Raw genomic sequence first — 115,343 nt, 5'->3', positions numbered from 1 at the left:
AGACGGCCTCACCGCCGACGTCCTCGTCCCCCTCGTCCGCAAGGGCTCCGTGGACGAGACACTGGACCGTCCGCTGCAGATCATCGCCGGCGAACTCACCACTGCGGATCTCGCGGAGATGGTCGACCGTGTCCGCGGCGGCGAGGATCCGGGCGCGGTCGCCGCGAGTTGGCTAGGGACGCAGTCGTTCTGAGTGGGCGGTCGCGTCGCGGACGAAGGCGCCGATCTCCCTGACCGCTGTCGCTGCCTCGGCCAGCAGGGTGGCCTGCAGGTGGGCGACGTGCCACAGATCCGTGAGTTCGGTGCACCGCACCGAGACACCGGCCTGGGTCAGTGCGTCGACGAAGCGAAGGATCTGGGGCCGCAGGATCTCGTCGGCGGAGTACTGGATCAACGTCGAGGGGAAGCCGGTCAACGTGCCACGCACGGGGGCGTAGCGCGGATCGGTCGGGTCGCCGTCGCCCAGATACTGCCGCGCCGAGTTCCGCAACCAGCGAGCGTCGAGCAGGAAGTCGCGCGGCGCCGGGAAGTCCTGGTCCGCCGGATCGGCCCACGGGGAGATCATCGCGACGCACGACGGTGGTGTGCCACGGTCGACGAGCGCCTGTGTCGTCGCCGCGGCCAGACCGCCGCCGGCCGAATCACCGACCACGGCAATGTGATCGGCCGCGACACCGTCGGCAACCAGCCCGTCGAACACGGCCAGTGCGTCCTCGAGCGCGGCCGGGCAGGGATGCTCCGGAGCCAGACGGTAGTGCGCCGCCACCACGACGGCGCCACTGTCGCGGGCGAGCGACGACGTGACGACGCGGTGCGTCAGCGGCGACCCCAGCGTGTACGCGCCGCCGTGCAGATACAGCACGGCGGTGCGGCGGACGGTGGCACCGACGGTGACCCGTTCTACCGGGACACCGCCCACGGTCTCGCTGCGGATCACCGTGCCCTCCGGCAGCGGTAGCGACCGGGCCGCGACCTCGAGCAGTGTGCGCTGCACCGGAACCGGGAGGCGCGGGTTCAGAATCACCCGGAACACGGGTTTCAGAACTCGCGACACCACGGGCAACGGCAGAGTCATCGGTCGCATCGCCCGAACCTACCGTCAGCCCTACCGCTGGGCGGTCGTCCGCGGCAGGACGCGCGAGGACAGCCTGACGATGATGTCCTGGTACCGCGATCCCGTGATGCGGGCGAGGGCGTCGAGCGCGCGGGCGTCGTTGCCGATGAGCACGCGGGCCTTGTTCTTCTCCACTCCGCGCAGGATCACCAGGGCGGCCTGCTCCGGGGTGGTCTTCGCGAGGCGACGGTCGAAGAACTCGGCCACCGACTTCTGGTCCTGGCCCTCGGCGACGGTCGCGTTGCGGGCGATCGCCGTCTTGATGCCGCCCGGGTGGACACACGTGACGTGCACCGGGTGGCGGGCGATCAGCATCTCCTGGCGCAACGCCTCGGTGAAGCCGCGCACGGCGAACTTGGCTGCGTTGTACGCGGACTGGGACGGGATCGACAGGAGGCCGAACAGGCTGGACACGTTGACCACGTGACCGTCTCCCGACTCGACGAGATGCGGGAGGAATGCCTTCGTACCGTTGACGACGCCCCAGAAGTCGACGTCGATCACGCGCTCGAGATCCTTGAACTCGGTCTTCTCGACGTCGCCGTGGAAAGCGATGCCGGCGTTGTTGTAGATCTGGTTCACCACACCGAAGTGCCGACGCACGGTCTCCGCGTAGTCGAGCACGCTGCCGCGTTCGCTGACGTCGAGGTGGTCGCTGCGGACCTCTCCGCCGCGCTGCTCCACGGCCGCCACGGTGGCGGCCAGGCCGACCGAGTCGACGTCGGACAGCGCGAGTCGTGCTCCGCGCGAAGCCAGTTCGAGAGCCAGCGCACGGCCGATCCCCGATCCGGCTCCGGTCACCACGGCCACTCGTCCACGGAACTCGCTCATCGGGAGATCGCCTTCTCGTCGTCGTTGTCGGTCGTCGCAGGGGTGGGGGTGCCGTCGACGGCGCTCACAGGCCTCGTGACGTCGCCGGCCGCGAGGGCGTCGTATGCCTCGAGGTCGAAGTTGCGGGTGATGCGGCGGAACTCGAAGGTGAAGTCCGGCCACAGCGTCGTGTTGTTGCCGTGCTTGTCGAGGTACCAGCTCGCGCACCCGCCGTTGAGCCACACCGTCTTGTTCAGCTTGGTCTGCAGGTCGGCGTTGAACTCGTCCTGCACCTCGCGGCGCACCTCGACGACACCGAGATCGTGCTTGTCGATCGTGTTGAGCGCGTCGATCACGTAGTTCAGCTGCGACTCGATCATGAACACCATCGAGGTGTGCCCCAGGCCCGTGTTGGGTCCGACCAGGAAGAACAGGTTGGGGAAGCCCGCGACCGTGGCGCCCTTGTATCCCTGCTGTCCGCGCTCGTCGAAGACCTCGGCGAGCGAGCGCCCGTCCTTGCCGAAGATGCCCTGGAAGGTGGGGGAATCGGTCACGTGGAATCCGGTGGCGACCACCAGGGCGTCGATCTCGCGCTCGGTTCCGTCGGCCGTCACGATGGAGTGCGCCCGCACCTCACGGATACCGTCGGTCACCAGGTCGACGTTCGGTCGATCCAGTGCCGGGTAGTAGTTGTTGGAGATCAGCATGCGCTTGCAGCCGATGCGGAAGTTCGGCGTCACCTTGCGGCGCAGCTCGGTGTCGCGGATGCCCTTCGCGATCTGTCGGCGCGCGATGAACTCGAACGCCTTCATGAGCTTGGGGACGCGGGTGAGGCCGACGACCTGGGTCTCACGTGCGGCGTAGATGCCGGTGCGTGACAGACGCTGGTAGCCGGGGAGGTACTTGAACGCCAGCTTCTCGATGCGGGTGTACTCGCGGTCGAAGCGCGGGAGGACCCACGGGGCGGTGCGCTGGTAGACGTCGAGAGATGGGCGACCGTCGGCGCGATGGCCGGGACGATCTGGATCGCGGAGGCGCCGGTACCGATGACGGCGACGCGCTTGCCCTCGAGGCTCGCGTCGTGGTTCCAGCGGGCCGAGTGGAAGATCTCGCCCTGGAAATCGGTGATGCCGGCGATGTCCGGGAGGTTCGGCTCGCACAGGGCGCCGACGGCGGACACGACCTTCTTGGCCGTGAAGTTCCCCCGGGTGGTCACGATGTCCCACTGCGAGGTAGCGGTGTTCCAGCGGGCCGACTCGACGTGGCAGTCGAAGACGTGGCGGTCGTACACGCGGTACTGCCGCGCGACGCTCTCGATGTACTTCTGAATCTCCGGCTGACGGGAGAACGAGCGGGTCCAGTCCGGATTCAGCGCGAACGAGTACGAGTAGAGGTGCGAGGGCACGTCGCAGGCGGCACCGGGGTAGGTGTTGTCGCGCCACGTGCCACCGACGTCGCTGCCGCGCTCGAGGACCAGGAAATCGGTGCTTCCCTGCTGGCTCAGCTTGATCGCGGCGCCCAGTCCTGCGAAACCGCTGCCGATGATGATGGTGTCGACGTAGCGTGCAGCGACAGCGTCGGTATCTGTGACTGGAAGACTCATGAACCCAGACTAGGTCCTTATTGAGCGCAGGTCAACAGTTACTGACGAACGTTCAGTAGTATGGAGCGCATGGACAGCGTGAAGCGAACGCGGCTCAGTCCGGAACAGCGGCGGGCCCAGCTCATCGACCTGGGGGTCGAGATGCTCTCGGAGCGCACGCTGGACGCCATCTCGGTCGAGGACATCGCCGACCAGGCGGGCGTGTCGCGTGGGCTGCTCTTCCACTATTTCTCGTCCAAGCACGACTTCCACGTCGCGATCGTCGAGCACACCAGCCGACAGATGCTCGACGCCACCGAGCCGCCCGTCGGGCTCGACCCGTTGACGACGCTCGCCGTGGCACTCGCGTCCTACGTCGACTACGTCACCGAGCACCGCTCCAGCTACGTCTCGCTGCTGCGCGGCACCGCGAGCGGGGATCCCGACATGCGGGCCGTCTTCGAGCGCACCCGCGACGTCATGGTCGAACGGACGGTGTCGCAGCTCCCGCTGCTCGGTGTCGAGCGCACCCCGCGGATCGCGCTGGCCATCCGCGGCTGGGTGGCGTTCTGCGAGGAGGTCACCATCACCTGGCTGAACCAGGAGGACCTCAGCCGGGACGAGCTGATCGAACTGCTGGTGCACGCGCTGCCTGCCGTGGCGCTGCCGACGGCGGACACGACCGAGTTGTCGTGGGCGAGTGCCGACGCGGGATGACACCTCGAGCGACACCCCCTTCGATCGACGGGTCCGCACCAGTAACGTGAGGGCGTACACCGGCGCACGAGCGGCGGTCGGCAGCACGAGAGGACGGCCTTCGATGGGCGCGCAGATCAGTATCCCGACCGAGACGCGACACTCGGGAATCCTGGGTATCGGGGCCTACCGGCCCGAGCGTGTCGTCACCAACGAGGAGATCTGCAAGACCATCGACTCGAGCGACGAGTGGATCCGTACCCGTACGGGCATCGAGTCCCGCCGCTTCGCCGGGGAGAACGAGAACGTGGTCTCCATGTCGATCGAGGCCGGACGCCGCGCCCTCGAGAACTCCGGCGTGGATGCCGCCGAGATCGGCTGCGTCATCATCGCGACGTCCACTCACCTGCTGCTCACACCGCCCGCCGCGTCGATCATCGCGGACGCACTCGGCACCGGTGGCCCCGGCGCCTTCGACCTCGGCGCGGGCTGCGCGGGCTTCTGTTACGGCCTCGCACTCGCCTCGGACATGGTCCGCGCGGGCACGTCGGACAAGGTGTTGGTCATCGGCACCGAGCACCTGAGCGTCACGACGCGACCCGACGATCGCGGCACGCGCATGATCTTCGGCGACGGTGCCGGCGCCATGGTCGTCGGCCGCACCGAGGAGCCCGGCATCGGACCGGTCGTCTGGGGTTCGGACGGCTCGCAGGCCGACGCCATCAAGCAGGACAAGGACTGGCTGCAGTACTTCGCGGACCTGAAGGAGGATCCGAACGCCGATCGTCCGTGGATCGCGATGACCGGTATCGCGGTCTTCCGCTGGGCGGCGTTCGAGATGGCCAAGGTGGCGCGCGAGGCCCTCGACAAGGCAGGCGTCAAGGCCTCCGAGCTGGACGTCTTCGTGCCGCACCAGGCGAACTCCCGCATCACCGATCTGCTGGCGAAGAGCCTCGAGCTCGCCGAGGACATCCCGGTGGCACACGACATCGCCGAGGCCGGCAACACCTCGGCCGCTTCGATCCCGCTCGCGGTGGAAGAGGTGCTGCGCACCGGCAAGGCGAAGAAGGGCGACACCGCTCTGCTGCTCGGTTTCGGTGCCGGCCTGTCGTTCGCCGGCCAGGTCGTCACGTTGCCGGAGGCCCCGACCGCCTAGTCGTGTCAGAGGTGGCGCAGGAACCGGTCGGGGGCGTCGAAGAACGCCGACCAGTCCCGGACGACCTGCGCCTCCTCCCACGTCGTGGACGACAGACCGTCCTCGCCGAGTTCGAGCAGGCGTGCTCCCGGCATGGCCGCGAGCACCGGCGAGTGCGTCGCCATCACGATCTGTGAGCCCTCCTCGACCAGTTCCTTCATCACCGAGATCAACGCCAGACACGACTGGAACGACAAGGCCGCCTCGGGCTCGTCCATCAACCAGAGTCCGACTGCGACAGGGCGATCCGCGACATAGCGCAGAAACGACTGTCCGTGGGACAGCGCGTTGTAGACGACGTCGGTGTCGCGGACTCGCCGTGCGTCCGCGGACTCGAACAATCCGTGCATCGTCTCGGCGCGCAGGAAACACCCGCCCTGCGGCCGCGGTCGGGCACCGTGGCACGTCAGGTGCTTGTGCAGGTCGGTGTCCTGCGCCCCGCCGCTGGGTGACCACATCGCGTCGGCCGCACCGAGACCGAAGGCCCAGCACGCGGCCAGCGCCTCCATCAGCGTCGACTTCCCGGTTCCGTTCTCCCCGACGATCACGGTCACGGGACTGTCGAAGTCGAGCCCGGTGCGCACGATCTCGGCGACCACGGGTACCTGCAGATACCACGAAGCCGGGTCGAATCCCCTCCGTGGAGTGAACTCGACCCGGCTCAGTGGCAGCGTCACAGGTGAACGGTCACCCGTTGAAGGCCGTGTCGATGATCTCGGCCTGCTCGACCGCGTGGACCTTGCTCGAACCCGACGACGGTGCGGACATCGGACGCCGCGAGACGCGCTTGATGCCGGACAGACGCTCGGGCAGCAGCTCCGGGAACGCGAGACCGAACGTCGGCCACGCACCCTGGTTGGCCGGCTCCTCCTGGACCCACCGGTACTCGGTGGCGTTGGGGTAGCCGTCCAGCGCCTCCGCGATGCGGCGGCTCGGGATCGGGTAGAGCTGCTCGACCCGCACGATGGCGACGTCGTCCCGCTTGTTCTTCTGCTTGAAGGCGAGCAGCTCGTAGTACAGCTTGCCGCTGACCATGAGCACCCGCTCGACCTTCTTGCGGTCACCGTCGCCCGAGTCGTAGGTGGGCTCGTCGAAGACGGAGTGGAACTTGCCGTCGGTGAAGTCCTCGATGTTGCTGACCGCAGCCTTGTTGCGCAGCATCGACTTCGGGGTGAACACGACCAGGGGCCGCTGGATGCCGTCACGTGCGTGACGACGCAGCAGGTGGAAGTAGTTCGCCGGCGTGGACGGCACCGCGACCGTCATCGATCCCTCGGCGCACAGCTGCAGGAACCGCTCGATGCGTCCCGAGGTGTGGTCGGGGCCCTGGCCCTCGTGGCCGTGCGGCAGCAGCAACACGACGTCGGAGAGCTGTCCCCACTTGGCCTCACCGGACGAGATGAACTCGTCGATGATGGACTGGGCACCGTTGACGAAGTCGCCGAACTGCGCCTCCCACAGCACCAGCGCGTCCGGGTTGCCCACGGAGTAGCCGTACTCGAAGCCGACCGCCGCGTACTCGCTCAGCGCGGAGTCGTAGACCAGGAACTTGCCCGGATCGTCGCTGCCGAGGTTGTGCAGCGGCGTGTACTCCTCACCGGTCTTGCGATCGATGATGACCGAGTGCCGCTGCGTGAACGTGCCGCGACGGGTGTCCTGCCCGGACATGCGCACGAGCTTGCCCTCGTCGATCAGCGTGCCGAGTGCGAGCAGCTCGCCGAACGCCCAGTCGACCTTGCCCTCGTAGGCCATCTCGCGACGCTTGTCGAGGACGGGCTGCACGCGCGGGTGCACGGTGAAACCGTCCGGGACGTTGACGAACGCGTCGCCGATACGGTGCAGAACCGACTTGTCGACCGCGGTGGTGAGCTTGGCGGGCAGCTGCTGGTCGAGCTCGACGGACTCGCTCGGCTCCGGGGTGTACTTCTCGAGTTCGCGCACCTCGTTGAAGACGCGTTCGAGCTGGCCCTGGTAGTCGCGGAGTGCGTCCTCGGCCTCCTTGAGGCTGATGTCGCCACGACCGATGAGCGACTCGGTGTAGCTCTTGCGGACGCTGCGCTTGGTGTCGATCACGTCGTACATCGCCGGCTGCGTCATCGAGGGATCGTCACCCTCGTTGTGGCCGCGACGGCGGTAGCAGATCATGTCGATGACGACGTCCTTGTGGAACTTCTGACGGAAGTCGACCGCCAGTCGAGCCACCCAGGCGCACGCCTCCGGGTCGTCGCCGTTCACGTGGAAGATCGGTGCGCCGATCATCTTCGCGACGTCGGTGCAGTACTCGCTGGAGCGCGAGTGCTCCGGCGCCGTCGTGAAGCCGACCTGGTTGTTGACGACGATGTGCACGGTGCCGCCGGTGCGGTACCCGCGCAGCAGCGCGAGGTTCAGCGTCTCCGCCACCACGCCCTGGCCCGCGAAGGCCGCGTCGCCGTGCAGCATGAGCGGCAGGACGGAGAAGCCGTCGGACGAGTCGCCCTTGTTCAGCATGTCCTGCTTGGCGCGGACCAGGCCCTCGAGGACCGGGTCGACCGCCTCGAGGTGCGAGGGGTTGGCCGTGAGCGACACCTTGATGTCGTTCTCGCCGAACATCTGGATGTAGTTGCCCTCGGCACCGAGGTGGTACTTCACGTCGCCCGACCCGTGTGCGGCGGCCGGGTTCATGTTGCCCTCGAACTCGGTGAAGATCTTCGAGTACGGCTTGCCGACGATGTTGGCGAGCACGTTCAGGCGTCCACGGTGCGGCATGCCGATGACGACCTCGTCGAGGGCGTGCTCGGCGGACTGGTCGATGACCGAGTCCATCATCGGGATGACGGATTCTGCGCCCTCGAGCGAGAAGCGCTTCTGTCCGACGTACTTCGTCTGCAGAAACGTCTCGAACGCCTCGGCCGCGTTGAGCTTGCTCAGGATGTACTTCTGCTGAGCGACCGTCGGCTTGACGTGCTTGGCCTCGACGCGCTCCTGGAGCCACGCCACCTGGTCGGTCTCGAGGATGTGCGTGTACTCGATGGCGGCGGCGTGCCGGCAGTAGGAGTCGCGCAGCACGCTGAGCACGTCGCGCAGCTTCATCTTGTCCTGGCCGTGGAAGCCGCCGACCTGGAACTCGCGGTCGAGGTCCCACAACGTCAGGTCGTGGCTGATCACGTCGAGGTCCGGGTGCATCCGGAACTTGTCCTTGGTGAACATCAACGGATCCGTGTCGGCCATGAGGTGGCCACGGTTCCGGTAGGCCGCGATGAGCTCGAGGACGCGCGTGTTCTTGTCGACGCCGCCGGTGGGCAGGTCGCGACGCCAGCGGATCGGCTCGTACGGGATGGCCAGACCGTGGAAGATCTGGTCGTAGAACTCGTCGCTGATCAGCAGGTTGTGGATCGTGCGAAGGAAGTCGCCCGACTCCGCGCCCTGGATGAGGCGGTGGTCGTACGTCGAGGTGAGCGTCATCAGCTTGCCGACGCCCATCTCGGCGATGCGCTCCTCGCTGGAGCCCTGGAACTCTGCGGGGTACTCCATGGCGCCGGCGCCGATGATGGTGCCCTGGCCGTTCATCAGACGTGGAACCGAGTGCACGGTGCCGATGGTGCCCGGGTTGGTCAGCGAGATCGTGACGCCGCTGAAGTCGGCGGCGGTGAGCTTGCCGTCGCGCGCACGACGGACGATGTCCTCGTAGGCAGTGTGGAACTGGTTGAACGTGAACTCCTCGCACCCCTTGATCGCGGCGACGACGAGTGACCGCGAACCGTCCTTGCCCGGCAGGTCGATGGCGAGGCCGAGGTTGGTGTGCGCGGGGGTGACCGCGTTGGGCTTGCCGTCGATCTCGGCGAAGTGCCGGTTCATGTTGGGGAACGACTTGACCGCCTGCACGATGGCGTAGCCGAGCAGGTGAGTGAACGAGATCTTGCCACCGCGGGTGCGCGCGAGGTGGTTGTTGATCACGAGACGGTTGTCGATCATCAGCTTCGCGGGGATGGCGCGCACGCTGGTGGCCGTCGGGATCTGCAACGAGGCGGCCATGTTCTTGGCGACCGCGGCCGAGGCGCCGCGGAGCACCTTGGTCGTGTCCTCCTTCGGCGCGTCCGACTCCGGCTGTGCGGGCGGCACGGCCGCGGACTTCTTCTCTGCCGGCCCGGCGGCGGCGGTCGACTTCGCGGGGGCAGCTGTGGTCACGGGCTTGGTCTCCGCCTTCGGTGCCGGCTTGTCGGTCTTCGCGGCGGCCGGCTTGTCGGCCTTCGGCGCGGCAGGCTTCTCCGCCTTCGGCGCAGCAGGCTTGTCCGCCTTCGGCGCAGCTGCCTTTGCGGAAGCGGGTGCGGCTGTGGTGGTCTCGGTGTCGGTGGCGGGATCGCCGCTACCGTTCTGCTCGGGCGTGTAGTCGGCGAGGAACTCGTGCCAGCTCTCGTCGACCGACGACGGATCGGTCTTGAAACGCTGGTACATTTCGTCGACCAACCACTGATTCTGTCCGAACTGTGTTGTAGAGCTGCTGCTCACGGCAGGTGTTCGCCTCGTTTCCTTCTTCGTTCTCGCTCAGCGCACGGCACGATCAAGGTTAGACCTTTCGGTCCGCGGCCGTGTGTCCGGATCACCCTTGTGATCGGCTTCACCGGTGTGTGGCGTGGTCGTGCCGTCGTCGGCTGCGTGACCCGCGCCACTCGCAGCCGTGGTACGTCCCTCGGTGGTTTCCCAGAGTTCGGCGTAAAAACCGTCCGAGCGCACCAGGTTCTCGTGGGTTCCGCTCTCCACGATGCGCCCGTCGTCGACCACCACGACGAGATCGGCCCGCGCGGCGGTCGCGAGGCGGTGCGCCACGATCACCGATGTCCGACGGGTGGTCACGGTGCGGCCGGCGTCCAGGACGGCTCGTTCCGTCGCCGGGTCCAGGGTCGCCGTCGCCTCGTCGAGCAACAGGATGTCGGGATCGACCAGCTCGGCGCGCGCCAGCGCCAGTAACTGCCGGGTTCCCGCCGCGAGGCCGCGGCCACGTTCTCCGACGGGCGTCGCCATGCCGAGAGGGAGTGTGGCGATGGCGGGCAGTGCCCCCACGGCGCGGGCCGCGCTCTCGATGTCGGCGCGCGTCGCGTCCGGACGCCCGAAAGCGATGTTGGAAGCGATGGTGCCGCTGAAGAGATGCGCCTCCTGCGGAACGACTCCCAGACGTCGGCGGTAGTCGCCGAGCGGGTACGACCGCACGGGCACGTCGTCCACGACGACGTCCCCGGTGGTCGGGTCGTAGAACCGCGCCATCAACTTCACGATGGTCGACTTGCCGGCGCCGGTGCGACCCACCAGTGCCACCGTCGATCCCGCCGGAACGTGCAGGTCGACCGACGTCAGCGCATCCCGCGGAGCCCCGGCGTAGCGGAAGGTGACGTCCTTCAGCGCGATGTCGCCGCGCAGTCGCGGTGGGACCGAGACCGGCGTCGACGACCCGGCCTGCTCGATCGAGCTGCGGGTGCGCAACAGGTCACCGATGCGAGTGAGACCCACGGACGCCTGCTGATAGCCGTCGAACACCTGGGACAACTGTTGGATGGGGCCGAAGAGCAGACCCAGGTACAGCACGAAGGCGACGAGGGCGCCGGCCGAGGTGCGCCCGTCGGCCACGCGGTACGCACCGACGAGGACCACGGCGGCGAGGGCGAGGTCCGACAGGAACGCGATGAACGGGAAGAACACCGAGATGGCCCGTTGCGACCGCATCCGGCTGCGGCGGTACGACTCGGAGCGGGCGAGGAACGAGCGTGCCGCAGCCGTCTGATGCCGGTACGCCTGCGTGACCCGTAGTCCGGTGACGTTCTCCTGGAACTCCGCGTTGACGGCCGAGATGCGCTCGCGTGACGTCGAGTACGCGCGAGCGGAGATGCGGCGGAACACCAGCGTCGCCACCACCAGGATCGGGACGACCGACAGGGCCACCGCGGCGAGGACCCCGTCGGTGAGGATCAATGCGGCCGACACGCCGACGATCGTCAGGAGGCTGACGACGGCCGTCGACAGACCCGTCTGCATGAACGTCGACAACGCGTCCACGTCGGTCGTCATGCGGGTCATGATCCGGCCGGACAGTTCTCGCTCGTAGTAGTCGAGGCCGAGACGCTGCAGGTGCGCGTAGCTGCGGACGCGGAGCCCGAAGAGCACGCGCTCACCGGCCCGCGCGGTCACCACCGTCATGGTGCGGACCACGAGCCAGTCGACGATCACCAGCGCCAGCGCGATGCCCGACACCGCCGCGAGGATTCCGGTGGACCTCTCGGCGACACCGTGGTCGACGGCGAACCGCACGATCGACGGGAAGGCGATGGTGACGGCCGAGTCGAACGCCAGGCAGACCATGACCACCGCGAGCAGTCCGGCGACGGGGGCGAGGGTGCGCCGCAGGGTGAACGTCGACTCGTCCCGCCGAGCGGCAGCGGTGTCGACGCGCGGGTCCTCGTCGGCCGGGGCGATTCGGGCCAGGATCTCGGTCATGGCCTCCGTGGGCACGGCGCCGCCGAGTGACGACGCCATGTGACCGCCCGGACCGGGAGGGCCGCCGGCAGCCGCGCCGTCCGCGCTCGCGCGGGAGGCGGGTGAGGACGCGAACTCGGTGGAGTCGCCGTCATCCGGCCACAGCGAGTCGGCGGGCACGTCGTCCTGCGCCGGCTCGGACTTCTCGCCTGCGCCGGACATCAGCGCGCGGAACAGGGGGCAACGCTCGTCGAGTTCGGCCTCGGTGCCGATGTCGACGATGCGCCCCCGGTCCAGGACGGCGACGCGATCGGCCAGCGCGAGCGTCGACCGGCGGTGCGCGAGCACCACCGTCGTCCGGCGTGGACCGGAACGCAGCCGGTCGAAGATCGCTGCCTCCGTGCGGGCATCGACGGCCGAGGTGGCGTCGTCGAGGACCAGGACGCGCGGGGAGGACAGCAGGACCCGCGCGAGCGCGATGCGTTGGCGTTGGCCACCGGACAGCGAGAGCCCGCGCTCACCCACCGTGGTGTCGTAACCGTCGGACAGGTCGCGGACGAAGTCGTCGGCCATGGCGCGCGTGGCCGCGTCGCGGACACTCGCCTCCGACGCGTCGGGGGCACCGAGGGCGATGTTGCGCGCGACGCTGGAGGAGAACAGGAACGGATCGTCGAACGCGACCGACACCGCCGCGCGGAGGTCGTCGGCGGACAGGTCGGCGATGTCGACGTCGCCGTTCTCGGACGTGAGCACGATGCTGCCCGACGACGGTCGGTAGAACCGCGGCAGCAGCATGGACAGGGTCGACTTGCCGCTGCCGGAGGGGCCCACCACCGCCACCGTCTCGCCCGGCGCGACCGTGAGGTCCAGTCCGTCGAGCACGGGGGCGTCGGGGTCGAAACCGAATCGGACGTCGCGCAGACGCAGCCCCAGCGGTCCGTCCGGGATCGGTACCGGATTCTCGGGTTCCTCGTGCGCCGGCCGGGTGTCGATGACGCCGTACACCCGTTCGACCGCGGCACGGGACAGCTGGGCCATGACCACGACGGACGTGAGTGTCCGGGTCACGGCGGCCATCGTGGCGACGTAACTCGCGAAGGCCAGGAACGTGCCGACGGTGATGGAACCGGACAGAGCCGACCACCCACCCAGGGCCACCACACCCACCAGACCGAGCTGCGGCAGCGCCGCCATGCCGGGGGCGAATCGGGAGTTCACGACGGCGGCGCGCAGGCGCTCGGCGTACAGCCGCCGGCCGATGCGCTCCAGCGTGTCCACGGCACGCGATTCCTGGCCGAAGCCCTTGACCACGCGCACACCGGTGACCGTCTCCTCCACGTGCCCGGCCAGTTCCGCGGCCTGCTGCTGGGCCGACCAGGTGGCCGCGTACAGCGTGGGGCGCATGCGGACGACCAGCACGCTGATGGCCGGTACGACGGCGAGCGCCACCAGGGTGAGCAGCGGCGACAGGTACGCCATCACGCCGAGAGCCAGGACGAACTGCAGCAGGGCGCCCGCCGACAACGGGACCATGGCGAGCAGACCCTGCACCAGCTGCAGGTCGGTGATCGAGCGCGACACCACCTGACCGACCTGCACCTCGTCCTGCCGCTCGCCGTCGAGGCGGTGCAGCGACGCGAGCAGGCGTTGGCGCAGTCCGTGTTGCACGTCGATGGACAGGGCGCCGGCGAGGAGGCGCCGCCCGAACTGGCACGCGAAGCGGACGACGGCCAGTCCCGCGATGGCCGCGGCGATGGTGGCGATGTGGTCGGTGCGGCTGGCCGACGCGCCGTCGACGGCGGCGCGGGTGAGGAGGGGGAACATGATGTCGATGGCAGCGGCCACGAAGGTCACCGCGAGTGCGCCCACCGCGACGCGGCGATGAGCGAAGCAGTCCGACGCCAGCCTGCGGATCCACCCTCGCGAATCGGGAGTGCTCACGTCACGTCTCGGCGAGTGGTGCGCAGCCACCCGGCTCCGGCGATGCCGATGGTCCACAGCAGCAGTCCGACGACGGCAGCGGAGAACGGAAGCAGCATGTCGCCGTCCGTCCCCTTGTCCGCTGCCATGATCGCGACGGTGGTGGCTCCGGGGAGCAGGGCGGCGACCGCCTCCGCGCCGATGCCGCTGAGCACCGCGATCACGACGAGCTCTCCGATCGGTAGCCACGCGACCACGACGATCGCCGCGATGGCAGGGGAGCCGGTGAGCAGCCCGAGCCCGCAGCCGAGGACACACCACAGCGCGGAGACGACGATGCCGAGAAGACAGACCGCGATCACCAGTCCGTCGTCCACCACTGTGTTGCCCCCGAACAGTGCGAGCGACGCCACGCTGACGAGGACGGACACCACGGCGTACGCGGCACCGACGGCGGCCGAGACGAGAATCCTGGCGGCCACCACCTGACCGCGACGCGGCGCGGCGAGGAAGGTCGTGGACGCGGCGCCGTGGCGCAGGTCGGTCGCGGCGTGCACCGCGCCGAACACGGCGGCGAACAGCACCGACACGCCCACGGTGACGTACAACCCGATGAGAGCGGCGACGCGATTGGCGTCGTCGACGCCGGTGAGCGCGTCCGACGACGCGATGGCGGCGTACACGGCGCTGGCGAATCCGCCGATCAGCACGGGCGGTAGACCCAGTGCCCACCACGACCGCAACGATCCGACCCGGCGGATCTCCGCTCGGAGCAGACCGCCTGCCGTGGGGCTCATCGCCGAGCTCCGGTGAGGGCTGGATGCGGACCGACCGGGGTCGTGAGGGACAGGTAGATCTGCTCGAGGTCCACGGCGGACACCACGGTTCCGTGGACGGTCACCCCGGATGCGTGCGCCGTCGACCGGATCACGGCCTCGCCGACACCGGTGACCACGAGTCGGCCGTCGGGACCCAGCACGGCGTCGGTGTGGCCGGACGCGGCGAGGCCCAGTGCCAGGGCGGCGGGGTTCGAACTGTGCACCAGGATTCGGGCGGGACGGGTACCGCGGAGCTCACCGATACTGCCGTGGAAGACGACCGAGCCGCGGTCGAGGATCACGACGTGGTCGACGACCGCCTCGAGCTCGCGAACGACGTGGCCGGACACCAGAACGGAGCCGCCCGCACGAGCGAATCCGCGCAGGAAGTCGCGGAGCCACACGATGCCGCCGGGGTCGAGACCGTCGGTCGGCTCGTCCAGCACGAGGATGCGAGGTGTGCCGAGCAGTGCCGCCGCGAGCGCGAGGCGCTGCCGCATCCCGAGAGAGAACTCGCCGACGCGGCGACCGGCGACGTCGTGCAGACCGACGAGTGCGAGCACCTCCTCCACACGGGAGTCGGCGACACCGAGGACGGGTGCGAGAGTGCGCAGGTGTGCGCGCGCCGTGCGGCGGGGGTGCGCGCCGCCGCCGCCGAGCACGGCACCGACGGTGCGGCCCGGCTCGACGAGTGCCGCGTACGGCAGGCCCTCCACCAGCGCCGCACCCTCGTCGGGCTGTACGAGCCCGAGGAGCATTCGCAGCGTGGTCGACGTGCCGGAACCGACGGGTCCGAACAACCCGGTCACCGATCCGCGCGGTACGACGAACCCGATCCGCGCGGCGGCGACCGCGGTTCCGTACGTCTTGGTGAGGTCACGCGCCTCGAGCGCGTGTCCGGGGCTCGTCTCGGTGGTGACGTGCACGCGTCAGGCGTCCGGCTCGACGACGCCCGGTGCGTCCTGCCACCGCGCCGGCGGCGGCCCGAAGGCGTCCCGTGCATTGGTGACGACGCCTTTGCCCAAGGCGCGGTTGCCGGCTCCGCCGATGACGGCTCCGATGCCCGCGGGCAGCAGCGTGCCGAGCATGACCGCCCCTCGCTTCGCGGCGTACTTGGCGACGAACTTGCGGACGAGCCGCTTGTTCAGACTGCCGAGGTTCGCGCCGGGGATCCCGGCGGTGAGCACGCGGCCGACGTTGCCGCGGCCCAGTGTCCTGCCGACGATCTCCCGGCCGGACTCACCGAGAGCGACCGCCAGCACCAGCGCACGCCGCTGTTCGTGGTCGTGCACGGCGATGCCGTGAACAGCGGCCACCGACAGGGTGAGCAGTGCGGAGGCCTCGACGAAGAAGGCCGTCTCGGTGCCGACGGCAGCGACCGACGCGACGGTGCCGATGCCGGGCACCGCGGCGGTGGCCCCGGCAGCCCCGCCGCTTCCCGTCACGGCGTTCAGGAACGTCTTCTCCAGGCGACCGATGATCTGCGCCGGCGACTCGGTGGGATGCGCGCGGCGAATTCGCCAGACGTACTTCTCGACGGCGGGGCCCTGCAGTCGGCTCCCGTTGTCGAGGATCGACACCAACGCCTTCTCGACGCGTCCTGGATCCTCGGCCATCGATCGGTCCTCCTCGTCCGCAGCGTGTGCACGAATGCCGTGCGGCCTCGCTCGTACCGTTCTACCGTGTGCCCATGACAGCCGTGTCGGACGGCGCGACCGCGGTGCCGTCGCGGCCACTCCGCGGCCTCGTGCGTCGCTACGAGGGGTACCGCCTCTCCGGCTTCGCGCCGGGCTCGCACGTCGGCATGCCGTCCGTCGACCTGACGATCATTCTGCCGATCGGGCCACCGCTCACGATCTCCCGCACCGCGATGGCGGATCAGCGGCCGGGGGAGTTCGGTGCCCTCGCGTCGGGTCTGGGGACCGAACCCGTCGTGATCGACCACGACGGCGAGCAGCACGGTGTCCAGATCACGGTGACGCCGGCGGGGTGCCGCGCGCTGCTCCACGTCCCGCCCGCCGAGTTGCGCCAGTACATCGTGCCGTTGGAGGACCTGCTCGGGCGCGATGCCGCTCGGCTTCTCGACGGCGTGCACGCAGCGACCGGATGGCGTGAGGCATTCGCGCTGCTGGACCGCACGCTGTGCGCGCGACTGGGCCGGGCCCCGCAACCGGATGCCCGGCTGGAGCGGGCGTGGGCGCGGACCACCGGTCCCACCGCGATGTCGGTGGAGCAGGTCGCCGCGGAGGTCGGATGGAGCCGTCGACGCCTCGAGACCGCGTTCGCCTCCGAGTACGCCGTCACGCCGCGGGACGCGGTCCGGCTGGGGCGGTTCGCCCGAGCGCACGCGATGCTGCGGGTGGCCGAACCGCCCCGGCTCGCCGAGGTGGCGTCGGTCTGCGGCTACTTCGACCAGGCACACATGGCACGGGACTGGCGCGCGCTGGCGGGATCGGCGCCCTCGGTGTGGCGTGCGAACGAGGTGTTCGCATCCGTACAAGACGAGCGAACCTTCGCGGCGACAGGATCGACGGCATGACCGAGACACAGCACACCGAGACCACCCCGACCGTCGTCTGGCCCGCACTCCGCTACGACGACGCGCGTGCCGCGATCGCCTTTATCGTCGACGTCCTCGGCTTCACCGAGGCCGCCGTGTACGGCGAGGGGGAGCGCGTCGACCACGCCGAGCTCGTCCGCCCCGGCGGCGGAGCCGTCATGCTCGGCTCGGCGCGACCGGACAGCACCATCGCGGGCCTGCCGCCCGGAGTCGGCGCCGTCTACGTTGCCGTGGGACAGGACGAACTGACGCGACTGCACAATCGCGCGCGCGAGGCCGGCGCCCGTATCGTGGAACCCCTGCGCGACGAGGACTACGGCGGCCAGGGTTTCACCTGCCTCGATCCCGAGGGAGTGCACTGGTCCTTCGGCACCTATCGGGGCCATTCGGGCTGAGGGTGCTCCGCGCCTGTGGACGGCTGGTTTGGCCTGCTCGCTCCGACCCGGTAACATGGAACGTCGGTGCGTTCACGCGTGCCTGCACGAAGTGTGGTTACGAGACGTCAATCAGGTGTGCAAACCAGGATCGCGGAGGATATGGCAAAGAAGGACGGCGCAATCGAGGTCGAGGGCCGAGTAGTCGAACCCCTGCCCAATGCGATGTTTCGCATCGAGCTGGAGAACGGTCACAAGGTGCTCGCTCACATCAGCGGCAAGATGCGGCAGCACTACATCCGCATCCTCCCCGAGGATCGCGTCGTGGTCGAGCTGTCTCCCTACGACCTGACACGCGGGCGGATCGTCTACCGCTACAAGTAGTCAAGAGTCCCCGGTTCCTCGCGAGCCGGGGATCAACCATGTCCGAGGTTCGACGCGTTCGCGCGTGATCCTCGGACGCGACCAGGAGATCGAACAGACGTGAAGGTCAAGCCGAGCGTCAAGCCGATCTGCGAGAAGTGCAAAGTGATCCGCCGTAACGGCCGGGTCATGGTGATCTGCGACAACCTGCGCCACAAGCAGCGTCAGGGCTGATCAACCCCCCTCTCGAAGATCTACTTGGCTCCACATGCCAGAAGAAGACCTCCCAGCACCAGCTGCCCACACGCGGGTAGTACACCCCCGGCCGCGGAGGCCGGGGCCCCGAGCACCACATGTATGGGGACGGACTGGGAGCAGACCTCCGCACGAATGAAGGAAAACGCCACATGGCACGTCTAGCCGGTGTGGATCTTCCGCGCGAGAAGCGCATGGAGATCGCACTCACCTACATCTACGGCATCGGCCGTACCCGTTCGCAGGAGATTCTCTCCGCCACGGGCGTCAGCCCCGATCTCCGGAGCAAGGACCTCACCGACGAGGACCTGACCAAGCTCCGCGAGTACATCGAGGAGTCGCTCAAGGTCGAGGGCGACCTGCGCCGCGAGGTGCAGGCCGACATCCGTCGCAAGATCGAGATCGGCTGCTACCAGGGCCTTCGCCACCGTCGTGGTCTGCCCGTCCGTGGACAGCGCACGAAGACCAATGCGCGCACCCGTAAGGGACCGAAGCGCACCATTGCCGGCAAGAAGAAGGCGAAGTAATGCCCCCGAAGTCACGCACCTCCGGTCCGAAGAAGACCCAGAAGACGCGCCGCAGGGACAAGAAGAACGTCCCGCACGGCAGCGCTCACATCAAGAGCACGTTCAACAACACGATCGTGTCGATCACCGACCCGTCGGGCAACGTCATCTCGTGGGCGTCCTCGGGCCACGTGGGCTTCAAGGGCTCGCGCAAGTCGACTCCGTTCGCCGCTCAGCTCGCTGCCGAGAGTGCCGCGCGCAAGGCGCAGGAGCACGGCGTCAAGAAGGTCGACGTCTTCGTGAAGGGTCCCGGCTCCGGCCGCGAGACCGCGATCCGTTCGCTCCAGGCGGCAGGCCTCGAGGTCGGCACCATCTCCGATGTCACCCCCCAGCCGCACAACGGCTGCCGTCCGCCCAAGCGCCGTCGCGTCTAGCGGGAAGGAAGTAACAGAACATGGCTCGTTATACCGGACCCATCACCCGCAAGTCGCGTCGACTGCGCGTCGACCTCGTCGGAGGCGACCAGGCCTTCGAGCGTCGCCCGTACCCGCCCGGCCAGCACGGCCGCGCGCGTATCAAGGAGAGCGAGTACCTGCTCCAGCTGCAGGAGAAGCAGAAGGCACGCTTCACCTACGGCGTCATGGAGAAGCAGTTCTCGCTGTACTACAAGGAAGCGAACCGCCTCAAGGGCAAGACGGGTGAGAACCTGCTCCGCATCCTCGAGACGCGTCTCGACAACGTCGTCTACCGTGCGGGCCTCGCTCGCACGCGTCGTCAGGCACGCCAGTTGGTCACGCACGGCCACTTCTTGGTCAACAACAAGAAGGTCGACATCCCCAGCTACCGCGTCTCGCAGTACGACATCATCGACGTCCGCGAGAAGTCGCTGAGCACGCTGCCTTTCCAGATCGCCCGTGAGACCTACGGCGATCGTCCCGTTGCCGGTTGGCTGCAGGTCGTTCCGAACCGTCTCCGCATCCTGGTCCACCAGGAGCCGGAGCGTTCGCAGATCGACATCCCGCTGACCGAGCAGCTCATCGTCGAGTACTACTCGAAGTAGGGCGCTTCGCGCCCCGTGCGCCTTTTGCGTATCTCCGGATACGCAAAAGGCGCACGGGGCCGTAGGCCACATCCCGAGCGTCAAATAGCGGACGCTCTTCCCAGGAGGACATCAATGCTCATTTCTCAGCGACCCACGCTGACCGAAGAGGTCATCGCTGACAACCGCTCGAAGTTCGTCATCGAGCCCCTCGAGCCTGGCTTCGGGTACACCCTCGGCAACTCGCTTCGCCGCACGCTTCTCTCGTCGATCCCCGGCGCTGCTGTCACCAGCATCCGTATCGACGGCGTTCTGCACGAATTCACCACGGTCCCCGGCGTGAAGGAGGATGTCACCGACATCATCCTGAACCTCAAGGGTCTCGTCGTGTCCTCGGAAGAGGACGAGCCGGTCACCATGTACGTCCGCAAGCAGGGCCCCGGCACTGTCACTGCAGGCGACATCGTTCCTCCGGCCGGCGTCACCGTGAACAACCCGGATCTGCACATCGCGACCCTGAACGACAAGGGCAAGCTCGAGATCGAGCTCGTCGTCGAGCGTGGCCGCGGATACGTTCCGGCTGTTCAGAACAAGGCGTCGGGCGCCGAGATCGGCCGTATCCCGGTCGACTCGATCTACTCGCCCGTGCTGAAGGTGACCTACAAGGTGGAGGCCACCCGCGTCGAGCAGCGCACCGACTTCGATCGGCTCGTCCTCGACGTGGAGACCAAGAACTCCATCACCGCGCGGGACGCGCTCGCCTCGGCGGGCAAGACCCTGGTCGAGCTGTTCGGGCTTGCCCGTGAGCTCAACGTCGAAGCAGAAGGCATCGAGATCGGACCCTCGCCCGCCGAGGCCGATCACATCGCATCCTTCGGTCTGCCGATCGAGGATCTGGACCTCACCGTCCGGTCCTACAACTGCCTCAAGCGCGAGGGTGTTCACACCGTCGGCGAGCTGGTCGGCCGTACCGAGTCGGATCTGCTGGACATCCGTAACTTCGGACAGAAGTCCATCGACGAGGTCAAGGTCAAGCTGCACTCGCTCGGCCTCTCGCTCAAGGACAGCCCCGCGACGTTCGATCCGAGCACTGTCGCCGGATACGACGCCGCCACCGGTACCTGGAGCGACACCGACACCGCCGTGAGCGATGCCGACGGCGCCGAGCAGGACTACGCCGAGACCGAACAGCTCTGACGCACTCGCGTCCCGAGCTCTTGATCAGGAGAGATTGACATGCCCAAGCCCACCAAGGGTCGCCGTCTCGGCGGATCGGCGTCGCACCAGAAGGCGATTCTCGCCAACCTGGCCACGGCGTTGTTCGAGCACGGACGGATCACCACCACGGAGTCGAAGGCCAAGCGCCTCCGCCCCTACGCCGAGAAGATCATCACGCACGCGAAGGCCGGCTCGCTGGCTCACCGTCGTGAGGTCATGAAGGACATCCGCAACAAGGACGTCGTTCACACTCTGTTCGCAGAGATCGGCCCGCACTTCGCCGAGCGCGCAGGCGGCTACACCCGCATCATCAAGACCGTCCCCCGCAAGGGTGACAACGCTCCTCAGGCCATCATCGAGCTCGTTCGCGAGCAGACGGTGTCCAACGAGGCGGACCGTGCTCGTCGTGTCCAGGCATCGCAGGCCGCGCCTGCCGCCACGAACGACGAGACCGCCGCTGACGAGGCTGCATCCGATCAGAACGTCGTCGAGGCCGTCGAGGCCGAGGCAACCGACGCTCAGGTCGAGAATGCAGACGCCGTCATCGAGGGTGTCGAGGCAGAGGACGCTCACGCGGCCAACGCCGATGAGGCAGACAAGAAGTAAGAGTGTCCTCGGACTCTCTGGGCGAGCCCGTCACCCCTTTCGGGGGTGGCGGGCTCGCCCGTTTGCGTCTCGATGTCGCCTACGACGGCACTGCCTTCGCCGGCTGGGCTCGACAGCGCGACCAACGGACCGTGTGCGGTGTGCTCGAGGAGCGACTGTCCGCCATCTTCGGTACCCCACTCGAGCTCACCGTGGCCGGGCGGACGGATGCCGGCGTGCACGCCGAGGGCCAGGTCGCCCACGTCGACGTGCCGCGAACCGCGTTGGCCCGCATCGATCCTCGCGATCCCGACCGCGCACCCGACCCGGCGTTGCTGGTGCGGCGACTCGCGCGTTTTCTGCCGACGGACGTCCGCGTCCTGCGTGTGACGTTGGTGTCCGACGATTTCGACGCCCGGTTCTCCGCACTGCGGCGGCACTACGAGTACCGACTGTCTACCGCGCCCTACGGAACTCCGCCCCTCCGAGCGGGTTTCGTGGTGCCGTGGACCCGCACACTCGACGTGGCGGCGATGCAGGAGGCGTCCTCCACTCTCGTCGGCCTCCACGATTTCGTCGCGTTCTGCAAGCGCCGTGACGGCGCCACCACCGTGCGGGAGCTGCAGCGCTTCGACTGGGTGCGGGACGGCGACGATCTCACCGCGCACGTGAGCGCGGACGCGTTCTGCTGGTCGATGGTGCGTTCCCTGGTCGGGGCGATGCTGGCTGTGGGCGAAGGACGCCGTGACCTGACGTGGGTACGCGGCCTGCTGGGAGCCGGTGCGAGGTCGAGTTCGATCACCGTGGCCCCGGCGCACGGCCTGTCGCTGGTGCGTGTCGACTACCCGGTCGATGCGGAGCTGGCCGATCGCAGTCGCACGACCCGGGCCACGCGATCGTTGCCCGGTGCCTGCTGCGGCTAGCCTCTTCAGGCATGGCTCCTGTTCTCGGCGTGATCATCGGCTCGGTCCGGACGGGGCGTGTCGGCCCCACAGTGGCTCAGTGGTTCGTGCGCCGCGCCTCGGCGGACGGGCGATTCGAGGTCCGGGTACTCGACCTCGCGGATGTCGTTCTGCCGATGGATCTCTCGGGTGGCCCCGGTGTCGACGAGCTGATCCGCTGGGTGGACGGCTGCGATGCCTTCGTGCTCGTCACTCCCGAGTACAACCACGGTTGCCCGGCATCGCTGAAATTGGCACTGGACTCGGTGAAGCTCGAATGGCGTGGCAAGCCGGTGGGTTTCGTCTCCTACGGCGGCACGGCCGGGGGAGTGCGCGCCGTGGAGCAGCTGCGTCTGGTGGTCGCGGAGCTGCACATGGCATCCGTGCGCGACGCCGTGCTGTTCCCCCGAGTGAAGAAGGCGTTCGACGCGCACGGCGAGACGTCCGACGGTGCCGCGATCGATGGCGCACAGCGGATGATCGATCAGTTGCTGTGGTGGTCAGAGCGCGCCGGGCAGCCCTACCCGCGCGGCTGAGCCCGGTCGTGGGAGACCCCGCGGTCGACCGATGGCCTCGGTCTCGGCCGCGGTGGTGACGAGGCGCAGGGTGATGCTCCGCGACGCCATCGTCAGGGTTACCTCGTCGGTGACGTTCGGGGACTGGTCGATCACGATGTCGGTCCCGCCGGTCGACGAGGCAGGGTTCACCCGGAGCACCGTTCCCGGTACCGGAGTCGGTCTGTCTCCGGCATGATCGGCGACCACCAGATCCACCGCGGTGCCGGACTCGACGTCCGACACGGGAGTCACCACCGAGAGGGTGCCCGAATCCGCCACCGCGACGGCGAGATGGCGCCATGCATGGGGTCGGTCGGTCATCACCAGGACCACCGCACCGACGGCCACGGCGCGGAAGACGATCTGGTGGACCACGTACAGCTCGCCGTGGACGTCGACGGTGTGGACGTCCCTTCCGAACAGTCGTGCGGTGACGGTGGTTCCGTCGGAGTCGACACCGACGACCTGACCGCATCCCGCGACCGGCAGCACGAGGGTGCTCCACTGCGCTCCCTCGACGGGGTGCGTGGGCGTCGCCGGCCGGGCGGTCGACACGAGGACGTCCTCCAGGCCCTGTCGATGCAGGCCGTCGAGCGTGCTGGACCCCGCGACCCGGATCGATCGGCGCTGCGGAGATTCGGCCGCCAGGTAGCCGTAGGTCGCCGTCGCTTCGGTGGTGGTCGAGAGGGCCGCCCGGACGGCGAGACTCGTGACGTCCGCGTCGTGATCGCCGATCGAGTCGACCGCCGCCGCGGTCCAGGCGGACGGTGCGAGCCGCCGTGAGCGCCAGGTCGATCCGCCGAGCCGGGCGAAGCGCCACTGCGGACGGACGTGACGGAGGGGAACCCCATTCGTCACCAGAAGATCCGCCGCACGGATCTGATCGGCGGTGAGAAGGCTGCCCACGAGACCGTGGGTGCGCAGGACGTGCTGCAGTCGGGCCATGGTCGTGGCGAGCATCTGCACCGACCCAGCAGCAGTTCCGCCCCGACGCGCCGCGGCCGTCTCACCCTCGTGGACGTCGGTCGAGAGGGAGAGGAAGGTTCGCCGCCGCGCCACCGACGCGAGCGGTCCGGCCATGGACAGGTAGCAGTCCGCGGCGCGGCGACCCCGTGCCGGACGCGTGCCGACGGAGGTGACACCCAGGTGGGTGGGCGTGTCCGTGCCCTGCGACAGTCGGTGGACGAGGTCGCGGAGCGGCACCACGGCGTCGGGTGTCGCACCGCGTGAGCCGACCGTCGACCATCCGGCCGCAGCCGGTTCGACGCGGAGTTCCGCGACGATCGTCAGGTCGGATCCGTTCCACACCACACCGATCGGACCGCCGGGACGATCGAACGACAGCACCGTGCGCGCGGGTACCGGTCGATGCGCGAGAAGCCGTGGCCACGCCGAGAGGTGACCCACGACAGGACGCCCGTCCCGGGGGAGGCAGAGTCCGATCACGACGACCACTGCGGCCGTGATCGCCCATCGCGCAGGCACTCCCGACGTCGTGAGCGCGACGGCCACGCCGAGCGCCACTGCCTGCGACACCACGACGTCGCGTGCGGCCGTCATCCCCGGGCGAGTCTCGGACACCATGGCTCCTTCTCTGCGGTCGATGTACTGTGCCCTCACGCGGGACCCCTCCATCGGGTCCGGCGTGTCCGGCGGGGGGCCGGGCCGCGTCGCCGCGGCACCGAGGGCAGGGGATATCGATGGCAGGAACACCGACCACGCGATGGCAGATCGGTGCGCATCGGTTCTCTGTGAGACGGCTCGATCACGCACTGGTCCTGGGCGACACGTCGATGCGGCACGAACCGCTGCGATCGACGGCGCGGGCCTCCGCGGTCGGCGTCGTCGTGGCGGTCCTGATCCTCGCCGGTTGCGCCGCACTCGCCTTCGTCCGACCGGCCGCACGTATCGGTGATGCCGTGATCGTGCTGGACGACGAGAGTGGCGCTCTGTACGTCGTCGAGGACGACACGCTCCACCCCGCGTCCGATCTGGCGTCCGCCCGGTTGTTCGCCGGTCGGCCGGACGAGCCCACCGCGGTCGGTCCGGACGAGATCGCTCGACGCGCCCGAGGCGCCGCGATCGGTATCGGCGGTACGCCGCAGGCGCTTCCGGTCACGACCGGTGCGATGGTCTGGTCCGTGTGCGAGGAGTCGGACAACGGCACGACCGATGTGACCGTCGAACCGGTGGGGACGCAGTCCGTCGCACCGCGTCGCGCACTCGACCCCGACGACGCGCTGGTGTGGCGTCGGGACGGCGTCGACTACCTGGTGCACGGACAGGTGCGCGCGCGGGTGGACCTGCAGAACACCGCCGTGACCCGAGCCCTCGGCCTGGAGGACGCGGTACCCACTCCGGTGTCGGCGGGGCTCTTCGACGCGGTGCCCGAAGCGCCGGAGATCGTGACCCCCACGGTGATCGGGTCGGGCGCTGCTGCCCCGTACCCGATCGGGGGTCGGCCCGTCGGATCCGTGGTGACAGTCGATCTCGGGGATCGCAGCGAGCACTACGTGGTTCTGCAGGACGGCGTGCAGGCGATCGGAGCGGCCACCGCGCAGTTGCTGCGCTTCTCCGATTCGGCCGGCCGGGTGGGTGTCGACACCGTCCCGCCCGATGTGATCGCCCGGGCTCCGAGAACCGCTGCACCTCTGGCGGTCGACACGTTTCCGGAGCGACCACCGATCATCGTGACGGGCGGCGACGCCACCTGCGTGGAGTGGGTCGGGCCGGACGAGTCGACGGGGCGCGGGGCGCAGACGAGGATGACGATCGGTGCGACTGCCGACGCGCGCGCCGTGGCGCTGGCCGGGGCGGACGGTGCAGGGGATGGGCTGGACACCTTCTTCGTGGCACCGGGGTCCGGGCTGTACGTCGCCACCACCGGGCAGGCCGCCGACGACCCGCGCCGCGATTCCGCCTTCTACGTCGCCGACACGGGAACCCGCTTCGGCGTCCCGTTCACGCAGGACGCGGAGGCACTCGGACTCGGCGATCCGGCACCGGCGCCGTGGCCCGTCGTGGGACTGCTGCCGCCCGGTCCGGCGCTGACCGTCGATGCGGCCCGTGTGGGTCACGACGGGTCCTGACGCCGGACCACCGCGCGTACCGCCAGTGCGCCGGACACGAGCAGCAGGATCCCGACGGAGGACGCCAGGGCGAGTAGTGCGTCGCGACGGTCGGCGACCGGCGGTGTCGTGCGCGGGGACAGTCGCACGGACGCGTCGGCACCCCGTGCGACCGCGCTGCCCGTCACCGCCGCCACCGGATCCAGACTGCCGTGGCCGACAGCCGAGTCCCAGTCACCTGCCGGTGAGTGCGCCGTCGTCACGATGCGGTCGATGACATCCGCCGCGGACAGCTCCGGATGACGCGCCCGCACCAGGGCGGCCGTCGCGGAGACGAACGGTGTGGCGAAACTCGTTCCCGTGAAGGCTGTTCGGCGCCCCTCGTCGTCGAGGGTGCCGTCGGCCAGACCGGTACCCGTGGCACCGAGGGACGTGACCTCGGTACCCGGAGCTGCGACGTCGACCCACGGCCCGTTCAAGCTGAACGACGACGGCCGCCCGTCCGGGTCCAGCGATCCCACGGTGAGGACGTACTCGTCGAACCACGCCGGCGACGCGAGAGTCACCGGCAGCGCCGTGTCTCGTCCGTCGATGCCGCGGATGAGGTCGTTCTGCGTCCGGCACCGACGGCCGTCCAGATTCCCTGCAGCCGTGACGATCACGGCATCCCTGTCCACCGCGGCGTACCGCACGGCGGCTCCCAGTGCGCCGTCGCCCATCGACGATCCAGCGCTCGCACAGGCGACCTCCGAGATGTTGACGACGTCCGCGCCCGCGTCGACAGCGGTGCGGATCGCCGCAGCCATCGACTCGACGTCGCCGTACCCCGCGGAGGTGGAACCGTTCTCGTCGGCCTCCCGCTCCGAGGACGTCGCGGCGAAGGCTGCACTGGACTGACGAATCGAGAGGATCGTGGCGTCCGGCGCTCCGCCGGCGAAGCCGGATCCCGGGACCGGCCGAGCAGCGATGAGTCCGGCGACGACGGTGCCGTGTGCATCGCAGTCCTCGAGCCCGTCGCCCGTCGAGACGTAGTCGCCGCCGGCGCGCAGAGTCGGGAGGAGCGGATGTGGTGCGACCCCGGTGTCGATGACGGCGATGATCTGACCTGCGCCTCGGGTGAGGCTCCACACGTCCGAGAACCGGAGCGTCCTCTGAGCCGCGGGTACCAGCGCCGTCACGGGCGCCTCGGAGGCGGCCGCGCACCGGGTGCGCTGCTCGGTCGGTTCGGACGGGGCCGCGGCAGCCGGCTCGGGGAGCAGTCCGGGATCGATCAACGGTGTGTCTGCGGCTGCCGTACCCGCCGTGGGCAGGGCCAGAACGACCATTGCTGCGACGAGACATGCGGTCACCCCTGGTCGTCGCTGAGTCGTCACAGGCCGCGCGCTGCCGAGTAGGCCCCGACGACGAGACAGACGAGAGGAACGATCGAGACCACGACGGCGAGTTCGGCCAGTTCGGCCGCCCGGCGCGCGACGGGGGAGAATCGCCGACCCGGCGCGACGACACCGATCAGGATCGCGAGGACGCCGACCGCCACCGCAGCCCCGGTCCACCACGGCCACAGGTCGGCGCGTGTGGACGCACCGATTGCGAGGACGACGAGGACGGCCGCGACACCCGCGGTGACAGCGACGGCGCAGCGCAGACGATCGACACCCACGCGGCCCCGGCAGCACAGGACGGAGGCGATCGCGGCAGCGGCAGCGAGTCTGCCGGGATCGACGGTCGCGGCGATGTCGTGCGTGGCCACGACGATCGCCCCCGCCGAGGCGAGCAGGGACAACCCCGTCGTGTAGCCGGTGAGGTACTGCTGAGCTGTGCGAGCTCGTTCCGCGACGACGTCGACGTCGGCGAGAGCGGACTCGTGTGCGGCGACGAGGGCGGCTTCCGACGGCCGCGTCGGCGGTCCCTCGTGTCCCGGGTGGTCGAGACGAGCGCCGGCATCGGCGAGTGGTACCGGGGGAAGGCGTATTCCGGCTCGTGCGGCCGACAGTCGCGGGGCGCGGGTGAGCGCCAGGGTGCACACGCCGGCGGTGACCGCCGCGATCGTCACGGTGGGCACGTCGCTCAGCGCCTCGACAGCAGCGGCGACGGCGCCCACGAGGCTCACCGTCGACACCGCGGTGAACGTGGCGCGTCCCTCGCGGCCGGCGATCATCGAGGTGACGACGGACGCCGCCGCGCTCAGCGCGAATCCGAGCACGGCGTCGGCCGCGGCATCCTGTCCGGGAACGAGCATCGTGCCCGCGGCGAACGCGAGGAGACACCCGGTCGACCTGAGACCGAAGCTCAGGGCCGACGGGACGCGCGCCGCGGTGCACACACACGCGGCCACGACGGTGAGCAGCGCGAGGACGGCGAGACTCGCTGCCGCAGGGACTCCGCTCGTTCTCGTCGCGGTCCATCCCGCGGTCGCCAGTGCCGCCGTCGACACGACGGTGGCTGCGACGACCGAGTCGGACCGGGTCCACGAGTGGCCGTTGCAGAGAACGGCCACCGCCTCCGTCAGATCGTCGAAGACCGGCGGTGAGGACTCTCGTCCGCGGTGGAGAACCAGCACGTCGCCGTCCCGAACACCGTTGTCCAGCAACGAGAGACGCGCGTCGAGCGGCACTCCCACCATCGTGGAGAGCGACCGTGGGCCCGGCGAACGATCCGAGTCCGCGCGCTCGTCGATCAGCGCCGTCAGAGCGGGCACCGTCGCGGCGACGGCGACTCCGCCGGGAACCGAGACGTCCACCTCGACGTCCCCCGTGATCACGGTGATGCGCAGCACGGCCGGCTCGATCCGGCGTACCGCGGATTCGCGCGTCGTGGACAGCGGCGCAGCGGTCGGCGCGATGGTCATCGAAAGTCCCCCCGAACTCTCTTCCCGCGGTCGCACCGCGGGTCGTGCGAGCACTATAGGTCAGTTCGGTGACATCGCCTCGCGATATGCACAGGCACGAGGGTTCGTCCACAACCCTCGTCGTCTTCCCTCCCGGTCGTCGGCGTCCGGCGCTACGGTCTGACCCGACTCGCCGAACGGGGCGGCGAGCCACTGGGGGGGGTAGACGTGGTGGTCGGACGTGAGGGCGAGTACGCGACGGCGGTGGACACGCGGGTGGTCCATGGTCGACCGCCGCGCGAGGACGCGCCGCGGGTGCCGGGCGGCACCGTCGAGATGGAGCCGCCACCGGAGATTCCGCGGGTGGTCCCGGGGAACCCGCTCCTGAAGATGCTGCCTCTGGTCATGGTGGTCGCGATGGTCGGCATGGTTGCCCTCATGATCACGTCGGGCGCGGCCGCCAACCCGATGACGCTGCTGTTCCCGGCCATGATGGTGGTGTCCATGCTGGGGATGTTCGCCGGTGGGGGCCGCGGAGGCGGGCCACGGACGGCCGAACTCGACGAATCGCGCAAGGACTATCTGACGTACCTCGGTGCGATGCGCGAGCGGGTCCGGTCGACGGCGTCGGCGCAGCACGAGGCACTGGCCTTCTCCCATCCTGATCCGTCGACGCTGTCCTCGTTCGCCGGAACCTCACGCATGTGGGAGAGGCGGTCGACAGACGACGACTTCGTCCATCTGCGGGTGGGCGTGGGCGACCAACGACTCGCCACTCGCCTCGTCACACCCGACACGGGTCCGCCCGAGGGTCTCGAGCCTGTGTCGGCCGCCCTCCTGCGCTCGTTCGTCCGGACCCATGCCATCGTGTCGGACCTTCCCACCGCGGTCTCGTTGCGCGCGTTCTCCGTGATCGGTGTCGACGGCCCCGTCGAGGCGGCGAGAGCGCTCGTGCGCTCGATGGTGTTGCAGGCGTGCACTTTCCACAGTCCGGACGACATCAGTGTGGTGGTCGTCGTGGACGACTGCACCGCGGCGACGTGGGACTGGACGAAGTGGTTGCCGCACCACGGGGACGAGACCGCGTCGGACGGTGGCGGGCGACGGCGGCTGACCTTCGGATCGCCGGCGGAGGCAGCGCGGGACCTCGCTGTCCCGGCGGCAGACTCGTCGACCGGTGCGCGGCCCCATCGCATCGTGGTCGTGGATCGCGGTGCCGAGGACGGTGTCGAGGATGCCGAGACATGGGAGACCGTGACGAGGGGCGGGGACGTGACGGTCCTGACCGTGTCCGGTGCGGGCCGGGACGGCACCGCGGATCGCACACTCGTCCTGGTCGTCGGCGACGGCGCGGACAGGCCTGCGCTCGGCGCACGGAGCGCGGCCGGAGTCGAGATGTTCGGTACCGCGGACGGTGTGGACGTGGTCACCGCCGCCGTGGTGGCGCGGGGACTCGCTCGATTCCGGACGGGCGACACCGTCGTGCGGGCGGAGGGTGGCCCGCGCGTCCGAGCATGGGAACACCTGCCCGGCATGACGTCTCCCGACAGTCTCGACCCCGGCGTCGCCTGGTCCTCCCGTTCCGGGCGGTCGCGACTGCGCGTCCCGTTCGGACTCGACGACGACGGTCGCGTCGTCGAGCTCGACCTGAAGGAGGCCGCCGAGGGGGGTATGGGACCGCACGGACTCTGTATCGGCGCCACGGGATCGGGAAAGTCGGAACTGTTGCGGACGCTGGTGCTCGGACTCGTCGCGACGCACCCGCCCGACGTCCTGAATCTCGTCCTCGTCGACTTCAAGGGTGGGGCCACGTTTCTCGGACTGGAATCGGCGCCTCACGTCGCGGCCGTCATCACCAACCTGTCCGAGGAAGCGCAGATGGTCGAGCGGATGCGCGACGCGCTCGCGGGCGAGATGACTCGACGGCAGGAACTGCTCAGGGCCGCCGGCAATTACGCGAACGTCTCCGATTACACCCGTGCGCGCGAGGGTGGTGCCGCACTCGCGCCTCTACCGGCGCTCTTCGTCGTCGTCGACGAGTTCTCCGAACTGCTGACCCGGTTCCCCGAGTTCGCCGAGCTCTTCGTCGCGATCGGGCGACTCGGGCGCTCGCTGCACATCCATCTGTTGCTGGCGAGCCAGCGGCTCGACGAGGGTCGGCTGCGCGGACTCGACAGTCATCTCTCCTACCGCATCGGTCTGAAGACGTTCTCGGCCTCCGAATCTCGATCGGTTCTGGGTGTCGCCGACGCGCATCACGTGACCGGGGGTCCGGGAGTGGGGTTCCTCAGAACGGACTCCAGCGAGCTGGTGCGCTTCACCGCGATGTTCGTCTCGGGTCCCCGTCTGCGGAGCGACGAGCCCGCAGCGCTCTCGGTCGGCGCAGGCTCGACCGGGCCCCGTCTCTTCACGGCGGCGCCGGTGCCGCTGCTCGACGAGACCGCCCTCGAACCGGCGGGCGAACCGCCGTCTCCGTCCGAGTCGTCGGACGGCGGCACCATCCTCTCCGCCGTCGTCGCGCGAGTGCGCGGTCACGGGCGTCCCGCACACCGGGTGTGGCTACCGCCGTTGGACCGGCCCGTCACACTCGACTCGGTGTCACCGGACACGGCGCTCGGCGGTGACCGGCCCGACGCGGCGGGGTCACTGCGCGCCGTGGTCGCACTGGTCGACCGGCCGTACGACCAGCGACGCGATGCACTCGAACTCGACCTCACCGGTGCGTCCGGGCACGTGGCGATCGTCGGGGGACCGCAGTCCGGCAAGTCCACCGCGCTCTGCACGCTCGTCCTCGATCTGGCTCTGCGGTACTCCCCGCACCACGTGCAGTTCCACGTCCTGGACTTCGGCGGTGGATCCGTCGGACGGCTGGTAGGCCTTCCTCACGTCGGATCCGTCGCGGTCCGCTCGGAGGCGGACGCCGTGCGACGCATCGTCGCCGACGTGGTCGGAACCGTTCGACGCCGCGAGGAGTTGTTCCGCACCGGCGAGATCCGGTCGATGGCCGACGCGCGGCGCAGGCGAGAGTCGGGTGGAGACAGTGCACCGCCGGTGCCGGACATCGTTCTGGTCGTCGACGGGTGGAGCACGATCCGAGCCGAGTTCGAGGCCCTCGAACCGTCCCTGCACCAGCTGGTGTCGAGCGGACTCTCCTACGGGGTGCACGTCGTCCTCGCCGCGAGTCGGTGGGCCGAGCTCCGTCCCGCGGTGAAGGATGCCGTCACCACGAGAGTCGAACTGCGCATGGGTGATCCGTCGGACTCGGACATCGGCCGAGCACGGGCGATGCACGTCCCGACGCGTCGGCCCGGTCGAGGCATCACCCCGGACGGGTTGCATCTGCTCGTCGCGCTCCCGCGTGTCGACGGCATCGCCGACACGGACGATCTCGGACACGGGACCGACCGCGCGATCGCCGAGTCGGTCCACCGGTGGCGGGGTGACGCACCGACGCCCCCGGTGCGACTGTTGCCGCGTCGACTCGAGCGCGACGACCTTCTGTCGTCCGTGTCGGCGTGGTGGCCACCGTCCGCCTCGGGGACATTCGTCGCCACCGTGCCGGTGGGTGTCGACGAGAACGATCTCGCGCCGGTCGTTCTGGATCTGGCCGAGCATCCGCACCTTCTCGTCCTCGGCGACTCGGGCTGCGGGAAGACCAGTCTGCTGCGATCGATCTGCCGTTCGCTCGCGCAGGCCAACGACGCCACGTCGCTGAGAATCCTCGCCGTCGACTACCGACGAACCCTGCTGGGCGACATCCCGTCCGATCGGCTCGCCGGTCACGCTTCCACGGCCGAGCAGGCCACGACGATGGTCGCCGAACTCGCGACCTACCTGCGTGCCCGCCGTCCGGGACCGGACACCACTCGTCGCGAACTCGCTGCGAGATCCTGGTGGACCGGTCCCGAGATCGTCGTGGTCGTCGACGACTACGACCTCGTCGTCACGCCGCACGGAAACCCGCTGACCGAGTTGCTGGAACTGCTGTCGCAGGCGCGGGACGTCGGTCTGCATCTCGTCGTCGCACGTCGGTGCGGCGGATCCGCTCGGGCACTGTACGAACCGGTCCTCGCGAGGCTCAAGGACCTGGCATCACCGGGACTGGTGATGAGCGGGAGCCGAGAGGAGGGCGTCCTGCTCGGCTCCGTCCGTCCGTCCGAACTCCCACCCGGACGCGGTGTGCTGGTCGGGCGCGAAACGGCGACACTGGTGCAGACCGCGCTGTGCGAGACCGCGCCGGACGAGCGGTGACGTCGCCCGTCGGGCTCGTCACGACCGTGGACGCGGTGTGGTGTTCACGGTTCGGGGTGCTGTCGAGAACTCCCGCAGACGGTTCCGCGTCCGTGGACGTCCTCGGCCACATCGACGACCGCGTCGTCACTCTCGCCGACGGACGCGAGGTCGAGGTGTCGACGATGGTGTCCGAGATGTTCACCGACGCTCTGCGCGATGCGGGGGTGCACGGTGGGGATCACGACCTGGTGCTGGTGCACTCACCGCACTGGGGAGCCGTGCGCTGCAGCGTCCTCACCGCGGCCGCGCGACCCCCTCGCGCGTGACGTCCTCCTCGTGTCGTCGGCGCTCGTCGCGCGGGACGCGGCGCAGTCGGCCCGGCCCTGCCCGTGCGGTGGATCACGCTGCCGAACAGTGGTTCTCGACCGCACACCGCACCGCACCACGGTCTCGACCGTGGTGAGTACGGCCATCAGCAGCGACGTCGTGGACTGTGTTCTGACCGACCCCGCGATCGGAGGGGACGACGAGCTGACGGTGTCGCGCACTCGTGCCGCGGTGGACGGAGCTCTCGCTGCCGCGCCGGCCTGCCGACTCGTCGTGCACGGCACGAGTGACACCTTGCCGCGAGCCGTACTCGACGAGATGAGCGATCTGACGGTGGTGACGGTTGACGACGAGGAGATGGCGGCAGCCGTGGTCCCGAGCGCGGGCGCGAGTTCCCTCCCGGTTCCGCCCGTCACAACGTCCGTACCGGCCGAGCTCACGCCCGGTAGGACGGGCGCGTGGCTGGCCGAACGAGCCGCCGCGGCGGCCGTGGACCGTCGGCGCACGACCCGACGGCCGGTCCTGGTGGCAGCGGTGGCGACCGCGGTGGTGTGCGTCAGCATCGGCGTCGCGGCACTGACCAGCGGACAGTCGCCCGCGCCTGCGACGGAGCGACCACGAGCCGCAGAACCGTCCATGGTCCCGGCCGGGCCCACTCGACCCACCGCGCCCACCACCGAGCCGGGCGCCGCGACGACGACGAGCGCCCCCGCCGGTACCGACTTCTCGATCGCGGGAACACACCTGATCGTGCCGGTGGGGTGGCATGTCGAGCCGGGTACGGAGCGGGTCGAGATCCGTCCCGACGCACCCGCCGGCATGCGACTGGTGCTGGTGGTCCGCGAACTCGGTGTGGGCGTCGGACTCCCCGACGTGCAGGCCACCCTGTCGGCCGGGGTCGACGCCGCACCCGATCGACTCGGCGGGCTCGATCGACGGTCGGACGTATCCGATCGTCCCGCGCTCGTCTACACCGAGAAGGCGTCCGACGGCTCGACGGTGGCGTGGACGGTGATCGTGTCACCGGGGGAGCAGACGAGTCTCGGCTGTCAGAGCACCGAGGCCGCGAACCCCGTGATGGCGGAGGTCTGCACCGCGGTCCTCGCGTCCCTCGTCGTCGGGTGACGCGGTGGCGGAGACGGAACCGTTCGCCGAGTCGTCGCGTCGAAGGAGGTGCAGGGGAAGTTCCGGGTACCGGCCCGGACCACACCGAGGGGGGATCGAGAGACCATGTCGCAGATGAAGACCACCGTCGAGACGATGCACGTCACCGCAGGGAAGGTGGACCAGCTGACGCTCGAGATCAAGGCGCTGCTGGACCAGCTGCGTGGCGACGTCCAGGCCGTCGGAGGGAGTTGGGAAGGCGCGGCGGCGATCGCGTTCCAGAACGTCATGACCAGCTGGGACGGCAGCGCGAACAAGTTGCAACTCGCGCTGGGTTCGATCGGGGACGCCATCAAGTCGAGCGGGACCGCCTACGGCGCTGCCGACGACGACAACACGCGCACCGTCACCGCCGCGGGCGGTTCGCTCAACCTCTGACCCGCCGATCATCCGATCTGCCCATCACTCACGTCAGGAAGGACGTTCACCATGAGATACGTGTTCGGTGCCATCGACCAGGTCACTGCTCAGATCGACGCGAAGCAGGCCACTCTCAACAGCAAGCTCGACGAACTGCGCCAGATCATCTCGCCGCTGGTGGCGGAATGGGAAGGCACGGCGTCGGAGTCGTACCAGGACAAGCAGCGCCAGTGGGACTCGGCGGCCCTGGAGCTCAATCAGGTTCTCGAGGCGGTCGGCAGTGCCGTCGGTCAGGGCAACGCCGACATGCAGGCACGCGAGGCGGCGAACCGGGGAATGTTCGCCTGATCACGGACGAGGTGGGCAACCGGGGCGTGGGGGGTGTCCGGTTGCCCATCTCCGACGGTCCGTACGACTCCGGTCGGCGCGGGGCGGATACTGGACGTCGTCATGACACAGCCGAATCAGCCCGTCACCGACCCGAGCGACCGCGACCACGCGGCTCGGGCGATCGCCCGCAGCCGGGTCGCGGCGGAACGTGCGCTCACCGAGGCCCGCATCGTGTCGCTCGCACGACAGCACCAGGCCATCGTCGAAGGGTCGCAGTGGACCACGGACGACGACGAGCACGACCCCGAGGGGTCGACCATCGCATTCGAGCGCGCCGCCATCGCATCGATGTCGAGAGAGGCGCGGGAGGACCTGCGCGAACTCGACGACGCGGAGATGCGGATCGAGCGCGGCACCTACGGACAGTGCGAGGTGTGCGGCGGGGCGATCTCCGACCCCCGCCTCGAGGCGCTGCCCACTGCTCGCCGCTGCATCGACTGCACCTCTCGTCGGCGATGACGGTCGAGGGGTTTTGACCTGCCAGTACGTGGGCCGGTAAGGTACACCGTTGGCGTTCGGTACATCGAGTCGTCATGCACGACCGATACCGGTCCCTCGGGTCTCCACTGGCCGCCGAGACGATCGACCACGCGCCTGGCCAGCACCATCAGCGATGAGACAAGGAAGTTCTGTGTCCACGTACAGCCAAAAGGCCGGGGATGTCACCCGGACCTGGCACGTGATCGACGCCACCGACGTCGTTCTCGGCCGCCTCGCAGTCCAGGCAGCAACTCTGCTGCGTGGCAAGCACAAGCCCACGTATTCCCCCAACCTCGACGGCGGAGACTTCGTCATCGTCATCAACGCTGAGAAGGTCGCGATCAGCGGCAACAAGCGGACCGACAAGTTCCACTACCACCACTCGGGCTTCCCGGGCGGTCTCCGTGCGCGCAGCATCGGTGAGGTTCTGGACAAGAACCCCGACCGCGTCGTGGAGAAGGCCATCAAGGGCATGATCCCCAAGACCAAGCTCGGCAACCAGATCGCCGGCAAGCTCAAGGTCTACGCAGGTCCCGATCACCCCCACACGGCTCAGCAGCCCGTCCCGTACGAGATCAAGCAGGTGTCCCAGTGACCGCTCCCGAAGAGAACGTCGTGACCGAGACGGCCGAAGAGACCGTCCCCATCGGTGACTCCGTCGAGATCGCCGACGAGTTCGTCTCCGTCGAGGAGCCCGAGGTCGTCGCCGACATCGAGGCCGCCGCTCGTCCCGCCATCTACATCGATCGCCCCGTCACCACGGTCGGTCGTCGTAAGGAAGCCGTCGTGCGCGTGCGCATGACCCCCGGCTCGGGCGACTTCAAGCTCAACGGCCGCACCCTCGAGGACTACTTCCCCAACAAGGTGCACCAGCAGCTCATCAAGTCCCCGTTCGTCACCGTCGAGCGTGCGGACGGCTTCGACATCGTCGCCCTCCTGCACGGTGGCGGCCCGTCCGGCCAGGCAGGCGCCCTGCGTCTCGCCATCGCCCGTGCCCTCATCGAGGTCACCCCGGACGATCGCCCCGCCCTCAAGAAGGCCGGCTTCCTCACGCGTGACCCGCGTGCCGTGGAGCGCAAGAAGTACGGCCTGAAGAAGGCTCGTAAGGCATCGCAGTACTCGAAGCGCTGATCTCAGCACTTCTGGAGAAGCAGGCGCTCCGGCTGGTCCTCGGACCGCCGCGGGCGCCTGCTTCATGTCACGGCACCTGCATTCGCTCCACCTGCTCGGAAGAGGTAACTGTCATGGCCCGGTTGTTCGGTACCGACGGAGTTCGGGGACTGGCGAACGAGGAGGTGACGGCAGACCTCGCACTACGACTCGGCCGTGCCGCCGCAGCGGTGCTCGGCGAGGTCGCCTCGTCGACCACCCACCCCCTGGCCGTGGTCGGACGGGACCCGCGCGCGAGCGGCGAGATGCTCGAAGCCGCGATCGTGGCCGGACTGTCCTCCGCCGGAGTCGACGTACTCACGGTCGGTGTCGTCCCCACCCCGGCCCTGGCCTACTTGACCGACGACTACGACGCGCAGCTCGGCGTCATGATCTCCGCATCGCACAACGCGATGCCCGACAACGGCATCAAGTTCTTCGCGGCCGGCGGCCACAAGTTGGACGACGACCAGGAGGACCGCATCGAAGCGTTGCTCGACGCGCCCGCCACGGGCCCCGTCGGTGCCGCCATCGGCCGCGTGCGACAGGCCCCGGACGCCCTCGCCCGCTACGAGAGCCATCTCGCGACCATCGTCACCCGACGCCTCGACGGCATCACCGTCGTCGTGGACTGCGCTCACGGAGCCGCCTCGACCGCCGCGCCGGACGCCTACCGCGCCGCGGGCGCGACCGTGATCGCCATCAACGCCGACCCGGACGGCCTCAACATCAACGACGGATGCGGGTCCACTCACCTCGACGTGGTGCAGAAGGCCGTCGTCGAGCACGGCGCAGACCTCGGACTCGCCCACGACGGCGACGCGGACCGCTGTCTCGCAGTGGACGCGAGCGGCGCCGTGGTCGACGGGGACGCGATCATGGCGATCCTCGCGATCGCGATGCACCAGCGCGGCGAGCTTCCCGACGACACGCTGGTCGCCACCGTCATGAGCAATCTCGGACTGCACATCGCGATGCGTGACGCCGGAATCACGGTGCGCACCACCGCTGTCGGCGATCGCTACGTTCTCGAAGAACTGCGCGCCGGCAATTACGGACTCGGCGGTGAGCAGTCGGGGCACATCGTCCTGCCCGCCTTCGGCACCACCGGTGACGGTGTGCTGACGGGCCTGCAGATCATGGCCAGGATGGCCGAGACGGGACGCACCCTCGAGGACCTCGCGTCCGTCATGCGCACGCTGCCCCAGGTGCTGATCAACGTGCCCGTGCAGGACAAGTCCGCCGCGACGTCGGCTCCGCTCGTGCAGGACGCGGTGACCCGTGCAGAGGACGAGCTCGGACGAGAGGGGCGAGTGCTGTTGCGTCCCTCGGGAACCGAGCAGCTCGTCCGCGTGATGGTGGAAGCGGACACTGCAGACACCGCCCGCCGGCTCGCCGACCACATCGCGGATGTGGTCGGCGCCGTCGGCTGACGTCTCGGCCCGTCAGCCGATGAGGGCCTTGAGCTGCTCCACCTGACCCACGCGGCCAGCGGTGTCGGCTGCGATGGGGTGGATGTTCAGTGTGGTCACACCCGCGGACTCGAAGGCGGCGAGGCGCTCCTTGACGTAGCTCTCGGTGCCGATCAGCGAGATCGACCGGACCAGCTCGTCGGGAACGGCGGCCGTGGCCTCCTCCTTCTTGCCGGCCAGGTAGAGGTCCTGGATCTTCTCTGCCTCCGCCTCGTACCCGTACCGCACCGCGAGGTCGTTGTAGAAGTTCTTGCCCTTGGCGCCCATGCCACCGATGTAGAGCGCGAGCTGGGGCTTGATCCACGGAAGGAACTGGTCGGCGTCGTCGCCGATGGCCACGGCGGGGCTGGCGTAGACGTCCAGCTCACCCAGAGACGGGTCGCGCTTCGCCTTACCGGCCGCGAGCGACTCGCCCCACACCGACTCGGCCTTCTCCGGATGGAAGAAGATGGGCTCCCAGCCCTGGGCCAGCTCGGCGGTGAGCGCGACGTTCTTGGGTCCGAGTGACGCGATGACGATCGGAATGTCGGCTCGCACAGGATGATTGATGAGCTTGAGCGGCTTGCCCAGACCCGTGCCCTGATCGGCGGGCAGCGGAATCTGGTAGTACTTGCCTTCGAACTGCACCTTCTCGCGGCGCCACACCTGGCGGCAGATCTCGATGATCTCGCGGGTGCGGCCGAGCGGGGCGTCGTACTTGACGCCGTGGAATCCCTCGATCACCTGGGGGCCGGACGCGCCGATACCCATCACGAATCGTCCGCCGGAGACGTAGTCGAGACCGGCGGCAGTCATCGCGAGCAGCGACGGCGTGCGGGTGTAGATCTGGAAGATGCCCGATGCCAGCTGGATCGTCGAGGTCTTCGCCGCGAGGAAGCCGATCTGGCTCACCGCGTCGAACGAGTACGCCTCGGGAATGAACGCGATGTCCATTCCCGCCCTCTCCAGGGCCCCGACCTCCTCGACCGTCTCGCTGAACCCGCCCGAGTAGTTCAATTGCATACCGATGCGCATGGGGCTCCCTGATCGCCGAAGTGTGTGTTACTCACCTGTGAATTCGGAGGTTACCGGTCCTACCGGCCGTGCCCACCGACGGCTGCCGTTTCGCGGGAACGCGGGGAAGCGGCGGTGCGTCTGATCTGTGGGGATCGCGCTCTCGAGCATCACTTCGGAAGGGACGACATGGCCAGTGGAACGTCGCGAGGCGGAACGACGCTGGACGAGGGGGCAGCCCGGGCGGCGATCGCGGCCCTCGAGGAGTCCGCGACAGCCGTACGAAGGTCCGCCGAGCGCGGTGTGGGCGGTCTGTTCGGTGTCGAGTCGGCGGGCCGGAACCACCGGGCGGAGGCGGCCGCCCTGCAGGACAGCCTCGGGCGGTTGTCGGAGGGCCTGCGGTCCTGGTCGGACGCCACCGCTGCGACGTCGGCCGCCCTGCGGGCGTCGATCGACGGCTCGGTGTCGCTCGACGATGTCACCGCCCTGCGCGTCGCGGCGCCGGGTGTGCCGGCACAGCGAGGTGACCGGTGACCGCACCGGTGCCGTCGACGATCGACGGTCTGCTGGATCTCGGGAGTGAGGGCCTGACGTTCTTCGCGACGTTCCTCCCGCTGGTCGGAGCGAGCGGCGCGCCGATGACCACGACCCACGTCGCGCTCTGCGCTCGCTACGACGAGCAACGCGGACTCGACACCGAGGCTCTCCGGGCTGACGCCGACCGGCTCGGCGCCGCGGCGGCCGAGGCGCGCGCGGAGATCGGGCGTCAGTCCGACGCAGCGGAGTCGTTGGGGCAGGCCTGGTCGGGAGATGCCGCCGACGCCGCGCTCGACCTCCTTCGACGGCAGTGCGCGAGGTCGGCCGGCCACGCCGATCAGCTCGAGGCGATCGGTTCAGCGATCGCCTCCGCGTCGGCGGGGTTGCACGCGATCGTCGAGGACAAGTCGATCGCCGCCTCCGCGTTCCGCACCGACGAGGTGGGCGGTCGCGATGCAGCGCAGGTCGCGGCCACCATCGCCGGAGCCGGAGGTGCATCCGCACCCGACGCGGTGCGGACGCTGGCCTCGGTGTTCCCGGGCCTCGAGGCGATGCTGCTGTCCGCGTCGGATCCCGGCCGGCGGCAGGCCGAGGTCCTCGAACCGGTCGCAGCCCGATGCCGAGAGTGGTTGGACACCGTGTTCGTGCCGGCGATGACCGAGCGTGTGGCCGCATTCGAGGAACTGTGCACCTCGACGGAGACCGCCGTGTCCGAGATCTACGCGGCACTCTGCGCCGCTGCGGCGGACATCGACGGCTCCCCGTGGCCGAGTGGTCACCGGTCCGTCGAGGACGACGCGTGCGAGTGTGTGCCGGCGGAAGGCACCGTGCCGGCTGCAGCGACCACGCTGGCGTCGGTGACGGCGCCGGCCGCTGCACCCGAGCCGCCGTCGCTCGCCGTCGCGCCCTCTCCTGTGGTCGCGGAGCCGCCCGCGACGCTGCCTGTCGCTCCCGTCGAGGATCGCTCACCGCTCGCCGAACTGATCGGGCGGGCGGTGCGGGACGCGGTGACCGAGGTGGTGTCGACTGCGGCGCCGTGCGACCCACCGCCCGCCGAGGCGCAGATCTCACCGGAGGCGGCGCTGACTGCGCCTGCCGAGAACGTCGAGCGCGGTCACCTCGAGGCGGAGCTCGAGGGGCGCGGGGTGAGTGTCGCCCTCGGCGCGGACGGGGCTGTGGACATCCGCACCCACGACGCGGCGGGGGAGTCCCATCACTTCGCTCTCGCTGCCGGGCCTCTCGGACTGCCCGTCCTCACCGAGGTGATGGACGAGGCGGCGCCGCAATCGGATCAGCCGTCGGAGCCGTCGTCCGAGACCCCGGACACAGCGGAACGGGACGAGCCGCATCGGGAGGCAGTCGAACAGGACGCAGCGGATGAAGGGCTCCCGGTCGTCGAGGCCCCGGTCGTCGCACCACCGGTCGTCGCGCCACCGGTCGTCGCACCACCGGACTGCATTCCCACTGCGGTGGAATCCGGCGGTGTCACGGAACCCGTTGCGCCGCAACCGGTCACGGATCCGATCGGTGAGGCGGCGACGGTCGGCGAGCCGGCGCGACCCGAGCTCGCGGAAGCCGGTCCGCTGTGAACTCGCAGAACACCGCGGACATCATCGACGCCGTCGTGCGGGAGCACCGGCGGGCGACGCAACGTGTGCGGACCCGCCTCGCAGCCATCGACGAGGAGGCTCGGAAGCGCTCGGAGGCCGCGCGGGTGGTGCCGCGTCGCGCCGGAGTGATCCTGCGATCGCCCACAGAGGCGGTGGCCGGCGACGAGGCTCCGCCGGGGGCGCCTCAGCGACCGGCGAGGTGGCTCAGCTGACGGATCGCGCTGACCTTCTTGGGGGCGTCCGCGGTCGGCGCGTTCGGGTCGACCACCTCGGTGCCCTTGACGACGGCGTCGGGATCGGAGAAGTCGGAGTACGTGTCGTCGCCCGCGAGGCGGTGCAGGAGGAAGCCGGTGAGCAGTGCCTGCACCGAGCGCCGAGTCTTCGGCTGGGCGTTGCCGACGCCGAGGAAGCTGAGCAGCTTCCGGCCCTCGACCATGCCGTCACCTTCCGACTTGTCGATCACGCGGAGCAGGGTGGGGCCACCGAGCGCATCGGCGAGCGCGACGGGCTCGGCGGTGAGGGAGTTCAGTTCGGAGGGACTGCCGAGAACCAGAGCGGGCGCCGTGACCGCGTCGGCGATGCCGGGCGACAGGGCGCGCGGAGAGGTGGGCGCCGGATAGAGCGCACCGAGAGCGGCGACGTCCGATCGCTGAGCCGCGGCGATCACCGCGGCGCCCGCGCCCATGGAATGGCCCACCAGGCCGAGCTTGGCGGGGTGCACGCTGATGTCGCCGGTGCCGAGACGGATGCCGGTGCACACGTCGAGCGCGACGAGGAGATCCTGCGCCAGGGCACTGTGGGAGGGCACCGGTCCGCGCTGCGTGTTCGGCGCGACGACGACGATGCCCCACGACGCGAGGTGCCGCAGCGTGGAGTCGTAGTGCGAGGCGCCGGTCATCCAGCCGTGCGCGAAGGCGATCGCCGGCAGTCCCGTGCCCTCACTGGGCGTGTAGATCACACCGGGCAGGCCCGCGAGAGCGAGGTCACCGCGCAGCACGCGATGGGGACCCCGCTTGGTCAGGTCGGCGACCAACTTCTGCGTCTTCGGCACAGCACTGACCGTAGTCGACGCGGCAGTTCGCCATGCCGTCGACGTGCGGGCGGCCGGAGCGCCGTCCGCGCCGAAGTAGGCTGTCGTCCCATGTGCGGAATCGTCGGGTACGTCGGACATCGTCGAGCGCTACCGGTGGTGGTGGAGGCATTGCGCCGGATGGAGTACCGCGGATACGACTCGGCCGGCATCGCCGTCCTGGACGGGTCCGGGGGAATGGCCGTCGAGCGCAAGGCCGGGAAACTGGCCAACCTCGAGGCCGAACTGGACGAACTCGGGCGGGACACCTTCGTCGGCACCAGCGGGATCGGCCACACCCGGTGGGCCACCCACGGACGGCCCACCGATCGCAACGCCCACCCGCACCGCGACCGCGCCGACCGCGTCGCCGTCGTGCACAACGGCATCATCGAGAACTTCGCGCCGCTGCGCGCCGAACTCGAGAACGCAGGCGTCGAGTTCGAGTCGGACACCGACACCGAGGTGGCCGTCCATCTGGTCGCCGCCGCCTACGACGAGGGCCCCACGGCCGGAGACTTCGTCCAGAGCGCCCTCGCGGTGCTGCAGCGCCTCGAAGGCGCCTTCACGCTCGTGTTCACCCACGTCGATCACCCCGACACCATCGTCGCGGCCCGTCGCTCCACCCCGTTGGTCGTCGGCGTCGGCGAGGGCGAGATGTTCGTCGGGTCCGACGTCGCCGCCTTCATCGAGCACACGCGCGACGCGGTCGAGCTCGGGCAGGACCAGGTCGTGGTGATCACCGCCGACGGCTACGACGTCATGAACTTCGACGGGTCCGAGGCCGAGGGGCGTCCGTTCCGCATCGACTGGGACCTCGCCGCCGCCGAGAAGGGTGGTCACGACTACTTCATGTTGAAGGAGATCCAGGAGCAGCCCGCGGCGGTCGCGGACACCCTCCTCGGACACTTCACCGACGGTCGCATCGTCCTCGACGAGCAGCGACTGTCGGATCAGGAGCTGCGCGACGTCGACAAGGTGTTCGTCGTCGCGTGCGGCAGCGCGTACCACTCGGGGCTGCTGGCGAAATACGCGATCGAGCACTGGACGCGCCTCCCCGTGGAGGTGGAGCTGGCCAGCGAGTTCCGTTACCGCGACCCCGTTCTCGACCGCTCGACACTCGTGGTGGCCATCTCCCAGTCGGGCGAGACCGCCGACACGCTGGAGGCGGTCCGGCACGCGAAGGAGCAGAAGGCCCGAGTCCTGGCCGTCTGCAACACCAACGGTTCCCAGATCCCGCGCGAGGCCGACGCGGTGCTCTACACGCGGGCGGGACCGGAGATCGGTGTCGCGTCGACCAAGGCGTTCCTCGCCCAGGTGACGGCCAACTACCTGGTCGGTCTGGCGTTGGCGCAGGCTCGCGGTACCAAGTACCCGGACGAGGTCGCACGGGAGTACGCGGATCTCGAGGCCATGCCGGACCTGGTGAGGAAGGTGCTCGAGACGGTCGAGCCCGTTCGCGCTCTGGCCCGCGAGTTGGCGTCGTCACCGACGGTGCTGTTCCTGGGTCGCCACGTCGGTTACCCGGTCGCCCTCGAAGGTGCGCTCAAGCTCAAGGAGCTCGCGTACATGCACGCCGAGGGCTTCGCCGCCGGCGAGCTCAAGCACGGTCCGATCGCCCTCATCGAGGACGACCTGCCCGTGATCGTCGTGATGCCGTCGCCGAAGGGCCGAGCGGTGCTGCACTCGAAGATGCTCAGCAACATCCGTGAGATCCAGGCGCGCGGCGCCCGGACCGTCGTGATCGCCGAGGAGGGCGACGAGACGGTGCGGCCGTTCGCCGATCACCTCATCGAGATTCCGGCCGCGCCGTCACTGCTGCAGCCGCTGTTGTCGACGGTGCCGCTGCAGGTGTTCGCCGCCGAGGTCGCGCAGGCGCGCGGCTACGACGTGGACAAGCCGCGCAACCTCGCGAAGTCGGTCACCGTCGAGTGATCAGCTCTCTCGGACGATGACGGTGCCCGTCATGTTCGGGTGCACCGAGCAGAAGTACGGGTACGTGCCGGGGTCGTCGAACGTCTGACTGAACTGACCCGACGAGATCATCGGGCTGTGCAGCAGACGGGACGCCGCGTCGATGCCGATCACGTTGTGCGCGACACCGGTGTCGTCGAAGAACCACGTGACGGTGTCGCCGGGCGAGATGGTGACGCTGGCAGGGGAGTAGGCCATCGCGGCGACCGTGACGACGTTCGGCCCGGTCGGATGTTCGGCGGTGGGGGCGTCCTCGGTGCACGATGTGAGCGACAGTGCCAGTGCGGCAGTGACTCCGATCGTCGCCGCGAGTGTTGTCAGGCGAGCCATGATTCCCACGGTAGACCTGCCGTGCATCGTGGCCTGTCGGCGCTACCGTGGGACGCATGCGTCACTTCCACACCGCCGACGAGGTGCGAGCGGCGGAAGCCCCGCTGCTGGCCCGACTGCCCGAGTACGCGGCGATGCGCCGCGCGGCCCACGGACTGGCGACGGTCGTCGCTCGTGAACTCCGGGCCCGCACCGGCGGGGTGGTCGGCAGACGGGTGCTCGTTCTCGCCGGATCCGGGGACAACGGCGGCGACGCGCTGTTCGCCGGCGCCGAACTACGGCGGCGCGGCGTTGCCGTGGAGGCACTGCTGCTCCGCCCCGATCGCGCCCACCCCGCCGCACTGGCGGCGTTCCGGGCCGCCACGGGACGTGTGGTGACGCTGGCCGGCGACCCCGATCTGGTGATCGACGGCATCGTCGGCCTGTCCGCGCGGGGATCGCTCCGACCGGACGCGGCCGCGATCGTCGACGGACTCACCGCCCCCGTCGTGGCTGCGGACCTGCCGTCGGGTGTCGACCCGGACACGGGCGACGTCGACGGTCCCGCCGTCCGTGCCGCCGTGACGGTGGCGTTCGGCGCCTACAAGCCGGTGCACGTGCTCGCGAGCGCGTGGTGCGGCGAGCTGCACCTGATCGACATCGGCCTCGTTCCGGCCGCCGCGACGATCACGTCTCCCGACGACGTCGAGGTGGGCCGCGCGTGGCCGGTACCCGGACCTGCGGACGACAAGTACTCCCAGGGCGTCACCGGAATCATGGCGGGCAGCGAGAAGTATCCCGGCGCGGGCGTGCTGTGCACGGGCGCTGCGGTGGCGGCGACGTCCGGCATGGTCCGCTACGTCGGGCAGGGCGGCGCCGAGGTGGTGCATCACTACCCGGAGGTGGTCACCGCCCGTTCGGTCGACGAGGCAGGACGTGTACAGGCCTGGGTGGTCGGGCCCGGCTTCGGCACCGACGACGACGCGGCCGACCGGCTGCGCTCCGTCCTGGAGTCCGACGTCCCGGTCCTCGTCGACGCCGACGGACTGACCGTGCTGTCGCGGCGACCCGAGCTGGTGCGCGGACGGTCGTCGGCGACCGTGCTGACACCGCACGCGGGAGAGTTCGAGCGACTCACCGGGTCCGCGCCCGGACCCGATCGTGTCCGGTCCGTCCGTGCCCTCGCGGCCGACTGGAACGTGACGGTGCTGCTCAAGGGGCGAGCGACGGTGATCGCGGATCCCGACGGCACCGTCTCCGTCGACGACGCGGGGTCGTCCTGGTCCTCGACGGCCGGGTCCGGCGACGTGCTGTCCGGCATGATCGGAGCGCTCCTCGCGGCGGGCGTGCCGGCCCGCACCGCCGCCGTCATGGGCGCTCGCGCGCACTCGCGGGCGGCCGCGCTCGCCGCCACCGATCGAGGTCGGCGTACCGCTGCTCCCATCTCCGCCTCACCGCTGCTCCGCGCCGTTCCGGACGCGGTCGGCGACCTCCGCGCACAGGCCTGACACCCGCCACCGCACGTCGGTGCGGGGTGTCGATGGCAGAATGACGCCGGTGAACAGCGCGCAGGAGGTGCCGACGAGTCCGGTCGCACCGGCTCCGACTTCTCGCCCGCAGGCCGAGGCGCTGATCGATCTGGACGCCGTCGCGCACAACACCCGCATCCTGATCGAGCACGCCGGCGATGCTGCGGTGATGGCCGTCGTCAAGGCGGACGGCTACAACCACGGCGGAGTGGAGGTCGCGCGGGCGGCGCTCGCGGCCGGTGCTAGCGAACTCGGTGTCGCCACGGCTGCGGAGGCGCTCGGACTGCGCGCCGCGGGTCTCACGGCGCCGGTGCTGTGCTGGTTGCACGCCCCCGGCACCGACTTCACGGGACTGATCGACTCGGACGTCGAGATCGGCGTGTCCTCGCCCCGTCAGATAGCGGAGGTCGCCGACGCCGCACGCCGTGTCGGCCGTCCCGCCGTGGTGTCCCTCAAGCTCGACACCGGCATGAATCGCAACGGGGTGGGTGCGGACGAGTTCGACGCGGCCGTCGACGCCCTGGTGGCGGAGCAGCGTGGTGGCGCGCTGCGCGTGCGCGGCCTGTTCTCCCATCTGGTCGATGCGGACGTGCCCGGCGATCCGATCAACGACCGGCAGAAGGAGCGCTTCGACGCCGCCGCAGGCGCGATGGCCCGAGCGGGCGTGGCACCCGAGGTACGGCACATCGCCAATTCCGCCGGTGCCCTGACCCGCCCCGACCTGGCCTACGACATGGTCCGACCGGGCATCGCGCTGTACGGCCTGTCCCCGGCACCCCATCTCGGATGGTTCGGACTGCGCCCCGTCATGACGCTGCGCGCCACGGTGATCCTGCTCAAGCGGGTGGCTGCCGGCGACGGCGTCTCCTACGGCCACGAGTGGATCGCTCCCGTCGACACGACGGTGGCGCTGCTGCCCGTGGGCTACGCCGACGGCATCACGCGCGCGCTGAAGAACCGATACGAGGTGTCGATCCACGGCGTGCGGTATCCGGCGGTGGGCCGGGTGTGCATGGACCAGATCGTCGTCGACCTCGGACCCGGCCGCCCAGACGTCGCCGAGGGGGACACCGCGTACCTCTTCGGACCGGGCGACCACGGGGAGCCCACGGCCCAGGACTGGGCGGAGACGCTCGACACGATCAACTACGAGGTGGTGACCGGTATCCGCGGTCGAGTACGACGGACGTTCGCCAGAGGGGTCTCGTGATCAGCGCCCGTCTCGCCGGAATGGCCGGGGGCGCGGCGAGTATCGCGGCCGTGGCCGCCGTGGCCGGCATCACGGCGGTGCGGCGCCGGGTGGGCCCGCCGGTGCCCGACGCCGGTCGGCGTGAGGACTTCGAGTCGATGGAGTTCGATCGCGGGTGCGTCGTCGCCAGCGGAGACGGAGTGCCGCTGGCGGTGCGCGAGGTCGGTCCACTCGAGGCGCCGCTGACCGTGGTGTTCGTGCACGGATACTGCCTGCGCATGGAGTGCTGGCACTACCAGCGTCGCGAGCTCGCCCGCCGGTGGGGCGACGACGTGCGGATGGTGTTCTACGACCAGCGCGGTCACGGCCGATCCGGTGACGTCTCGCCGGACGAGTGCGACATCGCCCGCCTCGGCATCGATCTCGCCGACGTGATCCGGGCCGTCGCACCGCGTGGGCCGCTGGTGCTGGTGGGCCACTCGATGGGCGGCATGTCGGTGCTCGCGGCCACTCGCCAGTTCCCCGACGCGGTGGCCGAGCGGGTCGTCGGAGTCGCGCTGATGTCCACCACCGCAGCGGGTCTCGCGCGTACCGGTCTCGGACGGAACCTCCAGAATCCGGCCGTCGACGCGTTCCGGCTCGCGGTGCGGACCGCTCCGGGTGCGGTCCAGTTCGGCCGCGGTGTCGTGCGCGGGGTCATCGCCCCGGTGCTGCGCGCGGCGTCGTTCGGCACCGCGGTCAGTCCCGCCCTCGAGGCGTTCGCCGAGCAGATGATCCACGACACCTCGGTGGTGACGATGGTCAACTTTCTCCAGGCGCTCGAGCTGCACGACGAACTGGAGGCGCTGCCCGTCATCGCGGACACGGCGACCCTGGTGCTGTGCGGCGACGACGACTGGGTCATCCCGTTCGACAAGTCGGAGCAGCTGGCCGACGCGCTCCCGCACGCCGAGATGGTCCGGGTCCGCCGCGCCGGTCACCTGGTGCAGCTCGAGTTCCCCGACGAGGTGAACGACGCCCTGGACCGTCTGGTACAGCGTGCACGCGACGGACGGGTCCGCGCCGAACCGACGAGGCGAACCGTTGGCTGACGCGGTGCCGGTCGAGGGGGAGGCCGTCCTCTCGACGGCCGAGGACACCGAGCTCCTGGGCGAGCGCCTCGCCGCGGAGCTCGAAGCGGGCGACGTCGTGGTGCTCGACGGACCCCTCGGCGCAGGTAAGACGACGCTGACGAAGGGTCTCGCCCGCGGACTCGGCGTGCTCGGCCGCGTGAGCTCGCCGACGTTCATGATCGCGCGCACCCACCGCGCCGGCGGGGACACCGGCCCCGGGCTCGTGCACGTCGACGCCTACCGGCTGGGGCTCGGAACCGGCGCCTCGGCGATGGACGAGCTCGACGCCCTCGACCTCGACACCGAGCTGGCGGACTCCGTCGTCGTCGTGGAGTGGGGCGAGGGCATCGCGGAGGCCCTCGCCGACCGGCACCTGCTGATCCGGCTGCGGCGCGAGCCGGAGTCCGACGTCCGCACCGCCACGTGGCAGTGGATCGGGTGAGCACGGGTAATCTGGATCCCCGTGCTGATACTCGCCGTGGACACCTCCACTCCCGCCGTGACGGCCGGGGTGGTGCGGCTCGACGACACCGGCCCGCAGCCGCTCGCGACGCGCGTCACCGTCGACGCCCGTAAGCACGCCGAAGTTCTCACCCCACACATCCTCGAGTGCCTTGCCGACGCCGGCATCACCGCGGACGACCTGTCCGCTGTCGTCGTCGGCACCGGACCGGGGCCGTTCACCGGCCTGCGCGTGGGCATGGCGACGGGAGCCGCCTTCGGTGACGCCCTCGGCATCCCGGTGCACGGCGTCGGCAGTCTCGATGCCATCGCCGCGGCCGTGCCCGGTGATCGCGAGGTCCTCGTCGTCACGGATGCGCGTCGCCGGGAGGTGTACTGGGCACGGTTCCGCGGCGCCGAGCGCGTCGCCGGACCGTTCGTCTCGCCCGCCGCGGACATCGTCGTGGGGGAGTCGACGGTGGTGGCCGGATCGGCACTGCACGTCGATCTGGTGGACCTGCCCGTGGAACCGGTCGAGAGTCCGTCCCCGGAATGCCTCGTCGCCGTGGCCGCGCAGGCGCTGCGCTCCGGCGCGGAGCCGACGTCGTTATTGCCGCAGTATCTCCGGCGTCCCGACGCGGTCGCGACGGCCGATCGAGCGGCGAAGACCCGCGCATGATCGGCACGGTCGAACCGATGCGCGTCGAGGACGCGGACCGGTGCGCGGAGCTCGAGGCCGTGCTGTTCCCCACCGACGGGCCCTGGCCCGCATCGGCCTTCGTCGAGGAACTGCGCGGCCCGCACGTGCGGTACTTCGTCGTGCGAGAGGACGACGGTCGGGCCGTCGGGTACGCCGGGATCGCGTTGCTGGGCAAGGGCGAGGACACCGAGTCCGAGGTCCACACCATCGGCGTCGATCCCGCCGCGCAGCGTCGCGGTATCGGCAGGGCACTGCTCGACGCGTTGCTGCACGAGGCGGACCTGCACGGCGGTCCGGTGTTCCTCGAGGTGCGCACCGACAACGAGTCGGCCATCGAGTTGTACCGCCGTGCGGGCTTCGACATCGTCGGGACGCGCCGCCGCTACTACCAGCCCAGCGGTGCGGACGCGTACACCATGACCAGGCCCGCCCCGACTACGAGAGGTGGTCACCCGTGATCGTCATGGGGATCGAGAGTTCGTGCGACGAGACCGGTGTCGGCATCGTCCGCTACACCGGAGACGCGTCGGGCACCGGCACGTGCGAGATGCTCGCCGACGAGGTCGCGTCCAGTGTCGACGAGCACGCCCGCTTCGGTGGTGTCGTCCCCGAGATCGCATCGCGCGCACACCTCGAGGCCATCGTGCCCACGATGCGACGAGCGTTGGCGCAGGCGGGCATCCGTCGCCCGGACGCCGTCGCCGTCACCATCGGACCGGGCCTCGCCGGAGCGCTCCTCGTCGGTGTCGCGGCGGCGAAGGCCTACGCGGCCGCGTGGAACGTGCCGTTCTACGCGGTCAACCATCTCGGTGGTCACGTCGCGGTGGACACCCTCGAGCACGGCCCGATGCCGGAGTGTGTCGCGCTGCTGGTCTCGGGCGGACACACGCACCTGCTCGAGGTGTCCTCCCTCGCCGAACCGATCGTCGAACTGGGCAGCACCGTCGACGATGCGGCGGGAGAGGCCTTCGACAAGGTCGCCCGGCTCCTCGGACTCGGGTATCCCGGCGGTCCCGTGCTCGACGCGCTCGCCGCAGAGGGTGATCCGCGCGCCGTCGCGTTTCCTCGCGGCATGACCGGACCACGCGACTCCCGCTACGACTTCTCGTTCTCCGGCCTCAAGACCGCGGTGGCTCGCCACGTCGAGTCGGCGCAGCGCGCCGGCCGTCCGATCGTGGTGGCCGACGTGGCCGCGTCGTTCCAGGAGGCCGTCGCCGATGTCCTGACGATGAAGGCGCTGCGCGCCGTGACCGACCGGGGGATCGGCACCCTCGTCCTGGGCGGCGGTGCCACTGCGAACTCGCGTATCCGATCGCTCGCCGAGGAGCGGTGCGCCGCGGCCGGGGTGACGCTGCGCGTGCCCACTCCGCGTCGATGCACCGACAACGGCGTCATGATCGCCACGCTCGGGGCGCACATCGCTGCATCCGGAGCCGAGCCGTCACCGCTGACGGCGGCGACCGATCCGGGCCTGCCCGTCTCGGTCAGCCAGGTCGTCTGACGGCCCGTCAGGCGGGCGGTGCAGTCGACGGTGTGACCGTCGGAGCGGACGTGGTCGGTACGGGAACGAGGCCCTCGGGGAGCACGGACTCCGGCACCACGGCACCGGGCGCGGGCGACACCGGTGTCGATCCGGACTCGGGCGTGCTCTCCGGCGTCGTCACCGGCGGGGTCGGCAGCACACTGGTCAGGTCCGTCCACCACGGCGGGATGCCGGGAACGTCCGGCAGGACGATGACCGGAAGATCGGGAGCCGGGCGGAGTGTCGGGGTGGAGGACGTCGGCGGCGCCACGGTCGTCGTCGCCGTGGCCGACGGTGACGACGAGCGAGTCGGGTAGGGACGCACCTCGGGGGTGTAGGTGTAGTCGGTCGTCGGCCACGGTTCCGCGGCCGTGGGCTCCGGCGCGTCGTCCTCCCAGCCACCGGTCAGAGCGGGCGGCGCCGCCTCGGGTGCCGACGCGCTGGTGGCCGTCTCCTCCGTGGTCGAGTTCGGGAGTTCCGAGGTGGCCACCGTGGTGACGGCCGGCTCGCTCGACGGGGTCAGGGCCTGGACGCCGTACGCGAGCACGACGGCCATGGCCGCGCACGCCGCGGCGAGCAGCCCGACCGTTCGCAGGCCCCCGGCGATCGAGGTGGGCGGCCGGGTGGACGCGGGCAGCACCGAGTGGCCGAGGTCGCGGGCCAGCAGGGCTGCGCCCTTGGCCACGGCGGCATCGGGTTCGGGCGTCGGCACCGCGGGCACGTCGGCGGCGTGGGTGATGGTCTCGACCACGGCGGGCACGTGGGCGCCGCCGCCGACCACGGCGGCCGCCTCGGGGCGTGCGGTCGGGCCGGCCTCGTCGAGCACCTCGAGAACCAGCTCGCGCAGCGCAGCCAACGGTGCGGCGATGGCGACGACCATCTCGGCGCGAGTCACGGTGAGCGTCTCGGCTCCGGGCAGATCCACGGTGACGGACTCGTGGAAGGACAGTTGCTCCTTGGCCGTGCGCAGACGTGCCGCGACCACCGGGCGATCCGAGGTGGTGACCGCGGGCAGCCTCTCGGCGGTCAGGGCGAGGAGGTGCGCGTCGAGGACGGCTCCGCTGACCTCGTCGGTGCGCCGGACCGCGCGCACGGTGCCGTCGACCTGATCGATCACCGTCGTGGTGGTGCCCGAGGCGCCGACGTCGACGAGCAGGACGTGGCCGTACCGCGCCACCTCGCCGGTGTGCCGGAGCCAGCACAGCAGAGCGTCGGTGTCGGTCACCAGATGGTCGTCCGTCACGTGATGACGACGGGTCGCCGACAGAATGGACCGCGACCCGAGGCCGCCGCGATGCGCCACGGCGATACGTCCGCCCGACGTGGCGGGGCGGGTGTCGTCGTCGACGAGGTGGTGGGACGCGAGATCGAGCGAGGTGGCGACCAGGTCACCGATGTCGGAGCGGGCGCCCTCGGCGGTCACGGTGCGGTAGTCGAAGGTCTCGGTGCCGTCGGGAGCGGTGGTGAGGACGGCGCAGCACACCACCTCGGATCCTGCCGAGACCCCGATGGTGGGTTCGGGGACCACACTCTCCTGCTGTGTGTCCGACACGTGCATGCACCTCCTCGGGCGGTCGTTCCTACGCTGCCGTTATACGAATGTTACCGAACTCCGCCGGAAATAGTGCACATCCCGCGCTGGTTCCGGCCGCGGAGGGACACCGAACCCCTTCCTGACCAGTGCAATGACGAGACGTCACGAAAGTGAGAAAGGGGCGCGTCACCGTGTCTGCGAGCGTCGAGATCGGCATCACCACCTTCGCCGAGACCTACCCGGAGGAGGGAGTCCAGGAGGTGCGCGGCCACGGTCGACGACTGCGCGAGGTGGTCGAGGAGGCCCAGCTCGCCGACGAGGTGGGACTGGACGTGTACGGCGTCGGTGAGCATCACCGCGAGGACTTCGCCGCGTCCGCGCCCGCCGTCGTGCTCGCGGCGATCGCGGCGGGACCGAGCGCATCCGTCTGACGCATCAGCGTCGGCACGCTGCCCCACGAGACGGTGCTGCGCTCCATCGAACTTCTGGGCCGCGAGGTCGCGCCTCTGGTCCGCGAGGCGATGGCGTCCTCGACGCGACACGAGAATGTGCACTCGTGAAGGTTGAGTGCTGGCACTCGCGTGTATAGAGTGCTAGTCGACGACAGGTTCAGTGACCCGGCACCCGCGACGACGGGCCACCGCAATCGTGCGTCGTGAACCAGAGCAGTACCCAGCAGGACGAACACCAGCACAATCCGTGCCGGGGACCAGCCCCGGACCGACAATCGTGAAAGTGGAGGGCTCATCGTGGCAGGCGTGAACATCAAGCCGCTCGAGGACAAGATCCTCGTCCAGGCCGTCGAGGCCGAGACGACGACCGCCTCCGGCCTGGTCATCCCCGACACCGCCAAGGAGAAGCCCCAGGAGGGCACCGTGGTGGCCGTGGGTGAAGGCCGAGTGACCGACAAGGGAAATCGCATCCCTGTCGACGTCAAAGAGGGTGACACCGTCATCTACAGCAAGTACGGCGGCACCGAGATCAAGTACGCCGGCGAGGAGTACCTGATCCTGTCCGCACGCGACGTGCTGGCAGTCATCTCCAAGTAAGCCCCACGCCTTCCGCCCCGGTGTCCTTGTCTCGAGGACCCGGGGCGGAATGCGTCACGCCGTACTGATGAGGAGTTGGTAGGCCACATGTCCAAGCAAATCGAATTCAACGAGGTCGCACGACGCAGCCTCGAGAGGGGCGTCGACAAGCTCGCCGACGCCGTCAAGGTCACCCTCGGGCCCCGCGGCCGGCACGTGGTGCTGGCCAAAGCCTTCGGTGGTCCCACCGTCACCAACGACGGCGTGTCCATCGCCCGTGAGATCGACCTCGAGGATCCCTTCGAGAACCTCGGCGCACAGCTCGTCAAGAGCGTCGCCACCAAGACCAACGACGTCGCCGGTGACGGTACGACGACGGCGACGGTACTGGCACAGGCCCTGGTCAAGCAGGGGCTCAAGAACGTCGCCGCCGGTGCCAACCCCATCGCGCTCGGCGCCGGCATCACCAAGGCCGTCGAGCACGTGTCCGAGGCACTGCTCGCCGCCGCGGTTCCCGTGCAGGGCGAGAAGTCCATCGCGCAGGTCGCCACCGTGTCGTCCCGCGACGAGGTCATCGGCCAGATGGTCGGCGAGGCGCTCACCCGCGTCGGCGCCGACGGTGTCGTGACGGTCGAGGAGTCGAGCTCGCTCGTCTCCGAACTCGTCATCACCGAGGGCGTGCAGTTCGGCAAGGGCTACCTCTCGCCGTACTTCGTCACCGATCCGGACAGTCAGGAAGCGGTCTTCGAGGACGCGCAGATCCTGCTGTACCGCGAGAAGATCTCGTCCCTTCCCGATTTCCTGCCGCTCCTGGAGAAGATCGCGGAGTCGGGCAAACCGGTTCTCATCATCGCCGAGGACATCGAGGGCGAGGCACTGTCCACGCTCGTCGTGAACTCGATCCGCAAGACGGTCAAGGCCGTCGCGGTGAAGGCGCCGTTCTTCGGAGACCGCCGCAAGGCGTTCCTCGAGGACCTCGCCATCGTCACCGGTGCCACCGTCATCAACTCCGACATCGGCCTCAGCCTCAAGGATGCGGGCCTCGACCTGCTCGGCAGCGCACGCCGCGTCGTCGTCACCAAGGACGAGACCACCATCGTCGAGGGTGCGGGCACCGCGGAGGCCATCGCCGACCGCGTCGGACAGCTCCGTCGCGAGATCGAGGCGACCGAGTCCGACTGGGACCGCGAGAAGCTCGAGGAGCGTCTGGCGAAGCTGGCCGGCGGAGTCGCGGTCATCAAGGTCGGTGCCGCCACCGAGACCGACCTCAAGGAGCGCAAGTTCCGCGTGGAGGACGCCGTCAACGCCGCCAAGGCAGCTGTCGAGGAAGGCATCGTCTCCGGTGGAGGCGCCGCGCTCGTGCACGCCAGCCGCGGCCTGAAGGACCACCTCGGTCTGACGGGCGACGAGGCCATCGGCGTCGAGGCAGTGCGCCTCGCGCTGCGGGCCCCGATGTACTGGATCGCGAGCAACGCCGGTATCGACGGTTCCGTCGTCGTCGGCAAGCTCGTCGACGCGGACGACGGCACCGGCTTCAACGCCGCCACGCTGACGTACGGCGACCTGGTCGCCGACGGCGTCATCGACCCGGTCAAGGTCACTCGCTCGGCCGTGGTGAACGCCGCGTCCGTCGCGAAGATGATCCTCACGACCGAGTCGACCGTCGTCGACAAGCCCGAGGTCGTCGAGGACGAGGGCGGCCACGGTCACGGCCACAACCACTGACCACCCTCTCGACGAGCGAGGCCCCATCGGACACTGTCCGGTGGGGCCTCGCTCGTTCGTGGGGTCAGGAGGCCAGACGGCGACGGTTGCGCCGCGCGAAGACCTCTCGCTCGGTCTCGGACATGCCGCCCCAGATGCCGTACGGCTCGCTCACGGCGAGCGCGTGGCTCCGGCACTGGGCGAGGACGGGGCACGCGCGGCACATCTCCTTGGCCTTCATCTCGCGTTGCGCTCGCGCTCGTCCTCGTTCACCATCGGGATGGAAGAACATCGACGAGTCCTCGCCGCGGCACGATCCGTGCATCTGCCAATCCCAGATATCGGCATTGGGTCCGGGAAGGTGATTGGGCTGGGGCATTGTGTACTCCTAGGACTCTCACGCACGGTCGTGAATTCTTCTGGTGCAGTTCACGATCTGTCGCAACCGTAGAGCCGGGCGAGTTTCACCGTCAACAGTCTCGATCGTGGTGATCTGCATACTCCGAGCAGGCATTAATTAACTCGGACGACACTTTTCTCTGGTGTCGAGCCGGTAGGGGAGTCCTCGTAATGTCCCTGTCACATCGTCGACAAGACACCGACACACTGTGCCCGGAAATGTCGTGATATTTCGTGTGTAAATTCCTGGATAACGCCCGAAGACTATTCTGTTTCCCGTGCAGTCCTCGTGTCCTCCCGTGCCCGGTCCGGACTCCCTGACACGGTGGTCGGAGGCCGTCGACGCCGGGGCCCGCGGGTGGTACGCCGCCTCGCTCACTTGGGCCCGGTCGCTGCGGCGCGACGCCGATCCGGCCGTGCGGTCCCTGAGCGCGAGCCTCGAGGGGTCGCTGCTGCGCCAACTCGGCCGCCACACCGACGCCGCGGTGCGTGACGGCGCGGCGCTCGTCGACAGCGGCTTCTCCCGTGGGACAGGTCCGCGCCGGGCGATCGACGTCGACGCCGCCGTGGACGCCCTCGTCGGTCTCGCCGCCGATGCCATCGGTCCCCGCCGCCTCGCGCGGGCCGACGTCCTCCTCGCCCGGGCGGAGTCGGTGCTCGCCACCCGGCCGGGGCACCAGCGAGTGTCACTCCGCGTGATGTGGGTCCGGGCGGAGGTGGCGATGGCGTCGGGTGACGCGCGGCGCGCCCTCGACGCGGCGGAGGCATCCGTTCGGGCGGCACGGGAGTTCCGGTCGCCGCGGCACCTCGTCAAGTCCCGTGTGGTGCACGCCGCGGCCCTGCTGGTGGGGGGTGATCACGCGGGCGCCGCGACGGCAGCGCGCGCGGTGCGCGACGACGCCGTCGACGCCGACCTGCTCCCGCTCGCGTGGGCCTCCGCCTGCCTGTCCGAAGCGTGCGGTGACCGCGACGCCGGCGCTGTCCGACGAGGGTTCGAGGTTGCGATCCGGTCACGCGGTGGGCAATTCTCGTGACCGAACCGTACGGTTCGGTCGAGCCGCGTCGGGCGGCGACTATCCTTGAGAGGTTCCGCACCGGGCCGTCGGGGACCGGGAGGAAGCGCGCTCGATTCCGGAGCGGGCCCGATGTGAGGTGGGAAACACTCTGACGATGATTGCCACGGGTGAGGGGCTGGACTCGGCCGTCGCCGCAGCTGCTCGCGGCGACCGAAGGGCTCTCTCCGTCGTCCTCGAAACCATCAGGCCGATCGTGGTCCGGTACTGCCGGGCGCGCGTCGGTGCAGGTGAGAGGGGTCAACTGTCTGCTGACGACGTCGCCCAGGAGGTGTGCCTCGCGGTCATGACAGCGCTGCCGCGCTACGAGGACCAGGGCCGCCCCTTCATGGCGTTCGTGTACGGGATCGCATCGCACAAGGTCGCGGACGCCCATCGCAGCTCGTCGCGTAACAAATCCGAACCGATGGCCGATGTACCGGATGTCATGTCCATCGAGGACGGCCCCGAGCAACGGGCGCTGGATTCGGAGGCAGGACGCCGCATGAACGAACTGCTGTCGACGCTGTCGGAGAAGCACCGCGAGATCCTGGTGCTCCGGTTGGTGGTCGGGTTGTCGGCAGAGGAGACGGCCGCCGCCGTGGGTAGTACCGCAGGCGCCGTTCGTGTGGCGCAGCACCGGGCAATAGCGAAGCTGAAGAACGAAGTAGTGGGAGCAGGTGACAAGTATGGCTAGGGACTCGTGGCGCGGCAGCGCTGGAGATTCTCGGCACGGCGCCTCCGGACACGGAGCCACCGGCCGCCCCGACGCCTCCGGCGCAGGTGGCGTCGATCCCCGAGCCGTCGACGACCTCGAGTCGTCCGGCCCGGTCGACATCATGGCCGTGCGCCGTGACGACGCGCTCATCGATGCGATCGCGAGCGACGGTCCCGTCGCGACCGTCGACTCCGACGAGTATCGCCTGGCCAGTCTGCTGGCCGAATGGCGTTCCGACATCCTCGCCGACCCGCTCCCCGAGAGTCCCGATCTCGATCAGGTCGCCGCGGCGATCGATCTCGCGCTGGCCGAGGACGCGCTGCACCGTCAGCGCACGCGGAGCCGGATGCGTTTCCTGCGCCCCGTCGCCGGTGCCGCGGCCGCCGTCGCGTTCCTCGCGGGTGGTGTCACGGCGTTCTCGTACAGCGCGATGCCGGGCGATCCCCTGTGGAAGGTGAAGGAGGTCGTCTTCACCCAGCAGGCCGATTCGACGGTCGCGCAGGTCGACACCACGTCGGCGCTGCAGGAGGTCGAGGATCTGCTCGCTCGTGGTGACGCGGAGACGGCCAAGACTCGTCTGGCCGAGGCCGCACAGCGCACGGAGAGCATCCGCGACGAGGACGAGCGTGCCCAGCTGCAGATGTGGTGGACGCGCCTGTCGGACGAGTTGGCAAAGCTGACAGCGCCGGCCGCCGTTCCGCCGCCGGCGTTGCCGACCACGCCGGTCACCACGGTGCCGACCGTGCCGCAGGACGTCATCCCGGAGATCCCCGTCGATCCGAGCCTGCAGCTCCCGCAGGTCCCGCTCCCGACGGAGATCCCGCAGCTGCCGACCGACATCCAGCTGCCGTTCCCGCTGCCGACGGACCTGCAATTGTTCCCGCAGGCGCCCACCACAACGGTCACCATCCCGCCGGAGATCCTGCGAGCCCCTGCGCCCGTGCCGTCGACGACGGCGGCGGTCACCCCGGACACGTCCGTGGTGCCCAACTGACCTCGAGTCACCGACCACGTGCACGACGAAGGCCCGCAGACACTGTCTGCGGGCCTTCGTCGTGAAGTGGTGTCGCGCGCCGACGCCCTAGGAGTCGTACCCGTCGCCCTGGAGCGCGTCGTTCATGGACGCGTCCGCGTATCCGCGGCAGTAGTCCCACGTGACGTACGCGTCGGGAATCGGGTCGTACGCGGGCTCGTGGGGACGCACCGTGCCGTCGACGAGAAGCTGCAGCAGGTTCGCGCGCAGCATGTCCCAGTCGTGGTAGTGGTCCTGCTGGCAGTCCTCGCAGCACACGACGAGGCCTCGCACGCCGCGGTGGGCGAGCAGTGCCTCGTAAACGGCGAGATCCGCGAGATCCTCCTCGACCGCCAGGCGTTCCTGGGGATCGAGGGGCTGTCCGGGCTCGATGGCGTCGAGGGCGGCCGAGGGGTCGGCTGGATCGCCGGCGAAGGGATCCGGCGGCAGACCTGGAGGCAGTTGATCGCGCACACGTCCACGGTACGCAGCAAGTGCCGGTCTGCGCCAGCGCTACACGGCTCCGCGGGGGTCCGGCGGCCTCCGGCGCACGGGGTGACCTGCGCCGGGCGGGGGACCGATACGATGTACCGCGAGCGGACGAGGGAAGTCCCCGGCTCGCACATCGATCGACCGCAGCTCAGGAGGGCCCGATCCGTATGAGTACCCCCGACAGGCCCGTGACCGCCGCAGAGGACTCGACCGCCCGCGTCGAGGCGACCCGTGTCCGCACCGGTGGCGACGACCCGAACAAGGTTGCCATGCTGGGCCTCACCTTCGACGACGTTCTCCTCATACCCGCCGCATCGGATCTCATTCCGAGCAAGGTGGACACGTCCAGCCAGCTCACCCGCGAGATCCGGCTGCGCGTCCCCCTGGTGTCCAGCGCCATGGACACCGTCACCGAGGCACGCATGGCCATCGCCATGGCTCGCGCCGGCGGTATGGGCGTCCTGCACCGCAACCTGTCCGCGGCCGATCAGGCGGCGCAGGTCGAGGTGGTCAAGCGGTCCGAGGCCGGCATGGTCACGGATCCGGTGACGTGCTCGCCGTCGGACACGCTCGCCGAGGTCGACGCGCTGTGCGCCAAGTTCCGCATCTCCGGCCTGCCCGTCACCGACGAGCGCGGCGAACTGGTCGGCATCATCACCAACCGCGACATGCGGTTCGAGGTCGACCAGAACCGCACCGTCGCGGAGGTCATGACCAAGGCTCCGCTGGTCACCGCGCGCGAGGGTGTCACGGCCGACGCCGCGCTGGGCCTGCTGCGTCGTCACAAGATCGAGAAGCTGCCCATCGTCGACGGACACGGCCGGCTCACCGGTCTGATCACCGTCAAGGACTTCGTCAAGACCGAGCAGCACCCCTACGCCACCAAGGACCGCGACGGTCGCCTGCTGGTCGGTGCCGCCGTCGGCGTCGGCGACGACTCCTGGTCCCGCGCGATGCTTCTCGCGGAGGCAGGGTGCGACGTGCTCGTCGTCGACACGGCGCACGGGCACAACTCCCAGGTCCTCGAGATGGTCAGCAAGATCAAGGCCGAGGTGGGCGAGCGTGTCCAGGTCGTCGGCGGCAACATCGCCACCCGCTCGGGAGCGCGCGCCCTGGTCGAGGCGGGTGCGGACGCCGTGAAGGTGGGCGTGGGTCCCGGTTCCATCTGCACCACCCGCGTCGTCGCCGGCGTCGGTGCCCCGCAGATCACGGCCATCCTCGAGGCGGTCGCGGTGTGCAAGGCCGCCGGTGTGCCAGTCATCGCCGACGGCGGACTGCAGTTCTCGGGTGACATCGCCAAAGCTCTCGCCGCCGGCGCCTCCACCGCGATGCTCGGATCCCTGCTCGCGGGCACCGCCGAGTCGCCCGGTGAGCTGATCCTGGTGGGCGGCAAGCAGTTCAAGAGCTACCGCGGCATGGGTTCGCTGGGCGCCATGCAGGGACGCGGCGCGACGAAGTCCTTCTCCAAGGACCGCTACTTCCAGGACGACGTGCTGGCCGAGGACAAGCTGGTGCCCGAGGGCATCGAGGGGCGCGTGCCGTTCCGAGGCCCGCTGTCCCAGGTCATCCATCAGCTCACGGGCGGACTGCGGGCCGCGATGGGCTACACGGGGTCGAACTCGGTGGAGGAGCTGCAGGAGGCGCAGTTCGTGCAGATCACCTCTGCCGGACTCAAGGAGAGCCACCCGCACGACATCACGATGACCGTCGAGGCACCGAACTACACTGCCCGCTGACTCGATTCCGGCCGGAGTCGAGCGCCTCCCGACCCACGAGGTCCGCGAGGCCTACGAGAGAGGACGCGCGTGCGCGACCTGGTGGAAATTGGCATGGGCCGCACGGCTCGACGGACGTACGAGCTCGAGGACGTGGACATCGTCCCGTCCCGGCGTACCCGGTCGTCGAAGGAGGTGTCGACGGCATGGCAACTGGACGCCTACCGCTTCGACATCCCGATCGTCGCGCACCCGACCGACGCGTTGGTGTCTCCGTCGTTCGCGATCGAGCTGGGCAAGCGCGGTGGCCTCGGCGTCATCAACGGTGAGGGCCTGTGGAGCCGCCACGCCGACGTGGAGTCGGTGATCGATCAGCTCGTCGAGCTCGCGGAATCGGACGTCGACGCGGACGCGCCGGTGAAGATGCTGCAGAAGCTCCACGCCGCACCCCTGCAGCCGGATCTGCTGGCCGCCGCCGTCGCGCAGGTGCGGGAGGCCGGTGTCACGGTCGCCGTGCGCGTCAGTCCCCAGAACGCACGGTCGCTGACTCCGGCACTGGTGGCCGCGGGCATCGACCTGTTGGTCGTGCAGGGCACGATCATCTCTGCGGAGCACGTGGGGCACCCGAGCGAGGAACCGCTCAACATGAAGACGTTCATCGCCGAGCTCGACGTTCCCGTCGTGGCCGGCGGCGTGAGCGACCACCGCACCGCCCTGCACCTGATGCGGACCGGCGCCGCGGGTGTCATCGTCGGGTACGGATCCACCGAGGGTGCCACCACCACGGGCGAGGTCCTCGGTATCGGTGTCCCGATGGCCACCGCGATCGCCGACGCCGCCGCCGCCCGTCGTGACTACCTGGACGAGACCGGCGGCCGGTACGTGCACGTGCTCGCCGACGGCGGGATCTCGACATCGGGTCATCTCGCGAAGGCCATCGCCTGCGGTGCGGACGCCGCCGTGCTCGGCGCACCGCTCGCCCTGGCCGACGAGGCTCCCGGCCGCGGCTGGTACTGGCCGTCGGCAGCGGCGCACCCGTCGATGCCGCGCGGTGCGTTCCTGCCCGTGTCGTTCGGCGAGGACCGTCCGTCGCTGGACCGCGTCCTGTCCGGTCCGTCGACGGACCCGTTCGGTTCGCTGGACCTGGTCGGCGGCCTGCGACGGTCGATGGCCAAGTCGGGCTACTCCGATCTCAAGGAGTTCCAGAAGGTGGGCCTCAACATCCGCGGATAGTCGCGACCAGTTCCTGTCACCCGGATTCACACGTACGGTATCGTGGTGCCGATCACGTCCGGGTCTATCAGGAGGTCTCGATGAGCGACGCAACCACGACGAGCGCCACCCCGCACTACGACGTACTCGTCGTGGGGTCCGGCTTCGGTGGCAGTGTCACGGCGCTGCGGCTCGTCGAGAAGGGGTACTCGGTCGGCGTTCTCGAGGCCGGGCGTCGGTTCGAGGACGACGACTTCGCGGCGACCAGCTGGGACCTGAAGAAGTTCCTCTGGGCGCCGAAGCTGGGCTGTTTCGGCATCCAGCGCGTCCACCTGCTGCGTGACTGCCTCATCCTTGCCGGCGCCGGCGTCGGCGGCGGGTCGCTGAACTACGCCAACACGCTCTACCAGCCGCCGCGGACGTTCTTCCAGGACCAGCAGTGGTCGCACATCACCGACTGGCACTCCGAGCTGACGCCGTTCTACGAGCAGGCGCAGAAGATGCTCGGTGTCGTGCAGAACCCGCACATGACCCCGGCGGACCACGTCATGAAGTCCGTCGCGGACGACATGGGCGTCGGCCACACCTTCATCCAGACGCCCGTCGGCGTGTTCTTCGGCGACGAGCCCGGCAAGACCGTGCCCGATCCGTACTTCGGCGGCATGGGCCCGGACCGCACCGGCTGCATCGAGTGCGGCGAGTGCATGACGGGCTGCCGCCACAACGCCAAGAACACGCTGCTCAAGAACTACCTCGGCCTCGCGGAGAAGGCCGGCGCGGACATCGTGCCGATGACCACCGTCACCGACCTGACACCGCGACCGGACGGTTCGTGGGTCGTGTCCACCGAGCGGACCGGCGCGCGCCTGCGCAAGGGCCGTGCCACCTACACCGCGGGGCACGTCGTCCTCGCCGCCGGCACGTGGGGCACCCAGCAGCTCATGCACAAGTTCCGCGACACGGGTTCACTGCCGAACCTCTCGCCCACGGTCGGGCGCCTGACGCGCACCAACTCGGAGTCCATCGTCGGCGCGGGCAAGCTGACCTACGACCCGTCGATCGACCTCACCCGCGGTGTCGCGATCACGTCGTCGTTCCACCCCAGTGCGGACACGCACATCGAACCGTGCCGCTACGGCAAGGGCTCCAACGCGATGGGCCTGCTGCAGACGCTCATGACGGACGGCGGCGGCCGCACCCCGCGGTGGCTCAAGTTCCTCGCCGAGGTGGTCAAGAACCCCGTCCGGTTCCTGCGCATGATGAACACGCGGCACTGGAGCGAGCGCACCATCATCGCGCTGGTGATGCAGAACCTCGACAACTCCATCACCACCTTCACCAAGCGTGGTCCGTTCGGGCGTCGCCACGTCAGCAGCCGGCAGGGACACGGCGAGCCGAACCCCACGTGGATCCCGATGGGCAACGAGGCCACCCGGCGCATCGCGAAGAAGATCGACGGGATCGCCGGCGGGACGTGGGGAGAAGTCTTCAACATCCCGCTCACCGCCCACTTCCTCGGCGGCTGCGTCATCTCCGAGGACGTCGAGAACGGCGTCATCGACCCGTACCACCGCGTGCACAACTACCCGACGCTGAGCATCGTCGACGGCTCGTCGGTGTCCGCCAACCTGGGCGTCAATCCCTCGCTGACCATCAGCGCGCAGGCGGAGCGGGCCGCGTCGCTGTGGCCGAACAAGGGGGAGAAGGACCTTCGGCCCGCGCAGGGACTGCCGTACGAGCGCATCGAGCCCATTGCACCTCGCAGCCCGGTGGTTCCCGCGCACGCACCGGCGGCGCTCGTGCTGCCCATCGTCGAGATCCGGACGCCGACGAGTACGCCGCCGTCCTCGACGCGGGTCGTCAGCCACGCGGGCAGCACCGGCGCGGCATGAGGGCGGACGCGCTCTCTAGACTGTGCGCGTGACCGACTCCCCGCAGCAGGATCCCGTCCCGCCCCTCGAGAACGCGAATCCGGTGCTCGTCGTCGACTTCGGCGCGCAGTACGCCCAGTTGATCGCCCGGCGCGTCCGTGAGGCACGGGTGTTCTCCGAGGTCGTGTCGCACACGATGACGGTCGACGAGATCGCGGCGAAGAAGCCCGCGGCGATCGTGCTGTCCGGTGGTCCGTCGAGCGTCTACGCCGAAGGTGCGCCGCAGCTCGATCCGGCGCTGTTCGACCTGGACGTCCCGGTCTTCGGTATCTGCTACGGGTTCCAGGCAATGGCGGGCGCGCTGGGAGGCACGGTCACCCACACGGGCACCCGCGAGTACGGGCGCACCGACATCGACGTCTCCGGCGGAACGCTGCACGACGGGCTACCGTCGACGCAGCCCGTGTGGATGAGTCACGGCGACGCCGTCACCGAGGCTCCCGAGGGCTTCGAGGTCGTGGCGACCAGTGCCGGCGCCCCCGTCGCCGGCTTCGAGAACCGGGCACGACGCCTCGCCGGGGTGCAGTATCACCCGGAGGTCCTGCACTCCCCGCACGGTCAGCAGGTGCTGTCCCGCTTCCTGCACGACATCGCCGGCATCGCGCCGACGTGGACGGCGGCGAACATCGCGGACGCACTGGTCGAGCAGGTGCGCGAGCAGGTGGGCGACGGCCGGGCCATCTGCGGTCTCTCCGGCGGTGTCGACTCGGCGGTCGCCGCGGCGTTGGTGCAGCGCGCGATCGGTGACCGACTGACGTGTGTGTTCGTCGATCACGGACTGCTGCGAGCGGGAGAGCGCGAGCAGGTCCAGCAGGACTTCGTCGCCGCCACCGGCGCCCGGTTGGTGACGGTGGACGCCGTGGACACCTTCCTGCGCGAGCTCGACGGCGTCTCGGATCCGGAGACCAAGCGCAAGATCATCGGCCGCGAGTTCATCCGATCGTTCGAGGGTGCGGTGAGCGCGGAACTGGGTGACAGTGCGGCGCACGGGGAGTCGATCGACTTCCTCGTCCAGGGCACGCTCTACCCGGACGTGGTCGAGTCCGGCGGCGGCAGCGGTACCGCCAACATCAAGAGCCATCACAACGTCGGCGGTCTGCCCGAGGATCTGCAGTTCTCGCTCGTGGAGCCGCTCCGGCTGCTGTTCAAGGACGAGGTCCGCGCCGTCGGCCGGGAGCTCGGCCTGCCCGAGGAGATCGTGGCGCGGCAACCGTTCCCCGGCCCGGGTCTGGCCATCCGCATCATCGGATCCGTGACGCCCGATCGCCTGGCGACGCTGCGCCATGCCGACGCCATCGCCCGCGAGGAGCTGACGATGGCGGGTCTGGACTCCCAGATCTGGCAGTGTCCCGTGGTGCTGCTCGCCGACGTCCGCAGTGTGGGTGTGCAGGGCGACGGCCGGACCTACGGTCATCCCATCGTCCTGCGTCCGGTGTCGAGCGAGGACGCGATGACCGCGGACTGGACCCGGCTGCCGTACGACGTGCTCGAACGGATCTCCACCCGGGTCACCAACGAGGTGCGCGAGGTGAACCGGGTGGTGCTCGACGTGACGAGCAAGCCGCCGGGCACCATCGAATGGGAGTGAGCCCGGCGGCGGATCGCCTGCGGTCGAACGGCGAGAGCTCTACTGTGAGCGGGACTTCCGGCGCCTGACGGGTGCCAGGACGAGGACCACGCCGACGACGATCGCGGCGATCACCAGGGTCCAGCCCGACGCGGCGCCGGCGACGATCGCGGTGGGGTCCGCGCCGACGAGTGTCGGGATCGCCAGCAGCAGTGCCGCCACACCGGCGATCAGCAGGACCGGTGAGGGTCCGCGGCGATCGGTACCGCTCGTGTCGTGTCCGGTCTCATCGGTCACGGTGCACCTCCAGATTTCCCAGCGCAGTGCTGGCCTCGATGGTCAGGGTCGGTCCTGCCGTCCCGTCGGATCCGCCGTCGACCCCGCCGGCGCCGATGCAGTTCGCGTTGCCGACGGCGCTACTGCAGTCGGTGACGACGTTCATGGTCGGTGACAGCAGGATCTCGGTGTTGCCGACGGCCTTCTCCACGGTCACGGTGCGGTCCTCGGTGAGGTCGAGCCCGCGCAGGTCGAGGACGAAGTTCCCCACACCGGACTCGTACGCGGGCGCCAGCGCGGCCATCGACGTGGGCGCGATCGTCACGTTGCCCATGTTCGGCGACTCGACACCGCGCAGGTCCTGCACGTCGACCAGGGACGACACGAGGACGAACCCGGCGAGCGGGGCCGCGAGAACGAGCAAGCCGTAGCCGCGCCGCAGGAACGCGCCGATGATCAGTCCGATGCCGACGACGGTCAGCGCCACCGCGCCGACACGGGGCGCGGTCACGACGGCGGCGCCCGTGGCGGCGCCGATGCCGATGGTCACGGCGGAGGCGATGATGGCGAGGCCGATCACCGTGGACGTCAGGTGCGACTTCCGCGTCGGTGCGGGGACCGGGAGAACGGGCCGACCCGGTTCGGGGAGGTCCCAGGCGAACGGGGCGACTCCCAGAGGATCCCAGCTCGGCGGCGGCGGAGTGGACGGTGTGTCCGGGTCGTCCTTCGACAACGAGACGGGCGCGGGGTGGGCGGCGGGTTCCGGAACGTACTGGTCGGGGAGCGTCGAGTAGGCGTTCCACTGCTGTGCGGCCGGATCGTGCGCGGAGAGGGGAGCGCCGGCGAGCTCGGCCGGTGTCGGCGCGCTCGGAGTCCGACGGAACAGCAGGTACAGGGCCCCCAGCATGGCGATCGTGGACACCAGCCCCGATCCCATTCCGAGTGGTCCGACCGTGAGGACCGAGATGACGAGAGCGACGGACAGCACCACGGCCGTCGTGTGGGAGTCCGACGTGCGGCCGCGGCCGAGCAGCGACTCCGCCGGCGACACGACATCGCCGCGGCGCGGAAGCACCAGCCAGGCAGCGAGATACAGGACCAGGCCGGATCCACCGAACAGGGTGGAGACGACGAACGCGACACGGACGAGAACGGGGTCGACGCGGTAGCGGTGCCCGATTCCGGCGGCGACACCGGCACCGGGGCCCTGATCGGGCAGGCGCACGGGTCGGGTTCGCCAGATCTCGGACAGCTGGGCGGACGCGGTGGCGTGGGTCATGGATACATCCTGGGCTGCCGAGGCGTCCCGGCACATCGGGGCGAACCCTGATTTCGCCGGTGTCCACGCGTCGTGCGACTCGACCGAGATGGGGGAGAACCCCGATACCGCGGAGCCGTGAGCCGTGCCAGTATCGAGGCGTGTCCACCCTGCCCGCACAGCCTCCGCACACGCGGGAGCCCCCCGGCCGTCCGCCGTTGCCGACGCCGGCGCTCCGTCGCCGTGCCGCCGGACGTGTCGTCGGCGGTGTCGCGGGCGGTGTCGCCGATCACCTGGACGTCGACGTGTTCCGGGTGCGGGTCGTCTTCGCGGTGCTGTGCGCCGCGGCCGGCGCCGGTGCCGTCGCCTACGGACTGCTGTGGATCTTCACCTCCGCGGGTACCGACGTCCGCAGGCCGGACCGCTCGGAGAAGCGTCGCGCGTACGGGCTGATCGCCCTCGGGATCGGCGGCGCCGTCGCGCTGGGGTCCGGGCTGACGGGCAGCTCGTCCACGATCATCGCCCCTGTCGTCGTCGTCGCGCTCGGCGCCGCGCTGGTGTGGCGGGAGTTCGACGCGGCCGGGACCCGGACAGCGGACACCCGGCCTCGGCACGCACGCACGTCGGTACTCGGGTGGGCGCGCATCGTCGCCGGGGTCACGCTCGTGATCATCGGGCTCTGTGTCGTGCTCGTCGCCCGCGTGGACGTGCGGGCGCTGCAGTCGTCCCTGCTCGCCGTCGTCGTGACGCTGGTCGGGGCGGTACTGCTCACCGTCCCGCTCTGGATGCGGTTGTGGCGCGCCCTCGGTGACGAGCGCGCGGCACGCATCCGGAACGACGAACGCGAGGAGATCGCGTCGCACCTGCACGACTCCGTGCTGCAGACCCTCGCCCTGATCCAGAAGCAGTCCACCGACTCCGCCGAGGTGATGCGCCTCGCGCGCAGTCAGGAACGAGAGCTGCGCAAGTGGCTGTTCGGGGGAGACCGGGACGACCACGCGTCTCTCGTCCGCGCGTTGGCCACCATCGCCGGTGAGGTCGAGGACCACTACGGTGTGACCGTGGATCCCGTGACCGTGGGCGACGTGGCTCTGGACGAGCCGGTCGAGAGTTCGGGGTTGAGCCGTGAGGTCGCCACTGCTCTGCTCGGAGCCACGCGCGAGGCACTCGTCAACGCCGCCAAGCACTCCGGGGTGACCTCCGTCGACCTGTACGCCGAGGCGGGCTGCGACACCGTCGAGGTCTTCGTCCGCGACCGCGGGTGCGGATTCGATCCGGACAGCGTGCCGCAGGATCGCCAGGGCCTGGCGCGCAGTGTGCGGGCACGCATCGAACGCCGCGGCGGCTCGGTGCGGGTGCGGTCCGCACCCGGGCAGGGTTCCGAGATCCACATCTGTGTGCCGCGGGTGCGCGGCACGGGTACCACCGGGCACGCGGACTCCGTGCCCGACACCGCGAGAGAGGAACGGTCCGCGTGACCCTGCGAGTCTTCCTGGTCGACGATCACGGAGTGTTCCGGTCGGGGGTGCGCGCGGAACTGGGGCGCGAGACCGACATCGAGGTGGTCGGTGAGGCCGGGGGCGTAGCGGACGCGGTCCGCGGTATCGACGAGATCCGTCCCGACGTCGTCCTGCTCGACGTGCACATGCCCGACGGCGGTGGGGTCGCCGTTCTACAGTCCATCGCGGAGGGCCCGGTGTGCCTGGCGCTCAGCGTGTCCGACGCCGCCGAGGACGTCATCGCCGTGATCCGCGCCGGTGCTCGGGGTTACGTCACCAAGACCATCTCGGGGTCCGATCTCGCCGACGCGGTGCGCCGCGTCGCGGGCGGTGACGCCGTGTTCGGACCGCGGTTGGCGGGGTTCGTCCTCGACTCGTTCACCGGTCGCTCCGCGGCACCGGAACCGCCGCTCGATCCGGAGCTCGACTCCCTGACGCCGCGCGAGATGGAGGTGCTGCGTCTGCTCGCCCGTGGCTACACCTACCGCGAGATCGCCGAGACGCTCTTCATCTCGATCAAGACCGTCGAGACCCATGCCTCGAACGTGTTGCGGAAGACGCAGCAGTCCAACAGGAACGCCCTCACCCGCTGGGCACACCGACGGCGCATCGAATGAGGGCCCGTGCGGTCGCGGCCGTCGTCGTCGGCCTCGGTGGGCTCGCCGCGGGTCTGGTGGCCGTCGTCTCGTCGATGCTCGAGACCCGCAGCATGGTGGTCGTGGGTCCCGCTTCCGCGGCGCCGATCCTGTTGTGCGTGACCGTCGTCGGAGTCCTGGTGTGCCTGCTCGCGCGGCGGTGGTGGATCGCCGCGGCGTCGGCCGTTCTCCTGGGGTCGGCCGCAGTGGTCGTGGTGCCGTTGTACGTACCGGGCGCCGCGGGAGTCGCCGATGCCGCCCCCGGTGAGCCGCTGCGCGTGATGCAGGCGAACGTCAAACTGGGAGAGGCGGATCCACAGGCACTGGTGGAGTCGGTGCGGGAGCGCCGCATCGACGTCCTGACCGTGCAGGAGCTCACCGAGGAGTCGGTGGGGGTGTTCGACGCCGCCGGGCTCTCCGCCGCGTTGCCCTACCGGTTCGTGGCGCCGTATCAGGGCGGCGCGGGCGCCGCGATCTACAGCCGGTTCCCGCTGTCGAACGGCCGGGAACTGCCCGGTTACCTGCTCGCGAGCGTGACGGCAGATCTCGATGTCGGTGCGGCGCAGCCGCTCCGGGTCTACGCGGTGCATCCGGTGCCGCCCTGGCCGACACCCACCCCGGTGTGGGCGTCGGAGCTCGACATGCTCGGTGACGAGTTGGCGCAGGCGTCGCCGGGAGCGGTGATCGTCGGCGGTGACTTCAATTCCACGCACGCGCACAAGCGGTTCCGCGATCTGCTCACCGGTGGCTACGTGGACGCCGCGGACGCTGTCGGTGCCGGGCTGATCCCGACCTACCCGATGGACACGTGGTACCCACCGGTGGTCGGGATCGACCACGTCGTGGTGCGGGACGCGCAGGTGCGCTCGCTCGAGCCGGTCGACATCGTGGGATCGGATCACCGGGGGCTCGTCGCGACCGTCGACGTCCCCTGACCCACCTCGATCTCTCGCCGGGTCGGGAGCGGGTCAGAGCACCAGGAGCAGGACGATGAGCAGGAGCAGCACCGCGCCGCCGATCGCGAGGTAGAGCGGCAGCCCGGCGGGGGCGCTGAAGGATTTGGGTTCCTTCGTCTCGAACGCGGGCGGCGAGTACGTCGGGCGTGGGGCCGGCCCGGGTGCCGGCGTGGTGGACGCCGCGGTCGGACGCGGAACCCGATCCAGAGGGGTGGCGGTGTCCGCTGCCGGGAGCCCCGTCATGGTGCGGCCGTGGATGCGTTCGCCTCGCCGGGAGGTGCCCGGGACTCGGGAGCCGCGCAGCGCCCAGAACGGGACCTGACCGTCGGCCGCGCGCAGCGGGTGGTTGATCACCGATCCGGCGTTGCCGTTCTTGCCCACGGCGAGGGTGACGAAGCGGGTGCGGACCTCGGCCATGGTGGGGCGGCGCGCAGGGTCGGGTTCGAGCATGTGCAGCAACGTGGCCGTCATCGGTCCGCTCTTGCGCGGCGGGATGATGCGCCCCCCGGCGACGCGGTGCAGCAGGGCGATGGAGTCGGCGTCGATGCCGAAGGGTGGTTGTCCCTCGGTCGCGGTGTACAGCGTGGCGCCGAGCGAGAAGACGTCGCTGGCCTCGGTGGGGTCCGCGCCGCGCGCCACCTCGGGTGCGAAGTACGCGGGGGTGCCGGTGATGACGGCGCTGTTCTCCTCGTGCGTGTCCGTCTTGGCGCGCGAGATGCCGAAGTCGCTGATCTTGACCATGCCCAGCGCGCTGCCGCGATCGGCGACCAGGATGTTGCCCGGCTTGATGTCGCGGTGCACGATGCCGGCGGCGTGGGCGGCGGTGAGGGCGTCGGCGATCTGGGCACCGATCTGGATGACCTCGTCCGGGGGCAGCGACTCGGCGATGTTGAGGGCCATCGCGAGGCTGCGGGCGGGGAGGTACTCCATGATGAGCCAGGGCTCGCCGCTGTCGAGTGCGACGTCGTGCATGGCGATGGCGTGCGGGTTGTTCAGCTGGGCCGCCATCCGCCCCTCGCGCATGGCGCGTTCGCGGATCTCGCGGGCGGCCTCGGGGGTGAGGTCCACGGTCGAGGTGGCCTGTTTGACGGCCACCTTGCGGCTGAGCAACGTGTCGCTCGCGAGCCACACCGCGCCCATTCCGCCGCCGCCGAGCTTGGAGTCGAGTCGGTAGCGACCGGCGAGGAGGTAGTCGGGTCCGATGACCGGTCGCGTGCGCCCCGAGCCGGCCACCGCTCCGCTGGGCTGCTGGTGATCAGTCACGGTGTTCGAGGTTATCGGACGAGCCGATCGAGTGCCGGGCAGGGCTGTCACCAGGACGTTTCCGGGCGTCTTGACGTTCGAACGGGCAGCGGCTTTACTGATGTGAGCGTTCGAAAGTATGTTCGAATTCTCGGTCTTCCCCCGGGTCTCCAACGCAGTCTCGACCGTCCCGACCGGGGAGTGAGTATGCCTGTTTCCGTTGATCTCGAAGGCCTCGAAGGGCTGTCCCGCACCGAGCGGATCGAGTTCCTGCGGCGTCGTATCCGGTCCTCACCTGCGCGTGTGGCCGATGCCCCCGCTCCTGCCGCACCGGTCACCCTCACGGCCACCGCGCCTGCCCCGGATCCCGCGCCGGCCCGGGTCCGCCCGGTTCTCCCGGTCCCGGAGGCGTTGTCGGCGCTGCTCCCCGAGGGTGGGTTGGCCCGCGGCACGGTGGTCTCGGTGTCCGGCGCCGGATCGTTGCTCCTCGGGATCCTGGCGTCGGTCACCGGATCGGGACGGCACGCCGCCGTCATCGGTCTGCCGCGGCTGGGACTGTTGGCGGCGTCGGAGATGGGGGCGCATCTGCAGCGGGTGGCGCTGGTCCCGGATCCCGGGCCGGACCCGGTGGAGGTCGCCGCCGTGCTGCTCGACGGCATCGATCTGGTGGTGCTGGGGCTGGGCGGCATGTCGGTGCCGCCGTCGCGAGCGCGGGCGGTGGTCGCTCGGGCGCGCAACAAGGGCGCCACGCTGATCGTCACCGACGGACGCTGGGACGGCGCCGAACTCCGGTTGGACGCCCGCATCCGCGGGTACGGCGGGCTCGGCTCGGGGGCCCGTACGGGTCACGGCCGGGTGCGCGCCGTGCATCTGGGCGTCGAGGTGCAGGGCCGTGCCGTCCGGCCGCGGACCGGCCGGTTGACCCTGACGTCCACGGGCGACGGGGTCGAGTGGGGATCGGCCGACTCCGCCGTGTCGCATCAGGATCCGGTGCTGGAAGCGCTGCCGTCGTGAGCACCGACCGTCGGAGCCGGGTGCTGGCTCTGTGGTGCCCCGACTGGCCGGCCGTGGCCGCTGCCGCCGCGGCGGAGATCCCGGCCTCGTCGCCGGTGGCGGTGGTCTCCGCCAATCGTGTCGTCGCCTGCTCCGCGACGGCACGCGCCGAGGGGGTCCGTCGCGGCGGCCGACGCCGTGAGTCGCAGGCCCGCTGTCCGGAACTGTATGTGGCGCGGGCGGATCCGGATCGTGACGCGCGACTGTTCGAGCCGGTCGCGTCGGCGGTGGACGAGGTGGTGCCCGGTATCGAGGTGCTGCGGCCCGGCCTGTTGCTGCTGTCGGCGCGCGGTGCGGCGCGGTACTTCGGTTCGGAGGAGGCCGCGGCGGAGCGACTGGTGGACACCGTCGCGGCGGTCGGTGTCGAGTGCCAGGTGGGGATCGCCGACGAGGTGTCGACGGCCGTCGTCGCGGCTCGGCACGGCGCGATCGTGCCGCGGGGGAGCGGCGCGCAGTTCCTGGCTCCGCTCCCGGTGGCCGAGCTGTCGGCGGAACCGTCTCTCGCGGCGCCGGAGCGGGTGGATCTGGTGGATCTGCTGGTGCGGCTGGGTCTGCGCACGGTGGGGGACTTCGGGGCACTGTCACCGGTGGACGTGGCCTCCCGCTTCGGCACCGACGCGGTTCTCGCGCACCGCAGCGCGCGAGGTGAGCCGGAGCGGCCGCCCTCGGCGCGCGTGCTTCCTCCCGATCTCGAGGTCGAGTACCGCTGCGACCCTCCGATCGATCGCGTCGACGCGGCGGCGTTCGCGGGTCGCGCCCTGGCCGAGAGACTGCACGTGACGCTGTCGGCCGCGGCCGTGGCCTGCACCCGGTTGCTGGTGCAGGCCACCACGGCCAACGGTGAACACCTCTCCCGCACGTGGCGATGCGCGGAACCGCTCACTCCCGAGGGCACCGCGGATCGCGTGCGATGGCAGCTCGACGGCTGGCTCACCGGCCGCAGTGAGAACAAGCCGACCGCCGGCATCGTCCTGCTGCGTCTCGAGCCGGTGGAGGTGGTGTCGGCGGGTGCGCTGCAGCTGGGACTGTGGGGCGGAGTCGGCGACGAGGACGAGCGGGCCCGCCGTGCCCTGGTGCGGGTGCAGGGTCTGCTGGGCGGCGACGCCGTCCAGGTGGGTGTGCTCAGCGGTGGTCGGGGGCCGGGTGAGCGCGTGACGATGCTGCCGTGGGGCGACGAGCCGGTGCCCGATGCTGATCCCTCCGCTCCGTGGCCCGGCCGGTTGCCGTCCCCGTCGCCCTCGGCGCTGATGCCGACGCGTCCGGAGATCGCCGTGACCGACGAGTCGGGAGTGGCGGTGCAGGTCACCGAGCGCGGCATGTTCGATCGCGTGCCCGGCCGGGTCGACTGGGGATCGCGGAGCTGGGTGCTGCACGGCTGGGCGGGACCGTGGGCGGCGGACGAGCGGTGGTGGGATCTCGGCGCCACCTCCACGGCCCGCCAGGTGGCACGGGCGCAGGTGCTGCTGGAGGACACCCGTGCCCTGCTGGTCCTGCACGACGGTGGACGATGGTTCGTGGAAGGGATCTACGAATGACGGCGGAACGCGCACGGGAACGCACGGGCGAGGCCACGATCCTGCATGCGGACCTCGACTCCTTCTACTCCTCGGTGGAGCAGCGGGACGACCCGTCGCTGCGCGGGCGACCCGTCATCGTCGGCGGTGGTGTGGTTCTGGCGGCGAGCTACGAGGCCAAGGCCTTCGGCGTGAAGACGGCCATGGGTGGCCGGCAGGCGCGCGCTCTGTGCCCGCAGGCGGTGGTGGTGCCGCCCCGGATGGCCGCCTACTCGCAGGCGAGCAAGGACGTCTTCGAGGTGTTCGAGAACATCACCCCGCTGGTCGAGGGCATCTCCATCGACGAGGCCTTCCTCGACGTCACCGGGTTGGCGCGGCTGTCCGGATCGCCGTCGGACATCGCTCGGGACCTGCGTCGCACGGTGGCGGAGGATGTCGGTCTCCCCATCACCGTCGGGGTGGCGCGCACCAAGTTCCTCGCCAAGATCGCCAGTGCCGTCGCCAAGCCCGACGGCCTGCTGGAGGTTCCGCCGGACCATGAGCTCGAGTTCCTGCATCCGCTTCCGGTGGAGCGCATGTGGGGCGTCGGCAGGATCACCGCCGACAAGCTGCACGCGCAGGGCATCCGCACCATCGGTGACCTCGCCGCGCACCGCGAGGGCGCGCTGGCCGCCGTCCTCGGATCGGCCGCGGGTCGGCACCTGCACGCCCTGTCGAACGGTGTCGACGCGCGCCCGGTGAGCACCGGCACGAGCCGGCGGTCGGTGGGTGCCCAACATGCTCTGGGGCGTCGTCACAAGACCCCGGCGGACATCGACGCAGCCCTCGTCGGACTGGTCGACCGTGTCACTCACCGCATGCGGAAGGGTCACCGGGCAGGTCGCACGATCACGCTGCGCCTGCGTTTCGACGACTTCACGCGAGCGACGCGATCCACGACGCTGAGCCGTGCGACGGCCGACACCCACGTCGTGCTCACCGCGGCCCGATCGCTGCTGGGCGCATCGATGTCGACCATCACGATGCAGGGCCTCACCCTTGTCGGCGTGGCGGTGTCGAATCTCGAGGACGGCGCCGCGATGCAGCTCGAGCTGCCGTTCGAGACGCCGGAGGACGAGCATCCGACCATCGACCGGACGGCCCTGGACGAGGCGCTCGACGGAGTGCAGCGCCGGTTCGGCACCTCCGCGCTCACGCGCGGTGTGCTGCTCGGGCGAGAGGAGCAGACATCGGTGCCCATGCTCCACGAGTGAGGGTCGGCGGCTCTGGGAGGATGGCTCGATGATCATGACGGACGGTGTGGTGGACGCCGAGGGCGTGCGGCTGCACTATCGAGATTCCGGTGGTGACGACGTGCTGGGGTCGCCCGTCGTGCTGGTGCACGGCATGGGCGGCGACGGCCACACCTGGGACGCGTTCGCGCGCACACTGGTTCGGCGGGGCCGCCGTGTCGTCGTCCCGGACCTCCGCGGGCACGGCCGCAGCGGACGCGCACGGAGTTACCTGTTCGGTGAGTTCGGCGACGACCTCGAGGCGCTCCTGGATCATCTCTCGCTGACTCGCGTCGACCTCGTCGGCCACTCCCTGGGAGGCCACGCCGCGACGCTCGTCGCCCAACGCCGTCCGACGACGGTGCGCAAGCTCGTGGTCGAGGAGGCCCCACTCCCCATCCGTCCTGGTGACGAGACCCCGTCGATCACGACGAAGTTCCCGTCCGCGCGCGAACTGTTGCACGCCACGACCAGCGTGATCCGACACCCCCGCGCCGTGCTGGCCTTCGATCGGTCGATGACCTCGTCCGCGCTCACCCAGTTCCGCGCCCCCGATCCGCTGTGGTGGGAGGCGCTTACGCACATGGAGAGTGATGTGCTGTTGGTCGTGGGTGGTCCCACCGGCATGGTCGACCGCGCGCGCCTCGAGGCGATGACGGCGCTGGTGCCGCGCAGCCGGGTCGTCGCCGTGGACAGCGGCCACAGTGTGCATCGGGATCGGTTCGCCGAGTTCGACGCCGCGGTCGGCCCGTTCCTCGCCGAGCACCAGGAAACTCCCCGCGCCCTGTGAGGCGTCCAGAACCGACGACGTCCTCGCCGTCCCTGGCGACCACAGTCGTTACCGTCGGCGCATGACGGCACCCACCCAGCAGTTCACCGTGACCCGGACCGACGGCGAACTCGCTGCTCGGGCCCTGATGTACGCCGTGTCCGAGCTCAGCCTCATCAGGGTCACCGGCCAGGGCGGGGCCGCCTACGCGCAACTGCAGGTGTGTCCGTCGGGTGCGCGCTACCGGTCGGTCGTCGACGGGATGAGTCCACGCGCTGCGCGGGAGCTGACCAACGGATACCACGCCAACTTCCACCACCCGGTGCTCTACGCGGCGGCGCTGCGGCTGGGCGCCGTGCGGCTCGCCGAGCTGGTTCCCATGTCGCGGTCGTTGCGCGCGGTGCTCGTCGCCGCCCCGGCCGTCGCGGCCACCGCGGACATCACCGAGAACGTCGTCAACCTCTACCTCCACCGCGACACCCGCCGCATCACCGACACGACCGCGACCGTGTCGAGTGCGCTCAGCATCGTCAAGTGGGGCGGGACGGTGGGACCGTTGGCCTACATGACCGTCGGCTTCCTCCCGATCTGGGGCCGAGCCGTGCGGTACCGGTTCGCACGCGGTCGATAGGACCGCACAGCCGCCGAACGATCCGCCGGTTACCGTCGTGTCATGACCGTCACCCGGCCCCGCGCGGCGACGCTGTCGCTGCGGAGTCGCATCCGACTTCTCACGGTGAGCGTGGCGGCGCTGGCCGTCGCGATCTGCTCCTTCGTGATCTACATGGTCACCGAGGACGCTCTGCGTGCGCAGCTCGCCGATCGGGTCGGCCGGGACGCCGACAAGTTGATCGCCAGTGACTCCTCCGGACTCTCGCCCGCGGCCTTCGGTTTCGCTGCCGGACCTCGCGCGGGACGCTATCTGCAGGTGGGCATCGTCAGCGAGGACGGTGACGTGTACTCCGCGTCCGGAAGTTTCACTCCGTTCGCCTCTCCCGACGGCGTGCTGGAACCGGTGGTCGCGTCGGTGGTCGCGGGGGAGTCGGACCGCGTCGTCACCGACCTGAACGGCTACGCGGTGGCCATCGAGAAGGCGCCGAGCGGGTCGACGGTGCTGGTCGGAGAATCCTACCGGTCGCTCGACGGGGTGATGAGTGGACTGCTCCTCATCTTCGTCACGGTGGGCGGCGCACTGGTGGTGCTGGCAGGGCTGTCGGGGTACCTGGTGGCGCGGACGGGCCTGCGACCGGTCGGCCGACTCACCCGCGCCACGCGGCGGATCACCGAGACCGGCGACCTCAGTCCGGTTGCCGTGGTGGGTGACGACGAGCTGGCGCATCTCGCCGATCGGTTCAACGACATGCTGGCGGCCCTGCAACGCTCGCGGCTCGCACAGAACCACCTCATCGTCGACGCGGGTACCGAGCTGCTGGCGCCGCTCACCGCCTTGCGCACCAACATCGAGTTGCTCATCGAGATCGGTGACCCCGATCGTGCGCCCGCGGTGCCGCTGGATCAGGATGCGGTGGACCAACTTCGGCGCGACATCGTCGATCAGCTGGACGAGGTCGCACGCCGTATCCATCGCCTCGTCGACGAGGCGCGGGAGGCGCACACGCGGGACGGGTGACTCAGGTGTCCGCTCGGTAGCGCGCGGGGGGACCACCCACCAGGGCGGTGAACGCCCGGATCAAATGGCTCTGATCCGCGTATCCGAGGTCGGCGGCGAGCGCCGCCCAGTCCACCGTGCCGTCGGTGTGCGCGGCACCCGCGACGTCCAGGAGTCGGCACCGCTGCACCACCCACTTGGGCCCGATGCCGACATGGTCGGCGAACTGTCTCTGCAGCGTCCGCAGGCTCACTCCCGCACGATCCGCGAGCTGCTGCGCCCGGATGACCGTCGTGTCCGTCTCGGCCAGCTCCACGAGGTCCGCGATGTCGGCGGCCACGGGGTCGGCCGTCGCTGTCCGCTCGATCAGCCACGAGGACAGTCGGTCCACACACGTGGTGACGTCCGCGTCCGGGTCGAGGAGGAGACCGGCGAGTCGGCGATCGTCGGTGCCCAGCACGTCCGCGACGGTCCCGACCCGATCGGTCATCGAGCTCACGGGCCGGCCGAGAACGGGGCGGAAACCTGCGGGACGGAACGCTGCGGCGACCGTGCGCCCGTCGCCGACGAGGGTGCGCTGGAAGCGACGTCGCATCACGCCGTGCACCAGCAGCCGCGGAGCGCCGTCCCGAGATTCCGCCGTCAGATGGACCACCGGGCGCGGGACGACCTCCTGCACGTGCGGTTCGGGGCAGTGCCACTCCACCCACCAGAAGTAGTCGACGAGGGTCGAGAGGTCGTCGGGAGGGCGGGAGCGGCCGACGGTGATCCGACCCTCCGCACGCGCGGGGTGCAGGATCGCCGACTGCGCGCGTCGGCCTGCTCGGGTCAACGGATCCTCCGCCACGGAGCGAACCGTACCGCTCGGGCTGGCGCGTTTGTTCAAGTCACGGTGCCGATCGTGAGGGAGGCTGAGGTCATGACGACGACGCGACTGGCGATGACGACCCTGGACTGTGCCGAGGTTCCTCCGGTGGCCGAATTCTGGGCGGCGTTCCTCGGTCTGACCCAGACGATGGGTGACGGCGAGAACTACGCCATGCTCTCTCCCGCGAACGGGGGCCCGGCGCTGGGCTTCGGCCGCGTGGACGGCTATCGCCCACCCGCCTGGCCGAACCCCGACGGGAGCAAGCAGTTCCACTTCGACATCAAAGTCGAGGACATCCCGGTGGCCGAGGCCCGTGCGATCGAGCTGGGGGCGACGCTCGCCGAGCCGCAGCCGGGCGAGACGTGGCGCGTTCTCCTCGATCCGGCCGGCCATCCGTTCTGCCTGACGGATGCCGCCAACTGGGGCTGACCACACGCGTGGTGAACTGGCATCGACAGCGATCCCCGACCGAACGGACGTCCCGTGGCCATCACCGCTCTGCTCGAACTGCGTCTCGATCCCGCCCGCCTCGAGGAGTCGCACCGCATCATCGACGAGACCCTCGTCGCCACCCGCGCGTTCGAGGGATGCCTCGGTGTCGAGGTGACGGCGGACGTGAAGGATCCGGCGCACGTCGTCATCGTCGAGAGCTGGGCCAGCGTCGAGGCCGACGCCGCCTACCGCGCGTTCCGGGCGACGCCCGAGGGTCGCAGTGAACTCGGTTCGATCGTCACCGCGGCGCCGGTGCTGACCGTGCTGGCGCCCGTTCGATGACGACGGACGCGACTCCCTCGGTGGCCTTCGTCCAGGCCACCTGGCATCGCGAACTGGTGGACCGGGTGCGCCAGGGTTTCGTGCGGGAGTTCGGGCGTGACGTGGACACCTTCGAGGTGCCCGGTGCGTTCGAGATCCCCCTGCACGCCAAGCGACTCGCGCTCACGGGCCGGTACTCGGCCGTCGTCGCGGCGGCGCTGGTGGTGGACGGCGGTATCTACCGGCACGACTTCGTCGAGACGGCCGTCATCGACGGACTCATGCGGGTGCAGCTCGACACCGATGTGCCCGTGTTCTCGGTGGTGCTGACCCCGCACCACTTCCACGAGCATGCCGACCACACGAGCTTCTTCGCGGAGCACCTCGAGAAGAAGGGTGTCGAGGCAGCGAGCGCGGTGGTGCGCACGCTCGCGTCCCTCGACTCGATCGGCCGCTAGCTGTCGGGTCGGTCCTGCCAGACCGAGGGGTCGACGAGCGCGAGCTTGGCTGGTGACCGGATCATGTCGATCCGCGACACCAGGCCCGTCGACGACACCTCGAACGAGACGACGCCGACCAACCCGTCGCCCGCCACGAGGGCGAGTCCCGTTCTGCCGTTCACACGGCACGGACGCACCCGCAGACCGTCTCCCGCCTTCGCCGCGATGCCGAGGAGGAATCTCGCGACGTGGTCGGCGCCGATCACGGGACGCCGTGCCGCCGAGACGACTCCGCCCCCGTCGCTGACGAGAACGACGTCGGGGTCCAACGTCGTCAGCAGATCGGCGAGCACTCCCGTACCGGCGGCACGGGTGAAGTCACGCACGGCGCCGGCATGCAGCTCGGGCGACACCGCGAAACGTGGAGCCCCCTCCGTCACGTGCCGTCGTGCACGAGACGCGAGCTGCCGCACGGCATTCGGAGTGCGGCCCACGATCCGCGCGATCTCGTCGAACGGGACGTCGAACACGTCGTGCAGGACCCATGTCGTGCGTTCGGCCGGGGACAGCGTCTCGAGCACCACCATGAGCGCGAAGCGCACGCTCTCGTCGAGCGTCACCCGGTCGGGCGGCGAGTCGGCCGGTCCGACCAACGGCTCGGGCAACCACGGTCCCACGTACGTCTCTCGTCGCACGCGGGCCGACCGCAGCACGTCCAGTGCTGCGCGCGAGACAGCGACCACGGCCCACGCCTCGACGTCGAGAACGGGTGACGTCGCATCGGCCGCGACCAGTTTCGGCCAGCAGTCGGACACGACGTCCTCGGCGTCGGCGTGCGAACCGAGGACGGCGTAGGCGATGCGGACCAGCCGTGGGCGGACGCGGACGAAGTCGTCGGTGACACTCACCGGGTCGAGGCACCCACGCGCGCGAGCCACTGATCGAACGTCTCGTCACCGTGCGCAGCGTCCGGACCGGGAAGGAGCCCACCGTTCGCCATGCCGCGACCCCCGGCGCCCGGCAGCCGCAGGGGGAGGACGAGACGCTTCGATCCACGCGCGCGCAGCAGCCTCCGGGCAAGATCGGGTTGGTACTCCGGGCGCGGACCGGCGTACTCCACGACCGAGGTGAGCGGTGTCCCCACCGCCAGGTCGACGATGTGGGCGGCGACCTCGGCGGTGCTGACCGGCTGACTCCGCATCGCCGGGACCATCGCGACCGGACCCGAAGTCATCGCGAGAGCCTGATCGGTGAACTCGTGGAACTGCGTCGCACGGAGGATCGTCCATGGCAGCGTCGACTCGCGTACGAGCTTCTCCTGCAGACGTTTACCGGCGTAGTAGCCGTAGTCGACACGATCGCACCCCACGATGGACAACGCCACGTGGTGACGGATTCCCGCGCGCTCACCGGCGGCCAGCAACGTCGACGTGACGGCGCCGAAGAACTTCTCGGACGCGCGCGCCGACATCGTCGTGACGTTCGCGGCGTCGATCACCGCGTCGACGTCCGTCAGTGCCCGGTCGAGCTCCGGCGTCGGCCGCACGAGATCGATTCCGGCCGATCTCGCGAGTACCACGGGAGTGTGTCCTCGCGCCCGCACCTGCTCCACCACGTGCCGCCCCGCTGCGCCCGTTCCGCCTGCCACTGCGATCCGCATGGCGTCATCCTTCCCTCGTGCGAGTCCTCGGTGGAACCCGTTCGAGAGTAGGACGAGAGAGAGCCGGCATCTGTGACATCACCAGTGGGCGCCGGGAACCCATCGTCCGGCCCGCCGCACGACCCGGGGCATCCGGAACTCGCGTCGGTTCTTCTTCGGTGCACGGGGACCGGACGACCACGAGCTGGTGTCGGTGATTCCCTTGGCGGCGGCGCTGTCCGGATACGCCTTGTAGTACGACGCCAGCACGCGGTCCTTCGAGCGAGGCATCAGCAGGTTGCCCCACTCCGCGGCGGTTCCGGTGGGAACGTCGATGCGCTTGGGCTTCTCGATCAGTGCCCGCATCACCATCGCGGCGGCCTTCTCCGGCGTCTCGACCTTGTTGACGTTCTTGTTGCCGGTCGGGGCGATCATCGGGGTGTCGACCAGCGGCATGTGCACGGTGGTGAACGAGACGCCGTCCGCCAGAGTCTCCGACGCGGCGACCGAGGTGAAGGCGTCCAGCGCGGACTTGCTCGCCACGTACGCGGCGAAGCGCGGCGGATGGCTCTGCACCGAGGCGCTGCTGATGTTGACGATGTGGCCGTACTTCCGCTCGCGCATGTGGGGGAGCAGAGCGAGGATCAGGCGGAGCGCACCGAAGTAGTTGACGGCCATGGTCCGCTCGAAGTCGTGCAGACGGTCGGTCGAGAGCGTGAGCGAGCGCCGGATCGATCGGCCCGCGTTGTTGACGAGCATGTCGACGTGGTGGTGGTCGCGCAGGATCGCGGGCACGGTCTCGGCGACGGACGCGTCGTCGGTGATGTCGCAGACGTAGCCATGGGCGTCGCCGCCGGTCGCCCGGATCTCCTCGACCACCGCCGTCAACTTCTCCTCGTCGCGGGCGACGAGGATGACCCGAGCCCCCTTGCGCGCCGCCGCGAAGGCCGAGGCCTTGCCGATACCCGAGGAACCGCCGGTGATGACGACGTGTCGGTCGACCAGCGGACCGGCCGGATCATCGCGTCGCGCCCGGTACGGGTCGAGATGCGCACGCCAGTACGACCACAGTGCGGGTGCGTACGTGCGGAACTCCGGTACGCGGGCCGCGTTCTCGCCCATCGCCTCGTTCAGTGCGGCACGGGTGAGGGTCGAGTCGAATCGGGTGGGCAGCGTGAGGTGCTCGGCCATGACGGGCGGGATGTCGTAGTTCTCGAACACCGCGTCGCGGGCGGCGACGACATGACGATTGGTCGAGCGGAGCAGCGGCGTGACGACGGAGCCGGGAATGCTCCCCACGGCGCGGGGTGCGCCGGCCGCGTCGGCGAGAGCGGAGTAGATCTCCCGCATCGGTTGCGGACGCGGGTTGACGAGGTGGAACACGCGGCCGTCGAGATCCGGGGCGTGCAGGAGGGCGACCAGCGCGTCGGCGACGTGGTCGACCGGGACGATGTTGGTCGCGCCGAGTGCGGGCACCGTCATCGGCAGGGCCGAGGGCAACTCGGCGAGGAGGGAGATGAGCCGGAAGAGGTAGTACGGGCCGTCGATCTTGTCGATCTCGCCGGTGGTCGAGTCACCGACCACTACTGCCGGTCGGTAGACCCGCCAGGTGAGGCCCGGAGTCTCGCGGACCACCTTCTCCGCCTCGAACTTCGTGCGGTGGTACGCCGTCGGAAAGTTCTGACCGAGGTCGAAGTCGTTCTCGGTGAACACCCCTCGATGGTCTCCGGCCACCGCGATGGACGACACGTGATGCAGGGTGGCGCCGAGTGACCGGGCGAGTTCGGCGACTGCGGCCGTTCCCTGCACGTTGGTCGATTCCTGTTCCTCGCCGGCGGTCAGGTCGTAGATCGCGCCGAGATGGATCACGTGGTCGACCGCTGTCAGAGCGGACAGTGCTGAGTCGTCGATGCCGAGACCGGGTCGCTCGAGATCGCCGATCAGCGGGCGAACGCGGTGACCGGACGACTCCGCGACGCCGCTCAGGCGGTGTTCCGAGGTCGGTCGCACGAGAGCGTGGACCACAGCGTTGGCGTCGCGTTCGACCAGCCGGCGCACCACTGCCCGGCCGAGGAATCCTGTGCCACCGGTGACCACGTAAGTACTCATGCGCGGACCTTACCGCGGAGTAAGTACCGGCGGTATCAGTGACCGATGCCGACTTTTTCGTGCACCTTCTTCATCCACGCGGGTGCCCACCAGTTGGCCTCGCCCATGAGCTTGACCAGCGACGGGACCAGCAGCATACGGATGATCGTGGCGTCGATGATCAACGCCAGAATCATGCCGACACCCAGGAATCGCATGATGGACAGTCCGGACATCGAGAACGCCCCCGTCACGATGATCAGGATCAACGCCGCCGCGGTCACGATGCGTCCGGTCCGCTGGGCGCCGATCAGCACCGCCTCCTCGGTGGTGGCACCGGCCGTGCGCGCCTCCACCATGCGGGACATCAGGAACACCTCGTAATCGGTGGACAGCCCGAACACGACCGCGAGGATGAGAACCACGAACGTCGCCTCGAGCGGTGCCGGTGTGACGCCGAGCAGGCCCGCCCCGTGACCCTCCTGGAAGATGAACGTCAGAGCCCCGAACGTCGCGGCCATGCTCAGTCCCGCCATGGCAACAGCCTTGATCGGCAGCACCACCGAGCCGAACGCCAGGAACAGCAGGATCAGCGTCGACACCACCATGATGGTGAGCATCACCGGCAGCCAGTTCACGATGGCGTTGTTGCCGTCGAGGACCAGGGCCGCCGCTCCGCCCACCGTCAGGTCGGTTCCGTCGGGTGCCGGGATCGCGCGGAGTTGTTGCACCACATCCTGTTGCGCTTCCTGGGACACGTCCGAGGAAAAGGTCGCGTTGATGACCACGAAGTCGCCGCTGGCCGTGCCGAACTGAACGTTGGCGATCCCGCTCACAGCGCGCGCAGCCGTCGTGACCGCATTGATGGCGGGGCCGTCCGGCCGCGCCGACTCTCCGTCCAACACGATGGTGGCGCTGTCGCCGGTGCTGCTGAAGTCCGAGGCGAGGGTTTCGAACGCGATACGCGCGGGATCGTCGGCGGGCAGCGCGGTGTAGGACACCTCGCCCAACTGAGCCTTGACCAGCGGTGCGGCAACGACCAGCAGGCCGACGATGATCAGGGTGGCGACAGCGATGGGGCGCTTCATCACCTTCGTGACGACCCCGCCCCAGAACCTGTGTGCGCGTGCATCTCCGCGATCCGAGGCGGTCCTGGACCAGGTGATGGCATTGATGCGGTCACCCAGCATGGCCAGGACGGCCGGTACAGCCGTCAACGACAGCAGAGCCGCACATCCGACGGCCGCCATCGCGCCGAAGCCGAGGGATCGGATGATGGCCTGCGGGAAGACGAGCATCCCCGCGAAGGCGCAGATGAGCAGCAGACCGGAGAAGACGATGGTGCGCCCGGCGGTGAGCATCGTGCGTCGTGCGGCCCCGTGGGACGTGGCTCCGCCCCTGAGTTCCTCGCGGAACCTGCTGACGATGAAGAGGCCGTAATCGATGGCGAGTCCGAGACCCAGCAGGCTGGCGACGTTGACGGCGAAGGAACTGATCTCGGTGAACGTGGTGAAGATGCGCAGGACGGTCAGCGCGCCGGCCACCGAGAGCGCTCCCACGATCACGGGCACTGCGGCGGCCACGACGCCGCCGAAGATGACGACCAGAAGAATCAGCGTGATCGGGATGGCGATGATCTCGGCACGGACCAAGTCTTCCTGGAGCTGGGTGTTGAAGGAGACGCCGGCGACGGAGGCGCCCGCGAACTGCGTGTCGATGCCGGCGACCTCGAGCTTGGGGAGCAACTCCGAGAACGACGCGACCGTGATGCCGCTGGCGTCGCCGAGGGTGACGGTCGCGAGTCCCTTCGTGCCGTCCTTGCTCTCCAGGAACGGCTTCTGCACCGGTCCGGCCGTCCAGTAGGAGGTGATGTCGTTCGGACCCACCTCCGCCCGGAACGCGTCGAGCACCGGCGTGACGTCCGCGCCGATGTCGTCGAGCGTGCGGCCGTCGGGCGCGGAGTAGATGACGATGATGTCCGGGGCGGCGGTACCCAGGCCCTGGATCTGTCGGGCGACTTGCACGGCCTCGCTGCCGGGATCCTCGTATCCGCCCTGGCTGAGGCTGCCGAAGACCCCGAGTCCCCACGTGGCGCCTGCCAGAACGATGACGATCGCGGCGGTCAGGACCCACCGTGCCCGCGACACCACGAACGAAGCCCAGCGAGTCACAGAAAATCCCCATATCGGTCAGGTAGAGCATCCACGGTCGTGTGTGACTGTAGTGAACGGTTCTGGGGAAGCTCTGAGAGCGGGGACAGACCGGGCGGTACAGTTCGAGCCATGCGAACGGCACGGCAGATCAGCGAACGGCTGACGGTGGCGATGCTCGTGCTCTCGACGACTCTCACGCTGATCGTCGCGATGCTGCAACCCATCGAGGTCGCCGTAGCTGTGGCCGTCACCGTATCGGCGGCTCTGCTCGCCGCCGCGTTCCTGCGACCCGAGTCGTTCGTAACGCGCGTCGAGTCGGCAAACGGCCCTCCCGCCGACGAACGCCGACTGCGCGGGTCCTTCCGCCGTCAGTCCCATCCCGCCACGCCGGGCCGCCCCATGCCCCGAGCGCCCGGACCTCTCGCGGAGGCGCAGCCGAGCTGATCGGCGCCCTGCGTCTCCGCACCGACGACACCGTTCACATCTCGGATCGTGGGAGAGAGACCTCATGTTGCACCTGTCCGGCATCACCCGTGTCCACGGAGCGTTCACCGTCTTCCGGCACGTCGATCTCACCGCTCGTCCCGGCTCGGCCTGCGCCGTGGTCGGTGCCAACGGCTCCGGAAAATCGACGCTTCTGCGCTGCGCTGTCGGCGCAGACGACGTCGACGAGGGGCGTGTGCTGCTCGACGGCACCGACCTCGACGAGACCGACCCCGCCACCCGCGCGGCGATCGCGGCCGTCCTTGACGACGGGGGCATGTTTCCTCACCTGTCGGTGCGCGAACATCTGACACTGATCGCCACGGCCCACGCGGTCGACGACGCGGAGGCCGTCGTGACGGCGATCCTCGACGGACTCGCCCTGTCCGCCGCCGCCGATCAGCTCCCGGTCACGTTGTCCAGCGGTCAGCGCAGGCGGCTCGTACTGGCCTCTGCATTCGTGCGACCTCGTCGCGTCCTCGTCCTCGACGAACCGGAGCAGCATCTCGACTCGGACGGGCGCGCCTGGCTCGCTCGCACACTGACGTCGGAGAAGGAGTCCGGAGTGGCCGTGCTGCTCGCCTCGCACGACAGGGCGATGGTCGACACGGTCGCCGACGTCGTCGTCGTCGCGGACGCATGGCGATGACCTCCGTCGCCGATCTGCACCGAGAGCTCCGCCGCCGACGCCGCAGCACCGAGAGTGCGGTCGAGCAGATGTCGATCTGGGGTGGCGGCGCCTTGTCGACGGTGGCCGTCGCGCTGTGGGTGCTGTCCGGCCGTGGAACGGGATTCACGCTGGACCCGGTGCTGTCGGCGTCGGCATCGGCGGGTGTCGGAATCCTCGTCGCGGCGGCCGCACTCCATGTCCTGCGCGTCGTCGGACCGATCGTCACCGATGCGGCCACGACGCACTGGCTCGTCTCGACGCCGCTCGATCGACGCACTCTTCTGCGCGGCCGGGTGCTCGCCTGGACCGGCGCGCTCGTCGCACTCGGAGTGCTGGTCGCTCGTCTGCTTGCACTGATAGCGGGCGCGACGTCCTGGTGGCCGTTGGCCGTCGTCGGGGCGGCGGCCGGTGCGCTGGTAGTCGCCCTGGCGGTGTTGGGGCAGCAGTCCCGCAGCTCGTCGTTCGCGCTGCCGATGATCGAGCTCGGAACAGTCGTGTCGGCGGGCGTCGCGACGCTTCTACCGCCTCTGCCAGCTGTCGCGTGCGCAACTGTGCTCGCCGTCGCGGCCGTCACCGGATGGTGGGCGGCCGTCTCCCGCCTCGGGCGGATTCGTCGGACGTCCCTGACGTCGGGGGCCGATCTGTTGGCGGCCGGGTCGGCGGGACTGTCCTTCCTCGACGTCGGGTTCTTCGTGTCCGCGCTGGAGACCAGGGCCCACCGACGCCGAGGGGCGGTGCGCCCGCGGGGTCGTGCCGGAGGATTGGTCGGCCCGGTTCGCGCCCTGGTGCGGTCCGACCTGATGCGGCATCGCCGGAACACGATGCTGCCGGCGGTCCTGGCGACCGGACTCGGTCTCGTGCTCGCCGCGTCGGCGGTGTCGATGCCGTTCTGGGCGGGCGTCGTGGGCCTTCTCGCCGGGTACGTGGCGACGTCGGCGGCCAGCATCGGGTTCCGAGACATGTTGGCGGATAAATCGTTACGGTTCTCACTCGCGCTGCCGGACCGTACGATGGCCGGTGCGTTCCTCGTGGTGCCGTCGCTGGTGGCGCTCACCGTCGCCGTCACGGTAGCGGCGGCGGTGTCGTGGTGGGCGGGCATCGTTGTCGGGTCGACGACGCTGATCGCCGTGGTCCGGTCCCGTACCGCGCCGCCCCGCGTCTACGACGGTCTCGCCGTGGTGACCATGTTCGGTATGGTGCCGGTCGACGTGATCCGTCAGGTCCTGCGTGGCCCGGGCCTGCTCCTCGTCGGTGCCGTGCTGCTCCTGCTGTGACAGGACGCGATCACTCCAACTCTGCCAGGTCGACGTCCACCCTCGACGGGGGTCGCAGTGCGGTGGTCGTCGCCCATCCGCGGGCGACGAGGCCGGCGTCGCTGTCGTCGTCGTCCCGCGCGTGGATGGCGTCGAAGCGGACGGTGACGAACTCGTCGTCGGTGTCGCCGATCTCCGCCTGGACGGCGCCGAAGGCCGCGAGGTCGGCCTGGCGGATGCCGCGGAGTTCCGATGGTGCGACCGGAGGGATGTTGACGTTGAGGACCCAGTCCGCCGCACCGTGGTCGACGAACCAGTCGAGTGCGCGACGGGCCACGAGGTGGGCGGTGTCCCAGCTCGGAGCGCCCGAGGCGACCTCACGGTCGATCCGGTCGTGGATGTCGCCAGGCGCGGCGAGAGACGCCGTGTCGAGGCCGGCGAGGGACAGGGCCATCGCCGGAACCCCGTGGGTGGACGCGGTGAGGGCCGCCCCCACGGTGCCGGAGTGCAGGACGGCGGAGCCGGTGTTCGGACCGTGATTGATGCCGGACAGCAGGATGTCCGGCCGTGGACCGAAGGCTCCGCGCGTCGCGACGAACGCGATCATGGCGGGCGAGGCCTGCACGGCGAACGCGTCGACATCGAGATCGGCGATCGACGCGCGGGAGAGTACGAGCTGGTCGCGGTTCTGCAGCGCAGACAGCGACGCACTCGCACCGCTGCGCTCCTCGTGCGGCGCCGCCACCACGACGTCGTGACCGGCCTCGAGGGCGACCCGAGCGAGCACGGCGATCCCGTGGCTGTCGATTCCGTCGTCGTTCGTGATGAGCACGCGCACGTGTGCCTCCTGCGAGTGGGTGCAGCCGGTCAGGACGAGAAGGGGCGTACCTCGACCGTCGACATGATGGTCTCGACGAGCCCCTGCTGTCCTGTACCCAGTCCGCGGCGGGTCACGTTGGCGGTGCCGGCGGCGCCGCCGAGGGCGAGTGCCTCCTCGATGGACATGCCGCGGGCGAGTCCGGTGGCGATGCCGGCGCTCATGGAGTCGCCCGCACCGTGGTGGTCCGTCTGCTCCAGGTCGGGAGTGACCACCTCGAGCACCGTGCCGTCGACGAGGGCGAGCGCCGGGTCCGCTGCGCGGGAGAGAACCACGATGTCGGCACCCTCGTCGTGCAGGGAGCGCATCGCCTCGATGAGGGCGTCCGGGTCCTCCGACTCCGCGCGTCCGTCCTCGATGAGGTCCTCGTGGCTCATCTTGAGCACGGTGAGACCGCCCTGTAGAGCCGCCGTCGCGGTCGGTCCGGACAGATCTGCGACGACGGGCTTCGACAGCGATCGCAGATCTGTCGTGAGCCGTCGATAGAAGTCTGCGGGTACCACCGACTCGGTGTGCGGGCCCCCCAGCAGCACGATGTCGGACGAGGCTCCGGACTCGAGGGTGATCCCGTAGAGATCGTCGAGCGCGTGCCGGGCCAGGTGCGGGGGATCGATCGTCGCCACCTCGGTGCGGTCGCCGTCGCGCCGGTCGTGGATGTAGGACCCGGATTCGTCACCGATGTCCACGGCACGCACGGTGATGCCCTCGCGGTGGATCAGATCGCGCAGCACGCCGCCGCTCTCGCCGCCGAACGCGCCGGTCAGCGTCACGTCCATGCCGAGGTTGGTGGCCATGCGGGCGATCCAGTGGCCCTGGCCGCCGGCGTGCACGTGGAGTTCGGTGTCGCCGTTCGGCGCTGCGTCCAGGGTGATGGTGAGCAGCGGGGACGGCGCGAAGACGGTGGCGGTGGGCGCGTGTTCGGCAGTCGACATCGCCGTGATGTGCCCGATTCGTCCGTTCCCCAAACCCGCCGTCGAACGGTCGACAGGTCAGCTGCCGAAGGCGTCCGCGAGGTCGTCGAGCGACGGGAAAGCCTGTTCCGGTGCTGCCTCGGGGACCGTGATCACCGTCGACGCCTGCTGGACCGTGTACACGGTCCAGGGCAACACCGTGGCCATGTACTCAGTGAAACCGGGGTAGTCGGACACCCACATCGCCTCGGTCGCGTCGCCGTCCTGGAGTGCGCACGTCGCCAGCACGACGTACGAGCCGGGAGGAACGTCGGACACCGTCTGGGTCGACGTGCCGGGCTCGATGTCACCGCCGTCGTAGAGGGTCTGCCCGGGTCCGAGAATGTCTTCCAGCGGCGGCAGAACGCCGTCCGGTGCGGGGGCCAACGACGTGGCACAGCTGAGGGTGCCGTCGGCAGCAGAGGTGATGGTGTTGGTGACGGACGTGCCGTCGACAGCGAACGAGTAGGTGACGTCGGTGGGTTCCGCCGCGGCCGCGAGACCGGGACTGGCGAGGGCCAGGGGAATCGCTGCTGCAGTGCCGAGAAGGGTTCGGGTGAGCATTCGCACGGCATGTCCTCTTCGTCGTCGATGGTCGCTTCCAGGGGAAGTGTGCAACGGAAGCGGACCATTCGGCACCTTTCGTACCGGGTGTCCCCGTGGGGGTGTGGTTCCGGGCGAGACCACGGTTTCCGTCGACTTGCCGTCGGAGTGGAGGTGATGGTCCAATGGGAACATACGTTCGAAGAGTGGGGGTGCGTCATGGGCTGGAACGACGGGCCGCCCACGTGGACCGAGATGGAGCGTCTGCTCTCGGGAAAGCCCCGCGTCATCGATCCGCTCGCGATGGGCGACGGCGGTGACAGTCCGGCGTGGTCGCGCAAGCGTGATCCCTACGAGGGTGCGGTGGTGCGGCCGCGTGACACCGTTCCCTACGCGGAACTGCACGCCCACTCGTCCTTCAGCTTTCTCGACGGAGCCTCCCAGCCGGAGGAAATGGTCGAGGAGGCCGTACGGCTGGGTCTGGACGCCATCGCGCTGACCGATCACGACGGCATGTACGGCGTCGTGCGGTTCGCGGAGGCGGCACGCGAGTTGGAGATGAAGACCGTCTTCGGGTCCGAGTTGTCGCTCGGTGACCTGGGCATGCCGACCGAATCACGCACCGGCGCAGCCGATCCGGACGGAACTCATCTGCTGGTACTCGCTCGCGGGCAGGAAGGCTACCGACGGCTCTCCCGGGAGATCGCCACCGCGCATCTCGCCGGGGGCGAGAAGGGGCGTCCGCGCTACGACATCGATGCGTTGGCCGAGGCGGCTGGGGGGCACTGGCAGATCCTGACCGGGTGCCGCAAGGGCAGCGTGCGTCGCGCGCTGACCGAGAGCGGGCCGGCGGCGGCAGAGCAGGCACTACGCGAACTCGTCGATAGGTTCGGTCGGGACCGGGTCACGGTGGAGCTGACCCGTCAGGGAATCGCGGAGGACGACGACCGCAACGACGTGCTCGCGGAACTGGCCGAGCGGTTGTCGCTCCCGGTCATCGCGACGACGTCGGCGCACTTCGCGCGGCCGAGTCGGCGCCGACTCGCGATGGCCATGGCCGCGGTCCGTGCGCGGCGCAGTCTCGACGACGCGTCCGGGTGGCTCCCGCCGCTCGGCGGAACCCATCTGCGCTCCGGGGCCGAGATGGCGGCGATGTTCTCCGCCTATCCCACCGCCGTGTCCCATGCCGGGGCGCTGGGGGAGGAGTGCGCGTTCGATCTCCACCTCATCGCGCCGCAGCTTCCGCCGTTCGACGTGCCGGAGGGCCACACCGAGATCACGTGGCTCCACGAGTTGACGATGCGCGGTGCCGAGCGACGTTACGGTCGACGCGAGGACGAACCTGCGGCCTACGCCCAGATCGACCGCGAACTCGCCGTCATCACCGAACTCGACTTCCCCGGCTACTTCCTGGTGGTCCACGACATAGTCGACTTCTGCAAGACGGCCGACATCCTGTGTCAGGGGCGAGGATCCGCGGCTAACTCCGCTGTCTGCTACGCGATCGGCATCACCAACGTCGACCCGGTGCGCAACGGTCTGCTGTTCGAGCGGTTCCTCTCCGTCGAGCGCGACGGCCCGCCGGACATCGACGTGGACATCGAGTCCGACCGTCGGGAAGAGGCCATCCAGCACGTCTACGCCAAGTACGGCCGCGACTACGCGGCGCAGGTGGCCAACGTCATCACCTACCGCGGGAAGTCGTCGGTACGCGACATGGCGAAGGCGCTGGGGGCATCGCAGGGTCAGCAGGACGCGTGGAGCAAGCAGATCACCCGCTGGTCGGGGGTGCCGGGGCGAGACCTGTCCGCCGAGGCCCGCGAGACCACCATCCCGCTCCCGGTGCTCGAACTCGCCGCGCAGATCGAGAACTTCCCACGGCATCTCGGCATCCACTCCGGCGGCATGGTGATCTGCGATCGGCCGATCGCCGACGTGTGCCCCGTCGAGTGGGCGCGCATGGAGAACCGCACCGTGCTGCAGTGGGACAAGGACGACTGTGCCGCAGTGGGTCTGGTGAAGTTCGACATGCTCGGGCTCGGCATGCTCTCGGCGCTGCACTACATGATCGACCTGGTGAAGGAGCACAAGGGACTGCACGTCGATCTCGCCGAACTCGACCTCGGCGAGGCCGCGGTGTACGAGATGCTGCAGCGCGCGGATTCGGTCGGGGTGTTCCAGGTGGAGTCGCGGGCCCAGATGGCGACGCTTCCTCGCCTCAAGCCGCGGGAGTTCTACGACCTCGTCGTCGAGGTGGCCCTCATCAGACCCGGTCCCATCCAAGGACATTCGGTGCACCCGTACGTCCGGCGACGTAACGGACTCGAGCCCGTGACGTTCGACCATCCCTCGCTCGAACGTGCTCTCGAACGCACACTGGGTGTCCCGCTGTTCCAGGAGCAACTGATGCAGATGGCCGTCGACGTCGCAGGGTTCTCGGCCACCGAGGCGGACCAACTGCGCCGGGCCATGGGGTCCAAGCGCAGTCCGGAGAAGATGGACCGCATGCGGCAACGCTTCTACGACGGGATGCGCGACCTGCACGGCATCACCGGCGCCAAGGCCGACCGCATCTTCGACAAGCTCTACGCCTTCGCCAATTTCGGCTTCCCCGAGAGTCATTCGCAGAGCTTCGCGTCCCTGGTCTTCTACTCGTCGTGGTTCAAGCTGCATCACCCGGCGGCGTTCTGTGCCGGGCTGCTCCGCGCTCAGCCGATGGGTTTCTACTCGCCGCAATCGTTGGTGGCCGACGCTCGACGGCACGGTGTCCTGGTGCACGGGCCGGACGTCCGTGCCAGTCTCGCCCACGCCACCGTGGAGAACGACGGCCTCGAGGTGCGCCTGGGATTGTCCGACGTGCGGTCCATCGGGACGGCGTTGGCCGAGAAGATCGTGGCAGCGCGGGAGTCCGGCGGGCAGTTCACGTCTCTGCTCGATCTCACCGGACGTGTCGAACTCTCCGTCACGCAAGCAGAGTCGCTGGCCACCGCCGGCGCCCTGGCGTGTTTCGGTGTGACACGTCGAGAGGCGCTGTGGGCTGCCGGGGCCGCGGCGGCCGAGCGCCCCGACCGGTTGCCCGCTCTCGGTGCGTCGACGCGCGCGCCGTCGCTGCCGGGAATGAGTGCGTGGGAGTTGGCCGCCGCGGACATCTGGGCCACCGGGGTCTCGCCCGACAGCTACCCCACCCAGTTCCTGCGCGAGCGGCTCGACGAGATGGACGTGGTCCCTGCGGACCGCCTGCTGTCGGTGGCCGATGGAGATCGGGTGCTCGTGGCCGGGGCGGTCACCCACCGTCAGCGTCCCGCCACCGCCGCGGGAGTCACGTTCATCAACCTCGAGGACGAGACCGGGATGATCAACGTTGTGTGCTCGGTGGGACTGTGGCAGAAGTACCGCTCCGCGGCGCAGTTGTCACAGGCCCTGTTCATCCGCGGCATCGTGCAGAACGCCGAGGGGGTGGTGACGCTGGTGGCCGACAAGCTCGAGACGCTGGACCTGCGAGTGCTGCTGCGCTCCCGAGACTTCCGCTGATCCTGTGGTCTGTCCAGGAGGGTCAGACGCTGCCCTCGAAGTCGCACTGACGCCAGGCCTCGTAGACGACGACGGATGCGGCGTTGGTGATGTTCATCGACCGGCGCCCGGCGAGCATCGGAATGCGCAGGCGATCGGTGACATGGGGGTCGGCGAGAACCTCCGGTGCCAGACCGGTGGGTTCCGGCCCGAACAGCAGCACGTCGCCGGGCCGGTAGGACACCGACGCGTAGGACGTGGTGGCATGGGCGGTGAAGGCGAAGACCCGCTCGGGCGCGAGGGTGTCCCACGCCGCCTCGAGGTTCGGGTGCACCGTGACCGACGCCAGGTCGTGGTAGTCGAGGCCGGCGCGCCGCAGCTTGGGCTCGGACAGGTCGAAGCCGAGCGGTTCGATCAGGTGCAGCTCACACCCCGTACCGGCGACGAGGCGGATGGCGTTTCCCGTGTTCTGCGGGATACGCGGTTCGTGGAACATCAGACGGAACACCTGATCAGACTGCCACGTCCCACCCGCCTGCCCGAGCGTGGGAAACTGTGCGGTGTGACCGCAACGCGACTGGACGGCAAACTCACCCGCGACGAGATCTTCGTCGACCTCACCGCGCGGGTCACCGCATTGCGCGAGCGTGGGATAACCCCCGGCTTGGGGACGGTGCTGGTCGGTGACGATCCGGGCTCCGCTGCCTACGTGCGCGGCAAGCACAACGACTGCGCGAAGGTGGGCATCGCCTCCATCCGGCGCGACCTCCCGGCGGACGTGTCCAGCGACGAGCTCGACGCCGTCATCGACGGGCTGAACGCCGACCCGGCCTGCACCGGCTACATCGTGCAGCTCCCGCTGCCGAAGCACCTGGACGAGAACCGCGCTCTCGAACGCGTGAACCCCGAGAAGGACGCCGACGGCCTGCATCCCGTCAACCTCGGCCGACTGGTCCTGGGCGAGGACTCCACCCTCCCGTGCACTCCCCGCGGCATCGTGCACCTGCTGCGTCGCTACGACGTCCCCATCGCCGGTGCCCATGTGGTTGTCGTCGGACGCGGCGTGACCGTCGGCCGGCCTCTCGGGCTCATCCTCACGCGCCGCTCCGAGAACGCCACCGTGACGCTGTGCCACACCGGTACCCGTGACCTGGCCACCGAGGTGCGGCGCGCGGACATCGTCGTCGCCGGTGCCGGCGTCGTCGGACTGATCACCCCGGACATGGTCAAGCCCGGTGCCGCGGTCATCGACGTCGGCGTCTCACGCACCGACGACGGGCTGAAGGGCGACGTGGCCGACGGTGTCGACGAGGTCGCCGGCTTCCTGTCCCCGAATCCCGGCGGCGTCGGACCCCTCACGCGCGCCTTCCTGCTGAGCAACGTCGTCGAGCGCGCGGAGCGCATGCTGGCCGCATCGGAGTCGGTCTCGTCATGAGCGGGAAGGCCGGAGGCCGGTCGGTGACGGGCGGGGAGGCCGGAGGCCGGTCGGTGACGGGCGGGAAGGCCGGAGGCCGGCCGTTCGTGAGAAAGCCGACGCGGCGGAGGCCGGCGCGGGACATGCTCCGGCGCAGCATCCCGGTGGTCGCCGTCGTGCTGGTGATCGTCGTCGCCGTGGTCCTGGTGCTCGCCGACCGGTGGCGCCGCGGCGCGTTCGTGTTCGGTGTCGCGACCCTGATCGCCGCCGGGTGCCGGTTATGCCTCGGAAGTGAGCGTGTCGGGATCCTGGCCGTGCGGTCGCGTGCCTTCGACACCTTCTCCCTGGCTGCTGTGGGCAGCGCGGTGGTGTGGCTCGCCGTCTCGATCGATCCGCTCGGGACGGACTAGCCCTCGCGTGAGCGGGTCACCCGCAATGTCAACGGGACGAAGATCGCGAGGATCAGCAGCGAGACGATCACCGAATACAGCATCGGGTGTGTCGACGCCCAGTTGATCGGTTCGCGGATCGCGACGGACGGCGCGGTGGGATTGCCGAACGACTCGCGCGTCGACCGGGCCACCGAGGTGATCGGATTCCACTGTGCGACAGCGCGGAGCGGACCCGGCAGCGTCGAGGACGGCACGAACGCGGACGAGATGAACGTGATCGGGAACAGAATGATCATGAGCGCGCTCTGGGCACTCTCGGCAGTGCTGGCGACGGATCCGACCACGGCGCCGATCCACGACATGGCGAAGCCGAAGAACATCAGCAGCAGTACGGCGCCCAGCGCGTCGAGAGCGCTCCCGCGGATACGCCACCCGACGGCGTAGCCCGCGCCGATCATCACGGCGATGCTCACCACCGACACGAGCATGTCGGAGAGAGTGCGCCCCAGCACGATGGACAGACGCGACATCGGTAGTGAGTGGAACCGGTCGACGATGCCCTCCTTGCTGTCGGTCGCGAGCCCGATGGCCGTGAACGCGGCGCTGAACACGACGGTCTGCGTGAAGATGCCGCCCATGAGGAACTCGCGGTAGGTGGCACCGCCCAGTGCTCCGCCGAAGACGTAGCTGAAGAGCAGGACGAACATGAGGGGCTGAATCGTCGCCCCGAGCAACAACTGTGGGACACGCAGGATGGTCAGCAGGTTGCGCTGGGTCATGGTCACGCAGTCGACGAGGAAGCTGGACGCGTTCTGTTCCCGGACGCCGCGGGGACCGACCAGTTCGGCGGTCATGCGGTGGCCGTCGCGAGGGAGGGGGCGGCGGGGGAGGCGCTACCGGTCGACTGGAAGAAGACGTCGTTGAGATCGGGCACGTTCACCCGCGCGTCGCCGACACGGATACCGGTGCCGTGCAGGCGACTCAGCACGTCGACCATGGATTCGCTGCCCCACGGCGCATCCACCGTGAACCACCCGGCGGACGCAGAGGCGCGGTGCACGCGGAAGTTCATCCGCGGGAGCAGATCCGCTGCCAGGCGCAGGTCACGAGGGTCGGCGAGGCGCACCTCGACGGACGGCGGACGGACGCGCGACTTCAGATCGGACGGGGTGCCCCTGGCCACGACGACACCGCCGTCGACGACGACGATCGCGTCGGCCAGTCGGTCGGCCTCCTCGAGATACTGGGTGGTGAGCAGCACTGCCGTTCCGTCCGCCTTGAGGTCGGTGACGATGTCCCACATGTCGTTCCGACTGCGGGGGTCGAGACCGGTGGTGGGTTCGTCGAGCACGATGAGCGGTGGCCGCGCCACCAGCGCGCCCGCCAGATCGAGACGACGGCGCATACCGCCGGAGAATGTGGAGACCGAGCGGGTTCCCGTGTCGTCGAGGCGGAACCGGGTGAGGAGCTCGCGCGCCCGCGCGCGTGCGTCTCTGCTGCTGAGCCCGTAGAGCCGCCCGAGCATACGGAGGTTCTCGTAGCCGGTGAGCCGACCGTCGACGGCGGCGTACTGGCCGGACAGCCCGATGAGCCCACGCACGGTGCGCGGGTCCTTCACGGCGTCCACGCCCGCGACGTGGACGGAACCCGACGTGGGCCGGATCAGCGTCGCGACGATCCGCACCGTGGTGGTCTTGCCGGCGCCGTTGGGGCCGAGTACCGCGGTGACCTGTCCCGCAGCGGCCGTGAGGTCGACGCCGTCGAGGGCCCGGTGCGTGTTACGTCGTCCCGTGTAGTCCTTGACCAACGATCGGACGTCGACGGCGAGAGTCGCTCCTCCGGAGAAACCGGCGGTCACCGGGCACCGGCGAGCAGCGCCGGACGCACACCGCCGAGGCGACGTGCGACGGCGGCCAGCGCGTCCGGCGTGCCCATCGCGTTGTGCGGGACGTCGACGGGGTAGTCGGTGATCGACCCGGCGATGTAGCGCCGCCATGCCCACGGCGTGAGGGTGGGATCGGAATCGACGGTCGCGGAGAAGAACTGGAGATCGCCCGAGAACCGGGCCGGGGTGTGGTCGTGGCCGAGGTCGACGAAAAGCTGGTAGCGCTCGTACAGCCGTCGCATCTGCCCCTCGTCGAGATGGGCGGTCGGTCCCCCCGCGCCGCGGATCATGGCGATGGCCTCGTCGAGATCGATGTCGTCGTCGACGGTCACCTCGAGAGGAAGGAACTCACGCATCAGCGACGCCACGGACATCTCGGTGCGCGGGCGGTCGCTGCCGGCGAGGGGATACGCGTCCATGACGAACAGTTCGACCTCGTCGCCGAGCTTCTCGATCTCCACGGCCATCGCGTGGGCGATGAGACCGCCGAGTGACCACCCGAGGAGTCGATAGGGGCCGGTGGGGAACTGGGCGCGCACGGTGTTGACGTAGTCGCGCGCGATCTCCGCGACCGACGCGGGCTCGGGTGCGGGGATGCCGATGCCGCGGGCCTGCAGACCCAGCACCGGGATCGACGGATCGAGGTGTGGCAGCAGTCCGGTGTAGCTCCAGGAGAGCCCGATCGCCGGATGCACGCAGATGAGGGGAGTCACACCGTCGTCGCCGGCACGCAACGGCAGCACCGCGTCGGTGCTGGTGCGGCGGACCGGCGGCTTCGGGGTGCGAGCGGACGGCTCGGCGACGGGCGGGGGTGCCGCGTGTGATCCGGTCCTCGTGGCGGTTCCGTTGGCTGCGGACCCGTTCGTGCCCGAGCCGTTCGTGGAGGAACCGTTCGCGTGGCTGCCGCCGTCGCCTCGGGTGCCGTGATTGTCGTCGAGCATGATCAGCTCCTGTAAGCGAGCGGACAACGCAGCCGGGGTGGCTGCGTCGAAGAACCAGGTGACGTCGATGGAATCGGGGTCGACGTCGGTAGCGATGTCGGCACGGAGGCGCTCGCGTAGGACGTCCATGACCCGCACCGCGGCGAGGGAGTTCCCGCCGAGAGCGAAGAAGTCGTCGTCCGGGCCGACGGCGTCCACCCCGAGCACGTCGGCGAAGACGCTCCGGACGGTGTCGAGCAACGACCGGGCGGGCGCGATCGCCGTGGCGGTGGTCGTCCGGGTAGGTGCGGCGCTCAGATGATCCGGAGCCAGCGGTTCGAGCCGGCCCAGGGGGATGAGCAGTGCGCGTCGGTCGACCTTGCCGTGCGGGGTGCGCGGCAATGACGAATGCACGGTGACCGTCGCGGGGACGAGGGCACGGGGGAGCTTCTCGGCGGCGAAGCTCCGCAGGGCGGCGGAGTCGACGGTGCCGTGCACCGTGACGTGTGCCGCGAGCGCCGCGCCGACGGAGTTCTCCTCGACGACGACGGCCACCGACGTCACGGCCGGATGTGCGGCCAGCACGGCCTCCACCTCGGCGGGTTCGATGCGGACACCGCGGATCTTCCTCTGGGTGTCCGATCGGCCCGTCATCTCGACCATGCCGTCGGATGCGACCCGCACCAGGTCGCCGGTGCGGTACGTCCGGCCGCCCGGGCGGCCGGACGGGTCGGCCACGAAGCGTGCCGCCGTGAGCCCCGGGCGTCCCGGATAGCCCTGTGCCACTCCGGGTCCGGAGACGTACAGCTCACCCACGTCGCCGTCGGCGACCTCGGCAAGTGTCGTGTCGAGCACGCGCAGGGCGGTCCCGGGCACGGCGAGTCCGATGTGGGGTGCGCGGCCGGCGCGCTGGACGCCCATCGTCGCCGCCACCGTGGTCTCGCTGGGGCCGTAGGCGTTGACCATGCGGCGACCCGGGGCCCACGCCTCGAGCAGAGCCGCGGGAAGCGCCTCGCCGCCGGTGCCCACCGACCGCACGCCGGACACGGTGTGAGGATCCAGGGTCGCCAGCGCGGCAGGCGTCAGGAACAGCACGTCCACGCGCTCACGCTCGATCAGGGCCTCGAGCGCCCTGCCGGCGTAGGCGGCGGGCGGCGCGACCACGGACGTCGATCCGCGGATCACCATCAGCAACATCTCGAGGATCGCCGCGTCGAACCCCGGTGACGCTGCGTGCAGGACGCGAGACGTCCGGTCGGTGTCGAACGCGGTTCCGAGGGCGACGGCGAGGCTCTCGATGCCGCGATGGGTGACGCCGACGGGTTTCGGGCGCCCGGTCGTTCCCGAGGTGTAGACGAGGTAGGCGACGTCGTCGAGGCTGCGCCGGACCGCGGCCGGCAGGGCCGCGTCGGGCGTGGAGGGGTGATCGGGCGTTCCGTCGGTGTCGAGGGTCCACCACCTGACGGCGTCCGGCGCGACGACGGGATCCGAGGCGACTCGCAATGCCAGGACGGGTTTCGCGTCGTCGAGGATGTAGCTCAGACGTTCCTCGGGATACGTCGGATCGAGAGGGAGGATCGTCGCACCGGTCCTCGCGACGGCCCAGAACGCCGTCACCGAGGACGCGGACCGGCTCATCGCGAGCGCCACGGTGCGTCCGGGCCCGGCGCCGGCCGCGCGGAGGCGGTCGGCGAGAGCGTCTGCAGCGGTGAGGAGTTCACCGTAGGTGCGGGTGCCCTCGGGAGCGACGACGGCCACGCGCTCCGGGGAGTCGCGCGCGACACGCTCGACGAGTACGTCCAGGAACTCCGTCTCGGACGGGAGGCGGGACGGGCCCGTGAGGCTCGCGATCGACAGTGCGGGATCGGACGTGGCGCGGTCCAAGGTGTCCACCACGGCGTCGGCCAGGTGACGAGCGGTGCTGGGCAGGAACAGGTCTCGGGCATAGGTGACCGACACGTCGGCACCACCGTCCGTCCGGGCGCGGACGGTCACGACGAGATCGAAGGCGGATCGCTCCACGGGCAGGCGGAGCGCGGAGACGATGCGCCCGCCTAGATCGAGGTGCAGCGGCGGTGCGGCGTGGACCGAGAGCATGATCTGTACGATCGGGTGGCGTGCCGGATGACGTTCGGGCTGCAGTGTCGACACCAGCGTCTCGAACGGAACCGCGGCATGGTCGAGCGCCGCGAGATCGCGGTCCCGCACCAGCTCGACGACCTCGTCGAAGGTGGATGCCAACGACACCGGCACCCGCAGCGCGAGGGTGTTCACCGCCATGCCGACCATCGACTCGGCTCCGGCGCGGTCCGCGTAGGGGGTGCCGACGACGACGTCCGCCGTTCCGAGCAGCGGGTCGATCCCGGGGGTGTGCGCGGCCAGCACCGCGGCCAGTGCTGCGTGCACCACCATGAACTCGGTACCGCGGTGATCGGCCGCACAGGCGAGCACGCGTTCGCGGACCTGCGGACTCAGGACCGCGTCGACGACGTCGGCGCGGCCGGTGGGCCGGTCGGGGCGCGGGCTGTCCAGCGGTACCGAGTGCACGGGGGGAGCGCCGTCCAGGGCGGAGCGCCAGAAGTCGACGGCGCGGGTGTGGTCGGCGCTGCCCACCGAGAGTGTGAGTGCCAGCGCGTGATCGATGTACTGCACCGGCTCCGTCGGCCACACCGGTGCGACTCCCGTGCGGCGAGCCTCGTAGGCCAGCAGCAGGTCGGTGGTGAGCGGCGCCACCGATTCGCCGTCGGCGGCGATGTGATGGACTGCGACGCCGACGACGTGGCTGTGCTCCGACAGGCGCACCACGACGGCACGGACGGGAGCCTCGATCGCGAGATCGAACCGTCGCCGGGCGACGTCGTCGAGTGCCGCCTGCACCTCGGGCGCCGACGGATCGAGGTCGGAGTCGGAGGGAGTGACCAGCTCGACGGAGACGGGAGCGGCGTCGAGGACCACCTGCACCGGCTCGCCCGCGACCGTGGGATACACGGTGCGCAGCGATTCGTGCCGCGCGACCACGTCGTTCACGGCTGCACCGACGGCGTCGACGTCGAGCGGACCCTCCACGAGCAGTCCGGCCACGATCGTGTACGCCGTGGCGGTGCTCGCCACCTTCGACGAGAACCACATCGACAGCTGCGCCGGCGTCAGCGGGACGGGATCGGGTCGCTCCGCGGGTGTCACCGCGGCGGCCGATGGGAGGGTGCCCGGATCTGTTGTCACGTCGGCGAACTCGGGCAGTTCGGCGAGCTCGGCGACCGTCGGTCGATCGAAGATGGTGCGCACGGCGACGGGCACACCGGTGACCTCGGTGATGCGCGCCGCGTAGCGCGTCGCGGTCAGCGACGTTCCGCCGAGCGCGAAGAAGTCCGCTGTGACACCGACCCGCTCGACACCCAGGACCTGCGCGAGCACACCCGCGAGGGCTGCCTCCGCGGCGGTTCCGGGAGCGCGGTCGTCCTCGTCGACGAGGACGGACGGCATCGGCAACGCCGCACGGTCGAGCTTGCCCACCGGTGTCAGCGGAAACGCGTCCACGACGACGATCGCGGTGGGCACCATGTGACGCGGCAGCCGAGTGCGGGCGAGGCGGAGCAGATCGTTCGATCGCAGGGCGGCCGGCTCGTCGACGACGGGATGGACGAAGGAGACGAGCAGGGTCTCGCCGGTCGGTCCGGGCGTCGTCAGCGTGACGGCTCCACCGACACCCGGTGCCGACGCGAGCACGGCGTCGATCTCGCCGAGCTCGATCCGCAGACCACGGATCTTGACCTGGAAATCGCTGCGACCGGTGATGCGGACGACCGGTTCGCTGCTGTCGGGATCGGCCGCGAAGGTCCACCGGGCCAGGTCGCCGGTGCGGTAGGTCCGGCTTCCCGGCGGGCCGAACGGGTCGGCGACGAAGCGTGTCGCCGTGAGACCCGGCCGGTCGAGGTAACCCCGTGCGAGTTGTACTCCGGCGAGGTGCAGTTCGCCCTCGACTCCGGGCAGCACCGGTTGCAGCGAGGCGTCGAGCACGGTTGCCCGCATCCCGGCCACGGGGCGCCCGAGTGCGACGTCGTCACCCTCGTGCAGCGTCCTGGCGTGGGTGCAGATCGCGGTCTCGGTGGGCCCGTAGATGTTGATGACGGTGCGTCCGGGCGCGACCGCATCGAGCAGTTCCGAGCCGAAGTTCTCGCCGCCGACGCCGAGTGCGGACAGCAGCACCGGGTCGCCGGGGACGAGGTCGTCGGCGGAGAGCGTCGACAGGACGGAGGGGGTGAGGAAGCAGTGCGTCACGTCGTGGCGGCGCAGCAGCGTCGCCAGTTCCGTACCGCCCACGACTCCGGGGGGCACCACCACCAGCGCGCCTCCGGATCCGAAGGCGAGGCCCAGTTCCAGCATCGAGGCGTCGAAACTGGGAGAGGCGAAGGCGTGCACGCGGGCGTCGGTGTCCGCCCCGTAGGCGCGCACCAGTTCGCTGGTGATGTTCGCGTATCCCTGACGTGTGACCTGAACGCCCTTGGGGCGTCCGGTCGTTCCCGACGTGTAGGTGACGTAGGCCGTGCAGCCGAGCGGAACCACCCAGCCACCGTCGTCGGGACACGTCGGGACGTTCTCCTCGGCGAACAGTGAGTCGGTCGTGGACCACAGGAAGCCGTCGCTCGGGACGTCCGAGGGATCGGAGCACACGGCGTGCAGCGTCTTGCTGTCCCGCACCATGAACGAGCGCCTGTCCGCCGGGTAGTCGGGATCGACCGGCACGATGGCACCGCCGGCGCGTGAGACGGCGAGGATCGCGGCCACCGACTCGGTCGAGCGTCGCAGCAGGCCGATCACACGCGTGTCGGCGGAGACGCCGTTGTCGACGAGGCGTGCGGCGCCGCGGGCGACGAGTGCCTCGAGCTCTGCGTAGGTGGTCCGCCGGTCGCCGTCGACCACGGCCACCGCGTCCGGAGTGGCCTCGGCGTGATGCGCCACGAGAGCGTCGAGCGCGGAGGTCGAGTCCGTCGACCGAGCTCGCGCTCGTTCCCGCATCGGTACCGTCGCCGCGCGCTCGGGAGGCAGCAGGACGTCGATGTCGGCGACGAGCGCGTCGGGGTCGGCGGCGATCGCGTCGAGCACGGCCAGCAGTCGATCGAGGACTGCCCGCGCGGTGCGCTCGTCGAACAGGTCGGTGGCATAGGTGAGATCGATGCTCGACCGCGGGCCGGCATGCCCGGGTGACTCGTCGAGCACCAGTTCCAGGTCGTACTTCGCCCGCGCGACGTCGATCCCGTGGGCGGTCACCCGTGCATCGCCCACCGCGCCCGACGTGTCCGGCGTGCTGCGGGTGGTGAGCATGACGTCGAACAGCGGGTGGCGGCCCGGAGTGCGCGGTGGGTCGAGGAGATCGACGAGGGTGTCGAAGGGCATGTCCGCTCGGGCCAACGCGTCCAGGTCGGCCGCCCGCACGGCGTCGAGATGGTCGGCGACGGTCGCCGCGCCGTCGACCACGGTGCGCAGCACCACGGAATTGACGAACATGCCGACGACCCCGTCGAGGTCCGGGTGATCGCGTCCGGCGACGGCGGTGCCGATGGTGACGTCGTCGCCTGCTCCGGACCGACTCAGCACCAGGACCAGTGCGGCGTGCACGATCATGAAGTGGGACAGACCGACTCGGCGGGCGAGGGCATCGACGTGCACTCCACGATCGCCGTCGAGGACGACGGACACCGTCGCGCCCTGTCCGGACGGTTCCGCGCGACGCGGGCGATCGGCACCGGGAGTGGGGACGTCGGGGAGATCCGCGAGCGCGTCGGCCCACCAGGCCGCGGACGTCGCGAGAGCCGACTCCGGATCGTCCGCGGACCCGAGTGCCAGCCGCTTCCATTCCGAGGCGTCGGCGTACTGCACGGGCAGCGGGGACCACGCCGGGGTGCGACCCTCGAGCCGCGCGGAGTACGCGACGACGAGGTCCGTGGCCAGCACGCCGAGCGACCACCCGTCGACACACACGTGGTGGAGGACGAGAGCCAGGACGTGATCGGCCGCCGGTCCGGACGTGCCGGCGACGCGAACGATCCGGGCGCGCAGGGGCAGGTCGACGGCGAGATCGAAGGGGCGGGACGCGACGTCCGTCAGCGCCGGGAGGACGGCGTCCGTGTCCGGCGCGTCGAGCACGTCGACATCGAACAGAGCTGTGGCCGTGTCGATGTCGAGGACACGCTGCACGGGGCCGTCGACGGCGTCGTCGCGGTCGAAGAGTGTGCGCAGGCTCTCGTGACGATCGAGGACGTCGAGAAGCGCGGCCCGCGCCGCCTCGACCGAGAACGTACCGGTGACGCGGAGAGCGAGCGGCACGTGATAGGTCGCCGACGGCCGGTACTGCTCGATCCACCACATGCTGCGCTGGGACGGCGAGGCGGGGATCGGCACGGAACGGTCGACGGGCACGGGGCCGTCCTGATCGCCGGTGGACGGGGTGCCGTCGTCCAGGTGCAGTGCGAGCGCTTCGACCACGGGATGCCGGAACACCTCGCGAACCCCGAGGGCATGGCCCCCCACCGCGGAGATCCGGGCGGCGACCCTCGTCGCGAGCAGGGAGTTGCCGCCCAGTTCGAAGAAGTCGTCGGTGGCGGCCACGTCGTCGAGGCCGAGGACGTCGGCGAGGACGCTCGCCACCAGGAGTTCGTTCTCCGATTCCGGAGCGCGCGCGGGACGGCTCTCACGGGCACGCGGTTCGGGGAGGCGTCGCCTGTCGATCTTGCCGTTCGGCGTCAACGGCATCTCGTCGAGGATCGTGAGCCGGTTCGGCACCATGTAGTGGGGGAGCAGAAGAGCGAGATCGTCGAGCAGCGTGTCGGCGACGGCGCCCGCGTGCGTCATGCGCACGTAGCCCTCGACGGTGCGGAGGGTGCCGTCACCGCGGACCACCACGGCGGCGTCCGCGACGTCGGGCAGCGCGCGCAGCGCCTCCTCGATCTCGCCGAGCTCGATCCGGAATCCGCGCACCTTCACCTGGCTGTCCCGGCGCCCGAGGTAGACCAGGGTGCCGCGGGAGGTCCACTTCACCAGATCGCCTGTGCGGTAGAGCCTGTCGGAGTGTCCGAACGGATCGGCGACGAAACGTTCGGACGTGAGGGCGGTACGGCCGAGGTACCCGCGAGCGATGCCGGTACCGCCGAGGTAGAGCTCACCCACACAGCCGGGCGGTGTCAGTGCGAGCGAGCTGTCGAGGACGAAGGCGCGGATACCCGGGTAGGGCGACCCCAGCTCCACCTCGTGTTCGGCGACCAGGGGACCGAACGTCACCGCCACCGTGCTCTCGGTCGGCCCGTACACGTTGACCATCCGGCGTCCGGGCGCCCACTCGTCCACCAGCGCGACCGGGACGACGTCCCCGCCGACTCCGATGGCACGCGGACGCGCGCCCGGCGCCACAGGAACGGTGGCGAGGGCCGAGGGCGTGATGAAACCGGCGTCGATGCGCTGGGAGTCGAGCACCTCGGCCAGCGCCTCGCCCCCGTGCACGTCGGTCGGCACGACGACCAGCGTCCCGCCGGACCCGAAGGCCAGCACCATCTCGAGGACGGAGGCGTCGAATCCCGGTGACACGAAGTGCATCACCCGCGCGCCGCGCGGCAGGCGGTGCGCCGAGACGGCCGCGTACGTCATCGCGGCGAAGCCCCGGTGCGTCACCGCGACGCCCTTCGGCGTCCCCGTGCTGCCGGAGGTGTAGATCACGTAGGCGAGGTCGTCCGGTCCGGGGCGCCGTGCTCCGACGAGGCCCTCGCCGGTGAGCGGTGCTCTGTCCTCGTCGACGAGGACCCATTCGACCTGCGCGGGAAGCGAATTCACCAGTGCGCTCGTCGTGATGCCGACCAGTGCGCCGCTGTCGCCGATGATGGTGGTGATCCGGTCGGCAGGCAGGGCGGGGTCGACCGGCACGTACGCGCCGCCCGCTTTCGCGATGGACCAGGCCGAGGTGACGGACGCGTGGGAGCGGGGGAGCGCGGACACGACCATGACGTCGGGACCGACACCCAGATCCAGCAACTCGCGGGCCAGGGCGTCCGAGCGGCGGTCGAGCTCGGGATAGGAGAGTGCGATGTCGCCGTCGACGACGGCGGGCACCTTCTCGCCCAGCACCAGCCCGTGCGTGAGGATGTCGGCGAACGTGGCGAACGGCGGCACCAGCGGATCGAGTGCCGGCAGGACGGCGGCGCGGTCCTCGTCGGTCACGAGGGACAGCGCGCGCAGCGGTGTGTCGACGTCGGCCTCGGCGAAGTCGACGAGGAAGCGGGCGAACCGTTCGCTGTGGACGACCAGTTCGTCAGCCGTGTACAGGGCGGGGTTGCCCTCGAGGTCCACCCGCAGGCGACCCGTGGTGGTGCTCTCGTGCACCGTCACGGCCATGTCCGCGGTCGGTCCGGAGGTCAGTAGTTCGAGATCGGCCGGGATGTCGCCCAGCACCACACGTTCGCCGAACATCATGAGGTTGATGGTGGGACCGAGGGTGACGCCGGGGGCACCGAGCAGGTGGGCGATCTCCGAGGCGGGAAGCAGCTGGTGACGGAGTGATTCGCTGACGCGGTTCCCGACCTCGCGGACCACCGAGCCGATGTCGACGCCGCCGCCGCAGTGCGCGGGCACGGGTACCGCGTTGGCGGCCATGGACGCCGATTCGCGCATCCACGACGTCACGCGGGCGGCCATCGGCATCGTCAGGACGACGTCGGGTGTGTCGGTGACACGCGCGAGGAACGCGGCGAACGCGGCGGCGACGACGACCGCGACGGTGGATCCGTGACGCTCCGCCGCGTCGTGAACCGTCCGGTCCGCCGAGGTACCGAGCAGCGTGTCGCAGCGGTGGTTGAACGCGGACGGCGGCGCGACCCGCCCGGACATCGAGACCGGCTCGCCGAGGACGTCGCGCAGACCGGCCCAGTGGGCTCGATCGCGCTCGTACCGCGACGACGCCCGGTAGCGCGCCTCGGCCTCGGCGAAGGCTCGGGGATGCCGTGCTCGCGAACGCGGTGGATCCTCGCCGCGTACCAGCGCGGTGTAGATCTCGGCGGTGCGAGCGGCGGCGACCGAGGCTCCGTAGCCGTCGATGGCCACGTGATGGCCGCGGGCGTACCAGTAGTGGTGGTCCTCGGCCAGGGTGATGACGGCGGTGTAGCCCAGCGCGTCCCGATACATGTCGAGGGGACGGGTGAACTCCGTCATGATCTCGGCCGCCGCCTCCTCGGGAAACTCGTCGTCGCTGACGTCGATGCGATCGAGGTCGATGTCGAGGAGCGAGAGGTCGAGCCGCTGGCGGAGCGAGTCGGAGTCGACGCGCTCGTCCTGCGCGTCACTCGTGACGAGTCGGGTGAGCATCGAGCCGGTGTCGAGAGTGGCGAGGCGCATGGCCTGCTCGAGAAGGTCGACGTCGAGCGGGCCGCGGATGTCCATGTAGTGCGCGACGGCGAAGGTGACCTCGGGGTCGAGTTCCTGCAGCAACCACATGTCCCGCTGCGCGCGGGTGAGATCGAAGACCTCCGTGTAGTCGTCCGCTCCCGCGCCCGAGCCCGGGTGATCGTCCGACATGCTGTTCCCCCGGCTCGCTCGCATCCCCACGGTGGGCCCTTCGGTCACCGCAGCGTCGAGCGCTGCGGTGCAGACCACACGATGTCGAACACTAACAAACCAGAAACTTGATTTCCCTCGTCCTCGAGGACTTCAGGTTTCTTTGTGAGAGTTGCCAAGCTCAGGGGAGCGTGAGGGTCAGTCCTTCGCCGCGAGTGCGTCGGAGGCCAACGCCATGGTGGCCACGAGCATCGTGGACACCGCGTCGGGCTCGGTGAGGAAGCCGTCGTGGCCGTCGCGCGAGGAGATGATGCGCAACCCGTCGCACCCGGGGATCAGATCGGCGATCTCCTGCTGCTGCCGCAGGGGGTACAGCCGGTCGGAGTCGACGCCGCCCACGATGGTGGGCGTGCGGACCGACCCCAGGGCCGCCTCGAGCCCGCCTCGCCCGCGGCCCACGTCGTGCCGGTTCATGGCCTCCGACAGCAGCACGTAGGTCCCGGCGTCGAAGCGGTCGACGAGCTTGGTCGCCTGATGTTCGAGGTAGCTCGCGATCGCGTAGCGCCCGCCGTTCAGCGGGTCCTCGCCGATCTGGGGCTCGTTGCCGAACCGGGCGTCGAGTTCGTGCTCGGTGCGGTAGGTGAGGTGCGCGATGCGCCGAGCGACGGCGAGTCCGGCACGCGGAGCGCGACCGGAGGCGTGATAGTCACCGCCCTGCCAGTCGGGGTCGGCGGTGATGGCGGCGATCTGCGTGGTCTGGGTGCCGATCTGGTCCGCGGACGCGCGCGCACCGACGGCGAGCACCAGTGCCGAGGCGACACGGTCCGGGTAGGAGACCAGCCACTCGAGAGTGCGCATACCGCCCATGGAGCCGCCGACGACCGCCGCGAAGCGGTCGATGCCGAGGGCGTCGGCGACCATGCGCTCCGCCGCCACCTGGTCGCGGATGGAGATGGCCGGGAATCGGGATCCCCACGCGACACCGTCCGGATCGAGCGACGCGGGACCCGTGGTACCTCGGCACCCGCCGAGCACGTTCGTCGCCACCACGCACCAGCGATCGGTGTCGAGGGGTGCGCCGGGACCCACCATGCCGGTCCACCACCCGGGCGACGGGTGATCCGGTCCGGCCGGTCCGGTGACGTGCGAGTCCCCGGTGAGCGCGTGCTGGACGAGAACGACGTTGTCCCGCGCGGGCGAGACCTCGCCCCACCGCTGCACGGCGACCGTCGCGTCGGGAACCACGCGTCCGCTCTCGAGGGGAACGTCGCCGATGTGCACGGTGCCCACCTGCCCGTCCGCCGGCGGAAATGCCGACGGACGGGCAGGCGAGTGGAGATCGAGTGTCAAGATGCGGCCCGGAAACCCTTCTCCAGATCGGCCAGGATGTCGTCGATTCCCTCGATACCGACTGCGAGTCGCACCAGGCCCGGAGTGACTCCGGAGGCCAGCTGCTCCTCGGGCGTCAACTGCGAGTGCGTCGTCGACGCGGGATGGATCACCAGTGAACGCACGTCTCCGATATTAGCGACATGGCTGTGCAGCTCCAGCGCATCCACGAAACGCTTGCCCGCGTCGACACCGCCCGCGAGTTCGAACGCCACGATGGCACCCGCTCCGCGCGGGGCGAGTTCCTGTCCGCGCTCGTACCACGGGGAGGAGGGCAACCCGGCGTAGTTCACGCTGGTCACCTCCTCGCGCTGCTCGAGGAACTGTGCGACCGCCGTCGCGTTCTGCACGTGTCGCTCGAGGCGCAGGGACAGTGTCTCGATGCCCTGGCCGATGAGGAACGCGTTGAACGGGGAGACCGCCGCGCCGATGTCGCGCAGCAGTTGCACGCGGGCCTTGAGTGCGAAGGCCGGAGCGCCGAGATCGGCGAACACCACACCGTGGTAGCTGGGATCGGGGGTGGTGAAGTTGGTGAAGCGACCCTGTGTCCAGTCGAAGCCACCGCCGTCGACGATGACGCCGGCGATCGCGGTGCCGTGGCCGCCGAGGTACTTGGTGGCCGAGTGCACCACGATGTCCGCACCGTGCTTCAGCGGCTGGATCAGATACGGCGTCGCCACGGTGTTGTCGACGATCAACGGGATGCCGTGGCGGTGTGCCACGTCGGACACTCCGCGGATGTCGAAGATGTCGTTCTTCGGGTTGGAGATGGTCTCGCCGTAGAACGCCTTGGTCTCGGGGCGGACGGCCTTCTCCCACTGGTCGAGGTCGTCCGGATCGTCGACGAAGGACACGGTGATGCCCAGCTTGGGCAGCGTGTAGTGGAAGAGGTTGTACGTGCCGCCGTACAGACGGGGGCTGGAGACGACGTGGTCGCCGGTCTCGGCGATGTTCAGGATCGCCAGCGTCTCGGCGGCCTGTCCGGACGAGACGAGCAGTGCGGCGACGCCGCCCTCGAGCGACGCGATGCGCTGCTCGACGACGTCCTGCGTCGGGTTCATGATGCGGGTGTAGATGTTGCCCGGCTCGGCGAGCCCGAACAGCGCGGCGGCGTGGTCGGTGTTGTCGAACGTGTAGGACGTCGTCTGGTAGATCGGCAGGGCGCGCGCGTGGGTGGTGACGTCGGGAACCTGTCCGACGTGCACCTGCCGCGTCTCGAAGCTCCAGTTCAGTGCCGGATCCTCGACGGGTGCTCCGGCTGCGTCGACGACGTCGCCCTCGGTGGCACCGGTGTCGGAAGTGTGATCGGTCATGGGTGTCGTGCTCCTCGTGGGGGTGGTGCTCGAGTGGAGTGCTCGAGTGGGGTCCACGTCGGCAGCCGCCACGCCCGCAGCACGAGAGGCACCTCACCGTGTGCAGAGCGCAGTAGGCGAGCCGATCTTCGTGGAGAGAAGGGTCGGGGCCTATCGCCGGCTACAACACAGTCGGTGGGAGAACATGGGTACCTCCGAGATCGTCGGTCGGTGGGCCCGAGGAGACGGGCCCGCGCTTGCTCTCGGCCCGTGCGGGCCGAGTAACCCGGTCATCACCCGGGGCACCCCACCGCGGTTGGAGGGTTGCCGGCCAGCAAGCCGGGGCTCGATGCTGGCACTCATGACCTTGGCGGGAATGGTAGCGGGTCGGGTGTCGACGGCACGAGGGTGGCCGAACTCACGATCGTTCGATTGGCGAATGATCCTGCCGACGGTCAGACTGGTCAGGTGATCGGGCGCCTCTCGGGGCGCCCGTCGTCGTTGACCACCCCAGCGCTTCTGAATCGATCATGAACGATCGACGACGGGCGCAGACCCGAAAGTGAGCTCGTGACACCCCCCTCCGTCGCGTTCGACGTCCTTCCCGCTGCTGCCGCGGACCCCGCGGCGGATCGGCTGCGGGTGCGCCGCCGACGCGTCGCGATGCTGGCGCTCGCGCTCGGCGGTTTCGGCATCGGCACCACGGAGTTCGTCTCGATGGGCCTGCTCCCGGAGATGGCGACCACGATGGGGGTGTCCGAGCCCAGCGCCGGCCACCTCATCTCCGCCTACGCCGTCGGTGTCGTGGTGGGTGCGCCCGTCATCGCCGCGCTCGCGGCGCGGGTGCCGCGGCGGACGTTGCTTCTCGCCCTCATGGTGGCGTTCACTCTCGGCAACCTGGGCACGGTGTTCGCGCCCAGCTTCCACGAGCTGATGGCCTCCCGCTTCGTCGCCGGACTGCCGCACGGCGCGTACTTCGGTGTGGCAGCGCTGGTGGCCGCCCACCTCGCCGATCCCGGTGCGCGTGCCAAGTCGGTGGCCATGGTGATGATGGGACTGTCCGTCGCCAATGTCGTCGGTGTGCCGGCGGCCACGTGGATCGGCCAGGCGTTCGGCTGGCGCAGCGCGTTCGGCATCGTCGCCGTCATCGGTGCCCTCACCGTCACCGCCCTCGCGGTGTGGCTGCCGCGACTGGACTCGATGCCCACCACGAACCCGCGGACCGAGCTGGGCGCCTTCCGGCGCACGCAGGTGTGGATGACCCTCTTCGTGGGCATGGTGGGCTTCGGCGGCATGTTCGCCGTGTACACCTACATCGCCACGACATTGACGGACGTGGCCGGTCTGTCCAAGGCCGCGGTGCCCCTGGCGCTGATGATCTACGGCCTCGGCATGGTGGTCGGCAACATGGCTGGCGGATGGATCGCGGACCGCATGCTCGTCCCCGGGCTCTTCCTGGCGATGACGTCCGTCGCGGTGAGCCTGGCGGTGTTCGTCGCCGCGGCGCACAACCCGGTGACCGCTCTGATCGTCGTGTTCCTCATCGCCGCATCGGGATCCGCCATCGTGCCCGGACTGCAGACGCGACTGATGGACGTGGCCGCCGATGCGCAGACCCTCGCCGCCTCGCTCAACCACGCGGCGTTCAACTTCGCGAACGCGCTGGGGGCCGCCCTCGGCGGCGCCGTCATCGCAGCGGGCTTCGGCTACACGGCGCCGGCCGTGGTGGGTGCCGGTCTCGCGATCGCCGGCATCGCCGTTCTGGCCACGTCGGTGGCGATGCAGCGTCGCACCGACGCTCGTCTCGCCGCCTGACGGTCCTGTCCGCCCTGTCGGATACGGTGCTGCGGTGTCTCACACCATCACGTCGGTCAACGTCAACGGAGTGCGCGCCGCGGTGCGCAAGGGCATGCTCGAGTGGCTCGAGCAGTCCGCGGCGGACATCGTCTGCCTGCAGGAGACGCGGGCGACGGACGAGGAGCTGCTCGCCTGCCTCGCTCCCGCGCTGGGCGAGGGCTGGCATCTCGTGTCCGCCGAGCCGTCCGCGAAGGGCCGCAACGGTGTCGCCATCCTGTCGCGGGTTCCTGCGGACAGTGCCGTCGTCGGGTTCGGGAGCGCCGAGTTCGACGACGCGGGGCGCTGGATCGAGGCCTGCCTCCCGGCAGTCGGAGCAGATCCGGCCGTCACCGTCGCCAGTCTCTACCTGCCGTCCGGTGAGGTGGGCACCGAGAAGCAGGACTCCAAGGAACGGTTCATGGCCTCGTTCGAGCACCGTCTCGCGGCGCTCGCGTCCTCGGGCGAGCATCACGTGGTCTGCGGCGACTGGAACATCGCGCACACCGAACGGGATCTGAAGAACTGGAAGGGCAACCGCACCAAGTCCGGCTTCCTGGCGAGCGAGCGCGCCTGGCTCGACGCTCTCGTCGGTGAGTCGGGAGCGTGGGTCGACGTGGTGCGAGCGCTCCACCCGGACGTCGACGGGCCCTACAGCTGGTGGTCGTACCGCGGTAAGGCCTTCGACAACGACGCCGGGTGGCGCATCGACTACCAGATGGCCACCCGGGACTTCGCGGACCGCGCGAAGGACGCCGTGGTCGAGCGGGCCGACACCTACGACCAGCGGTGGTCCGACCACGCACCGGTCACCGTCGTCTACCGCTGACCGGTCGGCTCACAACGCGGCGGCCAGTCGGTGGTAAGCGGCGTTCCAGCGCAACGTGCGCTGGAAGTCTCGAGTGGTGGTGCCCTCCTCGATCGTGAGCAGCTCCACCGCGATCATGTCCGAGAACGCTTCCAGTACCGGCAGATCGAGCGCGGTGCTCAGCACCGTGTGATGCGGTGCGCCGGCTGTGAGCCACGACTCCGCGGACACCGACAGCGAGGGCTGCGGTTTCCACACGGCGCAGGCCACCGGCAGGGAGGGCAGCGCCTCGTCCGGCTCGACGACCTCGATGACGTTGGCGGTGAGGCGGAACCGTTCGCCGACGTCGGAGATGCCCACGACGATGCCGGCGCCGGGATCCGCCGTGAAGCGCAGTCGTACGGGATCCTCGCGCCCGCCGATCGACAACGGATGGATCTCGAGAGTCGGGGTCGCCGTGGTGATGGACGGGCACACCTCGAGCATGTGTGCCCCCAGGATCTTCTCCTCGCCGGGCACGAGGTGGTACGTGTAGTCCTCCATGAACGACGTGCCGCCGGGCTGCCCGGTGGCCATGGTCTTCATGGCGCGCAACAACATCGAGGTCTTCCAGTCGCCCTCGCCGCCGAAGCCCCACCCGTCGGCCATCAGCCTCTGGACCGCGAGTCCGGGGAGCTGACGCAGGCCGCCGAGGTCCTCGAAGTTCGTGGTGAAGGCGCCGAATCCGCCCTCGGTCAGGAACTGTCGCATTCCCGCCTCGACCCGTGCGCCGTAGCGCAGCGACTCGTGTCGATCGCCGCCCGGCCGCAACGCGGACGCGACGTCGTAGGTCTCGACGTACTCGTCGACCAGGGCGGACACCGCGGCCTCGTTCACCGCGGAGACGACCTCGACGAGATCGTTGACACCGTAGGTGTTCACCGAGACGCCGAACCGCAGCTGAGCCTCCACCTTGTCGCCCTCGGTGACGGCCACGTCGCGCATGTTGTCGCCGAAGCGCGCCAGCCGGAGCGACCGCATGTCGGCGCGACCGCGCGCCGCACACGTCCACTGTTCGACGCGCCGGACGACGGCGGGATCGTCGACGTGTCCGGCGACGGTGGTCCGCAGCACACCGACGCGGGACTGGATGTGACCGAACTCCCGGTCGCCGTGCGCGGCCTGGTTGAGGTTCATGAACTCCATGTCGATGGTCGACCACGGCAGCGACATCCCGGCCTGCGTGTGCAGATGCAGGAGGGGCACGTCGAGGGCGTCGAGGCCGGCGATCCACATCTTGGCGGGGGAGAAGGTGTGCATCCAGGTGATCACCCCGATGCAGTCGTCGGTCGTGTTGGCCTCGCGCATCCGGTTCAGGATGGACGACGCGTCGAGGAGCACCGGCTTCCAGACCACCGTCACACCCAGTGCATCGTCGAGTTTCTCGGCGATCGTGCGGGACTGCACCGCCACCTGCTCGAGAGTCTCGGGACCGTACAGACTCTGGCTGCCCGTGAGGAACCAGACCTCGGGTCGGGCGACACCGGACGGTGCGGGCGAGGGGGACGGGGCGGACCTGGTTTCGACGACGGACATGGGAACCTCCTGGTCACCGCAGAGGCGGTGGAACGAGTGCGGGTGAAGTCGGGTGCGAAGCGAGTGGTGCTGCGGCGGTTCAGCGTTGGCCGTACACGTTCTGGTAGCGGTCGTGCAGCGCGTCGACGGCGTCCGGCGGGATGGGCAGCGGCCGGCCGAGCTGGTGTGCGAGATGCACCGACCGTGCGACGTCCTCGCA

The 115,343-nt window shown here is 69.8% G+C and carries 101 protein-coding genes, 1 pseudogene and 1 riboswitch (2 of these 103 cut by a window edge); of the genes and pseudogenes, 65 read left to right on the top strand and 37 right to left on the bottom strand.

The features are described from left to right. Positions 1 to 193 carry the 3' portion of a glycine betaine ABC transporter substrate-binding protein gene (locus QE397_RS12090; RefSeq protein WP_056442569.1) on the top strand. The gene continues 647 nt to the left of window position 1, outside the view, so 193 of the gene's 840 nt are visible here — the last part of the coding sequence; the start codon falls outside the window, past its left edge; its stop codon occupies positions 191 to 193. Here the strand turns inward: QE397_RS12090 and QE397_RS12085 are convergent. From QE397_RS12085 to QE397_RS12075, 3 genes and pseudogenes are all read right to left on the bottom strand, one after another. Continuing rightward, positions 173 to 1,084 (bottom strand): alpha/beta hydrolase, encoded by a 912-nt coding sequence (locus QE397_RS12085; RefSeq protein WP_307093494.1) that lies wholly within the window; start codon positions 1,082 to 1,084, stop codon positions 173 to 175. The genes QE397_RS12090 and QE397_RS12085 overlap by 21 nt on opposite strands. 21 nt (positions 1,085 to 1,105) lie before the next feature. Next, positions 1,106 to 1,945 carry an SDR family oxidoreductase gene (locus QE397_RS12080; protein WP_307093493.1) on the bottom strand — a complete coding sequence of 280 codons (840 nt, stop codon included), beginning with the start codon at positions 1,943 to 1,945 and terminating at the stop codon, positions 1,106 to 1,108. Further along, positions 1,942 to 3,527: pseudogene (locus tag QE397_RS12075) on the bottom strand (flavin-containing monooxygenase). The gene QE397_RS12080 and the pseudogene QE397_RS12075 overlap by 4 nt, the downstream one beginning before the upstream one ends. Positions 3,528 to 3,596: 69 nt before the next feature. Between QE397_RS12075 and QE397_RS12070 the strand changes: the two are divergent. Together QE397_RS12070 and QE397_RS12065 are read left to right on the top strand one after the other, a co-directional pair. Further along, entirely contained in the window at positions 3,597 to 4,223 is a 627-nt protein-coding gene (locus tag QE397_RS12070; protein ID WP_027503833.1) for a TetR/AcrR family transcriptional regulator, read from the top strand. Positions 4,224 to 4,326: 103 nt separating this feature from the next. Beyond that, positions 4,327 to 5,358 (top strand): beta-ketoacyl-ACP synthase III, encoded by a 1,032-nt coding sequence (locus tag QE397_RS12065; protein WP_027503832.1) that lies wholly within the window; start codon positions 4,327 to 4,329, stop codon positions 5,356 to 5,358. A 5-nt stretch (positions 5,359 to 5,363) separates the two neighbouring features. Here QE397_RS12065 and QE397_RS12060 read toward each other — a convergent pair whose 3' ends face one another. From QE397_RS12060 to QE397_RS12035, 6 genes are read right to left on the bottom strand one after another with little or no spacing between them, the layout of a single operon-like run. Beyond that, the gene (locus tag QE397_RS12060; protein WP_307093492.1) at positions 5,364 to 6,074 is read right to left on the bottom strand and encodes an AAA family ATPase; all 711 of its coding nucleotides are present in this window, start codon (positions 6,072 to 6,074) and stop codon (positions 5,364 to 5,366) included. A 10-nt stretch (positions 6,075 to 6,084) separates the two neighbouring features. Beyond that, positions 6,085 to 9,882 carry a multifunctional oxoglutarate decarboxylase/oxoglutarate dehydrogenase thiamine pyrophosphate-binding subunit/dihydrolipoyllysine-residue succinyltransferase subunit gene (locus QE397_RS12055; RefSeq protein WP_307093491.1) on the bottom strand — a complete coding sequence of 1,266 codons (3,798 nt, stop codon included), beginning with the start codon at positions 9,880 to 9,882 and terminating at the stop codon, positions 6,085 to 6,087. A gap of 36 nt (positions 9,883 to 9,918) precedes the next feature. Then, entirely contained in the window at positions 9,919 to 13,779 is a 3,861-nt protein-coding gene (locus tag QE397_RS12050; protein ID WP_307093490.1) for an ABC transporter ATP-binding protein, read from the bottom strand. Continuing rightward, positions 13,776 to 14,555 carry an ABC transporter permease gene (locus QE397_RS12045; protein WP_307093489.1) on the bottom strand — a complete coding sequence of 260 codons (780 nt, stop codon included), beginning with the start codon at positions 14,553 to 14,555 and terminating at the stop codon, positions 13,776 to 13,778. Before QE397_RS12045 ends, QE397_RS12050 begins: the two co-directional genes overlap by 4 nt. Next, the gene (locus tag QE397_RS12040; protein WP_307093488.1) at positions 14,552 to 15,502 is read right to left on the bottom strand and encodes an ATP-binding cassette domain-containing protein; all 951 of its coding nucleotides are present in this window, start codon (positions 15,500 to 15,502) and stop codon (positions 14,552 to 14,554) included. Before QE397_RS12040 ends, QE397_RS12045 begins: the two co-directional genes overlap by 4 nt. Positions 15,503 to 15,505: 3 nt before the next feature. Further along, a complete protein-coding gene (locus tag QE397_RS12035; RefSeq protein WP_056442559.1) occupies positions 15,506 to 16,192 on the bottom strand; it encodes a hypothetical protein in 687 nt (228 codons plus the stop codon). A gap of 74 nt (positions 16,193 to 16,266) precedes the next feature. Here QE397_RS12035 and QE397_RS12030 point away from each other — a divergent pair, with 74 nt between their 5' ends. The 11 genes from QE397_RS12030 to QE397_RS11980 all read left to right on the top strand — a co-directional run bounded on the left by QE397_RS12030 (position 16,267) and on the right by QE397_RS11980 (position 22,953). Continuing rightward, entirely contained in the window at positions 16,267 to 17,115 is an 849-nt protein-coding gene (locus tag QE397_RS12030) for an AraC family transcriptional regulator (protein WP_307093487.1), read from the top strand. Further along, positions 17,112 to 17,531, top strand: coding sequence for a glyoxalase/bleomycin resistance/extradiol dioxygenase family protein (locus QE397_RS12025; RefSeq protein WP_307093486.1), 420 nt, complete (start codon positions 17,112 to 17,114; stop codon positions 17,529 to 17,531). Before QE397_RS12030 ends, QE397_RS12025 begins: the two co-directional genes overlap by 4 nt. A 141-nt stretch (positions 17,532 to 17,672) precedes the next feature. Further along, positions 17,673 to 17,894 (top strand): translation initiation factor IF-1, encoded by a 222-nt coding sequence (gene infA / locus QE397_RS12020; RefSeq protein ID WP_005140011.1) that lies wholly within the window; start codon positions 17,673 to 17,675, stop codon positions 17,892 to 17,894. A 99-nt stretch (positions 17,895 to 17,993) separates the two neighbouring features. Beyond that, the gene (gene rpmJ, locus QE397_RS12015; RefSeq protein WP_009679193.1) at positions 17,994 to 18,107 is read left to right on the top strand and encodes a 50S ribosomal protein L36; all 114 of its coding nucleotides are present in this window, start codon (positions 17,994 to 17,996) and stop codon (positions 18,105 to 18,107) included. Positions 18,108 to 18,280: 173 nt separating this feature from the next. Then, positions 18,281 to 18,655 (top strand): 30S ribosomal protein S13, encoded by a 375-nt coding sequence (gene rpsM, locus QE397_RS12010; RefSeq protein WP_027503825.1) that lies wholly within the window; start codon positions 18,281 to 18,283, stop codon positions 18,653 to 18,655. After that, the gene (gene rpsK / locus QE397_RS12005) at positions 18,655 to 19,068 is read left to right on the top strand and encodes a 30S ribosomal protein S11 (protein ID WP_027503824.1); all 414 of its coding nucleotides are present in this window, start codon (positions 18,655 to 18,657) and stop codon (positions 19,066 to 19,068) included. The genes rpsM and rpsK overlap by 1 nt, the downstream gene beginning before the upstream one ends. Before the next feature lie 20 nt (positions 19,069 to 19,088). Next, positions 19,089 to 19,694 carry a 30S ribosomal protein S4 gene (gene rpsD, locus QE397_RS12000; RefSeq protein ID WP_027503823.1) on the top strand — a complete coding sequence of 202 codons (606 nt, stop codon included), beginning with the start codon at positions 19,089 to 19,091 and terminating at the stop codon, positions 19,692 to 19,694. Positions 19,695 to 19,808: 114 nt separating this feature from the next. Beyond that, positions 19,809 to 20,870, top strand: coding sequence for a DNA-directed RNA polymerase subunit alpha (locus QE397_RS11995; RefSeq protein WP_027503822.1), 1,062 nt, complete (start codon positions 19,809 to 19,811; stop codon positions 20,868 to 20,870). A 39-nt stretch (positions 20,871 to 20,909) separates the two neighbouring features. Continuing rightward, positions 20,910 to 21,497, top strand: coding sequence for a 50S ribosomal protein L17 (gene rplQ / locus QE397_RS11990; RefSeq protein WP_027503821.1), 588 nt, complete (start codon positions 20,910 to 20,912; stop codon positions 21,495 to 21,497). 62 nt (positions 21,498 to 21,559) lie between these two features. Beyond that, positions 21,560 to 22,399, top strand: coding sequence for a tRNA pseudouridine(38-40) synthase TruA (gene truA, locus QE397_RS11985; protein ID WP_027503820.1), 840 nt, complete (start codon positions 21,560 to 21,562; stop codon positions 22,397 to 22,399). Positions 22,400 to 22,410: 11 nt separating this feature from the next. After that, positions 22,411 to 22,953 carry an NADPH-dependent FMN reductase gene (locus QE397_RS11980; protein WP_307093485.1) on the top strand — a complete coding sequence of 181 codons (543 nt, stop codon included), beginning with the start codon at positions 22,411 to 22,413 and terminating at the stop codon, positions 22,951 to 22,953. On the opposite strand, the gene QE397_RS11975 is transcribed toward QE397_RS11980, so the two are convergent. Next, positions 22,918 to 24,555 (bottom strand): type VII secretion protein EccE, encoded by a 1,638-nt coding sequence (locus QE397_RS11975; RefSeq protein WP_307093484.1) that lies wholly within the window; start codon positions 24,553 to 24,555, stop codon positions 22,918 to 22,920. The genes QE397_RS11980 and QE397_RS11975 overlap by 36 nt on opposite strands. 119 nt (positions 24,556 to 24,674) lie before the next feature. Between QE397_RS11975 and eccB the strand changes: the two genes are divergently transcribed. Continuing rightward, positions 24,675 to 26,063: a type VII secretion protein EccB gene (gene eccB, locus QE397_RS11970; RefSeq protein WP_307093483.1), complete on the top strand. Its 1,389-nt coding sequence runs from the start codon at positions 24,675 to 24,677 to the stop codon at positions 26,061 to 26,063. Here eccB and mycP read toward each other — a convergent pair. Both mycP and eccD read right to left on the bottom strand, forming a co-directional pair. Next, positions 26,048 to 27,367, bottom strand: a complete 1,320-nt coding sequence (mycP, locus tag QE397_RS11965; RefSeq protein WP_307093482.1) for a type VII secretion-associated serine protease mycosin — start codon at positions 27,365 to 27,367, stop codon at positions 26,048 to 26,050. The genes eccB and mycP overlap by 16 nt on opposite strands. 44 nt (positions 27,368 to 27,411) lie before the next feature. Then, complete coding sequence (gene eccD, locus QE397_RS11960) at positions 27,412 to 28,890, bottom strand: type VII secretion integral membrane protein EccD (protein WP_222650300.1); 1,479 nt, start codon at positions 28,888 to 28,890, stop codon at positions 27,412 to 27,414. Between the two features lie 315 nt (positions 28,891 to 29,205). On the opposite strand from eccD, the gene eccCa reads away from it, so the two are divergent. The 9 genes from eccCa (at position 29,206) to glmM (ending at position 38,405) form a co-directional block, all read left to right on the top strand. Next, positions 29,206 to 33,120: a type VII secretion protein EccCa gene (eccCa, locus tag QE397_RS11955; RefSeq protein ID WP_307097527.1), complete on the top strand. Its 3,915-nt coding sequence runs from the start codon at positions 29,206 to 29,208 to the stop codon at positions 33,118 to 33,120. Continuing rightward, positions 33,117 to 33,428: a hypothetical protein gene (locus tag QE397_RS11950; RefSeq protein ID WP_307093481.1), complete on the top strand. Its 312-nt coding sequence runs from the start codon at positions 33,117 to 33,119 to the stop codon at positions 33,426 to 33,428. The genes eccCa and QE397_RS11950 overlap by 4 nt, the downstream gene beginning before the upstream one ends. A gap of 88 nt (positions 33,429 to 33,516) precedes the next feature. Beyond that, positions 33,517 to 34,554: a type VII secretion-associated protein gene (locus QE397_RS11945; RefSeq protein ID WP_307093480.1), complete on the top strand. Its 1,038-nt coding sequence runs from the start codon at positions 33,517 to 33,519 to the stop codon at positions 34,552 to 34,554. Between the two features lie 114 nt (positions 34,555 to 34,668). Next, positions 34,669 to 34,971, top strand: a complete 303-nt coding sequence (locus tag QE397_RS11940; RefSeq protein WP_162246747.1) for a WXG100 family type VII secretion target — start codon at positions 34,669 to 34,671, stop codon at positions 34,969 to 34,971. Between the two features lie 51 nt (positions 34,972 to 35,022). Continuing rightward, positions 35,023 to 35,301 (top strand): WXG100 family type VII secretion target, encoded by a 279-nt coding sequence (locus tag QE397_RS11935; RefSeq protein WP_027503812.1) that lies wholly within the window; start codon positions 35,023 to 35,025, stop codon positions 35,299 to 35,301. Between the two features lie 102 nt (positions 35,302 to 35,403). Next, positions 35,404 to 35,802 carry a TraR/DksA C4-type zinc finger protein gene (locus QE397_RS11930; protein WP_307093479.1) on the top strand — a complete coding sequence of 133 codons (399 nt, stop codon included), beginning with the start codon at positions 35,404 to 35,406 and terminating at the stop codon, positions 35,800 to 35,802. Positions 35,803 to 35,974: 172 nt separating this feature from the next. Beyond that, positions 35,975 to 36,418, top strand: a complete 444-nt coding sequence (gene rplM / locus QE397_RS11925) for a 50S ribosomal protein L13 (RefSeq protein WP_027503810.1) — start codon at positions 35,975 to 35,977, stop codon at positions 36,416 to 36,418. A 50-nt stretch (positions 36,419 to 36,468) separates the two neighbouring features. Next, a complete protein-coding gene (rpsI, locus tag QE397_RS11920; RefSeq protein ID WP_371831715.1) occupies positions 36,469 to 36,954 on the top strand; it encodes a 30S ribosomal protein S9 in 486 nt (161 codons plus the stop codon). Between the two features lie 113 nt (positions 36,955 to 37,067). After that, positions 37,068 to 38,405, top strand: coding sequence for a phosphoglucosamine mutase (glmM, locus tag QE397_RS11915; protein ID WP_307093478.1), 1,338 nt, complete (start codon positions 37,068 to 37,070; stop codon positions 38,403 to 38,405). Positions 38,406 to 38,417: 12 nt separating this feature from the next. Here the strand turns inward: glmM and QE397_RS11910 are convergent, their stop codons facing one another. Continuing rightward, positions 38,418 to 39,458, bottom strand: a complete 1,041-nt coding sequence (locus tag QE397_RS11910) for an LLM class F420-dependent oxidoreductase (protein WP_222627338.1) — start codon at positions 39,456 to 39,458, stop codon at positions 38,418 to 38,420. Positions 39,459 to 39,626: 168 nt separating this feature from the next. Between QE397_RS11910 and QE397_RS11905 the strand changes: the two genes are divergently transcribed. Genes QE397_RS11905 through QE397_RS11895 form a run of 3 tightly spaced genes read left to right on the top strand, consistent with a single transcriptional unit; the run spans position 39,627 to position 41,796 of the window. Continuing rightward, positions 39,627 to 39,971: a hypothetical protein gene (locus QE397_RS11905; RefSeq protein ID WP_222627337.1), complete on the top strand. Its 345-nt coding sequence runs from the start codon at positions 39,627 to 39,629 to the stop codon at positions 39,969 to 39,971. Continuing rightward, positions 39,968 to 41,563: a hypothetical protein gene (locus tag QE397_RS11900; RefSeq protein ID WP_307093477.1), complete on the top strand. Its 1,596-nt coding sequence runs from the start codon at positions 39,968 to 39,970 to the stop codon at positions 41,561 to 41,563. The genes QE397_RS11905 and QE397_RS11900 overlap by 4 nt, the downstream gene beginning before the upstream one ends. Beyond that, on the top strand, positions 41,560 to 41,796 hold the full coding sequence (locus tag QE397_RS11895; RefSeq protein WP_307093476.1) for a hypothetical protein: 237 nt from the start codon (positions 41,560 to 41,562) through the stop codon (positions 41,794 to 41,796). Before QE397_RS11900 ends, QE397_RS11895 begins: the two co-directional genes overlap by 4 nt. On the opposite strand, the gene QE397_RS11890 is transcribed toward QE397_RS11895, so the two are convergent. Then, positions 41,769 to 42,635, bottom strand: a complete 867-nt coding sequence (locus tag QE397_RS11890) for a dienelactone hydrolase family protein (protein ID WP_027503804.1) — start codon at positions 42,633 to 42,635, stop codon at positions 41,769 to 41,771. The genes QE397_RS11895 and QE397_RS11890 overlap by 28 nt on opposite strands. 90 nt (positions 42,636 to 42,725) lie before the next feature. Here QE397_RS11890 and glmS point away from each other — a divergent pair, with 90 nt between their 5' ends. After that, positions 42,726 to 44,588: a glutamine--fructose-6-phosphate transaminase (isomerizing) gene (glmS, locus tag QE397_RS11885; RefSeq protein WP_056442516.1), complete on the top strand. Its 1,863-nt coding sequence runs from the start codon at positions 42,726 to 42,728 to the stop codon at positions 44,586 to 44,588. Here glmS and QE397_RS11880 read toward each other — a convergent pair whose 3' ends face one another. After that, on the bottom strand, positions 44,589 to 44,957 hold the full coding sequence (locus tag QE397_RS11880) for a plastocyanin/azurin family copper-binding protein (protein ID WP_307093475.1): 369 nt from the start codon (positions 44,955 to 44,957) through the stop codon (positions 44,589 to 44,591). Positions 44,958 to 45,013: 56 nt separating this feature from the next. Between QE397_RS11880 and QE397_RS11875 the strand changes: the two genes are divergently transcribed. From QE397_RS11875 to tsaD, 7 genes are read left to right on the top strand one after another with little or no spacing between them, the layout of a single operon-like run. Then, positions 45,014 to 46,444 carry an NAD(P)H-hydrate dehydratase gene (locus QE397_RS11875; protein ID WP_307093474.1) on the top strand — a complete coding sequence of 477 codons (1,431 nt, stop codon included), beginning with the start codon at positions 45,014 to 45,016 and terminating at the stop codon, positions 46,442 to 46,444. Between the two features lie 40 nt (positions 46,445 to 46,484). Next, the gene (gene alr, locus QE397_RS11870; protein ID WP_373425230.1) at positions 46,485 to 47,675 is read left to right on the top strand and encodes an alanine racemase; all 1,191 of its coding nucleotides are present in this window, start codon (positions 46,485 to 46,487) and stop codon (positions 47,673 to 47,675) included. Positions 47,676 to 47,695: 20 nt separating this feature from the next. Further along, the gene (locus QE397_RS11865) at positions 47,696 to 48,745 is read left to right on the top strand and encodes an alpha/beta fold hydrolase (RefSeq protein WP_027503799.1); all 1,050 of its coding nucleotides are present in this window, start codon (positions 47,696 to 47,698) and stop codon (positions 48,743 to 48,745) included. Then, a complete protein-coding gene (gene tsaE, locus QE397_RS11860) occupies positions 48,738 to 49,208 on the top strand; it encodes a tRNA (adenosine(37)-N6)-threonylcarbamoyltransferase complex ATPase subunit type 1 TsaE (protein WP_051613037.1) in 471 nt (156 codons plus the stop codon). The genes QE397_RS11865 and tsaE overlap by 8 nt, the downstream gene beginning before the upstream one ends. Before the next feature lie 21 nt (positions 49,209 to 49,229). Beyond that, a complete protein-coding gene (gene tsaB / locus QE397_RS11855) occupies positions 49,230 to 49,886 on the top strand; it encodes a tRNA (adenosine(37)-N6)-threonylcarbamoyltransferase complex dimerization subunit type 1 TsaB (protein WP_307093472.1) in 657 nt (218 codons plus the stop codon). Beyond that, positions 49,883 to 50,365, top strand: coding sequence for a ribosomal protein S18-alanine N-acetyltransferase (gene rimI, locus QE397_RS11850; protein ID WP_307093471.1), 483 nt, complete (start codon positions 49,883 to 49,885; stop codon positions 50,363 to 50,365). The genes tsaB and rimI overlap by 4 nt, the downstream gene beginning before the upstream one ends. Further along, complete coding sequence (tsaD, locus tag QE397_RS11845; protein WP_056442507.1) at positions 50,362 to 51,408, top strand: tRNA (adenosine(37)-N6)-threonylcarbamoyltransferase complex transferase subunit TsaD; 1,047 nt, start codon at positions 50,362 to 50,364, stop codon at positions 51,406 to 51,408. Before rimI ends, tsaD begins: the two co-directional genes overlap by 4 nt. Before the next feature lie 7 nt (positions 51,409 to 51,415). On the opposite strand, the gene QE397_RS11840 is transcribed toward tsaD, so the two are convergent. Then, complete coding sequence (locus QE397_RS11840; RefSeq protein WP_307093470.1) at positions 51,416 to 52,981, bottom strand: Hsp70 family protein; 1,566 nt, start codon at positions 52,979 to 52,981, stop codon at positions 51,416 to 51,418. Between the two features lie 173 nt (positions 52,982 to 53,154). Here QE397_RS11840 and QE397_RS21790 point away from each other — a divergent pair, with 173 nt between their 5' ends. The 3 genes from QE397_RS21790 to groL all read left to right on the top strand — a co-directional run bounded on the left by QE397_RS21790 (position 53,155) and on the right by groL (position 55,716). Continuing rightward, on the top strand, positions 53,155 to 53,394 hold the full coding sequence (locus QE397_RS21790) for an LLM class flavin-dependent oxidoreductase (RefSeq protein WP_373425229.1): 240 nt from the start codon (positions 53,155 to 53,157) through the stop codon (positions 53,392 to 53,394). A 318-nt stretch (positions 53,395 to 53,712) separates the two neighbouring features. After that, entirely contained in the window at positions 53,713 to 54,012 is a 300-nt protein-coding gene (gene groES, locus QE397_RS11830; RefSeq protein WP_027503792.1) for a co-chaperone GroES, read from the top strand. A gap of 87 nt (positions 54,013 to 54,099) precedes the next feature. Continuing rightward, a complete protein-coding gene (gene groL / locus QE397_RS11825) occupies positions 54,100 to 55,716 on the top strand; it encodes a chaperonin GroEL (RefSeq protein WP_027503791.1) in 1,617 nt (538 codons plus the stop codon). A gap of 64 nt (positions 55,717 to 55,780) precedes the next feature. On the opposite strand, the gene QE397_RS11820 is transcribed toward groL, so the two are convergent. Then, positions 55,781 to 56,074, bottom strand: coding sequence for a WhiB family transcriptional regulator (locus QE397_RS11820; RefSeq protein ID WP_037183820.1), 294 nt, complete (start codon positions 56,072 to 56,074; stop codon positions 55,781 to 55,783). A gap of 298 nt (positions 56,075 to 56,372) precedes the next feature. On the opposite strand from QE397_RS11820, the gene QE397_RS11815 reads away from it, so the two are divergent. The 3 genes from QE397_RS11815 to QE397_RS11805 all read left to right on the top strand — a co-directional run bounded on the left by QE397_RS11815 (position 56,373) and on the right by QE397_RS11805 (position 58,858). After that, complete coding sequence (locus QE397_RS11815; protein ID WP_307093469.1) at positions 56,373 to 57,128, top strand: hypothetical protein; 756 nt, start codon at positions 56,373 to 56,375, stop codon at positions 57,126 to 57,128. A gap of 136 nt (positions 57,129 to 57,264) precedes the next feature. Then, positions 57,265 to 57,843 (top strand): sigma-70 family RNA polymerase sigma factor, encoded by a 579-nt coding sequence (locus tag QE397_RS11810; protein WP_027503789.1) that lies wholly within the window; start codon positions 57,265 to 57,267, stop codon positions 57,841 to 57,843. Continuing rightward, a complete protein-coding gene (locus QE397_RS11805; RefSeq protein WP_307093468.1) occupies positions 57,836 to 58,858 on the top strand; it encodes an anti-sigma-D factor RsdA in 1,023 nt (340 codons plus the stop codon). The genes QE397_RS11810 and QE397_RS11805 overlap by 8 nt, the downstream gene beginning before the upstream one ends. 87 nt (positions 58,859 to 58,945) lie before the next feature. On the opposite strand, the gene QE397_RS11800 is transcribed toward QE397_RS11805, so the two are convergent. After that, positions 58,946 to 59,350 (bottom strand): DUF5319 domain-containing protein, encoded by a 405-nt coding sequence (locus QE397_RS11800; protein ID WP_027503788.1) that lies wholly within the window; start codon positions 59,348 to 59,350, stop codon positions 58,946 to 58,948. Between the two features lie 287 nt (positions 59,351 to 59,637). Here QE397_RS11800 and guaB point away from each other — a divergent pair, with 287 nt between their 5' ends. The 4 genes from guaB to guaA all read left to right on the top strand — a co-directional run bounded on the left by guaB (position 59,638) and on the right by guaA (position 65,814). Further along, a complete protein-coding gene (guaB, locus tag QE397_RS11795) occupies positions 59,638 to 61,104 on the top strand; it encodes an IMP dehydrogenase (RefSeq protein WP_027503787.1) in 1,467 nt (488 codons plus the stop codon). A gap of 69 nt (positions 61,105 to 61,173) precedes the next feature. Then, positions 61,174 to 62,316 carry a GuaB3 family IMP dehydrogenase-related protein gene (locus tag QE397_RS11790; protein WP_027503786.1) on the top strand — a complete coding sequence of 381 codons (1,143 nt, stop codon included), beginning with the start codon at positions 61,174 to 61,176 and terminating at the stop codon, positions 62,314 to 62,316. An 80-nt stretch (positions 62,317 to 62,396) separates the two neighbouring features. Next, positions 62,397 to 64,187: an FAD-dependent oxidoreductase gene (locus QE397_RS11785; protein ID WP_285188612.1), complete on the top strand. Its 1,791-nt coding sequence runs from the start codon at positions 62,397 to 62,399 to the stop codon at positions 64,185 to 64,187. Positions 64,188 to 64,215: 28 nt separating this feature from the next. After that, complete coding sequence (guaA, locus tag QE397_RS11780; protein WP_056442621.1) at positions 64,216 to 65,814, top strand: glutamine-hydrolyzing GMP synthase; 1,599 nt, start codon at positions 64,216 to 64,218, stop codon at positions 65,812 to 65,814. A 39-nt stretch (positions 65,815 to 65,853) separates the two neighbouring features. Here guaA and QE397_RS11775 read toward each other — a convergent pair whose 3' ends face one another. After that, positions 65,854 to 66,090 carry a hypothetical protein gene (locus tag QE397_RS11775; RefSeq protein ID WP_056442488.1) on the bottom strand — a complete coding sequence of 79 codons (237 nt, stop codon included), beginning with the start codon at positions 66,088 to 66,090 and terminating at the stop codon, positions 65,854 to 65,856. After that, the gene (locus tag QE397_RS11770; RefSeq protein WP_222638123.1) at positions 66,080 to 67,348 is read right to left on the bottom strand and encodes a PspC domain-containing protein; all 1,269 of its coding nucleotides are present in this window, start codon (positions 67,346 to 67,348) and stop codon (positions 66,080 to 66,082) included. The genes QE397_RS11775 and QE397_RS11770 overlap by 11 nt, the downstream gene beginning before the upstream one ends. A gap of 149 nt (positions 67,349 to 67,497) precedes the next feature. Between QE397_RS11770 and QE397_RS11765 the strand changes: the two genes are divergently transcribed. The 3 genes from QE397_RS11765 to QE397_RS11755 are packed head-to-tail and all read left to right on the top strand — an operon-like array spanning position 67,498 to position 70,396. Next, positions 67,498 to 68,805 (top strand): sensor histidine kinase, encoded by a 1,308-nt coding sequence (locus tag QE397_RS11765; RefSeq protein ID WP_373425292.1) that lies wholly within the window; start codon positions 67,498 to 67,500, stop codon positions 68,803 to 68,805. Positions 68,806 to 68,807: 2 nt separating this feature from the next. Continuing rightward, positions 68,808 to 69,443: a response regulator transcription factor gene (locus tag QE397_RS11760; RefSeq protein ID WP_037184132.1), complete on the top strand. Its 636-nt coding sequence runs from the start codon at positions 68,808 to 68,810 to the stop codon at positions 69,441 to 69,443. Then, positions 69,440 to 70,396: an endonuclease/exonuclease/phosphatase family protein gene (locus QE397_RS11755; protein WP_307093467.1), complete on the top strand. Its 957-nt coding sequence runs from the start codon at positions 69,440 to 69,442 to the stop codon at positions 70,394 to 70,396. The genes QE397_RS11760 and QE397_RS11755 overlap by 4 nt, the downstream gene beginning before the upstream one ends. Before the next feature lie 33 nt (positions 70,397 to 70,429). On the opposite strand, the gene QE397_RS11750 is transcribed toward QE397_RS11755, so the two are convergent. Continuing rightward, positions 70,430 to 71,680, bottom strand: a complete 1,251-nt coding sequence (locus QE397_RS11750; RefSeq protein WP_231476091.1) for a serine/threonine-protein kinase — start codon at positions 71,678 to 71,680, stop codon at positions 70,430 to 70,432. 186 nt (positions 71,681 to 71,866) lie between these two features. Between QE397_RS11750 and QE397_RS11745 the strand changes: the two genes are divergently transcribed. The 6 genes from QE397_RS11745 (at position 71,867) to QE397_RS11720 (ending at position 77,896) form a co-directional block, all read left to right on the top strand. Then, a complete protein-coding gene (locus QE397_RS11745) occupies positions 71,867 to 72,673 on the top strand; it encodes a hypothetical protein (protein WP_056442476.1) in 807 nt (268 codons plus the stop codon). Beyond that, positions 72,670 to 74,247 (top strand): DNA polymerase Y family protein, encoded by a 1,578-nt coding sequence (locus QE397_RS11740; protein WP_027503778.1) that lies wholly within the window; start codon positions 72,670 to 72,672, stop codon positions 74,245 to 74,247. Before QE397_RS11745 ends, QE397_RS11740 begins: the two co-directional genes overlap by 4 nt. Further along, positions 74,244 to 75,479, top strand: coding sequence for a DNA polymerase IV (gene dinB, locus QE397_RS11735; RefSeq protein ID WP_307093466.1), 1,236 nt, complete (start codon positions 74,244 to 74,246; stop codon positions 75,477 to 75,479). Before QE397_RS11740 ends, dinB begins: the two co-directional genes overlap by 4 nt. Before the next feature lie 28 nt (positions 75,480 to 75,507). Then, positions 75,508 to 76,287 carry an alpha/beta fold hydrolase gene (locus QE397_RS11730; RefSeq protein ID WP_056442467.1) on the top strand — a complete coding sequence of 260 codons (780 nt, stop codon included), beginning with the start codon at positions 75,508 to 75,510 and terminating at the stop codon, positions 76,285 to 76,287. A 61-nt stretch (positions 76,288 to 76,348) separates the two neighbouring features. Then, on the top strand, positions 76,349 to 76,897 hold the full coding sequence (locus tag QE397_RS11725; protein ID WP_307093465.1) for a hypothetical protein: 549 nt from the start codon (positions 76,349 to 76,351) through the stop codon (positions 76,895 to 76,897). Positions 76,898 to 76,939: 42 nt separating this feature from the next. Continuing rightward, complete coding sequence (locus QE397_RS11720) at positions 76,940 to 77,896, top strand: sensor histidine kinase (RefSeq protein ID WP_027503775.1); 957 nt, start codon at positions 76,940 to 76,942, stop codon at positions 77,894 to 77,896. Position 77,897: 1 nt separating this feature from the next. On the opposite strand, the gene QE397_RS11715 is transcribed toward QE397_RS11720, so the two are convergent. After that, positions 77,898 to 78,722: a helix-turn-helix domain-containing protein gene (locus QE397_RS11715; protein WP_307093464.1), complete on the bottom strand. Its 825-nt coding sequence runs from the start codon at positions 78,720 to 78,722 to the stop codon at positions 77,898 to 77,900. Positions 78,723 to 78,794: 72 nt separating this feature from the next. Between QE397_RS11715 and QE397_RS11710 the strand changes: the two genes are divergently transcribed. Genes QE397_RS11710 through QE397_RS11700 form a run of 3 tightly spaced genes read left to right on the top strand, consistent with a single transcriptional unit; the run spans position 78,795 to position 79,954 of the window. Further along, entirely contained in the window at positions 78,795 to 79,172 is a 378-nt protein-coding gene (locus QE397_RS11710) for a VOC family protein (protein ID WP_307093463.1), read from the top strand. 54 nt (positions 79,173 to 79,226) lie between these two features. After that, positions 79,227 to 79,517 carry a putative quinol monooxygenase gene (locus QE397_RS11705; protein ID WP_027503772.1) on the top strand — a complete coding sequence of 97 codons (291 nt, stop codon included), beginning with the start codon at positions 79,227 to 79,229 and terminating at the stop codon, positions 79,515 to 79,517. Further along, on the top strand, positions 79,514 to 79,954 hold the full coding sequence (locus tag QE397_RS11700; protein WP_027503771.1) for a 6,7-dimethyl-8-ribityllumazine synthase: 441 nt from the start codon (positions 79,514 to 79,516) through the stop codon (positions 79,952 to 79,954). The genes QE397_RS11705 and QE397_RS11700 overlap by 4 nt, the downstream gene beginning before the upstream one ends. Here the strand turns inward: QE397_RS11700 and sigJ are convergent. The 4 genes from sigJ to QE397_RS11680 all read right to left on the bottom strand — a co-directional run bounded on the left by sigJ (position 79,951) and on the right by QE397_RS11680 (position 85,834). After that, positions 79,951 to 80,844 (bottom strand): RNA polymerase sigma factor SigJ, encoded by an 894-nt coding sequence (sigJ, locus tag QE397_RS11695; protein WP_222627294.1) that lies wholly within the window; start codon positions 80,842 to 80,844, stop codon positions 79,951 to 79,953. The two genes, QE397_RS11700 and sigJ, sit on opposite strands and share 4 nt — an antisense overlap. Beyond that, positions 80,841 to 81,596 (bottom strand): SDR family oxidoreductase, encoded by a 756-nt coding sequence (locus QE397_RS11690; RefSeq protein WP_307093462.1) that lies wholly within the window; start codon positions 81,594 to 81,596, stop codon positions 80,841 to 80,843. The genes sigJ and QE397_RS11690 overlap by 4 nt, the downstream gene beginning before the upstream one ends. Positions 81,597 to 81,674: 78 nt before the next feature. Next, the gene (locus QE397_RS11685) at positions 81,675 to 83,684 is read right to left on the bottom strand and encodes an SDR family oxidoreductase (RefSeq protein WP_307093461.1); all 2,010 of its coding nucleotides are present in this window, start codon (positions 83,682 to 83,684) and stop codon (positions 81,675 to 81,677) included. Positions 83,685 to 83,719: 35 nt separating this feature from the next. Next, complete coding sequence (locus QE397_RS11680; RefSeq protein WP_307093460.1) at positions 83,720 to 85,834, bottom strand: MMPL family transporter; 2,115 nt, start codon at positions 85,832 to 85,834, stop codon at positions 83,720 to 83,722. A 111-nt stretch (positions 85,835 to 85,945) separates the two neighbouring features. Here QE397_RS11680 and QE397_RS11675 point away from each other — a divergent pair, with 111 nt between their 5' ends. From QE397_RS11675 to QE397_RS11665, 3 genes are all read left to right on the top strand, one after another. After that, complete coding sequence (locus QE397_RS11675) at positions 85,946 to 86,260, top strand: DUF6412 domain-containing protein (protein WP_307093459.1); 315 nt, start codon at positions 85,946 to 85,948, stop codon at positions 86,258 to 86,260. 64 nt (positions 86,261 to 86,324) lie between these two features. Continuing rightward, complete coding sequence (locus QE397_RS11670; RefSeq protein ID WP_307093458.1) at positions 86,325 to 86,948, top strand: ABC transporter ATP-binding protein; 624 nt, start codon at positions 86,325 to 86,327, stop codon at positions 86,946 to 86,948. After that, the gene (locus QE397_RS11665; protein ID WP_307093457.1) at positions 86,939 to 88,243 is read left to right on the top strand and encodes a DUF6297 family protein; all 1,305 of its coding nucleotides are present in this window, start codon (positions 86,939 to 86,941) and stop codon (positions 88,241 to 88,243) included. The genes QE397_RS11670 and QE397_RS11665 overlap by 10 nt, the downstream gene beginning before the upstream one ends. Before the next feature lie 10 nt (positions 88,244 to 88,253). Here QE397_RS11665 and surE read toward each other — a convergent pair whose 3' ends face one another. The 3 genes from surE to QE397_RS11650 are packed head-to-tail and all read right to left on the bottom strand — an operon-like array spanning position 88,254 to position 90,613. Continuing rightward, a complete protein-coding gene (gene surE, locus QE397_RS11660; RefSeq protein WP_307093456.1) occupies positions 88,254 to 89,060 on the bottom strand; it encodes a 5'/3'-nucleotidase SurE in 807 nt (268 codons plus the stop codon). Between the two features lie 29 nt (positions 89,061 to 89,089). After that, positions 89,090 to 90,031, bottom strand: coding sequence for a 1-phosphofructokinase family hexose kinase (locus QE397_RS11655; protein WP_307093455.1), 942 nt, complete (start codon positions 90,029 to 90,031; stop codon positions 89,090 to 89,092). 57 nt (positions 90,032 to 90,088) lie between these two features. Continuing rightward, complete coding sequence (locus tag QE397_RS11650; protein WP_307093454.1) at positions 90,089 to 90,613, bottom strand: hypothetical protein; 525 nt, start codon at positions 90,611 to 90,613, stop codon at positions 90,089 to 90,091. A 198-nt stretch (positions 90,614 to 90,811) separates the two neighbouring features. Here QE397_RS11650 and QE397_RS11645 point away from each other — a divergent pair, with 198 nt between their 5' ends. After that, positions 90,812 to 94,123: an error-prone DNA polymerase gene (locus QE397_RS11645; protein ID WP_307093453.1), complete on the top strand. Its 3,312-nt coding sequence runs from the start codon at positions 90,812 to 90,814 to the stop codon at positions 94,121 to 94,123. A 22-nt stretch (positions 94,124 to 94,145) separates the two neighbouring features. Here QE397_RS11645 and QE397_RS11640 read toward each other — a convergent pair whose 3' ends face one another. After that, the gene (locus QE397_RS11640; RefSeq protein WP_285188645.1) at positions 94,146 to 94,610 is read right to left on the bottom strand and encodes a tRNA (cytidine(34)-2'-O)-methyltransferase; all 465 of its coding nucleotides are present in this window, start codon (positions 94,608 to 94,610) and stop codon (positions 94,146 to 94,148) included. Between the two features lie 54 nt (positions 94,611 to 94,664). Between QE397_RS11640 and QE397_RS11635 the strand changes: the two genes are divergently transcribed. Together QE397_RS11635 and QE397_RS11630 are read left to right on the top strand one after the other, a co-directional pair. Next, positions 94,665 to 95,537, top strand: coding sequence for a bifunctional methylenetetrahydrofolate dehydrogenase/methenyltetrahydrofolate cyclohydrolase (locus QE397_RS11635; RefSeq protein WP_027503763.1), 873 nt, complete (start codon positions 94,665 to 94,667; stop codon positions 95,535 to 95,537). Between the two features lie 122 nt (positions 95,538 to 95,659). Beyond that, on the top strand, positions 95,660 to 95,926 hold the full coding sequence (locus tag QE397_RS11630; protein WP_222646191.1) for a DUF3017 domain-containing protein: 267 nt from the start codon (positions 95,660 to 95,662) through the stop codon (positions 95,924 to 95,926). Here QE397_RS11630 and QE397_RS11625 read toward each other — a convergent pair. The 5 genes from QE397_RS11625 to QE397_RS11605 all read right to left on the bottom strand — a co-directional run bounded on the left by QE397_RS11625 (position 95,923) and on the right by QE397_RS11605 (position 110,949). Further along, positions 95,923 to 96,762, bottom strand: coding sequence for an ABC transporter permease (locus QE397_RS11625; RefSeq protein WP_056447645.1), 840 nt, complete (start codon positions 96,760 to 96,762; stop codon positions 95,923 to 95,925). The two genes, QE397_RS11630 and QE397_RS11625, sit on opposite strands and share 4 nt — an antisense overlap. Continuing rightward, positions 96,759 to 97,766, bottom strand: coding sequence for an ATP-binding cassette domain-containing protein (locus QE397_RS11620; RefSeq protein WP_307093452.1), 1,008 nt, complete (start codon positions 97,764 to 97,766; stop codon positions 96,759 to 96,761). Before QE397_RS11620 ends, QE397_RS11625 begins: the two co-directional genes overlap by 4 nt. After that, complete coding sequence (locus QE397_RS11615) at positions 97,763 to 108,268, bottom strand: non-ribosomal peptide synthetase (RefSeq protein WP_307093451.1); 10,506 nt, start codon at positions 108,266 to 108,268, stop codon at positions 97,763 to 97,765. The genes QE397_RS11620 and QE397_RS11615 overlap by 4 nt, the downstream gene beginning before the upstream one ends. A 177-nt stretch (positions 108,269 to 108,445) precedes the next feature. Continuing rightward, positions 108,446 to 109,537, bottom strand: a complete 1,092-nt coding sequence (locus QE397_RS11610; RefSeq protein WP_222627242.1) for a homoserine O-acetyltransferase — start codon at positions 109,535 to 109,537, stop codon at positions 108,446 to 108,448. A gap of 56 nt (positions 109,538 to 109,593) precedes the next feature. Continuing rightward, complete coding sequence (locus QE397_RS11605) at positions 109,594 to 110,949, bottom strand: bifunctional o-acetylhomoserine/o-acetylserine sulfhydrylase (RefSeq protein ID WP_081821014.1); 1,356 nt, start codon at positions 110,947 to 110,949, stop codon at positions 109,594 to 109,596. A gap of 227 nt (positions 110,950 to 111,176) precedes the next feature. Further along, a riboswitch (SAM riboswitch) is annotated at positions 111,177 to 111,295 on the bottom strand. 296 nt (positions 111,296 to 111,591) lie between these two features. Between QE397_RS11605 and QE397_RS11600 the strand changes: the two genes are divergently transcribed. Further along, the gene (locus QE397_RS11600; protein ID WP_027503756.1) at positions 111,592 to 112,743 is read left to right on the top strand and encodes an MFS transporter; all 1,152 of its coding nucleotides are present in this window, start codon (positions 111,592 to 111,594) and stop codon (positions 112,741 to 112,743) included. 94 nt (positions 112,744 to 112,837) lie between these two features. Beyond that, on the top strand, positions 112,838 to 113,590 hold the full coding sequence (locus QE397_RS11595) for an exodeoxyribonuclease III (RefSeq protein WP_373425291.1): 753 nt from the start codon (positions 112,838 to 112,840) through the stop codon (positions 113,588 to 113,590). A 9-nt stretch (positions 113,591 to 113,599) separates the two neighbouring features. Here the strand turns inward: QE397_RS11595 and araA are convergent, their stop codons facing one another. Next, positions 113,600 to 115,144 carry an L-arabinose isomerase gene (gene araA, locus QE397_RS11590; protein ID WP_307093449.1) on the bottom strand — a complete coding sequence of 515 codons (1,545 nt, stop codon included), beginning with the start codon at positions 115,142 to 115,144 and terminating at the stop codon, positions 113,600 to 113,602. Positions 115,145 to 115,223: 79 nt separating this feature from the next. Then, positions 115,224 to 115,343 carry the final stretch of an L-ribulose-5-phosphate 4-epimerase gene (locus QE397_RS11585; RefSeq protein WP_222627238.1) on the bottom strand. Its footprint extends 558 nt past the window's final position, so only the last 120 of its 678 coding nucleotides appear in the window; the start codon falls outside the window, past its right edge — the gene reads right to left on this strand; it ends in the stop codon at positions 115,224 to 115,226.

The organism is Rhodococcus sp. SORGH_AS_0301, assembly GCF_030818285.1.
GTDB lineage: Bacteria > Actinomycetota > Actinomycetes > Mycobacteriales > Mycobacteriaceae > Rhodococcoides.
The sequence above is the reverse complement of the archived record's forward strand: the minus strand, read 5'-3'. Positions and strand labels throughout refer to the sequence as shown.

Excerpts from the sequence above, each read along its gene's own strand:
- QE397_RS11820 (WP_037183820.1), bottom strand. The coding sequence starts at position 56,074 with ATGCCCCAGCCCAATCACCTTCCCGGACCCAATGCCGATATCTGGGAT.
- QE397_RS11910 (WP_222627338.1), bottom strand. The coding sequence starts at position 39,458 with ATGCGCATCGGTATGCAATTGAACTACTCGGGCGGGTTCAGCGAGACG.
- mycP (WP_307093482.1), bottom strand. The coding sequence starts at position 27,367 with ATGGTCGTTCTGGCCCTGCCCACGGCGGGTACGGCAGCCGCAGACACA.
- QE397_RS11940 (WP_162246747.1), top strand. The coding sequence starts at position 34,669 with ATGAAGACCACCGTCGAGACGATGCACGTCACCGCAGGGAAGGTGGAC.
- QE397_RS11810 (WP_027503789.1), top strand. The coding sequence starts at position 57,265 with ATGATTGCCACGGGTGAGGGGCTGGACTCGGCCGTCGCCGCAGCTGCT.
- QE397_RS11905 (WP_222627337.1), top strand. The coding sequence starts at position 39,627 with ATGGCCAGTGGAACGTCGCGAGGCGGAACGACGCTGGACGAGGGGGCA.
- infA (WP_005140011.1), top strand. The coding sequence starts at position 17,673 with ATGGCAAAGAAGGACGGCGCAATCGAGGTCGAGGGCCGAGTAGTCGAA.
- QE397_RS11645 (WP_307093453.1), top strand. The coding sequence starts at position 90,812 with ATGGGCTGGAACGACGGGCCGCCCACGTGGACCGAGATGGAGCGTCTG.
- rpsM (WP_027503825.1), top strand. The coding sequence starts at position 18,281 with ATGGCACGTCTAGCCGGTGTGGATCTTCCGCGCGAGAAGCGCATGGAG.
- QE397_RS11710 (WP_307093463.1), top strand. The coding sequence starts at position 78,795 with ATGACGACGACGCGACTGGCGATGACGACCCTGGACTGTGCCGAGGTT.
- QE397_RS11745 (WP_056442476.1), top strand. The coding sequence starts at position 71,867 with ATGCCTGTTTCCGTTGATCTCGAAGGCCTCGAAGGGCTGTCCCGCACC.
- dinB (WP_307093466.1), top strand. The coding sequence starts at position 74,244 with ATGACGGCGGAACGCGCACGGGAACGCACGGGCGAGGCCACGATCCTG.
- QE397_RS11755 (WP_307093467.1), top strand. The coding sequence starts at position 69,440 with ATGAGGGCCCGTGCGGTCGCGGCCGTCGTCGTCGGCCTCGGTGGGCTC.
- glmS (WP_056442516.1), top strand. The coding sequence starts at position 42,726 with ATGTGCGGAATCGTCGGGTACGTCGGACATCGTCGAGCGCTACCGGTG.
- QE397_RS11615 (WP_307093451.1), bottom strand. The coding sequence starts at position 108,268 with ATGTCGGACGATCACCCGGGCTCGGGCGCGGGAGCGGACGACTACACG.
- QE397_RS11625 (WP_056447645.1), bottom strand. The coding sequence starts at position 96,762 with ATGACCGCCGAACTGGTCGGTCCCCGCGGCGTCCGGGAACAGAACGCG.
- QE397_RS11935 (WP_027503812.1), top strand. The coding sequence starts at position 35,023 with ATGAGATACGTGTTCGGTGCCATCGACCAGGTCACTGCTCAGATCGAC.
- guaB (WP_027503787.1), top strand. The coding sequence starts at position 59,638 with ATGCTGGGCCTCACCTTCGACGACGTTCTCCTCATACCCGCCGCATCG.
- QE397_RS11805 (WP_307093468.1), top strand. The coding sequence starts at position 57,836 with ATGGCTAGGGACTCGTGGCGCGGCAGCGCTGGAGATTCTCGGCACGGC.
- QE397_RS12030 (WP_307093487.1), top strand. The coding sequence starts at position 16,267 with ATGACAGCCGTGTCGGACGGCGCGACCGCGGTGCCGTCGCGGCCACTC.
- araA (WP_307093449.1), bottom strand. The coding sequence starts at position 115,144 with ATGTCCGTCGTCGAAACCAGGTCCGCCCCGTCCCCCTCGCCCGCACCG.
- QE397_RS11880 (WP_307093475.1), bottom strand. The coding sequence starts at position 44,957 with ATGGCTCGCCTGACAACACTCGCGGCGACGATCGGAGTCACTGCCGCA.
- QE397_RS12065 (WP_027503832.1), top strand. The coding sequence starts at position 4,327 with ATGGGCGCGCAGATCAGTATCCCGACCGAGACGCGACACTCGGGAATC.
- QE397_RS11675 (WP_307093459.1), top strand. The coding sequence starts at position 85,946 with ATGCGAACGGCACGGCAGATCAGCGAACGGCTGACGGTGGCGATGCTC.
- QE397_RS12085 (WP_307093494.1), bottom strand. The coding sequence starts at position 1,084 with ATGCGACCGATGACTCTGCCGTTGCCCGTGGTGTCGCGAGTTCTGAAA.
- QE397_RS11595 (WP_373425291.1), top strand. The coding sequence starts at position 112,838 with ATGCTCGAGTGGCTCGAGCAGTCCGCGGCGGACATCGTCTGCCTGCAG.
- QE397_RS11600 (WP_027503756.1), top strand. The coding sequence starts at position 111,592 with ATGCTGGCGCTCGCGCTCGGCGGTTTCGGCATCGGCACCACGGAGTTC.
- rplQ (WP_027503821.1), top strand. The coding sequence starts at position 20,910 with ATGCCCAAGCCCACCAAGGGTCGCCGTCTCGGCGGATCGGCGTCGCAC.
- QE397_RS11670 (WP_307093458.1), top strand. The coding sequence starts at position 86,325 with ATGTTGCACCTGTCCGGCATCACCCGTGTCCACGGAGCGTTCACCGTC.
- QE397_RS12035 (WP_056442559.1), bottom strand. The coding sequence starts at position 16,192 with ATGGCCGAGGATCCAGGACGCGTCGAGAAGGCGTTGGTGTCGATCCTC.
- QE397_RS11655 (WP_307093455.1), bottom strand. The coding sequence starts at position 90,031 with ATGTCGACTGCCGAACACGCGCCCACCGCCACCGTCTTCGCGCCGTCC.
- glmM (WP_307093478.1), top strand. The coding sequence starts at position 37,068 with ATGGCCCGGTTGTTCGGTACCGACGGAGTTCGGGGACTGGCGAACGAG.
- QE397_RS11930 (WP_307093479.1), top strand. The coding sequence starts at position 35,404 with ATGACACAGCCGAATCAGCCCGTCACCGACCCGAGCGACCGCGACCAC.
- rimI (WP_307093471.1), top strand. The coding sequence starts at position 49,883 with ATGATCGGCACGGTCGAACCGATGCGCGTCGAGGACGCGGACCGGTGC.
- QE397_RS11730 (WP_056442467.1), top strand. The coding sequence starts at position 75,508 with ATGATCATGACGGACGGTGTGGTGGACGCCGAGGGCGTGCGGCTGCAC.
- QE397_RS11770 (WP_222638123.1), bottom strand. The coding sequence starts at position 67,348 with ATGACCCACGCCACCGCGTCCGCCCAGCTGTCCGAGATCTGGCGAACC.
- QE397_RS11690 (WP_307093462.1), bottom strand. The coding sequence starts at position 81,596 with ATGCGGATCGCAGTGGCAGGCGGAACGGGCGCAGCGGGGCGGCACGTG.
- QE397_RS12070 (WP_027503833.1), top strand. The coding sequence starts at position 3,597 with ATGGACAGCGTGAAGCGAACGCGGCTCAGTCCGGAACAGCGGCGGGCC.
- QE397_RS11665 (WP_307093457.1), top strand. The coding sequence starts at position 86,939 with ATGGCGATGACCTCCGTCGCCGATCTGCACCGAGAGCTCCGCCGCCGA.
- QE397_RS12025 (WP_307093486.1), top strand. The coding sequence starts at position 17,112 with ATGACCGAGACACAGCACACCGAGACCACCCCGACCGTCGTCTGGCCC.
- QE397_RS11980 (WP_307093485.1), top strand. The coding sequence starts at position 22,411 with ATGGCTCCTGTTCTCGGCGTGATCATCGGCTCGGTCCGGACGGGGCGT.
- eccCa (WP_307097527.1), top strand. The coding sequence starts at position 29,206 with ATGGAGCCGCCACCGGAGATTCCGCGGGTGGTCCCGGGGAACCCGCTC.
- QE397_RS12045 (WP_307093489.1), bottom strand. The coding sequence starts at position 14,555 with ATGAGCCCCACGGCAGGCGGTCTGCTCCGAGCGGAGATCCGCCGGGTC.
- alr (WP_373425230.1), top strand. The coding sequence starts at position 46,485 with ATGACGCCGGTGAACAGCGCGCAGGAGGTGCCGACGAGTCCGGTCGCA.
- QE397_RS11630 (WP_222646191.1), top strand. The coding sequence starts at position 95,660 with ATGCTCCGGCGCAGCATCCCGGTGGTCGCCGTCGTGCTGGTGATCGTC.
- groL (WP_027503791.1), top strand. The coding sequence starts at position 54,100 with ATGTCCAAGCAAATCGAATTCAACGAGGTCGCACGACGCAGCCTCGAG.
- QE397_RS11865 (WP_027503799.1), top strand. The coding sequence starts at position 47,696 with ATGGCCGGGGGCGCGGCGAGTATCGCGGCCGTGGCCGCCGTGGCCGGC.
- QE397_RS11785 (WP_285188612.1), top strand. The coding sequence starts at position 62,397 with ATGAGCGACGCAACCACGACGAGCGCCACCCCGCACTACGACGTACTC.
- QE397_RS11995 (WP_027503822.1), top strand. The coding sequence starts at position 19,809 with ATGCTCATTTCTCAGCGACCCACGCTGACCGAAGAGGTCATCGCTGAC.
- QE397_RS11725 (WP_307093465.1), top strand. The coding sequence starts at position 76,349 with ATGACGGCACCCACCCAGCAGTTCACCGTGACCCGGACCGACGGCGAA.
- QE397_RS11685 (WP_307093461.1), bottom strand. The coding sequence starts at position 83,684 with ATGAGTACTTACGTGGTCACCGGTGGCACAGGATTCCTCGGCCGGGCA.
- QE397_RS11720 (WP_027503775.1), top strand. The coding sequence starts at position 76,940 with ATGACCGTCACCCGGCCCCGCGCGGCGACGCTGTCGCTGCGGAGTCGC.
- eccD (WP_222650300.1), bottom strand. The coding sequence starts at position 28,890 with ATGACCATCGCGCCGACCGCTGCGCCGCTGTCCACGACGCGCGAATCC.
- QE397_RS12080 (WP_307093493.1), bottom strand. The coding sequence starts at position 1,945 with ATGAGCGAGTTCCGTGGACGAGTGGCCGTGGTGACCGGAGCCGGATCG.
- rpsK (WP_027503824.1), top strand. The coding sequence starts at position 18,655 with ATGCCCCCGAAGTCACGCACCTCCGGTCCGAAGAAGACCCAGAAGACG.
- QE397_RS11875 (WP_307093474.1), top strand. The coding sequence starts at position 45,014 with ATGCGTCACTTCCACACCGCCGACGAGGTGCGAGCGGCGGAAGCCCCG.
- rpsD (WP_027503823.1), top strand. The coding sequence starts at position 19,089 with ATGGCTCGTTATACCGGACCCATCACCCGCAAGTCGCGTCGACTGCGC.
- QE397_RS11700 (WP_027503771.1), top strand. The coding sequence starts at position 79,514 with ATGACGACGGACGCGACTCCCTCGGTGGCCTTCGTCCAGGCCACCTGG.
- QE397_RS11650 (WP_307093454.1), bottom strand. The coding sequence starts at position 90,613 with ATGCTCACCCGAACCCTTCTCGGCACTGCAGCAGCGATTCCCCTGGCC.
- eccB (WP_307093483.1), top strand. The coding sequence starts at position 24,675 with ATGGCAGGAACACCGACCACGCGATGGCAGATCGGTGCGCATCGGTTC.
- QE397_RS11605 (WP_081821014.1), bottom strand. The coding sequence starts at position 110,949 with ATGACCGATCACACTTCCGACACCGGTGCCACCGAGGGCGACGTCGTC.